The sequence below is a fragment of the Flagellimonas sp. MMG031 genome, from assembly GCF_040112705.1.
Lineage (GTDB): Bacteria > Bacteroidota > Bacteroidia > Flavobacteriales > Flavobacteriaceae > Flagellimonas.
This window is the reverse complement of record NZ_CP157804.1, coordinates 1,328,947-1,444,289: the sequence shown is the minus strand read 5'-3', so window position 1 is coordinate 1,444,289 and position 115,343 is coordinate 1,328,947. Positions and strand designations below refer to the sequence as shown.

Genomic DNA, 115,343 nt, shown 5'->3' with positions numbered 1-115,343 from the left:
GCTCCTTGTAATTTTCATGAATGATTTTGGCAAAAGCCGTGTTGGAAGAAACAGCAAAAGCCTCTGCTACAGAAATCTTTCCGTATCCGCCCCATTTGGAATCCTTTACTACACCATCATAAATACGGTAACGTCCCTTTTCCGTATCAATTACGGTACTCGTATCGACCACCTTATCTTCCAAAGCGGCCACCATGGACATCAATTTAAAGGTAGAACCGGGCTCGTGGGATTCCCCGACGGCATAGTTCAATTTTTCATAATATTTTCCTTCGGAAGTACGTCCTAAGTTGGAAATCGCCTTGATTTCACCCGTCTCCGTTTCCATGACCACCACACAACCGTGGTCGGCCTTATACTTTTCGAGCTGTTTTAGCAATTCGTGGTGGGCAATATCCTGTATGTTGATGTCGATCGTAGATACCACATCCAGTCCATCCTTGGGCTCCACGATATTGTCCAGACCTACGGGCTTCCATTGTCCCTTGGCTATTTTTTGCTTCAATCGCTTCCCCTCTTTGCCCCTCAAATAGGTTTCCCCAAAGGCACCGTCCAACCCAACTCGGGTATAGTACCCATTTTCATCTACGCGCTCGTAGCCAATACTCCTGGCAGCCATTTTCCCCAACGGATATTCACGTACCACACGATGGGTCTCAATAAAACCACCCTTGTATGGACCCAAGTTGAATAAAGGAAACTGTTTGATGCGCACATAATCCAAATAGCCAATGTTTCGGGCCACTAATTTGTAGCGGTTGCCATTGGCCCGTGCTTTACGGAACAACTGACGATAATAAGAAGAAGGCCTATTGAACATATTGCCCAACGAATCGGAAAGCGCCCCCACGTAGTTCTCGAAATTTTCTTGGGAGACCGTCTGGGCATCAAATCGAATCTCATATTTGGGAACGGATGCGGCCAGCAAACTACCATCTTCCGAATAAAGGTTTCCACGATTGGGCTCAATGGTGAACATCTTTTCGGTCTTGCTCAGGGCGAGCTCCTTGTACTTTTCGCCTTGCACCATTTGAATATCCACCAACTTTACCACTACGGCAATGGCCAACACGAGAAGGCCTCCCGCCACGAGGTAGAGTCTGTTCATGATATTTTTTTCGGTTATGGCCACTATTCCGCTGATTTAACTTTGATTTTTTTGGGTGGGTTTTGTGATGGCGCCAATCCTTTTTCGGCCACCACTTCCCGCAAGGTCGATTCGAGTTTCAATTGTTGCACGCTGGAACGGGCCTCGAAAAACTCACTTTTGAGTTTTCTCACCTCTTCGTTCAACTCGGCAATCTCCAGCACTTTTTTATCGGCATTGTGACTACTGGAAATCATCAGTGCCGCCAAGAAAGAGGCGAACAATAGGAACATCCAGTTCTTGGGAGCATCCCCGCTCACCAAAAACTTTCCTTTCAGTATGTCCAGTAATCCTTTTCTCATTTCATATTCGTTTTATCGTTCCCACGTAGGCGGGAATCTAGCTATATGCGCTCCGCAATCCGAAGCTTTGCACTTCGTGCCCTATTATTTTGGGCTATCTCTTCTGCTGATGGCGTAATCAATCCTCCGACTTTTTTTAAGGGCACATCAATGTTTCCATAAAAATCCTTTTCCGGCTCGCCATCGAATCTTCCTGCCCGGATGAATCGTTTGGCCAATCTATCCTCCAAAGAGTGATAGCTGATGACGCTCAATCTCCCACCTTCCTTCAACACCTCCGGCACCTGCTCAAAAAATTCCTTGAGCACCTCAATCTCTTGGTTGACCTCAATCCGGATGGCCTGATAGATCTGCGCCAAAATTTTATTCTCTTTCATTTTGGGCAAAAACCTGCTCAACACCTTTTTAAGGTCATCCGTAGTTTTTATGGGCTCTTCCGACCTTGCCTCAACTATGGTCTTGGCCATGGCGTTGGCATTTCGCAACTCGCCATATTGAAAAAGAACCGATGCTAAATCTTCTTGGGAATAGGTGTTCACCACCTGATAGGCCGATAGTTCACTGCTTTTGTCCATCCGCATATCCAAGTCCGCATTAAAACGGATGGAAAAACCACGTTCGGCCTCATCGAACTGATGGGATGAAACCCCAAAATCTGCCAAGATTCCATCAACTTTCCGAATGCCATAGAACTTTAAAAACTGTTTGAGGTAGCGAAAGTTCTGATTGATCAATTGAAACCGGTCATCTTCCAATGCATTCTGCAAAGCGTCTTCATCTTGATCAAAGGCGAACAATTTTCCGCCATCGCCCAATCTTTTCAAAATTTCTTTGGAGTGCCCTCCACCACCAAAGGTGACATCCACATACACTCCATCTTTTTTTATGTTCAATCCGTCAACCGACTCATGCAACAGCACCGGATTGTGGTATGCACTACTCATCGTCGTCAAAAATCTCCTCGGCCAGGTCGGCATAATCCTTCTCTCCTTCCGCCAAGACTTTTTCGTACATATCCTTGTTCCAAATCTCGATTTTATCAAAAACCGCATTCAGCACCACTTCCTTATCTATCGCGGCAAAATCAACGAGGTTCTTTGGAATTTGTAGTCGTCCGGAATCGCCATCTATACTGACTTCCTTCATGCCTGCCACAAAATTTCTCACAAAAGCATCGTACTTCCGGTTGATTTTGCTTTTCTTCATCACCTTCTGCATCAACACATCGAACTCGGCCTTTGGATACAACTCCAAACACTGCTGAAATACCGACCGCTTGATCACGAACCCATCCTTGATCACGGGCAATAGCTGATTCTTCAAAGAAATGGGCAACAATACCCTTCCTTTGGAGTCCGCTTTGCAATCATGTTGTCCGATGATATGGGTCACTAGAAATCAATTGGTTAGTTAATACAACTCAAATATATAGATTTTATTTCCACATTTCTCCACTAAACACCACTTTTGTTAATAAATTCTCCACTTTTAGACGAAAAGCACATCTTCTTACCCTCAAATGGAAGCTGAGTTTTCTTATTGATGGGAAATGTGTTTTGTCCGGAATTGAAAAACTTCTATCGGTTATGTTAAAAACCTAAAATCTTTGTGATATGAAATTCCTATATTTGCCCCTCTTAGTACCAACTGACTATAGATGGAAGAGCACTTAATTGAGGACGGGAAATACCGCTATATAGAAAAGGGAGAAGGTACTCCCATGATCATATTACACGGTTTGATGGGAGGATTGAGCAACTTCCAAGGCGTTTCTGAATATTTCCCTCAAAAGGGCTACAAGGTTCTAATCCCCGAATTACCTATTTACGACATGCCCCTTCTAAAGACCACGGTAAAGAATTTTGCCAATTTTCTGGAGGGTTTCATTGAGCACAAAGGACTAAAGGATGTTATTCTATTAGGTAACTCACTTGGTGGACACATCGGGCTTTTGCATACCAAAATGTTCCCGAAAATGGTCAAGGCGTTGGTAATTACGGGTAGTTCCGGACTCTATGAAAGTGCCATGGGCGATGGTTACCCAAAGCGTGGTGACTATGAGTTTATCAAGAAAAAGGCAGAGGATGTTTTCTACGACCCAAAAGTAGCCACCAAGGAGATTGTAGATGAAGTGTTTGCAACGGTAAACGATCGGATGAAACTGGTAAAAACGTTGGCCATTGCCAAGAGTGCAATTCGCCACAACATGGCAAAGGATTTACCACATATGCACACGCCAACCTGTATTATTTGGGGAGAGAACGATACGGTTACCCCGCCAAACGTGGCCAAGGAATTCCACGAGCTTTTACCGGACTCCGACCTATTTTGGATAGAAAAATGTGGCCACGCCCCTATGATGGAGCACCCCAATGACTTTAACCGAATTCTGGAAGCTTGGCTGAAAAAGCGTAACTTCTAGGCATGAAAATCACCTCGGCAGATTTTGTAATGAGCAACTCCAATGTTGCCAAATGTCCCAATGAACCGTTGCCCGAATATGCGTTTATAGGAAGGTCCAATGTGGGGAAATCTTCCCTGATCAATATGCTGGTAGAACGCAAAGCGTTGGCCAAAACCTCGGGCAGACCGGGCAAAACACAGCTCATCAACCACTTTAAGATCAACAACAATTGGTTTTTGGTGGACTTGCCGGGATATGGTTATGCCCGTGTCTCCAAAAAAGACAAAAAGACCTTTCAAAAATATATCACCGAGTATTTCCAAAAGCGCAAACAACTAGTATGCGGTTTTGTTCTGGTCGATATCCGCCACGAACCACAACCGGTGGATCTGGAATTTATGGAATGGCTGGGTACCAACCAGATTCCCTTTGCCATCATTTTTACAAAAGCGGACAAGTTAAAGCCCAATGCGATTGAACGACAGGTGAATGCTTATCTGCAAAAATTGTTGGAAGGTGCTTGGGAAGCAGCACCTCCACATTTTACCACTTCATCGAGCAACCGAATGGGAAGGGAAGAGCTTTTGGGTTTTATCGATGGTATTAATCAAGACTTTTTCAGGAATACCTGATTGGATTTTCCGAGAATCTGTCAAATCAACAGTTTTCTTGCTAGCTTTAAGGCATGGATACGGTAAAGACCTATCATCAGGTGAACAGAGCAGATGGCTCCCAAGATTTTGGGATTTCCAAAATGGAGGATATTTACAAAAAGCGTGATGGAAAACCGGATACACCTCATCGTCATGATTTCTACACCATTCTGATCGTAAAAAATGGCAAGGGTCGGCACACTATCGATTTCAAGAACTACGAACTCTCCAGCAATCAGATTTATTTTATTGGTCCAGGACAAGTCCACCAACTCACGGAAGAGCTTCCCACCCAAGGCTATTCCGTCGTGTTTTCCTCCCATTTTTTGGCGATGAACCAAATTTTGGTCGATTTTATAGAGGATATCAATCTTTTTAATGATTTTGGCAGCACCCCTCCTTTGGAACTTAGCAAGGCAGAAATGGCAAAAATTGACCGCTACGCCATGGACATGATGGAGTTCATGGGTTCTGGACATGCCTATAACTATGACGCCATCGGGGCATTGCTCAAACTCATACTGATCTCGTGCCATCATTTATGTTCGCTCAACCAGTTGGACGTGCAGACTATGGAATCGGGAGGTTCCCTCGTTCGAAATTTTAAGCGATTGGTGAACCAAAACTATAAGGAATGGCACCATGCTTCGGCCTATGCCGATGCCCTGAACATTACCCCAGACCACTTGAACCGAGTGGTGAAATCGTTGACAGGTAAAACCGCAAAAGAGCACATACAAAGCCGGTTGACCACCGCGGCCAAACGTATGCTTTACTTCACAACGCTTTCCAACAAAGAAATTGCCTTTGAATTGGGGTTCTCCGAACCAGCCAACTTCAGTGCCTTCTTCAAAACCTGTACGGGCTTGGCACCCAGCAAGTTCAAACAAAGTGTCTGATATCGGATTTTCATAAGTCCTTCCCGTATTTTTATATGGTATTATCCCTTGTTTGTGAAGATCTTTGTATCAAACAAAAATCTAAAAGCATATGAAATCCGTTTTACATAAAGCAGCAACACGAGGCCATGCCGACCATGGCTGGTTGAATTCGCACCACACTTTTAGCTTTGCGGGATACCATAATCCTGAGCGTATGAACTTTGGTGTGCTGCGAGTGCTCAACGATGACCGAGTAGCCCCTGGAAAGGGCTTTGGAACCCATCCACACGATAATATGGAGATTATTTCCATTCCCTTGGAGGGTGACTTGGAACATAAAGACAGCATGGGAAACACGAAGACCATCAAACAAGGTGATGTCCAAGTGATGAGTGCTGGAACCGGAATACAGCATAGCGAGTACAACAAGAATGATGACCAAGAGGTCAAGTTCTTGCAGATATGGGTCTTCCCTAACAAACGTAATGTGGAACCACGATACGACCAGATTTCCATTCGGGATATTGAAAAGGAGAACACCTTTTACCAGGTTCTTTCCCCAAATCCAGAGGACAATGGTGTTTGGGTATACCAAGATGCTTGGTTCCATCTAGGGAAATTTGAGGCAGGTGTCACCGATTCGTATGAAATCAAAAAAGAAGGAAACGGGGTGTATGCCTTTATTCTGGAAGGAGAAGTGGAAATTAATGGCCAAAAATTGGACAAACGGGACGGTTTTGGAATTTGGGACACCGATGCATTTAACTTTACATCGATTACCGAGAGCAGGGTCTTGCTAATGGAAGTTCCGATGAGCCTAGATCAAATTGGACGTTAGGCCATCCTTTAAAAAAAGCCCCTTTTTAGGGGCTTTTTGCTTATTTTAGGGTCATAAACACTATTAACCATGACCCAAAATCCTACCAGTAAATTTACGCCGGCCGGTTTTATAAAACTGATGTCCTTTTTGCACATGGGCATTGCCGTGACCCCCATTATACTTGGGGCACTTTTTTATTTCAACAACGATGATCCAAAACTTTTGGTTTCGGATTCCAATGATGTCTTTTTGGCCATAGTCCCCATAGTGGCCCTCGCCAGCATTTATGTTAGCGACCTTATTTTTAAAAAAATAGTGGCCTCCATACCCCAAAATGAAGGACTCAGGTCCAAACTGGCGAAATTCCAGACAGCTTCCATTATCAAATACGCACTATTGGAAGGAGCATCACTTTTCAGCATCGTGATTTTTGGGAACACCCAAAATCTATTGTATTTGATTATCGGTGCGTTCTTACTGCTTTATCTTTTTCTGCAACGCCCCACCAAACAGAAAATTGAGGCGGCATTAAACCTTCAGGGAGCGGAAAAAGTAAAATTTAATCGCCTTGATGAACCCTTGGTCTAATGCGTTATTTTTTCAATTCCAGCTTTTCCGCGAAATAATCACAGAAATCCTTCATCGTAGCCGTCATTTTTTCGTCTTGGGTCGCTTTGTAGAAGGTATCGGCCATCGTCACCAAGGTTTGATGAAAGAACACCTTCATCTCGTCCACCGGCATATCCTTGGTCCATAAATCTATTTTGAGGGATTCTTGGTTGTTGCTGTCCCAAACGGACAATAGCATGGCTTTGGCCTCCTCTTCGTTGATGCCACCATCCTGTGCCGACCATTTCAATTCCTCGGGAACTCGGTTCTCGTCCAATCCTACTTTTAAAGTGATTTCCGAAGTATGTGTTACTGCCATTTATCGTTTTGGTTTGTAATTTGACTGTTTTAAAATTTCATCCGCGGGCATTTCCAGCAATTGTTGAAGACCCGTATCCGTTTTTTCCATAAAGGCCCGCACAATTTGCCACCCCATGTACCTTCCCAAACGTGGTGGGGATTCATTGTCCAGCTCCAGACCAAATTTAGTGAAGGGTGCTGGGTCCAGAAATTTACGGTCCAAACCTGTGTCGGTGCTGTACAACAGCTCCCGCTCCACAAAGTAGGTCCACATTTGCTCCTCATTGGCCGTAGCCCAATCCATTTGCTCTTCCGAATAGCCGATTTTTTGGGCATCCGTAGCCGATGGAATCAATTTATCCTTCAGGTACAATTCCTTGCCATAATAGACCATGCGGGAGAGAAGCGTCCGGTTCCTTGGGTAAGAAATCACCTTTTTGGCAAAGGCATTGGCCACATCCGAAGCCAAAAACTTTTTATCCAAAGAAGCAGCAATGTAGCGCTGCATTCCTTCGTAAAAGTGATGGTCTTCGCCCAAATAGTTATCTAGGCCGATAAGCAAAAGTGTGTCTGTCAATATAATTCGGTTCTCGTACCTCACATCAGAAGTCAAGGTTACAATATGCGGTATCTCAGTATCTGGAAAGTAATATTTGATGTGCTTGAACAGCGACTCCAAATCAGCAGCCTGCTCTTCAAAATCTCCAAAAGCCTTGTCCACTTCTTCGGAAAGCTCAATTTGAATGGTATCCGATAACTTGGCCACCCATACGCTATCTGGAAACTGTTCTGGGAACAAATAAGGATATTTTGCCTTTAATTCGGGAATTTCCGTAGCAGAGGCATCGGCAAATTCTAGGTCGAATCTTGAAATGCGGAGGTCAACGGGAACTTTATCGATTTCAGCTTCCGTTTTATCGGTTTCCCCGCAAGACCAAAGCACCAAGATAAGAGCCAAAGGCATCCCATGACCTATCCTATTCCTAAAGTATTTCAACAACCGCTTCATTTTTAAGGGTACAGGGTTTAAATTTACAGGGCACAAAGGTAAATTATTGAATCTAAATAGGAAGATATGCAAACAGAAAAGGTAATCGCACATATTGTTGATTGGTTAAGGGACTATGCCGAAAATGCCAAGTGTAAGGGTTTTGTCATTGGGGTGTCGGGAGGTATCGATTCTGCGGTCACCTCTACCTTATGTGCCAAAACCGGATTGGACCTTTTGTGTTTGGAAATGCCGATTCACCAAGGTAAAAATCAGGTAACCCGTGCGGACCGACATATTGATTGGTTGATGGAAAACTTTCCCAATGTGTCCAGACAACCCGTTGACCTTACTCCCGTCTTTGACAGTTTGGTGGGTGCTTTCCCAAAAGTGGATGATGAGGAGGAACGGATGATGTCGCTTGCCAATACCCGGGCAAGGCTCCGGATGACAACCTTATATTATTTTGCTGCCCTTAAAGGGTATTTGGTAGCGGGAACCGGGAATAAGGTTGAAGATTTTGGCGTAGGCTTCTATACCAAATATGGTGACGGCGGTGTAGATCTCTCCCCTATTGCCGACCTGGTCAAAACAGAAGTGTACGAACTAGGAAGAGTGCTGGGTGTCAACCAAGATATCATGGAGGCAGCCCCCACCGATGGACTCTGGGGAGATAGCAGAACGGACGAAGACCAAATAGGGGCTTCATACCCCGAACTGGAATGGGCGATGGACATGGACGATAAGGGTAAAACTGCGGCCGATTTTACGGGTAGGGAAAAGGAAGTTTTCACTATTTATAAAAGATACAACACCGCCAACAAACACAAGATGGTTCCGATTCCCATTTGTGAAATTCCAAGTAATTTAAAGTAGCGGTTCACCCTAAAAACCTTAGATTAAGACGAAAAAAACCATATAAAAACTATGGTTTTAAGAAAAAAATTACACTTTTACATGATTAAATTGTTATCTTGCTTGCTAATTATTGTAAGTTTTTAGCCACTAACCATTCATTAAACAAATCTTAAGAAAATGATAAAAGTATTGATAGCTGATAACCATCCGGTTGTAAGGCTTGGTATCAAAAAGGTACTTGAATCCAGCTCTGACATTGAAATCATTGCAGACGTATCAACTACCGAAGAGCTTTTTAATACATTGAAATCCATAACCCCCGATGTAGTTATTTTGGAGATGGACATTCCCGAAATCAACGGAATTGCCACCCTAAGAAAAATGAAACAGGATTTCCCTGACATTAAAACTTTAATGTACAGCGGGCAATCCGAAGATGTGTACGCCTTGAGCACCATACGAGCCGGTGCCTACGGATACCTTTCCAAAACTGCCGATTTGGAGTACATTATTTCAGCCGTAAGAAAAGTAAGTGAAGGCAATATGTTCATCACCAATGAACTGGCCCAAAGACTTGCCTTCGACGAAAGCACCCAAAAACCAAGAAGATTCTTTAGAAAACTCTCTTCCCGAGAAGTTGAAGTATTGAAACTCTTGGCCAGCGGTAAACGAAACAAAGAAGTAGCAGAGGGATTAAATCTGAACGAAAAAACAGTAAGCACCTACAAAGCCCGATTGATGAAGAAGTTGAACGTGGATAATTTGGTGGACTTGCTGCAACAGGCCAAAGCCCTGGAACTCTATTAGAAATACCCAACCAAACCAACTATTGTATTGACCCTTTTCAATTGTATTGGAAAGGGTTTTTACGTTTAGGAAAGTACGCGGTTCAATTTGGCGTTCAAGAGTTTGTTAAGTTGAAGGTAGTTCATAATCTCCTCCAAAATTTCGGTATTGTCGCCCACGTGGTCCTGTGTTTTTTCCTTCAGCTTTTCAATACGGTTTTTAATAAGGTTGCACCGAAGGGTTAGAATAGTCTCACCTACCAATTGTGCCACTCCTATTTTTTTCTCTTTAGGATAAATATCCCGTCGCTCCCAATCATGGAGCACATATTGCTCCTCCTCCATCAATATGGAGGATACCTCAGCAACCACTTCTTGGTCCAGTTCCGATAGAAAAGAACTCACAGAAAACTCGGTATCCTCATTCAACCGCTCTATCAATTTATAATAAATGGTCTTGAACTGCTCATTGGTCAGTTCAATTTCATCATCCTGAAGATCCAAATACACTTTTTCATATACTTTGGATTCCACAATTTCCGGCTCCAAGACCAATTCTCCATCTTCATTCTCTTTCAGCACCAAGTCCTCAAATTCCTGCTTTTGGTTACCATACAACAATAGGACCTCTATAATTTTCCGCTCCAACTCGTACTGGACATCCACCTTTTCCACCACTGCATCGTTCTTGACCACTTCAAAGACCTTCTGTTCTTGCTTGGCCTTTTTAGCCGTATCGGTCTGGTGCTTTTTGTCCAGCTGCGCCAAGGTATTGTACAGGACTTCTTCAGAAATCTGCATCATCTTGGCACATTCCTGCACATAAATTTCCTGTCGGATACGATCGGGGATTTTACTGATACTGTTTACAATATCCCGCACCGTATCGGCCCTTTTGATAGGGTCGTTGGCGGCTTCCTTGGCCAGCAAGGAAGTTTTGAACTGGATAAAGTCCATGGCATTCCCCTCCAGATACGCCACCAAATCCTCGTAGGTATTGTTCTTGGAAAAACTATCGGGGTCCTCGCCCTCCGGAAAAGTGCACACCTTTACGTTCATCCCCTGTTCCAAGATCAGGTCGATACCGCGAAGGGAAGCCCTAAGTCCAGCAGCATCACCATCAAAAAGAACGGTAATGTTCTTGGTCAACCTATTTATGAGCCGAATCTGTTCGGGGGTCAATGCGGTTCCACTGGAGGATACCACATTCTCAATACCGCTTTGGTACATTTGGATGACATCCGTATACCCTTCCACCAAAAAACAGTTGTCCTCTTTGGCAATGGCCTGTTTGGCAAAATAAATGCCGTAGAGCACCTTGCTTTTGTGGTAAATCTCGCTTTCGGGCGAGTTCAAGTATTTGGCGGCTTTCTTATCATTCGTCAAAATACGGCCACCAAAACCGAGCACCCGGCCACTCATGGAATGGATGGGGAACATGACCCGCCCTTTGAAACGGTCGAATGTCCTGTTCTCGCCCCCCGCCTGTTCCTTGACAATGGTCAGCCCTGTTTTTTCCAAAAACTCCAACTGATACCCTTTATCCAAGGCGGTTTTGGTAAAGGCCTCCCACTCATCCAGACTATAGCCAAGGCCAAACTTTTTGATGGTCTCGTCCGTGAACCCACGTTCCTTGAAGTACGACAGCCCTATGGCCTTTCCCGGTTCGCTTTCCCAAAGGGTCTGGGCAAAGTACTTTTGGGCATATTCCGAGACCAGATACATGCTTTCCCGCTCGTTGGCCTGCTCCTTTTGCTCATTGGTCTGTTCGGTTTCCTCAACCTCAATATTATATTTTTTGGCCAAGTACTTTATGGCTTCGGGATAGGTAAAATGTTCGTGCTCCATCAAAAAAGCCACCACATTGCCTCCTTTCCCGCTACTGAAATCCTTCCATATCTGCTTCACAGGGGAAACCATGAAACTAGGGGTCCGTTCATCCGTAAAAGGACTCAATCCCTTAAAATTGGACCCTGATTTCTTCAATTGTACAAAATCACCGATTACCTCCTCCAAACGGGCAGTCTCGTATACTTGGTCTATGGTGGTTTTTGAAATCAAGGTACTGTATCAATCTAGCGGTTAAAGGTAAATAAAAACAATGTTTTTGGTGAATGCAAGAAGGAATTCCATCTTTTACATTTTGTATCTTAGGGGCTCTTGCCGTTGGAGCAAGTAAACTAGATTACAAGAAATATGAAGATCAAAAAAATGGCAAGTACTCGGTGGGCCATCACCACCGTACTATTGACTTTTATTGTATCTGCCTACGGCCAAATGGCCAAAAAAGCGGGTCCCATTATCGAAAATGGCGAAGCACAAGTGGTCGAAGCCTTTTCCGACCCCAGCAAATGGATTCGCCACGACCTTTGGGTAGAAACGGAGTTTGATTCGGATGGTGACGGAAAACTTGATCGTATGCACGTAGATGTCACACGACCGGAACAAACCGAAACAGAAGGACTACAACTTCCCGTAATTTATGAATCCAGTCCCTATTATGCAGGTACCGCAGGAATGGATAAAGGTATTTTTTGGGACGTAAAACACGAACTGGGAGAAGCTCCAAAACCGAGAACGCACCCCAACGTGACACGTGTTGGGGAACGCCCCATTATTTCAAACTCCCAAGTGATGACATGGGTGCCCAGAGGCTATATCGTTGTCCATTCCTCTTCCCCGGGCACAGGGCTATCGGACGGTGCTCCAACCGTGGGCGGTGATAATGAATCCCTTGCCCCAAAAGCCGTTATCGATTGGCTCAACGGGAGGGCCAAAGGGTATACCGAAAGGGATGGGGATACAGAAGTGAAGGCCTATTGGTGCACTGGAAAGGTGGGCATGACGGGTACTTCATACAACGGGACCCTACCATTGGCGGCTGCGACAACAGGAGTCGATGGACTGGAAGCCATCATCCCCATTGCCCCGAACACTTCCTATTACCACTATTATCGTTCCAATGGATTGGTTCGGTCTCCAGGAGGATATTTGGGTGAAGATATTGATGTGCTTTATGATTTTATCCACAGCGGAGACGAATCCAAAAGAGCCCGGAACAATAAAGTAATCCGTGATACGGAAATGAAGAACGGACTCGATCGTATTACCGGTGATTACAATGACTTTTGGGCTGGAAGGGATTATCTGAACGACATGAAACCCATGAAAGCGGCCATATTAATGTCGCACGGTTTCAACGACTGGAACGTAATGCCCGAACACAGCTATCGGATTTATAAAAAAGCCAAGGAAATGGGATTGCCTGTCCAAATTTATTATCATCAGAACGGACATGGTGGCCCACCTCCCATTTCGATGATGAACCGCTGGTTTACCCGTTACCTGTACGGGGTAGAAAACGGGGTAGAAAACGACCCCAAAGCATGGATCGTGAGGGAAAATGATGCAAAGGACAACCCAACTCCCTATGCAGACTATCCCAATCCGGATGCCAAGGACGTCACACTTCACCTAAGTCCAGGTGCCCCAGGAAAAGGTGGATTGTCTACGGATAGGCCAGATAATGCTGGAACCGAGACCTTAGTGGACAATTATTCCTTTTCAGGCTCCAGTTTGGCAAAAGCGGAGACCACCGAGCACCGATTACTATATGTCACTCCAATATTAACCAAGGATGTGCACATCTCCGGCATACCCAAAATCAATATCAAGATGGCCAGTAGCAAACCTGCTGCCAATTTATCCGTATGGTTGGTTTCATTGCCATGGTCGGAAGCCCTGAACACCAAAATTACCGATAACATCATCACGCGTGGATGGGCCGACCCTCAAAACCATCAATCATTGACCGAGAGTAAACCTTTGGTTCCAGGGAAATTTTATGAAATGGAATTTGAGTTGATGCCCGATGACCAAATAATCCCAAAGGGACAACAAATTGGCTTGATGATATTCTCCAGCGACAAGGAATTCACCCTCTGGCCGGAGCCCGGCACCGAATTGACCATAGATTTGGAAGGAACTACACTCACCCTCCCCATTGTAGGTGGGAAATTATGATGGTTTTGGATGGTCAACTGACCAAAATCATGTAACTTAAAGGAGATATTCAAGAACTTAGGGAAGTTTAACCAATACCTAAGTTCTCATGAAAATATTAATCATTTATGGCACCGTGGAAGGGCAAACGCGAAAAATTGCCCGGTTTATGGAACAGGTCCTTCAGGAGGAAGGCCATCAAGTAGCTATTGCCAACGCTGTGGAGGAACCTCCTGCCCCGAACGATTTTGACGCTGCCCTTATCGGGAGCTCCGTACATGTGCAGAAGTACAACACCTTGATCAAGGATTATGTGCTAGAGCATTTAGATACCTTGAATAGCATGCCCACAGCTTTTTTTTCAGTGAGTATGGCCATGGCATCTTCCATTAAAGAGGAACACGAAGAGATAACGCAGGTAGCCGAGGACTTTTTGAAAGAAATGCAATGGAACACTGCGACCGTTTGGCATATCGCCGGAGCTTTGAAATACACAAAATATAATTATTTCAAAAAACTGATCATGCGTTCCATTGCCAAAAAAGAAGGAGGGTCCGTGGATACGGACAAAGACCATGAATACACGGATTGGACCAAAGTCAAGGAACAGGTCCTCAGTTTTTCGAACCGATTAAAAACATAATCAACATATATGGACAGACATAGTTTTACAACACTTTCAGAAGCAATAAATACATTGACACAAGAGGACGGATATAAAGAGGATTTTGAGGCCGACGAAACGTGCATTAAGGCACTCTATTCCAAAAGGGAGTATCAGCCTGATGACCTACAGATTATCGATTCCTATCGGTTTGAGGGAATGACCAATCCGGGCGATCAGTCTACTGTATTTGCCATTGAGGCAAAGGACGGCACCAAGGGCACCATGGTGATGTCCTATAGCGCCACCAGTGGGCAAAACGAGGAACTCATTAAACAGATTCCGTACAAAAAGGATTGATCATACGAACAATTTGCCCACCGAAGAGGGTTGGTGCAACAACCATCCCGTAAGGCTAAATCTACTTTTGTGGGCCTTGAGCACTGCATGGGGCACTTCGGCACTTTTAAACATAACACAGCGGCCCGCCAATGGCTCTACCAAAAAACTGGAACCATCTTTTTCGAAGATTTCGAGCTCGCCACCATCCCCTTGTTTCCAGTCATCGTTCAAATAGATGATCATGGAAATCATCCGGTTGTTACGGTTTTCGAACTGGTCCAAATGCTTATCGTAATGACCACCCGATGGGTAATGGGCCAAATGGAATTCATATCCCGACAGACTGAGGTAGCAATATCGGTTGAAAATATGCATCGTCTCATCCAAAAGGTCCCAATAGCCCGTTAATCGGGCGTCACGGTTCCTGTCCAACCAATAGGTGAAATCCCCCCGTATTTTCGTGTCGATTTGATGATCGGCATGGGCACCTATTCCCGCTTCCTTAAAACTGGGCAGCTTACCGAGAAAAAAAGTTTTGATCTCCGTATACAGCTCGTCCCTTAGAAAGTGGTCGATAATCACATAATCCTTACTGGAGATGTCATCCATCCAGGACAACCAATCCTCCAAACCGTGATAGGCGTTCAATGCTTCAAAAATGTGGGCGAATGTAGAAAATAATTAAAAACGAAATTCATTTTTCTTTAATCATTTGGGAAACGCTAATTTTGAACATATCAACATCCAGTAGCCATGATTCTATTCTTTGGAACACGACCCGGCAAAAAAGAGACCAAGGTACTTACCCACGCAACTTGCCCCTATTGCAACCAAACTGGGACATTGACAGCAGTGGCACAGCCCAACTATGCCCATTTGTTCTGGATTCCGCTATTTACGATCAATAATATCCGCTATGCGGAATGTTCCCACTGCAAAAAAGTCTACTACAAGGAAGATTTTACGCCAGAAATGGAACAGGCCCTACTGAAATAAAAAACGGCCGGGAAACCCGACCGTTGGCTAACCCATTGGAGTGGTTATATATCAAACCGAAGGCCCAGTGATATATTGTTTTGTTTGATTTCCGCATCCTTGAAAATTGGGTTCAAATCATATTTGATGTAAAGCAACACCCCATCGAAACCCATGTATCCGCTCACACCATAGATAAGGTCGCTACTGTTGTAATCCCTTTTGAGCTTGTCCTTTACATTTTCGCCATCGCGATTGTACTTTAATTTTTGACGAGTGCCAAGGTTGAATCCGCCGTAGCCCCCAAAACCAAGTCTAAATTGATCTCTGATGGAGTATCGCATGCTACGCTCCGTTTTTCGTAATCGCGAGGGACCAACTTCAAAATGAACGGGAAAAACTAGATTGTCCATTCGGAACTTGGATTTATCCAAATCAAATTCGAATTCCTCCAAAACGGTTTGGTTTCCCTCTTGAACAAAGATTCGGTTCCCGTCAGGTTTTAGGCCATTGAACTGAAAAGAAAAACCATAATTGAACCGAAGCCAATTGGAATTTTTAAAGACCCTGGTACGCCATTGCCAGCCCATTTCAAAAAAACGGCTTCCTCCAACTTTATAGGGGTTATCGTTCAAGGACTGCCCTTCAATCAAAGCATTGTTTAAACCAACGGCCATGACAAAATCGGAATACGTTCGCCTATCGTATTTAATCTCGCGTTTTCTTGGATTTCGTCTAAAGCTGATAATCGGTTTGCCATCGATAAGAATACCCAAACGTCCCCAATCATCATAAATGGTATCCGTTTCGGCTAAGGTCAACACCTCCCCTTTGTTTCGTTCCAGCAAGGCAATTCTATTATCGATAATGGCCACGCGATTTTCAATGTTCAGGGCTCGTTGTTTGGCCACTTCTTCCTTCAAAACCCTAGCTTCGTTTTCAGTGATATCCCCATTGTCCAAACGCTGGTTGATATCCCTTACCTCCAATTTCAGGGCTTCTTTCTCTTGTTCAATGATGCGCTGTTTTTCCAACTTCAACGCTTCAATTTTCCGTTGATAATCTTCTTGTCCAAAAGCCGCTACGGAACCAAGGAACAAGATTAAGATGGTTGAATAAAATGCAATTGTTTTCATGATTGTTTTTGGATTATAAACCTCCCTCCTTCCTGCCGTTTGGGCAGGAAGTTGTAAGAGGTTTGACTTGATTGATGAATAATTCTACTGATTTCGGTCTGCCACCGCAGTACGTAATTTTAGGTAACCTGATTTGAGCGCATCAAAAATTTGGTCACGGAACGTTTCGTCCAGCTCGTCTTCCACTTCGGCCAGCAGTGCCATGGCATCTACAGAGCCGCTTTCCGTGAACAACTTATCCGTTAAGATTTGGCGTTGGGCCGCCCTCAAAAGGGAGTCTACCTCGGCATCGGTCACATCCTGATGCGCATGCTCCATCAGTTCCACCTGTGCCACCACTTCTTCCACTTTTTGGGCAATCAACGCATCCGAGTTGATTAAAATTTCATCCTTTAATGGGGTTTTGGTTTCTTCCTCCGCTATCCTATCGTTGGAAAAAGGCTGCTCGAGATTCAAAGGCTCCTCTATCTCGGCAATCTTGGAGTCAACCTCAATCCCAACAACTTCCATTGATTCCTCAAGAGGTTCGACATTGGTATTTTGTTCGGGCTCAATCGTGGTTTCGGGTTTTGTTGCCGTTTCCACTACTTGGTTTTCCTCTACTCTGGGTGACTCGTTCGTGAAAAAGAAAACCGACACCAATACCACACCCACCACACTGGCGGCGACGGCATATAGCAACCAAGGGGTTCTCCTTTTGGGCGAAGGTCCTTTGACCTGTGAAGCAATCTTATCCCAAGCACCTTCGGACGGTGCAATGGTTCGCTCCTCCAGTTTTTCCTTGATATGTTTTTCCAATTTATCCATATCCCTTATTGTTTGTTCGCCGATTGTGATTTGGGCGACATTCCTTTTAAATTCAAATTTTCCTGAAGCATCTTTCGGGCCTTGAACAGTTGTGATTTTGACGTGCCTTCGGAGATTTCGAGCATATCGGCGATTTCCTTGTGCCCGTACCCTTCCATGGCATACAACAAAAACACCGCTTTATAACCTTCGGGCAGTCCATCGATCAAATGCTGCACATACTCAACATCCAAAAGACCGTTATTCTGTCCAAAATCAATGTCTTTTGTTTCTTCCATGGCTTCCTCATCGTAAACCACAAACTGTCTTTTCCGCAAATAGGAAATGCTTTCCCGCACCATAATGGTTCGAATCCAACCTTCAAAACTGCCCTTAAATTGATAAGAACTTAAATGGTTGAATACCTTAACGAATCCATTGATCATCACGTCCTCGGCAAAATGCAGGTCCATAATGTACTGCCTGCAAACGCTCAGCATTTTAGGCGAAAATCTATCGTAGAGCTCCTTTTGGGCCTGTGGGTCTCCCTTGATCGATTTCTTGATCAACTGCTTTTCGTTGCTATGTAGCGTAATGATTTTCAAAAAAGTTTGGTTTACAAAAGTGCTTCTATTAATAGAGACGGGATACAAACACAAATAGTTGCCTGAAAATTAAAAATTTTCAGTAAAATATTGATTTTCAATTTATTAAAAATTATTTTTTTCGGTCTACCACGTAGTTGACCATAAGTTTGAGGGCACTTTTGTATTCGGAATCGGGATAATTGTCCAAAATGGCCAAGGCTTCATCCTTAAATTCCAACATCTTCACCACGGCATAATCCAGTCCACCTTTTTCCTTCACATAGGCAATGACTTCCTTGACGCGCTTTTTGTCCTTATTGTGTTTTTTGATGGAGTTGATCAACCACTTTTTCTTTTCCTTATCACTCTGGTTTAAGGCATAGATCAAAGGAAGGGTCATTTTTTGTTCCTTGATATCGATTCCAGTAGGTTTCCCGATTTTTTCGGCGCCGTAGTCAAAAAGGTCATCCTTTATTTGAAACGCCATGCCGCAGAGTTCCCCGAATTTCCGAAAGGTTTCCACTTCTTCCGAATCGGGACGCACGGAACAGGCTCCCATGCTGCAACAGGCTGCAATCAAAGTGGCGGTCTTTTGCCGGATGATATCATAATACACCTCTTCCGTAATATCCAAAAGTCTTGCCTTTTCGATTTGGAGGAGTTCCCCTTCGCTCATATCGCGAACGGCATTGGAAATAATGTGCAATAAATCATAGTTCTTGCCTTCCAAAGAGACCAAAAGGCCTTTGGAAAACAGAAAATCCCCCACCAAAACGGCAATTTTGTTTTTCCAAAGGGCATTGATGGAGAAAAAGCCCCTGCGCTTGTTGCTATCGTCCACTACATCGTCATGAACCAAGCTTGCAGTATGTATCAACTCAATAATGGAAGCTCCAGTGTAGGTCCGTTCGTTGACTTCGCCGTTCAACAATTTGGCGGTCAAAAAAACAAACATCGGGCGCATTTGCTTGCCCTTTCTGTTGACTATGTAATAGGTAATCCTGTTGAACAATGCGACTTTGGAGGACATGGACTTGAGGAATTTTTCCTCGAAAAGCTGCATCTCATTTTCAATGGGCTCCCTTATCTGCGAAACGATTTTCAACGTAACGGGTGGTGTTTGGTTTTGAAACCCTAAAAGTAGGGAAAATGAAAGAGTTGATGGAATGAAATCCGAGTTTTAAGATACAGTCCTCAAACTATCGATGATTTGCAGGGAATGAAGGTCCAGGATGAAGGGCAAAAGTGGAAAAACAATATATCTCCTGTCCCTTGTCTCAAAACTAGCTCTTGTTTGCTAGCTGACCACAGGCGGCATCGATATCCTTTCCACGAGATCTGCGGATGGTGACCGTGATTCCGTTGCGTTCCAAGGTATTTTGGTACATTTCCACCGCTTGATTGGAGGCTTGTTGAAACTCGCCGTCATCAATGGGGTTGTACTCTATCAAATTTACTTTTGAAGGGGCAAACTTGCAGAACTTGACCAAGGCATCGGCTGCTTCTTGGGTATCGTTGATTCCTTTCCACACCACATATTCGTAGGTAATCCTGTTTTTGGTCTTGCTGTACCAATATTCCAAGGATTCCCGTAAATCTTTCAAAGGAAATGTGGCATTAAAGGGCATGATGGAGGTGCGAACCTCGTCTATCGCAGAGTGTAAGGATACGGCCAAACCGAATTTCACCTCTTCATCTGCCATTTTTTTTATGATTTTGGGTACGCCGGAGGTCGAAACCACAATGCGCTTCGGAGACATACCGAGTCCCTCGGGCGATGTAATCTTATCAATCGCCTTGAGCACGTTGTTGTAGTTCATCAAGGGTTCACCCATCCCCATAAAAACGATGTTGCTTAACGGACGGTCAAAATACAATCGGCTCTCGTTATCTATCGCCACCACTTGATCGTAGATTTCATCGGGATTCAGGTTTCGCATCCGCTTTAAACGTGCGGTAGCACAAAATCGGCAATCCAAACTACAGCCCACTTGACTGGAAACACATGCCGTGGTGCGGGTTTCGGTAGGTATCAGAACGGACTCCACGACCAGACCATCGTGCAAACGCACCGCATTTTTTATGGTACCATCCGAACTGCGCTGCATTTGGTCCACCCGAATGTGGTTGATCACGAAATTATCCTCCAACATTTTACGGGTTTCCTTGGAGATGTTGGTCATGGCATCAAAATCGTGGGCAGACTTTTGCCACAACCATTCATAAACTTGGTTGCCCCGGAATGCTTTATCGCCCTGCCCCACAAAAAAATTGCGGAGCTGCTCCTTGGTCAATGCCCGTATGTCCTTTTTTTTGACTTCCACTAGTTAAAGATAAGCAAGAAAAAATCCCGCTGGCCATAAGCGAGCGGGATTTCTGTTTTATGAATATTCCGTTTTACAGAATCAGCATGGCATCCCCGTAGGAATAGAAGCGGTAACCTTCCAAAATGGCTTGTTTGTAGGCCTTTTTCATGAGGTCGTGCCCCATAAATGCCGAAATCATCATCAATAAGGTGGATTTTGGCAAGTGAAAGTTGGTCACCATGCAATTCGCGATGCTGAATTCGTAAGGAGGAAAAATGAACTTGTTGGTCCAGCCCTCAAAGGTATTCAACGTATGCTCGGATGAAACGGCACTTTCCAAACTTCTCATCACCGTGGTCCCCACAGCGCAAACTTTTCTTTTATTGGCTTTAGCTGTATTTACGATTTCGGTGGCCTTTTCATCAATGACCAATTCCTCGCTATCCATTTTGTGCTTGGACAGGTCTTCCACCTCAACCGGGTTAAAAGTCCCCAATCCTACGTGAAGGGTAACCTCGGCAAAGTTGATACCTTTAATTTCCAATCGCTTGAGCAAATGCTTGGAAAAATGAAGTCCTGCAGTTGGGGCGGCTACGGCACCTTCATGCTTGGCATAAATGGTCTGGTAGCGTTCCTCATCTTCTGGTGTGACCTCCCTTTTGATGTATTTTGGAAGTGGGGTTTCTCCCAATTCCCTCAATTTTCTTCTAAAATCGGTATAAGAGCCATCGTAAAGAAAGCGTAGGGTCCTACCTCTTGATGTGGTGTTATCGATCACCTCGGCCACCAAACTTTCGTCCTCCCCGAAATACAGTTTGTTACCGATACGGATCTTCCTTGCTGGATCTACCAACACATCCCACAAACGCTGTTCTTGGTTTAGTTCCCTCAACAAGAAAACCTCGATACGCGCTCCTGTTTTTTCCTTGTTTCCAAAAAGTCGGGCTGGAAATACCTTAGTGTTGTTCAAGACCAAGACATCGTCTTCATCAAAATAATCGACAAGGTCTTTGAACATTTTATGTTCAATTTTTCCGCTATCACGGTGAACCACCATTAGTCTGGATTCGTCCCTGTGTTCCGCAGGATATTCTGCCAATAACTCTTTAGGCAATTCAAAATTGAAGTTTGATAATTTCATGTGGACTTTTTTTCGATTTTTTTAAAAGAGGGGCAAATATACAACCTACCCATAGCGGATGTCAAGTAATTTGATGATTAAATGTGGATTACAATTCTTGGACCAGGAATCCAAGCGTCTTTAGGTCGCTCCAAAAATCGGGATAGGATTTGGAAACCACTTCGGCATCGTTCACGGTAAAATCAGCCTTGAGGGCCAGTGGTCCAAAGGCCATCGCCATTCGATGATCGTTATAGGTATCGACCGAAACCTCTGGTTTCAATTTGTTTTGCGGGTGAAGGGTCAAGCTCTCGGCATCAATTTCCACTTTGGCCCCAAACTTACCCAATTCGGTCTGCAATGCGGCCAATCGGTCCGTTTCCTTTATGGGCAGGGTGTGCAATCCAGTCAAATGACAACCTATGCCTAATCCCAAACAGGTCACAGCAATGGTCTGTGCAATATCCGGGGCATTGGACAAGTCGTACTCCAAGTAATTAGTAATGGGTTCGTTGTTTTTTTTCAGCACAATGGAGTTGTTGGAAAAAGAGGTCTCAACTCCGAAACTTGTATAGATTTCGGCCAAAATGCTATCACCTTGCAGGGAATTCTTTTTGTAGGAAGCCAGTTGAATCTCCGAGCCTGCTTCGCAGAGGGCCGCTATGCTGTAAAAATAACTGGCGGAACTCCAGTCGGATTCTACCACCAAGGTAGTATCGGCAACAGCTTTTTGGGGTGCAACGGTGATTTTGTTTCCTTCAAAAGTCGTTTCAACCCCGATTTGTTCCAACAGGGCCAGGGTCATTTTGATATAGGGTACCGATGTAATCTTCCCTACCAGTTCCAACTTTAGGCCGTTTTTCAGGCTCGGGGCAATCAGCAACAAGGCTGAAATGTATTGACTGCTGATATTTGCCGGTAGTGAAACTGTACTTTTTTCCAATGTTTTCCCTTTGATGTTCAAGGGAGGGTAGCCTTCCTCCTTTAGGTATTCGATATCCGCACCCAAGGAACGCAACGCTTCGACCAAAACTTGGATAGGTCGTTCCTGCATCCGTTCTGAACCCGTTAAGGTAACGTGCTTACCTTCTTGCGAAGCAAAATAGGCGGTTAAAAAACGCATGGCCGTTCCTGCGTGGTGAATGTCCACTGTACCTTCGGATTTGCCCAATCCTTTCTGCATGACTTCTCCATCATCCGAATTGGAAAGGTTCTCAATTTTGATATTGGGAAACAGTGCCTGCAACAACAAGGAACGGTTGGTTTCGCTCTTGGAGCCGGTAATGGCAATGGACTTTTGGATTTTTTTGTGGTCGGGTGCTGAAAGTTGGAGTTTCAATTCGTTTGGGTTTGCATGAATGGTCAAAACTAGAAAAAACAGGCCTAATGTCCTGTCAGCGGGCCAACTTTATTTGAGCTTTTTGTTATTTTGATGACGGTCGTGGTCACGTTCGGTCTTTAGGTCCAACTTTTTATCAAAAGCCTTTTGCAGGTCGATGCCCGTTTGATTGGCCAAACAAAGTACCACAAAGACCACATCGGCGAGTTCTTCCCCTAAATCTTTGGCCTTGTCGGATTCCTTTTCGCTTTGTTCACCATAGCGTCTGGCGATTATTCGTGCCACCTCTCCCACCTCTTCGGTGAGCTGGGCCATATTGGTCAGTTCGTTAAAGTATCGGACCCCGTGGTTTTTGATCCATTCATCAACCGCTTTTTGTGCATTTTCTATGTTCACCTCAGAGGAATTTAAAATCTGCACTAAGGTACTAACAATACTCTTTTAGACCTTTTCAAACACCAAATAACTTTGGTTGATGCTGGTCACAGCCTGTTCAAACAACTCTTTTATAAATAAATAGCCCTCACTTTTGTATTGTGTTGAACGCAATTGAAGGTTAAAGAAAATGATGACATTTTTCTCGGATGTAGAACAGTTGAACCTAAGCACTCCGCTCCCTCCCGGAAGTGCCAAGTTGTTGTTTTCTGGAAGGCTCTTCACCCGATAACCTTTAGGTATGGTAATGTTGGCCATGTACTTGTAATTGCGAAGGTACCCAAAATCGACAGGGTAGTTCCTCTCTGAGCTTTTGAAAGGGTTACTTTGGAAAAAGCGAATCAAAAACGGGTTAAAATAAATGCTAGTAGAGGTATCCAAGTTTTCCAACTCGAAGCTAAAATGTTCCATTAACAAATTATCATTGGATTTCTCGGCATCCAGCTCATATTGATCTATGTAAAAGTCACCATTGGTATTCTTTTCCACCTCATCCAAATATTGCTGATTGGTAATACTTGATAAATGGTTTCTTTTGAAGTAGGCTTCATATCCTCGGGACATCTCATCAAAAGTTCCTCGCGCAGTGCCCTCATCTAAATTTAGGTCAAGCTGGAGCATCACTTCCTTGCTATTCCCTTTGGGCGATTCGATGTCGTACCAATAACTTTCCCCATCGAGGTCCATAACCCTTCCATAGTAGTTTAGGCAACGGTAGGGAAGCATTCCGAAGGGAAGCTGTTTTTCCGTGGCATCCAAAAGATATGTGGTTCCGTCAATATCGAGTTTGGCAATTACATAATTAAAATCCGACATTACTGGATGGCTTCTTTTTGGAAGCCCGTGAGCCCTTGTGGAGAGCAACATCAAATCGGCATCCATTCCTGCAGCATTGAGCAGATTGATCAAAGTAATGTTGATTTCCGCTACGTTGCCAACACCCTCGTCAAATGCTTTTTTCACGTTATTGTCCCGAAAGATTCCAAACTTTCCGTTCCAGGAATAATGGGATTTCACAAAGTTGTAGAGATTGATTGCCTTTTCCGACTCTTCCTCCGCACCAGTGATAATGTCTATTGGTACGTTTCTTTCAAAATAATTCTTTTTTCTAAGTTGCCCACCGATATCACGATCTGATCTAAATTCCTTATCAACATCTTTCCAAGATTTGGTATACCGCTCTTTAACGCCCCGAAAGCTCAGGTATTCGGATAGCTCAAACTCCAAACGAGATTGATAATTAGAAGCGGCAAGCATATATTCCTCGTCACTTTTAAAAGCAGGCACATCTTCCATAACATACTTGAGCACCTCGCAGTCCGCTTGTTTGTTGACATTGGGAATACTAAAGCAATTCTCCTTTATTGTTGCTTCATTTACCGTTAAGGGCAGGTTTCCAAATAAAGATCGGTTATAACTGTAGTTCCCAGGGATCTTAGCATTATACTCCGTGTAAACCTTGGGAATGTCATCTTGGAAATCCCATCCGTTTAAGTTGTAAAAAAATGGGGACTGAACTTCATAAGTAAATTCCAAAATAGATCCTTCCTGCACATTGGAAAAGGTAAATCTTTTCTCCGACCAATGTTCGTTGACTTCGGCATCAAATATATTATTGTCCATCACAATGTGCTTTAAGCCATCTGTATGGGTTATGGCTCTAATATCGTTTACCTCTTCAGTACCCGTATCGGAATGGTAGTACGGAATACGGATATCTGCCTCCGAAAACCCCTTTTTGTCCAATATCTTGATTTTGGCATGATACTTTTTTATCAACCAGACATACCCTCGCCTAACCTCAAAGAAATTGTCTCCTTTTTCAAAAAGATACACTGCATGGGCGGTCGTGTCCTTTTCATAGGTCTTGAATGCAGATTCGAAAATGGTCAGTTCCCCAAATTCCAATTGCTGTCCCTGCAAAACCATATGCTGCAGAAGCAGCAAGAGAATACCTATTTTTTTCATAGGTGTGCTACAGTTTGGTAAGGATTACTTTTTCAGCTTCCTTTTTCACGATATGACCGTAAAACTCCTTTAAATCTGGATAATAACTGGCTGGAATCACATGGGTGTTAAGTTCCGTTTCTACACGGGCGTTAATGATATTGTTTTCGGCAGATATGATGTACTTAAACTGTCCCATGTTTTCGGGAAGGGCAACCGCAATGGGTTCCGGGATTGACTCTACAGCATATCCTTCGGGAATATTGATGGTAATCAAGTATTTATCCGTCCAAGGATATCCGTAATCGATAGGGAACTCCCTCTTTTCCGTTTTGAAGGGGTTTTCACTGGTAGTGAGATAAAAAAGAGGTGATAGGTATAGTTTCCCTGCTATTTCCTCATAAGCTGATTCTTTGCTATAGCTGAACGTTTGGACAACGGGTTTGGACAAGTCGTCTTGATTTTGGAGTTCAAAATCCGAAATTTCCAGGTCGCCATACCTCTTTTCCAGCTCATCCAAATATGAATCCTCGGAGCCTTCCCCAAAATTGTTCCTAAAAATAAAGGCATTGTTTGCGGTATACTGCTGACGGTACCTGCCATGAATGGAACCATCATCGTTTAGGTCAACGCTCATCATAACAGCATCGAGTGATTTTGTTTTTGGGGTAAGATCTACTTGAACAGAAGTACCGTCTTCTTTAATCAGTCTGCCAAACCAGTTCAGCGCACGCATGGGCAGCACATCGGGAAATGCATTTTTTTCGGTCGCATCCAAAAGTACAAAGCCATTATCGAGCTGGAGCCCTGCCACTACATAATTGAAGCCATCGCTGGTAGGCAGTAAAGGGATGCCATGTGATCTTGTACTGACCAATACAGGATCTGCTTGCAATCCGGCATACCGAAGCATGGCTATCAGCATCAGATTGATTTCGGCCACATTGCCCTTGCCTTCTTTATAAGCTTTACGAATGCCTTGGCTGCTGCAGCCCACACCTACAAAATTATCCCAGTTCATTTTGTTCTTTACAAACTGGAATAGGGCCATTGCCTTCTCTGAATCGGATGAAAGCCCATTTAGAACTTGGTCTACATCATCATCAAAATAGTTTTTCCTGTTCAGCTCATCTCCAAAACTGTCGTAGTCGTAAATGGATTTGGCCACATCCTCCCAGGTTAAACTGTAGTTTTTAAATGGTTGGTTCGGAAAACGGGTAGAAGCCAGTTCAAATTTTATCGATGTTCTAAAATTGTTGATATTGCTGGTATATTTTTCCTCCAGCAGTGCAGGAATACCGGAAGCTTTCATGGTATAGATGTTTTCCAAAAAGTTTAGGGTCCCACTTGTTCGTGTGGTTCTCCCTAGGCTGCCCGTTTGATCAGAGCTTCTATAGGAAACATTAATCGTTCTATTTTCATTGGATTGATCAAACTTGATGGCATGAAATCCCCTGCTATATTGCTTAAAGTAAAAATACTCCGGAATCTCCAATCGTATTTCTACATCGTCCACGGGAATATCATATTGAAATTTGAACTCATCGATACTCCAGTACATGGGAGATACAATTTTATACTCAATGTCCAACACACTACCTTCCTTAACTTCTGGCATGGTGATGGAGGCCTTGTTCCTGTATTCGTTTACTTCTTCAATAAAAACACCGTCATTCTTCAATTTGGTATCCACAACTTTTCCATTCACCATATTATAGGTAAACCCTTTTATACTGGAAATATCCTCCTTATTGGTACCTCCTGCATATAGTGGAACTTGAAGGGTGGCCCAATCAAACCCCTCCTTGTTGTAGATTTTAATCCGGTAATGCACCTCTCTCACAAGGCTCCAGCCTGTTTCATACTGATAATTGTAACGTACCCATTCATTTTTGTGCAATATGGCCGCATTGGCCTCTGGATAGAGGGCATGTTGTGTTGCTGATACCTCCTCTTCGGACACTTTTCCAAATTTTACTTCTTTGGCACTTACCACTGCTTGCTGAGCCAGCAAAAGCAGAAAAAACAATCTTAATTTCATGACTTCTTTTTACTTAAAACGATTTTTGCGTTGTCATATCCGGCGACCTTCTTTCTAAAATCCCGATATAGTTTATAATCTTCCTTTGGATACTCTCCTGATTTGATGAGCAGTCGTCTTTTATAGACAAGGACCCCAGGTTCTTTTGGCTCAACAGATACGGCATAGGAACCAAACTTGGTATCTTCTTCTATGGGAAGTATCAAGGTTTCCACAACATAGCCTTCGGGCAAACGGATGGTAAACTCATCCTCATCCAAATATCCCCTAGAAATGATCAGCGGCATTTTTCTGTTTCTAACTCTATCGGGAACCCCCAAATTTCTGTTGGAAATGTTGGGTGCGAACAAGAGTTTGTCACCCGCACTGGAAAGGTAATTGTCGGCCTTAAAATCAACCGTTTCCAGAAATTCGATCTTATCTTCATTATTCTGATAGGCTACCTCTCCAAGCTGCAAATCTTGAACGTAGCTCCAGTATGATTTGTAAAATTCCTCCTGCTCCGATCGTGTGTTTGTGGTTCGCCAATATTTTTGGTCGTACTGGGATCCCCTTGAGAATATTTGTACATGTCCGGTTACATTCCGTTGGTTTCCCACTTGAACATCTGCCTTGGTAAGTTGATAATTTTCTTCATCTGGATTTCTTTTGGTCCGCACCAATTCTCCACCCTGTGGGGTTATTTTTAGTACATTTCTATTATCGGTAAACGTCCCTAAATGGTTTACGGGAGTGGTTTGGCTGGTACACTCCAACCAAATTTCATCGTTCTCCAAGGGTACGTTTAAAAAAACATGGTTCCCTTGGATAGAAGGAAAATCCTTGTCCAAATGTCTGATCTGCCTGCCAGCATGTACAACTGTGTAATAGGACTCGACCCCTACAGCCTTCAGCAGTGCCTTGGTATAATTGGTAAGCCCCTTGCAGTCTCCATACTTTACGCGGTCTACATCTGATGCACTGATGGGCATCCAACCGCCTATTCCGAGCTGAACACTGATGTATCTGGTATTTTCCTGTACATAATCGTACACGATCCTGGTCTTCTCCAAAGGATCGGATATGTCTTTTACCAAGTTTTTCACATGAGTAATCGTGGCTTCGGACAACTCATCCCTGCCCGCCAACAACTCATCATTCATCCACTTGCCCAACTCCTGCCAAGTGGTGGCCCTACCATTGACTCCCTCCAAATGAAACTCGTTCATAGCGATTTTTACTTGGGGTACAAGATTGCGAAACGATGGGGATAATGGTTCCCGCTCCATGGGCACCAAGTTTTTAGCCTCGTACGAAATGCCATTGTTCATTTCTTTCGCAGCAATCCCATAGTCACCAAAATTCACTTCCTTATGTCTGAAGGGTATGCCGTTCTCCACGGTAAAGGAAAACTCACTTCTCTCGGTACCCACCCGATAATCATCCAAAAAGGACCAATTCGGGGCAAAAGCGGTGTTAGGAGTTGTATAGACTTTACTAAATTCGATGGTATAAGGATATTGTGAAGGGGTATAACGCATGACCAAAACCCTTGAATCGGAATAGAGCGTTCCCCCACTAATGGCACTTTGGTCCAAAAAATCCCTTTTCTTGATTTTTTTGATTTCCTCACCACTCGCATTATAAACAATGGCCTCCAAGTCGGAAACCTTGTCATTTTTTTCATAGAAGGCAAAAGCATGTACATGCTCATCCCCATTTTCGTTAAGAACGGTGACGACACGCTTGCTGGTTATGGTCATCTTGTCCAGAGCTTCGACAACTACATCCATTTTATCCAAACGAACTACGGCATCGGCATTATCCAATAGTTCTTTGGGGATGGATGTTAGACTGTAATCTTGGGAAAATGAATACTGAAAAAGTAAGGTTGAGAGGAATAGAAAATAAAATCGCATTGGTTGTAGGAAATCGTTTTTTAGGACAACGCTAAAGTGGTTAATTTCCTACAATAACGAGCTTTTTTTCGATAAAAAGCACTTATTCTTTATTTTTTGTGTCAATTATTATGGTCACCGGACCATCATTCAAAAGTTCCACTTTCATGTCGGCCCCAAAAATACCTGTACCCACCTTCTTTCCAAGCTTTTGCTCCAAAACCGCTACAAATCCTTCATACGTGGGAATCGCAACCTCAGGTTTCGCCGCTTTGATGTAGGAAGGTCTGTTTCCCTTTTTGGTCTGGGCATGCAGGGTAAATTGGCTTACCACTATAATTTCTCCGTCAATATCCACCACCGATCGGTTCATCACATTATTTTCATCATTGAAGATGCGTAGGTTCACCATCTTGTTGGCTAACCATTCCACATCCTCTTGGCCATCGGCATCCTCAATCCCCAATAATACCAAGAGACCGTCCCCGATGGAGGAAACGACCTGACCATCTACTGTAACACTTGCTTTGGATACTCTTTGCAATACAGCTCTCATAATAATCCCTACCTATATGTTTGATCTTCTTCCCCAGTTATCATCTGAACATAGCTTCGGTAACGGCTGGCGGCTATTGCATCACGTTCCAAAGCTTCCTTTATGGCACATTTAGGTTCGTCCAAATGGAGACAATTATTGAACTTACATTCGGATTTTAATGCAAAAAACTCGGGAAAATAGTCTCCAATTTCTTCTTTCTCCATATCCACAATGCCAAAACCTTTGATACCAGGCGTGTCAATGATACGGGCATCAAAAGAAAGATCGTACATCTCGGCAAAAGTGGTGGTGTGCTGTCCCTGCATGTGTTGCTCGGAAATCTCCGCGGTCTTGAGTTGCAGTCCGGGTTCCAAGGCATTGACCAAAGTTGACTTGCCCACCCCCGAGTGCCCAGCGAACATGCTGGTTTTGCCAAGCATCAGTTCCCTTACCTTATCTACATTCTTGCCCTGTTTGGCTTCAATCTGAAGGCATGTGTACCCTATTTTGGTATATAGATCCATTAACCAGGCAACTTCGAACCGTTCCTCATCCGTGTAAACATCCATCTTGTTAAACAGCAGCACCACGGGTATGTCGTAAGCCTCGGCGGTCACCAAAAAGCGATCGATAAAACTGGTAAAGGTTGGTGGATTGTTCAAAGTGATCAATAAAAATACCTGGTCCAAGTTGGCGGCAATAATATGGGTCTGCTTGGAAAGCTTCACTGATTTACGGACAATATAGTTTTTTCGATCTTGGATAGCTGAAATTATCCCAACAGTTTCATCGCCAATCGTTTCCAACTCGAACTCGACCATATCCCCCACGGCAACGGGATTGGTGCTTTTAATACCCTGGGTACGGAACTTTCCTTTGATTCGGCACTCATAAAATACTCCCTCCGAGGATTTTACGGTGTACCAGCTTCCCGTTGATTTATAAACAGTTCCGTTCACTTTTTGTTTATATTTTGATTACAAAGAAACAATATTCCATCTTCTTCGTTATATATCTTTATCAATAGTTTTAACAATCATTAACTTAATCTATTATGAAAAAAATCATTTTGGCTGCTGTGGTCATGTTTGCAGCAAGTTTTACCATGAGTGCGCAGCAGTACCGGGTTATTACCAGTGTTGAATCCATCGTCCCCAATGGTTTGGGAAGATCCAGAATCATCAACGCTTTGGAAGAGAAAGATTATAAGGAATTTACCACTGTACAAACGGAAGACGACAACACACGAAACAAGTCTGATCGAAGTGAAATCCGTGTGAAGAATTTTGAGGAGACCAAACTTTTGAACTTCTATAACCTCGGTGGTATCCGATTCCAGAATATCGCAGCCAACGATGCCGTGATCACTTCCATGATCAACGATATGATTTCCAACGGATGGGAACTGGCCTTTGTGGTAAGTGGTGTGGAGAGTGAAGGCGGAAAAGGGGATGGACAGGGAATTTTCATTACCCGATATATTTTTAGAAAATAACCTTACCGACCGATATAAAACTAAAAAGCCCTCCAAGTTTTGGAGGGCTTTTTTTGTAGACAACAAGCTTCATTAATTCTTAATGTAGACCCTTCCGCCCACAAAGGTTCTTTTGTTCACCGTTTGCGGATTTCCGTAAACGTGTACATCGCCTCCTGCCCTAACATTGACATCCACCAGCTCGGAAGCAAATACATCGGCCTCGCCGCCTGCGGAAATCTTTACATCTGTGGTACTGGTGCGTAGTTCCCTACCTTCAAAAATACCGCCGGTGTTTATGACAACGGTTTGGTTTTTGGCCAAACCTGAAGCTTTCACGATACCGCCCGTAACCGCACGTATGTCGGCATAATCCACATCCATTCCAATACGGATGGTGGCACCTTCTTGGGCACGCAATTCAATTTTGCTTTTCTGCACCATCTCGTTACAGGTAATCTGGGCACCTTCGTTGCCGTCGATGACATCCAAATCGGTGTAATAGACCTCAATCATGGTGTCCTCGCCCTGAAACTTTTTGTCCAACTGCATGCGCAGCTTCAAAGTTCCATTTTTGTTGGTCCATTTGATATCGTCCACATTCCATCCTTTGATCATAATTTTGTTCTCATCGGATTGGATCAAATTGACCTCGATCAAATCAAAAACCTTGATTTTGTTGAATTCACCTACCTCGGTATCAATGATTCGTTGCGAAAACATGACCAAGGGAAGCAAGAGCATTCCAAGTGTGTATAATTTTTTCATGATAGCGTGTTTTACCCTTAAAAGATACCCTTTCTTTCGTTTTGTTACAGTTTGAAACAAAAAAAACTGTTTGCAGACCCGAATTTATCGGGGCCACAAACAGTCTTTGCAATCAACCTGATGAAAAATCCGCCTAGGCGTTGATGATTTTTTCTTGGTGGTTGATGGATTCTTGGTGAATCGCCTTGAACATTTTCAAAACAAACTCTTCGCTCAAACCTCGCTGCTCGCCTTCCAAGATCATGTTGCCCAGAATAGCGTTCCAACGGTTGCTTTGAAGTACGGCTACGTTTCGTTGTTTTTTCAATTCGCCAATACCATCGGCAACCTTCATTCGCTTGCCCAAAAGATCGATCAATTGGTTGTCCAGCACATCGATTTGTGCCCTAAGGTTACTCAAACTGTTATTGTATTCCGCTTCTTCATCGGTTTCTTTTCGGATTCTAAGGTCTTTCATGATTTGCACCAATGTTTTAGGGGTAACCTGTTGTGCAGCATCACTCCAGGCATTGTCCGGATCGTAATGCGTCTCTATCATCAATCCATCAAAATTGAGATCCAATGCGGTTTGCGATACATCAAAGACCATGTCGCGTTTTCCGGTAATATGGCTTGGGTCGTTAATGATGGGCAAATCAGGGAATTTGGTCTGCAATTCGATGGCCAATTGCCATTCTGGAATATTCCGGTATTTGGTTTTTTCGTAGGTTGAGAATCCTCTGTGGATCACACCCAACTTTTCAATATTGGCGGAGGACAACCTTTCCACAGCTCCCAACCAAAGCGAGAGGTCCGGGTTAACGGGATTCTTAACCAAAACAACTTTATCCGTCCCTTCCAACGCATCCGCTATTTCTTGGACAATGAATGGGCTTACGGTGGAACGTGCCCCGATCCACAGCAAATCTACGTCGTGTTCCAAAGCCAAGTCCACGTGAGCCCTGTTGGCCACTTCCGTAGCAGTTTTCAGCCCGGTTTCTTCCTTTACTTTCTGCAACCACTTCAAACCAATGGCCCCAACTCCCTCAAAGTTTCCTGGACGCGTTCTTGGTTTCCAGATTCCGGCACGGTAATAGCTCACATCGGTATCCTTTAGCTCGTGTGCTATTTTTAACACTTGGTCCTCGGTTTCCGCACTGCACGGTCCCGCTACCACCAAGGGATGACCCAAGTTCATGTCATCCAACCATTTCCTCATTTCCTTTTTGTTTTCCATAATACGTCCTATTTTTTTGTAAGTGGTATTCCTTTTAATATTTGTTTTATTCTATTGGTATTGCTCATTTCTTGATGGACATGCTCAAAATCGTTGTCCAAAATCAGTTGTTTGAAAGCCGTAAGGTTCTGAATGTACTCCTCCAAAGTTTCCACCACATTGTCCTTGTTCTGTTCAAAAATGGGGGTCCACATATCGGGCGAACTTTTCGCCAAGCGAACGGTGCTCTCAAAACCACTTCCCGCCATGTCAAAAATATCACGCTCATTTTTCTCCTTCTCAATAACTGTCTTTCCCAACATAAAAGAGCTAATGTGTGATAAATGGGAGACGTAGGCGATATGTTTATCGTGCGCTTCGGGATTCATATACCGGATTCGCATTCCGATATCCTGAAAAATGGCCAATGCCTTTTCTTGAAGCTTGAATGCCGTTTTCTCCACCTCGCAAATAATCATTGTTTTGCCAGCGTACAACCCCTCCAAAGCTGCTGTGGGACCTGAAAACTCCGTTCCAGCGATAGGGTGACAGGCCATAAAGTTCCTTCGCTTTGGGTGCTCGGCGACCTGCTCACAGATCAAACGTTTGGTGGAGCCAGCGTCCATTACCACGGTTTCATCGCCTGCAGCATCCAATATCTTGGGCAATTCGTTGACCAATACGTTTACAGGAATGCTCACGTAGACCAAATCTGCCGTAGCCAGCGAATCCCAGGTTCCCTTTCCTTTTTTATCGATTATCTCGAGTTGTAAGGCCTCATCGAGATGGGCATCACTTGTGTCCACACCAATAATTTCCGCTTCGGGATGTAGTTTTTTTACATCCTTTGCAAAAGAACCACCAATCAATCCAACTCCTATAATGACTACTCTCATATCTTAAAATCTTGCAATGGCTTCTTTGATCTTTTCTTCTTTCACACATAGCGAAAACCTGATGTAGCCCTCACCATTGCTACCAAAAATGGTACCTGGCGCAATAAATATGTCCTTATCGTACAAGATCTGGTCTATAAATTCCTCGGATGGCAAAGCCCCTTTCGGCAGTTTGCACCAAACAAACATTCCCACCGCATTTTTATCGTAAGTACATCCTAATGTATCCGCCAATTCAAACATCAGTTCGCGTCTTGTAGAATACACCCTATCCAAGGCCTCGAACCATTCAGGGCCACTTTGCAAAGCAGCAATCGCCCCCATTTGAATGCCATAGAACATCCCCGAATCCATATTGCTCTTTACTTTCAAAATTGCCGTGATATGGGCTGCACTGCCCAGCACCATCCCCACACGCCATCCGGCCATGTTGAAGGTCTTGCTCAAACTATTGAGTTCCAAGGTATGTTCTTTTGCTCCCTCAATGGACAAAATACTGGTTGGATTGTTGGATAGCACAAAGCTGTACGGATTGTCGTTCACCAATAGCATGTTGTTCCTTTTGGCAAAATCCACCAAAGATTCCAATTGTTCCATGGTGGCGGTGGCGCCCGTTGGCATATGCGGATAGCTGACCCACATCAATTTTACTTTGGAGAGGTCCTTTTTAGCCAGTTCGTCCAAATCGGGAAACCAGCCCTTTTCCTCCTTTAGGTCGTAAGTGACCGGTACACCCCCCACTAAATTGGTCACGGATGCATAGGTAGGATACCCTGGGTTGGGAAGCAACACCTCATCACCTTCGTTCAAAAAAGCCATGCTGATATGCATGATGCCCTCTTTAGACCCCATTAATGGCAAAATTTCAGAATCTGGCTCCACTGCTACTTCGAACTTTTGCTGATAAAAATCGGCAATGGCCTTCCTCAATTGTGGCAAACCCTGATAGCTTTGGTATTGGTGCGCACCAGCATCGATAATGGAATTCCGAAGCGTTTCCAATACCTGAGGCGATGGTGCCAAATCTGGACTGCCTATCCCCATATTAATGATGGGCTTCCCTTGGGCCATCAATCCCCTAACCTCTCTCAATTTGGTAGAGAAGTAGTATTCCTTTACACTATTTAACCGATCAGCTGTTACCATTACAACAATGCATTTTTATATTCTCCCAATACCTTGAAATCCTCTGCCATGATCTGCATTAAGGATTTGGTTTTGGCAAAGTGCTCGTATTCATCAAAAGTGACATCCACAAAAAAGGCATATTTCCAAGGAGTCTCGATCACGGGCAACGACTGGATTTTGGTCAGGTTCATGTTGCAATCGCTCATCACGTTCAACACAGTGGCCAAACTCCCTCTTTTGTGATCGGTGATAAACCGTAGGGATGCTTTATTGATTTCCTCCTCCGGGAGTACTTTGTTCTGCTTTTTTAGGATGATAAATCTTGTTGAATTATTTACAATCGTCTGGATATTATCCGCAATTATATCCAATCCGTATAATTCTGCAGCCATTTTAGGAGCAATAGCAGCAATATTAGATAACCGACCTTCTTTGATGCGTTTAGCTGTCTCTGCGGTATCCACACTTTCTACCAGTTTGATCTGCGGATGGGCTTTGAAAAACTCCTTGCACTGCAATAACGCCATCGGGTGCGAATGTACCTCTTGAATATCATCAAAGGTTTTTCCCTTCATCACCATAAGGTTGTGATGGATGTTCAAGTAATGTTCCCCGATTACGTGGATATTATTATGGTACACTAAATTGTAATTGGGTATAATGGACCCCGCTATGGAATTCTCAATGGCCATAATGCCCTTATCAGCCGCACCTACCAACAAACTGTCGATTACCGCATCAAAGGAATTGCATTCCAATAGTTCAATTCCTTCTCCAAAAAAATCGATGGCCACTTGATGATGGTTCGATCCTTTGATTCCTTGTATGGCGACTTTTAAAGACATTCTTTTTGTATGTTAGATTCCGAAACACCTTGCCTGCCGGCAGCAGTTCGGGATGAATTCAATCATCAAATTGGCTGTTGCCAACTTGGATTTCATTCAAAAAAAAAGCCCCGATGTATCGGGACTTTATATAGTGGTTATACTTTAAACGTATCTATAACAGTCCCGCTCCCTCTCAAAAAAGAAGTAAAAATAAAAACGGTTCCAGAAATACGTATTTGTCATCTTGTTGTTAATTGTCGGCTAATTTAGGTATTCAATTGGAAAGACCCAGAGATTCCCAAATTTTTTTTGATTTTTTTCAAAAAAGACATTTTCGCTGCACATTATTTTATAGAAATGATACTTTTTTACGAATACTGATGCTTCCATTAATTTCCATAAAAGCGTCGTCTCATTTTTTGGTTTTTGAAATGTAAGGTTTACAATGACTAAAAGTGTATTTTTGAAATCAAAGAATTCAACGGAATGTCCATCACTGTTCAGAACATTACAAAAACCTTTGGTACACAAAAGGCATTGGACAATGTCTCTTTTAGCATCAACAAAGGGGAAGTTGTTGGTTTTCTAGGCCCTAACGGTGCCGGGAAATCTACCATGATGCGGATTTTGACCACCTATTACAAGGCAGACCAAGGGGAGGCGGCCGTAAACGGATTTGATGTATTGAACGATGAAAAATCCGTTCAACAAAGTATCGGGTACCTTCCAGAACACAACCCACTATATCTTGAAATGTACGTGAAGGAATATTTGGCCTTTAATGCAGATGTATATCAGGTGGATAAATCCAAAATCCAAGAGGTAATCGAACAAACCGGGTTAACCCCAGAAGCGCATAAAAAAATAGGTCAGTTATCCAAAGGATACCGTCAACGGGTTGGTCTTGCGGCGGCCTTGCTGCACAATCCCGAAGTCCTTATTTTGGATGAGCCCACCACAGGGCTTGATCCCAACCAATTGATCGAAATCCGAAAATTGATTCGCGAGATAGGAAAGGAAAAGACCATTTTGCTTTCCACACATATCATGAAGGAAGTAGAAGCCGTTTGCGACCGTGTGATCATCATCAACAAAGGGCAATTGGTGGCCGATAAAAAGCTCGAGGAACTTCGCGAGGCAGAAGAACAAATCATCGAAGTGGAATTTGACTATCGGGTGGAGGAACAGTTACTGCAACAACTACCTGATGTTTCCAAAGTAAAAAATACCGGTGGTTTTATCTACGAAATCACTTTTGGCACTTCCAAGGACATGCGGCCTGCTGTTTTTGATTTTGCACACGACAATAAATTAAAGACACTCCAACTCAGCAGAAAAAACAAAAACCTCGAAAGCCTTTTCACCGAACTTACTTCTTAGTTTTCCTGTTGCCCGATTTGTGGGCAGAAGACCTCCGAATCAGATGGAAAACCGTTCCAAATATGGTACTTTTGCAGTCCAGAAGATATTGGACATATGAAGAAGAACAGTGCCAGATTGGAACTTTCAAAAGAGGAAATGCAAAAATACGGGTATCAGGTTGTTGATGCCATTGTGGAACACTATGCCACACAAGCAGACAAAATGCCCGTAGCTTCCGGCTCCCGCAAAGAAATGGACTCTTTGTTTTTGGAGGAGGCTCCCGAAGAGGGTTCCGACCCATCGCAGGTACTGCACTTTGTTTTGGAAAAGGTGATGACCAATAGTGCCAATATGGCCCACCCCAAATCATTTTCCTTTGTTCCCGGTCCCAGTAATTATATCAGTGTAATGGCTGATGCCTTGGCAACAGGCTACAATATTTTTTCTGGAGGATGGGCAGCCAGTCCGGCAGCAGCGGAGCTGGAAATTGTTACCATTCAATGGCTGTTGAAGATTTTTGGTTTTCCCAAGAAAAAGGGCGGCGGTATTTTTACCAGTGGTGGCTCCATGGCCAACCTCACCGCAGTGGTCACAGCTCGCAGGATCAAATGTGGCGATGACTTTTCAAAAGCCGTCATCTACCTTTCCGATCAGGCACATTCTTCCAATATCAAAGCCATTCGTGCACTCGGTTTCAAAAAGGAACAGATTAGAATCATCCCTACCGACAACGAACTCAAGTTTTCCGTGAACAAACTGAAAAACTGTATTGCCAAGGATAGGCTGGAGGGTCTTCAACCATTCTGTTTGATAGCGACAGCGGGAACCACCAATACCGGAACTGTTGACCCCTTGGTAGAATTGGGAAAAATCTGCAAGAAAGAGGATATCTGGTACCATATTGATGGTGCTTACGGAGGAGCGGCCATCTTATCACAAAAGGGCAAGCAAGCTATGAAAGGTATCGAAAAGGCCGACTCCTTGACCGTAGATCCACATAAATGGTTCTTTCAGCCGTACGAAATGGGGTGCCTCTTGGTGCGAAACCATAAAAACCTGAGTCACACCTTTACCGAAAAGCCCGAATATTTAAGGGACATCGAAGGCAATACCTCGGAAATCAATTTTTACGATCATGGTATCCAACTGACCCGAAGATTTAGGGCCTTAAAATTTTATATGTCCTTAAAAACCTTTGGTTTGAAGGAGTTCCGAGATGCCATTACCTACAACATCGATTTGGCCGAAGAAGTGGAAACCATGCTTCGCGGCAGCAAAAGTTGGGAAGTGGTGTACCCGGCCACCTTGGCGGTCATCAATTTTAGGTACAACCCCATCAACAAAACGTACTCTGAGAAGGAGTTGGACAGCATCAACCAATACATTTCCGGAAAAGTGATGGAGTCGCGCAAGGCCATGCTTGTCACTACCATTTTGAATGGCCAAGTGGTATTGCGAATGTGCCTCATCAACCCGCGAACTACCATGAAAGACATCACCGATACTTTTGATTTGTGCAAAACCTATGCTCTTGAAATTGAAGAGCAGCTGGCTAGCAAGGTCTAAACGGTTGGATGCTCAAAAAGAGCGTTGATTGCTTCATCCAAAATTGGCTGCACCTTGGGGTCGGTACAATTCATCAAAACAGCAATTACCTTTTTGTGCTTCGGATACACGAAAAGGTTGGTGTATGCGCCAACGCTATTGCCCACGTGACCCACAAAGGGCCTCCCTTTAGCATCTTGGCTCACTTGAAATCCCAATCCATAATAGGTCGGTTTACCGTCAATGATCGTTGAAGTCAACAATTCTTCATAGGTCGCTTCTTTGAGCAACTTTTGTTCCATGATGGCCTGTCCCAATTTGCCCACATCCTCGCAGGTGGACAAATAGCCACCGCCTGCCAGTTTGTAAGTATTGTTTACCTCAACTGCCTTTGTAAAACCTAATGCCCTTTTGGTGTAGAATTGGGCTATGTTCTCAGCTTTCTGCACGGACCGCTTTTGGGTGCTCAAAATGACATTTTCTGGTGGTGGAAAAGTGCTTTCCAACCCCAACGGCATCAAAATACGCTCATCTACATACTGCTGAAATGGAATTCCACTGGCTTCTTGCATGGCCAAGGACAACAATACAAAATCAAAGCTATTATACAGATAACTGGTCCCGGGTTCAAAAAATAGTGGGTCATCTTTAAAGACTTCAATACCCTCTTTAATGGACAAATCCTGATTCAAAGCATATTCCTTTCCCCGATAGCCTCGAATACCAGCGGTGTGGCTGGCCAATTGCCTAAGTGTGAAATCATACTTTTTTTGTGGAAAGTAAGGCACGTAAGTATAAAAGGATTCATCCAAATCCAACACACCATCTTCCACCATTTTACCCAGTGCGAGCGCGGTAATACACTTAGAAATACTTGCGATGCGGAAAACCGTACGTTTGGGATGTACCTTTTTTCGTTTTTCCAAATTGGCGAAGCCATATCCTTTTTCGAGAATGGTTTGCCCATCTTCCAAGATGGACACTGCCAATCCTGGCACTTTTTTTTCTGCGACCAAATTGTGGAATAGCGCATCTGCCTTTTGCCATCCAACAAGTCCGTTCAAAGGTTGGACCTTTGGAAGAGGTGCAAAGAAATTTTTAATATGTGAAACTAAATTTCCCAAGAGTCAGTTTGAATATCGAAAATAAAGAGAAAAATGATGTTTTTAGAAGATCAATGTCAATCCTCAAAAATCAATCGACCATTGAAAATTTCTTCCACATCGACTTCTGGTGGTGTATTAACGCTTATTACATTGCCCGTCCCCCGAATAACGCCCGATAAGCGTTGCTGCGGATTCACAAAAACGTCATTGGACCCTCGGTGATTGACATTTACATTTTCCGAAACTAGATTTTCAGCTTCTATTCTTGAATCTCCAGCTGCAACACTAACAGTAAAATTTTCCGTTTCCCCACGAAGTTTAAAATAAGCAATACCGTTCACCACAATCCTCACGTTGGTAGCACTAAGGTGGATATCAAAAGAACCACCCGTAGTGTCAGCTTCGGGATTATTAAAACTTTCGGCAACCAGATTGAGGTTGGGGTATGTCAACACCCCATCACTTGAAATTAAAAGTCCGGTGCTGCTGCGTATGTCGGTGAGGTTGGGAGCAGTCACATAAATTGTGGTCAGCCCGTAGTCGCGTACAAAATTGCAGCCATTTTCGTTCCGTAGAATGAGACGGTCGTCCTCTACCACAGCAGAAACCTCGTTGAGCAAATATTCCCCTGTTTCCACTTCAACGCTATATGCTTCACCCTGTTTAACGACCAAATTGAGGTTTTCAAAAACAGTAATCTTGCTAAAATCCGACACTTCGATGGGTCGGCGCACCAGATCACCGGCGTTTTGGAAGCAGTCGGGAACATTGTCACCGTTGCAAGAAACCAGTATCAGAGAAATTACAAACAAAAAGCACCTCTCCACTACCTGTCCGTAGCCCAAGCGGGCACTCGAGGTGACATTCTTTAACGGAGATAAACTTCTTGATTCCAACATCGCTATACTATAACCTGATTCCTATTCCAAATTCAATGGCCTCTGCTTTCGCCCCATGCGATTTAAGGGTCACGGCACCAAAAACAGTATCCCCAAAATACCGTTTCAACCCTATCCGATTGTATACTCTGCCTTCAAAATCAAAGGGATAATATACATAATACCCCAATTGGGTCACCACGCTCAATTTGTTCACAAACAGTTCATGGCCTATAAAAACCCCTACCCTTTTATAATCCGTATCGGGGGCTACTTCAAGTTCGGGAAAAGAAATGGACTGATAGCGTATCAATTCCTTTAAAAAATTTGAAAAGAAGATATCGGTTCCCAGTTGAATGGCACTGCGATTGCCCAATCGTTTATCGGCATAGGCCGAAACTATGGCAAAGCCATATTGCCCCATGTTGATGACATCGCTCTCATTGACCCCGCCACGAAGCACCAAATTATATCGGATGGGCTCCTTGATTTTTTCCTTGGGCTCAGGTTCCAAATAGTCCAGTTCTACGGCTTGGTTCAGATCATACGTGAGCCCAAAATTGAAAGCCATCGTATTGGTGGAGGTGTTGGGCGCCTTAAAATTGGCATTGGAGTAATGTAACAGGGAAATCCCAGCCTTAAAGCCCAGTCCAGCCAAAATGTTCTCTTTGTGATAGTTGAACATCAACATGGTGGAACTCAACAAATGGGTACCGTAGGCATTGTTCCTAAAGTTTTCGGTCCTATCGTACGGATTGGTGTTATACGAGATACCCTGCGCGACCCTAAACTGCAAGTTCCGTTTGAAGAAATAAAAATTATAATGCGCATATAATCCAAAATGCTTACCCAGGGTTGGATTGTTCATATCCTGATAGACAAACGAAAAACCGGTATCGGGATAGCCCAAATCGGCTTCCCAATCTTCGTGCCCGAATCGTTTCCTGTTGAAACCGATAATAACCCCGCCGGGGTGATTGGTAATCAAATGGGAAATATCCGGATTGTGCAGAAGAATGGAACCATAAAATTGGCTGATATCCATGGTATATTTCTTGGGAATGTCACCGTCTTGGGCAAATCCAAAGCAAAAAAACAACAGAAATACCAAGTACAGTAGGTGCTTCATGGGACGCTAAAGTAGGAAATTAAAAAAGTTCCCGAGCTATGTCCATGATATTATCCGATTTACCCATGGAGTAGTAATGCAACACGGGCACTCCTGCTTCCCGAAGTTCCTTGGATTGTTGAATGGCCCATTCCACACCCACTTTGCGAACTTCCTTGTTGTCCTTGCAGGCCTCTACTGCATCAATGAGTTCTTGCGGAATATCCACCCGAAACACTTGAGGCAATAAATGAAGGTGTTTTTTTACGGCAATCGGTTTGATACCCGGAATAATGGGCACGTCTATTCCCATTTCTCGGGCCGCTTCTACGAAAGCGAAGAATTTTTTATTATCAAAAAACATCTGGGTGACCACATAATCCGCTCCCAAGTCCACCTTCTCCTTTAAACGTTTAAGATCAGATTGAAGCGATGGGGCTTCCATGTGTTTTTCAGGGTACCCTGCCACACCGATACAAAAACTGGTCAACTCGCTTGACTCAAAAGTTTCGTGCAGATAATTTCCTTTATTGATGTTCTGAATTTGTGCAACCAACTCTGTCGCATATTGATGTCCACCTTTGGTGGGAGTAAAATACTTTTCTTCTTTTCTTGCATCTCCGCGCAAGGCCATCACGTTTTCAATCTCCAGATATTGGCAGTCCACCAGCAAATACTCCGTCTCCTCTTTGGTAAATCCCCCACACAGCACGTGGGGAACGGTATCCACATCATACTTGTGCTTTAATGAAGCGCAAATGCCCAAGGTCCCGGGACGGGTACGAATCAGTTTTTTGTCCAACAGACCATCTTTTTCCTTATAGATGTATTCCTCGCGAGAGGTCGTCACATCAATGAACGGAGGTTTGAATTCCATCAAAGGGTCGATGTTGTTGTACAGTTCCTGAATGCTCTTTCCTTTTACGGGCGGCACAATTTCAAAACTGAAAAGGGTTTCGCCGTTCGCCTTTTTTATGTGGTCGGTAATCTTCATCGGTTATTCATCAACAATATTGGGAGCTAGCCATTTTTGGGCTTTCTCCAAAGTTATATGTTTTCGTTCGGCAAAATCCTGTACTTGGTCCTGTTTTATTTTTCCCAAACCAAAATACTTGGCCTCGGGATGTGCAAAATAATACCCACTGACACTGGCAGCGGGCCACATGGCCAGACTATCGGTGAGTTTTACCCCTATTCTTTCCTCCACCTGCATCATTTCCCAAATGGTGAGCTTTTCCAAATGATCGGGACAGGCAGGATAGCCAGGTGCCGGTCGGATGCCACGGTACTTTTCCTTGATCAATTCATCGTTGTCCAAATTCTCGTCAACGGCATAGCCCCAGTGTTTGGTACGTACCTCTTTGTGAAGATATTCAGCAAACGCCTCGGCAAACCTATCCGCCAAAGCTTTGATCATGATTGAGTTGTAATCATCGTGGTTCTTTTCGAACTCCGCGGCCAATTCCTGTGTTCCAAATCCTGTGCTTACACAAAAACAACCGATATAATCCTGAATTCCAGATGCTTTTGGCGCCACGAAATCCGCCAAGGCGATATTGGGTACCCCAGCCCGTTTTTTGGTTTGCTGGCGAAGGGTCCTAAACAGGAAGGTTGCATCTTTTGTCGTTTCTAGCGCATCAGATTCATTCCCTCTCGATTGCGATCGAGGTGACAAGTGCACTTCAATATCATCTTCGTTGACTTGGTTGGCCGGAAACAATCCAAAAATAGCCTTGGCCTTCAACAACTTCTCGTCCAAAATCCGTTGGAGCAGGACCTTCGCATCCTTAAAAAGTTCCTTGGCCTGCTCGCCAACCACTTCATCGTTTAAGATATCGGGATACTTGCCATGCAAATCCCAACTTCTAAAAAATGGGGACCAATCGATAAAATCTACCAGTTGTTTCAAGTCAAAATCGTCCCATACCTCAATACCCAATTGGTTTGGCTTTTTGATGTCCGATGGCTTCCAATCGATTTGAAGCTTGTTTTCCCGAGCCTGATCCAAGGTTAAATATTCCTTTTGCTTGCCACGTTTTAGAAACTTCTCCCTAAAACTTTCGTAATCCAGTTTGATGGACTTTTTATAGTTGGCCGAGGTTTCTTCCTGAAGCAAATCACCCACCACGGTAACGGCCCTAGAAGCATCGTTGACATGCACCACGGATTGACTGTATTGTGGGTCGATTTTTACCGCCGTGTGTGCCTTACTTGTGGTGGCGCCACCTATCAAAAGGGGAACATCAAAGTTTTGGCGTTCCATCTCCTTGGCCAAGAACACCATTTCATCCAATGAGGGCGTAATAAGACCGCTCAACCCAATAATATCTACTTGCTCTTCCCTTGCCTTGTTGATGATTTTCTCTGGAGGAACCATCACGCCCAAATCCACAATTTCATAATTGTTGCAAGCCAGGACCACGCTTACGATATTCTTTCCGATGTCGTGCACATCACCCTTAACGGTGGCCATCAATATTTTTCCGGCTGCCTTTGCATTCTTGTCTTTGGAAGCCTCAATATAGGGTGTCAAATAAGCTACGGCCTTTTTCATCACACGGGCGGATTTGACCACTTGGGGCAAAAACATTTTTCCGCTGCCGAACAGATCACCTACTACATTCATTCCCGTCATCAAGTTGCCCTCGATGACTTCCAAAGGTTTGGCTGCCTGTTGGCGGGCCTCCTCCACATCTTCGATGATATATTGGTCAATGCCCTTCACCAAAGCTCGGGTAATCCGATCCTGGAGCGGGTCTTGCCGCCAAGACAAATCGACCTTGCTTTCCTTGGCTGTTCCCACAACGGTCTCTGCAAATTCGAGCAATCGTTCGGTAGCATCGTCGCGCCTGTAGAGCAGTACATCCTCCACGTGCTCCAATAAATCCTTTGGGATATCATCGTACACCTCCAACATGGTCGGGTTTACGATACCCATGTTCATTCCAGCTTTGATGGCATGGAACAAAAAGGCGGAGTGCATGGCCTCACGAACGGGGTTGTTCCCCCTAAAGGAGAAAGATACATTGCTCACACCACCACTCACGCTGCAATAGGGCAGGTTTTCCCGGACCCAGCGTGTGGCCTCGATAAAATCGATGGCGTTGTTTCTGTGTTCGTCCATACCCGTAGCCACGGGAAAAATGTTTAGGTCAAAGATGATATCCTCTGGAGGGAAATTCACCTCGTTGACCAAAATATCGTAAGAACGCTTCGCAATCTCGATGCGACGTTCGTAGTTGTCAGCTTGCCCTACCTCATCAAAAGCCATTACGATTACGGCTGCACCATATCGCTTAATCAATTTGGCATGATGGATAAACTCTTCCTTGCCTTCTTTCAAGCTGATAGAGTTGACCACACATTTCCCCTGCACTACTTGAAGACCGGCTTCGATAATTTCCCATTTGGAACTGTCAATCATGATGGGAACACGGGCAATATCGGGTTCGGAAACAATCAAATTCAAAAATCTGACCATGGCTTCCTTTCCATCAATAAGGCCATCATCCATATTGATGTCGATGATCTGGGCCCCACCCTCCACTTGTTCGCGGGCGATATCCAAGGCTTCATCGAATTTTCCTTCTTTGATGAGCCTTAAAAAACGTTTGGAACCTGCCACATTGGTCCGTTCCCCCACATTGATGAAATTACTTTCCGGGGTGACGACCAAGGGCTCAAGACCCGATAATTTTAGGTATCGTTGTTCTTTATTCGTTGTCATAGGCCTTCGCTATGCGTGCGTCAAAACTTTTCGAGGTTCATAATTCTTTACGACTTCTGCAATGGCTTTGATATGTTCCGGAGTGGTACCGCAACAACCGCCCACGATGTTCACCAATCCTTTTTCTACGTACTCTTTTATTTGAACGGCCATTTGTTCGGGTGTTTCATCATATTCCCCAAAGGCATTGGGCAATCCCGCATTAGGGTGGGCGGATATGGCAAATTCCGATTTTGCCGACACCACCTCCAAATGAGGCACCAACTGTTTGGCTCCCAAAGCGCAATTGAAACCTACGGACAAAATGGGAATGTGCGAAATAGAGATGAGAAATGCTTCGGCAGTCTGACCGGATAATGTTCTGCCCGAAGCATCGGTTATGGTTCCACTGACCATCACTGGCACATTGATGTTTCGTTCTTCCTTCACCTCTTCAATGGCAAAAAGTGCTGCTTTTGCATTTAGGGTATCAAAAATAGTCTCCACCAACAAAATATCGGCACCACCATCGAGAAGGGCTTCGATTTGTTGTTTGTACGCTATACGTAGCTCATCAAAGGAAATAGCGCGGAAACCCGGGTCGTTCACATCGGGCGACATGCTGGCCGTTTTGTTGGTAGGCCCAATACTACCCGCCACAAACCTCGGTTTATCGGGATTTTTATCGGTAAACTCTTGGGCCACTTCCTTGGCAAGCTTCGCCGACTCATAGTTCAGTTCGTAGACCAATTCTTCCATGCCATAATCGGCCATGGCTATGGTGGTCCCAGAAAAGGTGTTGGTTTCGATGATGTCCGCCCCCGCTTCCAAAAACTTGCGGTGGACTTCCTTCACCGCATCGGATTGGGTCAAGGATAACAGGTCGTTGTTGCCCTGCAGATCACTGGGCCAATCCTTGAACCGTTCACCCCTAAAATCGGCTTCCTTGAATTTGTAGCGCTGCAACATGGTACCCATGGCTCCATCCAGCACCAAAATCCGTTGTTTCAATATGTCTTCAATTTTTCCCATAACATCATTTTCCTTCAAAAGAAGGATGTGGCGAAATCAAGAAAAGTGTGTGGATACGTTGCGGTATGCGTTTCGTTATCCTTCCCCCTATACCCATGTTAGGTATGAATACGCTCCATGTGGCCCCCAAACAAATTGCGGACCGGGGTAGAATGTAGCACCTTCTCGAAGACGAGGGTTGCTAAGGCTTCAAAGGGTCCAATCCCTCCACCTTTCTTGATAACACTTTCAATTTATACATGAACTGAACTGCAAAGAAACGGTACTCTCCAGTCAAAAACAAAAAAACCTCCCAAAATCGCTTTCGGAAGGCTTTTCGCTTCTAAAAACAACTAATTTTCTTAGTTGATGCTCTGCACCACTTCTTTTTTGGCCTCTTTTTTGGAACCATCAAACCCTTGTACGCCCCCAACGGTGGTATACTTCATCACAAATCTTTTATCGGGGTTGATGATTTGATACGCATATTGGCACATCACGGCCGCTTCGTGGAACCCGGACAGGATCAACTTGAGTTTGCCCGGATAGGTATTCACATCTCCAATGGCAAATACCCCTGGGATGTTGGTCTGATAATCCTTGGCATTGTTCACCTTGATGGCGTTTTTCTCGATTTCCAACCCCCAGTTGCCCAATGGCCCCAATTTTGGGGAGAGTCCGAACAGCGGGATAAAGTAATCGGTTTCCACATAGGTGGATTCCTTTTCACCATCGTTGTATTCAATGACCACTGCATGCAAATCTTCCTTTCCGTGTATTTCTTTTACTTCCGCCTTGGTGTAGAGTTGAATCTTGCCCAGTTTGGCGAGTTCGCGTGCCTTTTCAACCGAATCCAGCGCTCCTCGGAACTCGTTTCTTCGGTGTACCAAAGAAACTTCCGAAGCCACATCGGCCAAGAAAATGGCCCAATCCAAGGCAGAATCGCCACCACCGGATATGACCACTTTTTTGTCCCGGAACTGCTCCGGGTCCTTGATCATATATTCCACCCCTTTGCTTTCAAAAAGTTCAATGTTGGGAATAAGGGGCTTTCTGGGTTCAAACGAGCCCAAACCGCCCGCAATGACCACAACGGGAGCATGATGCTGGGTTCCCTTGTTCGTGGTCACGATAAAGGAACCGTCTTCTTGTTTGTCCAAAGTCTCCGCACGCTCGCCCAAGGTGAAACCGGGCTCAAAAGGCTTTATTTGCTCCATGAGCTTATCCACCAAAGTACCCGCCAAAATCTCCGGATAGGCAGGGATATCGTAAATGGGCTTCTTTGGATATATCTCGGAACATTGCCCGCCAGGCTGTGCCAAGGCATCTATTAAATGACATTTCAACTTGAGCAATCCTGCTTCAAAAACGGTAAACAGTCCGGTTGGACCGGCTCCTATGATAATGATATCTGTTTTGATCATAATTCTAATTTTAAATGCTCTCTACTGCATGCCTGCCGCAGCCGACTTCTTGAGCTTACATTTTGACTAAACTTTTTCGTGCCATTTTATTTCCTGATGCTGATATCTATGTTGGATATCCAATATGTTCTGACGATGGTGGACCACCTCTCCAATTACAATGATGGCTGGGTTGGACAACTGCTGCTCCCTTGCCTTGTTCTCAATGGAAGCAACAGTGCCAATTCCTATTTTTTCGTGTTCCGTGGTTCCGTTTTGAATAATGGCCACTGGGGTATCCTCTTTACCTTCCTTTTTGAAAAGCTGCATGATTTCCCCAAGTTTGGACATTCCCATAAGTATGACCACGGTGGCATTTGATTTGGCTGCCAAAGCCACATCGTTGGATAATTTATGTTCTTTCGTGGTCCCCGTGATTACCCAAAAACTTTCCGCTGCTCCCCTTTTGGTGACCGGAATGTTTTGTGAAGCGGGTACGGACAATGAAGACGAAATACCTGGAACCACATCCACTTCCACCCCAAAGGCTGCGGCATGCTCCATTTCTTCGGCTCCCCTTCCAAAAACGAAAGGGTCTCCCCCCTTTAATCGGACCACGTGCAATCCCAGCGTCGCGCGTTCCACAATCAAATCATTGATTTGGGCTTGTTGGTACGAGTAACATCCTTTGCGTTTGCCTACAAATATTTTTTCGGCTTTGGGAGCATATTCCAATAGTTCGTTGGACACCAAAGCGTCGTACAGTACCACATCGGCATTTTGCAGCGCTTTCACCCCTTTGAGCGTTATCAAATCCACATCTCCTGGACCTGCGCCCACTACGGTCAACTTTCCTCTATGCATGTTCCAGCTCCATTTTCCTGAACGCTTCCAATCGCTGCAATACCTCCTTGGCATCTTGCACATAGGATTTTGCAAAGGCTTCAGACGGTTCGTTCTTATTCAATTGAAGGGCTATATTGGCAAACCCGCCCTCAAAGGCTATTTTTCCTGATTCCACATACAGTTCATCAAAATCCTTGACGATACTGGCATGGGTATTGGTCTTTACTTTTTCGGCTGTCAATAAAGCCTTGGCAGAATTGACTATGGATTGATAGGAATAGTAAATACTGGCTGCCCATTTACCTTCTTGGATAGCTTCTTCTGCGTTGTCAATCTTCTCTTGACTTTCTAGGAAGAGCGTGGCCACAAGATCTACAATAACCCCAGCGCATTCCCCAATACCTATCTCCTTTTTATATTTTTCTTCGTTCCCCCAATCAATAAAATCATCTTGGGTGAGGTTGTCAACATCGGTTAATGGCTTTAGGAAATCGTAGAAATAAAGCTGCCCTTTTTCCTCGTAATAATCGGTGAACGACGCTCCATTTCCATTGGCTTCAAAGTCATCCAAAATAAGACGTAGTGCTTGCGGCCCTCTTTTGCTTGGTATTTTGGCTACTTTATCCGCGAATCTGGCCCTACCATCACCAAAATTTCCACCACCCAACAACACCTGAAGTGCAGGTGCAACCAACTTATCCTTGGTACGCACGGACATTCCTTGGAAACCGATATGTGCCATATTATGCTGTCCGCAAGCATTCATGCACCCGCTGATCTTGATGACAACATCTGGATTTTTGATGTATTGTGGATATTCCGCTTTGATGACCCTTTCGAGTTCGGCTGCGATTCCGGTACTGCTGGCAATACCCAGATTACAGGTATCGGTGCCGGGACAAGCGGTTATGTCCAATGCTTTGTTGTATCCCGCTTCGGCAAAACCAAGTTTTTGAAGTTCCTGATAAAAGAAGGGAACCAATTCCTCCTTCACGTAGGGAATCAAAATATTTTGTCTGAGCGACAAACGAATCTCTCCGGCCGCAAAGTCCTGAACCAATTGGGCCAGTTCGCGTGCCTTGTCGGTATAGAAATCTCCCAAAAGTACCTTGATGCCGATAGCCACAAAGCCCTCTTGTTTTTGGGGCACCAAATTGGTGGATTTCCAGGCCTCAAAGGCTTGTTTATCCTCAATAACCACTTTTGGCGTTTCTACCTCGGCCACCTTCACTTCAGGATAACTATCGATTTCGATGGGATAGGTATGATGTGGAATCGCCAATTGTTCTTCTTCCAGCAATTTTTTGAAACCATCGAGACCCAAATCCTTCAGCAAGAACTTCATTCGAGCCTTTGCCCTACTTTTTCGTTCCCCGTATCTATCGAACACACGGATGACTCCTTCCATCAACGGGATGATTTTGTCGGTGCGCAAAAAGCTGTATAGTTCATCGGCATGCCGCGGCTGTGAACCTAATCCACCTCCGAGCATTACCTTAAAACCTCTTTCACCCTCCTTTTCCTTGGCAATAAAGCCTAGGTCGTGCATGTAGGAAAGTCCGGTGTCGGCATCGCTTGCGGAGAAGGAGACCTTAAACTTCCTTCCCATTTCCTGTCCTATGGGATTCCTAAGAAAATACTCAAAAACGGCCTGGGCGTAGGGAGAAACATCAAAGGGCTCGTCCACATCGATTCCGGCTGTTTCGCTGGCAGTTACGTTCCGCACTGTGTTTCCACAGGCTTCCCTTAGGGTAACCTTGTCTTTTTCCAACTGGGCCCAAAGTTCTGGAGTGCGTTCCAAATCGACATAATGGATTTGGATATCCTGTCGGGTGGTGATATGCAACCTTCCTCTGGAATACTCATCGGAAACATCGGCAATACGGAGTAATTGGTTGGATGTGACTTTTCCGTAGGGCAACTTGATTCGAATCATCTGAACCCCAGGCTGGCGTTGTCCATATACCCCACGTGCCAAACGCAGGCTACGGAATTTTTCCTCATCCATTTCACCACCTTTGAACTGACGAATCTTCTTCTCCAATTCGATGATGTCCTTCTCAACCACCGGGTTTTCTATTTCTGTTCTAAAGCTTTGCATAATCTAGTTTTCCTATCTGTTTTATAGATTTTATGTAAAAAAACGCCCCTTCTCCCTTGCTAGACAAAAGAGAATTATTCTATAAATCCAACACCTGCTGTATTGTTCGTGCGGCTATCAATAATGATAAAGGAGCCATTGGTTCGGTGATCCTTGAACTTATCATAAAAAATAGGCTTGTTGAGCCTTAACCGCACCTTGGCAATATCGTTCATCTGCAGTGAAGACACATTTTCCTCGATACCAGAGTAGTCTGGATGGATTTTGTGCTCAATGGCATCCACTTTGGCCAACACCTTGTTTACACCATGTTGAAGCACATACTTACCTCCGGGAGTGAAACTGGCACTATCCATCCACGATACCGTCGCCGTCAGTTGTTTATCAATTGTGGGCAAGTCACCTACCTTGACCAGCATATCCCCACGGCTTACGTTGACCTCATCTTCCAATGTAATGGTCACCGAAGACCTTCTTGGAGCCGTTTTGTACTGTTTATCATAAAAATAAATGTCCTTTATCCTGGATTTGGTCATCGATGGCAACACCACAACTTCGTCGCCCACATTGAGCTCTCCGCCATACACTTTTCCTGCAAATCCACGAAAATCGTGGAAATCCTCCGTTTTGGGACGGATAACGTACTGCACCGGAAAACGCGGCGTTCCCGTGTTGTAAATATCTTTCTGGTCCAGTTCCTCCAAATGTTCCAAAAGGGTTTGACCGCTGTACCAGGGCATATTTTCGGAACGATTCACCACATTGTCACCCTTTAGTGCACTCACTGGAATAAAGGTGATATTCTGGTCTTGGTAATCTCTCTTTTTCATCAATTCCTGAAAATCGGACTTGATCTTAGTATAAGTTTCCTCCGAAAAATCGACCAGATCCATTTTGTTGATGGCCACGATTACATCCTTAATCCGTAACAGATTATTGATAAAAAAGTGGCGATGCGTCTGTTCGATAACACCTTTTCGTGCATCGATCAAAATAATGGACGCCTGTGATGTCGAAGCTCCCGTAACCATGTTCCTAGTGTATTCCACATGGCCAGGGGTATCGGCGATAATGTAACTTTTGGATGGGGTGGAAAAGTAAATGTGGGCCACATCTATGGTGATACCCTGCTCCCTTTCGGCCACCAATCCGTCGGTCGCCAATGAAAAATCGAGATAATCGTACCCTTTTTGTTTACTGGTCCGCTCGATGGCTTCCAATTTATCGTCTGTCATGGATTTGGTGTCGTACAATAATCTTCCGATCAAGGTACTCTTACCATCATCAACACTACCTGCTGTTGCTATCTTTAAAACTTCCAATGCTTTATCTTTTGTTTTTCCACCAAGTGGAATTGACTTTTTATCTTTTAGAAATATCCTTGTTGTTTGCGCTTTTCCATTGCCGCTTCGGAGCGCTTATCGTCGATTCGGGCACCACGTTCAGAAATTCTGGAGTCCCTGATTTCTGAGACCACCTTGTCTATGGTATCGGCATGTGATTCCACGGCCGCGGTACAACTCATATCACCAACGGTCCTAAAGCGTACCATCCGCTCTTCCACTTTTTCATCCTCGGCCCTAAAAACAACCTCATCTTCCGCAGACCATATCAGTCCATCCCGAAGGAAGGTTTTTCGTTTGTGAGCGAAATAAATGGATGGTATTTCGATGTTTTCCTTTTGGATATAGCTCCACACATCAAGTTCGGTCCAGTTGCTGATCGGGAATACGCGGACGTTCTGTCCCATTTCGATTTGCCCGTTGAGCATATCAAAAAGTTCGGGGCGCTGGTTTTTCTCATCCCATTGGCCAAAATCGTCCCGGACCGAAAAAATACGCTCCTTGGCCCTTGCCTTTTCCTCATCCCTTCGGGCACCCCCGATACAGGCGTCAAACTTAAATTCTTCTATGGCATCCAACAAAGTTGTTGTTTGAAGCATATTCCTGCTGGCGTACTTTCCGGTTTCCTCTACCACTTTTCCCTCATCGATGGAATCCTGAACATTTCGAACAATCAATTCCACACCCAATTCTTCCACTAACCTATCCCTAAATTCAATGGTTTCGGGAAAGTTGTGGCCTGTATCGATATGCATCAATGGGAATGGAATTTTGGCCGGCCAAAATGCTTTTTGTGCCAAACGCACCAAGGTGATGGACTTTTCCACCGGAAAACAACAGAACAGGCTTTTCAAACTGTGCTGCAACCTCTCGCATGATGTAAATGGCCTCGTGCTCCAACGCATTGGCACTTGGTCTATCGACTCCGTTCGAGGTTTGTGGTTTTTTGATTTCTTCTGTGAGTGTGCTCAAAGCTTATTTCTATTTTAACCTCTCGACTGCGCCTGTCTGGCGACAAAGGCAGGCTCGAGGTGACAATTCATACTTTCTTTAGGTATGCAAACCGCATTCACGATTTGCCAAGACTTTAGTTGGATCAAAATATTTGTGCTCGTTAGGCAATTGGCGGGCTTTTAGGTAAGCATCCAATTGGGTTTCGCTCCAATGATAAAAAGGACTTACTTTCAGCACGCCATCTTTGCTCAGACTCAATACATCCAAGGAATCACGATGAGCGGTCTGGCCTTTTCGCAGGTTAGTGAACCATACATCAGGTTTATGTTCTTCCATCGCCCTACGGAAGGGTTCCAATTTTACCTGCTCCGTAAATTCTTCGTGCAAGGGGTCATCGATTTGTGGGATACCCATAACAGCGTCGCGATGAGCGCTTGTTTGTTTGGGTACATAGAGCTTAACATTGAGTCCCAATCGGGAAATCAGCTCTTCCGCATGTTTATAGGTTTGGGGCGTATTGTAGCCCGTATCGCACCAAATTACCGGGATATTGGCATCAACTTCGGTTACCGCATGAAGGATGGCCACTTCATACGGTCTAAAATTGGTGGTGACCACAGGTGTTTTACCATGGTTAATGGCCCATGAGATGATTTCCTCTGGTGGAATGCCCTTAAATTGACGGTTCAAATTCTGAATCTCTTCTTGTGTCAATGCCATTGCCTACTATTTTATTTACCCCACTTGATGGAGTTCCAAATTCGTTCATGAAAAAAATAAAGCACCATTTTGGTGACCAATTCCACCAAACCAATTGAAAACGCAAGACTTAGGGTACCGGTTACAATCCATGAAATAATGATGGTATCCAAAGTGCCAACTATTCGCCAGCTAATCGACTTTACTATACTCCGCTTGGGACTTTCGGAAGCACTATCTTTTGTGTAAGTGCTCTGCTGTTTTTCGCCTTTTAAAATCAATTGATCGGTTATCATTTTTGCTCCTTTATTATCCTACTGATTTAGTAGGAATTTCAAAAGTAAACTTTATTTTGGGAACGAAAAGCAAATTCTATCTTAAATTTCAGTTTACCCCATAGTTTTAGTAGATTATCGAAAATAAAGATGAATTTTTAGGGATTTCGAATTCAAGAAAATAGATGGATCAATAACTTATCAAAGTAAATCGGCGAGGGAGTTATTGCGGTAAACATCCAAGGCGCTATCACGTACTTGAAGCATAAGTTTGTGAACGGAACATTCTTCCTCATCGGGACAATCGTCACATTTTTCGTAGAAATTCAGGCTTACGCAGGGCACCATGGCTATCGGTCCTTCCAAAACCCGCATCACGGTAGTCATGTGGATTTCTTTGGGGTCTTTGATCAAATAATATCCACCACCCTTTCCTTTTTTGGAGCCCAACAGTCCATTGCGTCTTAGGGTAAGTAAAATACTTTCCAAGAATTTTTGGGAAATGTTCTCGCACTTGGCGATCTCGGCAATCTGAACAGGTTCCCGTCCCTCGACCCTTGCGAGATAGGTAAGTGCCTTAAGTCCGTATTTTGTCTTCTTGGAGAGCATCTTACGAAGATAGGGAAAATTAACACTGCATGGACAAAACCCGCCGCCAGAAAGATTAGCCCAATGCTTGGGCGATGTCCGCTATAATGTCGTCAATGTGTTCCAGACCTACCGACACCCGAACCATTCCATCAGAAATACCAACGGCATTGCGCTCTTCGGTGGTCAGTTTACTGTGAGTGGTGGATGCAGGGTGCGTAACAATGCTTCGAGCATCGCCCAAGTTGGCGGAGAGGGACAACAGTTGGATGCTATCGAAAAAATTCCGACCAGCTTCCAGGCCTCCCTTCACTTCAAAGGCAACTACACAGCCTCCTGCTTTCATCTGCTTTTTGGCTATTTCGTATTTGGGGTGTGACTTCAAAAATGGGTATTTTACCCATTCAATTTTATCATGGCCTTCCAGGTAGGTAGCCAATTTCAGGGCGTTTTCGCAATGCCTATCCACACGGATCGCCAAGGTTTCCAAACTTCTGGATAGCACCCAGGCGTTGAAGGGCGACAATGCCGGACCGGTTATTCGGGAAAAGCGATAAACCTTATCCATCAATGCTCCGCTACCTACGGTGATACCAGCCAAGACCCTTCCTTGACCGTCCATTAGTTTGGTACCGGAGTGGATGACCAAATCCGCACCAAATTTTATGGGTTGTTGTAAATAGGGTGTCGCAAAACAGTTATCAACAATAAAAATGAGGCCGTGTTTCTTGGCTATTCGAGACAGTTCCTCCAAATCCAGGACGTCCACCCCAGGGTTTGTGGGAGTTTCTGCGTAAAGAATTTTGGTATTGGGCCGAATCAATCCTTCGATTTCCGAAAGGTCATTGGCATCAAAATAACTGCTTTCGATATTCCATTTCGGAAAAAACTGGGTGAACAGGGTATGGGTAGAACCAAAAATACTTTTGGACGAAACCACATGATCCCCTGCATCCAACAGTGCGGCCAAGGTCGAAAAAACCGCTGCCATACCCGAGGCGTAGGCAAAACCGCTTTCCGCTCCCTCCATTTGGCAAACCCTATCGATCAACTCGGAGGAGTTGGGGTTGGAATATCTGGAGTAAATATTTCGTTCCTTTTCTTCTGCAAAAGACGCACGCATATCTTCGGCATCCTCAAAAACAAAGCTGGAAGTCATGTAAATAGGGCTGGAATGCTCCAAATTTTGACTGCGCTCCATTTGTGTGCGTATGGCTTTTGTTTCGAATTTTTTGTCTTTCATTGTCTTTACTTTTTTCGGTGGCTGAGCGTAGTCGAAGCCACTTTATTTTTTCTCCTTATAATATTTAAAATTCGTCTCGTTTTTGCACTCGGACAAATTTGGTAGCGCATCAAAATCTCCAGTTATCAATGCTTCCTTCTTTGCTCTCGACCATCCCTGAATTTGTTTTTCACGTTCAAAAGCCGTCGCAATATTTAAATACTCTTCTACATATACCAACTTAATCGGCAATCTTTTCTTCGTATGATTTGCACCTTGGCCATTATGATGTTCATTTATTCGTTTCTGCAAATCAATAGTGCTGCCGGTGTAGTAACTTCCATCTGTGCATTCCAATATGTAGAGGTATCCTTTCATTTTTCAGTGTGGCTTCGACTACGCTCAGCCACCGTAACGATTATTTGAATCAACTATTTCGACTGTGCTCAACCACCTTTACGATTTTTTCAACTAGCTATTTCGACTACGCTTATCCACTGCATATAATAACTCATTTCTTTGCTTTGAAACATGCTCAAACTACACTTTCTCCGCTATCCGTAAAATATCCCCGAAGACGCCTCTCGCTGTCACCGCGGCGCCGGCGCCAGCGCCTTGAATCACCAAGGGCTGTTCTCCGTAAGATTCTGTATAAATTTCGATAATGGAATCCGAACCTTTTACCTGTCCCAAAGCACTTTCTTTAGGTACGGAAACCAATTTCACCTCTAAAATCCCCTTATCCTGCTGCAAATCGCCATGCAAATCGCCCACATAACGCAACACGTGACCCGATTCTTGGCTATCCTTGATTCCCTTGTAGTTATGGTCCATTTCATCAATGCGCTCCATAAACTGTTCAAACTCCAAGGTCTGAAGTTCTTCGGGAATCAGGTTTTGCACACTGATGTCGGAAAACTCATTTTGAAGATCCAACTCACGGGCCAAAATCAACAATTTTCGTCCCACATCATTACCTGACAAATCTTCCCTTGGGTCGGGTTCCGTAAAGCCTTTTTGCATCGCTTCCCTAACAATTTCGGAAAATGCCACGTCCTTACCAGAAAAGGTATTGAAAATGTAGGACAGTGACCCCGAAAACACGCCTTTGATTCTTGTAATGTTCTCCCCGGAAAGGTGCAATAGTTTGATGGTATCTATCAAGGGAAGACCTGCACCAACATTGGTTTCGTAGAGGTATTGTTTTTGATTTTTGTCCAAGCATTTTCGTATGGACCTGTATTTCTCAAAGCTCAGGGTATTGGCAATCTTGTTCGAAGAGACCAAATCAAAACCATGGGCTATCAACGGCTCATATTGCTCCACAAAAGTTTTGCTCGCCGTATTGTCCACGGCGATCAAGTTCTCCAAATGGTACTTTTTGGCAAAGGCAGTAATGTCTTCCAGTTGATAGGGCTGACCTTCCTTTTCCAAACGTTCTTTCCAATCCGATCCCACGCCCGAAGCATCTAGAAGTACCTTTCTGGAATTGGCTACGGCAAACACCTTTAGGTCGATACCTTTTCGCTCCTCAATGTTGTTTTTTGAATCCAATATTTGGCTAATCAACGTACCTCCCACATTACCATGCCCAAAGAGGGCCAGATTGATTTTTTTGGCAATACCGAAAATCTGTCCATGAATGACATTGATGGCTTTGTTCAAATCAGATTTTTTGACCACCATGCTCACGTTCTTGCCCGTAACCGTATTATTAAACAACAACGGAATAATCTGGTTTTTGGCCAAGGCATTAAAGGGTTTGTGGAAGCTGCTCAGGTCCATTCCCACGATGGAAATGACCGAAACATCCTTAACTACGGAAATCTGATTGATATCCTGGGAGGAATAATCGGTTTCGAACTCTTGGTCGAGCACTTTTTTGGCCTTATCCGCCTCGGAGGCATCGACCACCAAGCCAATCCCCCTTTCGGAGGAACCCTGTGACACAATGCCCACACTAATTCCATTTTGGCCCAAGGCCCTGAAAATTCGCATGTCCACCCCCACTTTACCGAGCAATCCCCTGCCCTCCAAATTGATGAGTGCCATATGGTCCAGTACGGAAAGGGATTTGATTCCGCCGTTATCGGTCTTTGGACCGATTAATGTCCCTTGGTTATCATCATTAAAGGTATTGCAAATGCGTAAGGGTATGTTTTTTTCAATAAGGGGAATAATGGTCTTCGCATGCAAAATATTTGCCCCAAAGTTGGCCAATTCGTTGGCTTCTCCGTAGGATATCACATCGATCAAGCGGGCATCTTCCACCAAATCCGGATTGGCGGTAAAAATACCGTCCACATGGGTATAATTGATCAACTCGCCCGCATCCAAAAAGTTGGCCAAAAGGGCAGCAGAATAATTGCTTCCATTTCTGCCCAAGGTTGTTGTAGAGCCATCCCGGTTGGAACCGATAAACCCAGTAACAATGGGAATGGTATCTTTTTCCAGTTCATGGAAATAGCGGAGCACATTTTCCTTGGATGTGCCTTGGTCCACCTCTGCATTGCTATAGTTATCGTCCGTAGTGATCAACTTCCTCGAATCAAAAAGCTTTGCCTTTAATCCCCTGGCATTGAGCGCAGCGGTTACATATTTGGCGGACAACAATTCGCCAAAAGATAGCACCTCATCCTTGGTCTTTAAACTGTAATCACCCGTTAAGGCGACGCCTCTCAGTATCTTTTCAATTGTAGCCAGTTCTTCTGAAAGGTCTACGCCATCGAAATTGTTCTTTTGATAGTCGACAAACTTTTTTAGGTCTGTATCAAAGTCTGCGCCTTTGGACGCCTTTTCCAACAAGCTCTCCAGCTGGTCCGTAGCTTTTCCACGGGCGGATACCACCACGGCAAAGTGTTCTTTCTCGTCAAATCTTTTATGGATGATGTTCAACACTCGGTCAATTCCCTCCCCATTGGCCAACGACTTTCCGCCAAACTTCAAAATTTTGATTCGCTCCGTATTTTGCTGAAAAACGGTCTCCAACAACTTTTCCAGTTGTTCAAACTCCATCAAAAAAGCATCATGTCCATGCACGGATTGTACCTCCCCATAGGTCACATTTGTATTCGCCTGTGCCAATCGCTTAAAGGTTTCCTTGTTCTCCTCGGCAGTAAAGAATAGATCGGAATTGACCCCAATGATATGGATTTTGGTATCGCTCTCCTGCAACGCCTTAAAGGCTTCTTCACCGTTCCGGGTAATGTCGATGGACTTTAATAGTTGGTTCATCAACTTATAGGCGGACAATTGGAAACGCTCCTGTAATTTTTTACCGTGGTGCATCAACCAGGATTCCACATTGAACACCTTGAGTTCTTCGTTGGTGCTTCTTTTAAATCGTTCTTTAAAGGATTCCGGAGTACGGTAACACAACATCGCATGCATGCGTGCATCGTGCACAGGCTGTTTGGAATTGACCAAGAATTGTTCCTGAATCTGACAATTGGCAATGAGCCAGTCCGTGGATTTCCAATCGGATGCCACCGGAATCAAATGTTCCGTAATGTTTGGGTTGAGAGCTGCCATTTCCCAAGCGATTCCACCTCCCAATGAGCCACCTATAATAGCGAACAACTTTGCAATCTCGAGTTCCTTCAATCCCCATAAAAATATCCTTGCTATATCGGCGGCGACAAAATCCTTGTAGTTATCGATCACAAAACCATCGAAACCATTGCCCGGAATGTTAAAGGACAAAATGGTGTATGTGTCCGTATCGATACATTTTCCTTCCCCGATCAAATCGGACCACCATCCATCTTTTCCTGCCACATTGGAATTGCCGGTAAGTGCGTGATTTACCAAAACAATCGGTGCCGTGTGCAAGGGTTTCCCAAAGACCTGATAGGACAATTCTATGTCCTGAACAGACCCGGTTGCTGTTTTAAAATCCGATATGGCCAAATGCCTTAAATCCATACAAAAAAGTGATAGGCCCAAGGGCCGATGATTACTAAAAAATAAGGTTATAAGAAAAGATGGCAGAAACTACCCGTGATGTTATCTATTCCCTGTGGGATAGAATGTAGCACCTTCTCGACAAGCGTCAAGGGTTGCTAAGGCTTCAAAGGGTCTATTCCCTCCACCTTTCTTGATAACTTACAATACATATTTGAACTTCGTGGACAAATATACAGATGGAAAGGTCGATTTTCCTAATCTTTTGGGAAATTTTCAAAAATCGACCTCACCAATAGCTTTTTATTTCAATACCGTAAACTCAATATTGGAATCGGTAAACACGGTATGGGTCTGTGTCTTGAAATCGGATTCGTCCGCCTTAAAGATGTTGTCCACGTAGGTTTGTGGATTTAAATCAATAAGCGGGAACCAGGTGCTCTGTACCTGAATCTGCAATTTGTGTCCCTTTTTAATGGTATGGAACACATCTTGAAGCTTAATGTTTACATCGGTTTTCTCGTTGGGCGTGAAGGGCTCCGGTTCGGAAAAGCTATTTCGGAACCTGCCGCGAAGCACCTCGCTCCTCACCATTAAATGGTAATTGCTCAATTTCAGGTGGTCCTGCATTTCTTCATTGGTCTCGGCATCCGGTGGGTGTACATCAATGACCTTTACGATCCAGTCGGCAGCAGTGCCCGTGGTTGCCACTTTCAATTTGGCCATGATATCTCCCGCCAGCGTAAAATCTTCTTCCATGACATCGGTTTCAAAAACCAACACATCAGAACGACGGGCCGCAAAACGCTGATCGTCCGTCATGTATTTACGTGGGGTAAACACCGTTTTTACATCTTCGGAGTACGGAACGGGCTTCTTAACGTCGCTGATAAACTGGATTCCCTTGATTTCTTTTTGTTCGGTGGTGAGTTCTTGATTGTCAGAAAGGTACATGGTCTGTTTGGTGGCATTCTTTGGTGGCCATGTATCATATTTTTTCCATTCCTTCTTTCCTGAATCGAACACATATGCTTCGGGCAGGCCAGAATCCTTGTCTCCCTCCCCTTTCAAAAAGTGATTGAAAAACTTGGTCTCAATTTCCTTTTGATAAAATAATGAAATGGAATCTCCAAAATAATAATTGCCTACGGCATTGCGCACTTTGTCCCGCGCCCAAGCGCCATGGTCCCAAGGTCCGAACACCATGGTATTGTAATTGTCCTTGTTGTATTGTTCTATGTTTTTGTAGGTTTCCAGCGGGCCGTATAGGTCCTCGGCATCAAACCAGCCGCCTACGATCATGGTGGCCACACTGCTCTTTACATTCTTTAAATGTTGGATCAGTCCCCTGCTCTGCCACATTTCATCATAATTCGGATGCTCCTTGAGTTCGTTCCAAAAGAAATCATCGGTTACACCTTCTGGTCGCATTGTTGGGGTATCTGCAGTTTCGTATTCAAAAAAGTAATCGAGATTTTTCAAAGGACCTGCATCCAAAAAGAACTGATATTGGTCCTCCGTGGGCAAGCTGGGCAAGGTATACCATGCCGTATCGATGGGAGCATCCCCATTGGGCCGTGGGGTCCCGAAGAGCGAGGTTGCCCTAAAATAGCTTAACAAATAGGCTCCATTATGGTGAAAATCATCAAAAAAGAAATCACCGATACAGGCTTGGGGGGAGGCGGCCTTTAACGCTGGATGCGCATCCACGGTAGCATATGTCGCATAATAACCGGGGTAAGAAATCCCCCAAACACCCACATTTCCGTTATTGTTCTCCACGTTGTTCACCAACCATTCAATGGTATCGTAGGTGTCAGAGCTCTCATCCACCTGATCGTTGGAGGTTTTATTGGGAATGTAAGCCCTCATGTTCACATAATGGCCTTCGCTCAGCCATCGTCCTCTTACATCTTGGTAAACGATAATATTCCCCTCTTTCATCAAATGCTCATTGGGTCCGATTTTGGTTCTAAAGTTACCTTCACCGTAGGGTCTGGAACTGTACGGCGTGCGCTGCATGATGATGGGGTACTTTTTTGAGGTATCCTTAGGGGAATAAATAGTCGTATGAAGTTTAACACCGTCCCTCATCTCAATGTCAATCTCTTTTTTGGTGTAATTATCGGCGACATAGGTATCTACCGTTTCGGTTTGTGTTTTGACGGTCTTTTTACAACCAACCGCGACAAACAACACAAACATTCCAAGGAACAGGACTCTGAACGAACTTCTCATACGTTTAATTTTTTTTGATAGGCTAAAGCTACTAAAGTTCGGAAGAGTATGCCAATAAAAAAAGGAGCCTAAAAGCTCCCTTTTTATTTTATTGATGTTGATGGGTTATAAGCCAAAGACCTCCTTTACCCTATCCACCATATCCAATTTTTCCCAAGTGAAGAGTTCCACTTCTTTTTCAATACGCCCATTGTAAGGGGATTCAAAAACCTTGTTTACTGTTCTGGGCTCTTTGCCCATGTGTCCGTAAGCCGCTGTTTCTAAGTATATTGGATTTCGGAGTTTTAAACGTTCCTCAATGGCAAACGGACGCATATCAAAGAGCTCGGAAGCTTTTTTGGCAATTTCACCATCGCTCATATCCACGTTGGAGGAGTTGTACGTATCCACGTAAATGGACGTTGGTTCTACCACTCCTATGGCATAGCTCACCTGTACCAAAATTTCCCCTGCGACCCCTGCGGCCACCAAGTTTTTGGCCATATGGCGTGCAGCATAGGCCGCACTTCTATCCACTTTGCTCGGGTCTTTTCCGCTAAAGGCTCCACCTCCATGGGCTCCCTTGCCCCCGTATGTATCTACAATGATTTTTCTTCCGGTAAGACCGGCGTCTCCGTGCGGTCCGCCAATCACAAACTTTCCGGTTGGATTAATGTGGTATTTGATATTGTCGTTGAACAATTTCTGGATACTTTCCGGCATCAGTTGTTTCACCTCTGGAATCAAGATATTGACGATGTCGCTCTTAATTTTCTCCAACATGGCCTCGTCGGTATCAAACTCGTCATGCTGAGTGGAAACCACTATCGTATCGATGCGTTGAGGAACATTATCATCAGAATATTCAATGGTTACCTGGGCCTTGGCATCAGGTCTCAAATATGAAATTCGGGTGCCTTCACGTCTCAAATCGGCCAAAACCTCCAAAATTTTGTGCGAGATGTCCAATGCCAAAGGCATATAATTGGACGTTTCAGTGGTAGCGTAGCCGAACATCATCCCTTGGTCACCTGCCCCTTGCTCTTCTTTGCTGCCTCGATCTACGCCTTGGTTAATATCCTGCGATTGTTCGTGAATCAGGGAAATTACACCACAGGAATCCCCGCTGAACTTATATTCACCTTTGCTATATCCTATTGTATTGATCACCTCTCTGGCAATGCTCTGCAAATCCACATAGGTATGGCTTTTCACTTCCCCGGCCAAAACAACTTGTCCGGTGGTCACCATGGTTTCGCAGGCCACTTTACTTTCAGGGTCAAAGGCCAAAAAATTATCCAATAATGCATCACTGATTTGATCTGCGATTTTATCCGGATGTCCTTCACTAACAGATTCTGATGTAAATAAATATGACATTTTTCTGATTTAAGCGAGGAGGATTTGACGGAAGTAAACCGGAAACGGCCAACTGCTTTAGCATTTTTTAAAGAGGTTGCAATCAGTCAAATCCTTCCTCGGTTCGCGAGGGCAAAATTATGGGAAAACCTTTTATTTCCAAAAAGAATTGCAAAAACTTGGATTTACAGTTCGTACTTTATTTTAAACACTACATATCGTGGTTGAACGGTGTAGGCCGAAGTGGTAAAGAAAAGGTCGTTATAGTTATCCTGATTCAATTCTTGATTGTTGGTCAAATTGGTAGCGTTGATGCTGTATTCCCATTTACTATCCGTTTTTTGATAAGATAAACTCGCATTCAAAAAGCCAAATTTATTTTCCACATTGCCCGCTTTGTCCCGATAATTAAAATAATTGTAATCCGCTAAAAAGATAAAATTCTTTAAAAACGCCGTATCAAATTTTATATAAGGCCTGTCCGTGTAAAATGTGGAAGAAACGGTTCCTGTTTTATATTGGTTTATATTGTATCGATACCCCAACTCCACATTTGGCGCGTTTACAAAACTTGTTCCCAGGGAGACCGAATAATCTTGCATGAGCGAGGTGGATTTTCGCGGTGCCCCGTTCACCACATTGTTGGTGATGCTATTGGACAATACCACACCGCTTGAAACTTTGATTTTACCAAAAGTCCGATCAAAATTACCAGATGCGTTAAACGTCTCATCTTCCAGTTGTGAATTTATGGTGCTATTCACTTGATTGATCCCTTCAATGGAGGTGTTACTTTTAAAGGCATCTATTCGTTTGCTATAGCTCAATTGCCCATAAATATTCTGCATATTGAACATACTGAAACTAAAAAAGTTAAGTGATACATTATGGTAGAGGGCACTCTCCAAATTCCGATTTCCCTGAAAAAGGGAGTTGTAATTGTTAAAAACATAGCCCCTTGCCAAATTATTTATGTTCGTGAAGCTTCGATTTATAGTATAGTTCAACCTTAGACTTTCAGATCTTTTTATTTGGTAGTTAATGAAAAGGTCGGGAACCAAATTAAAGAGTTTGTCCTGTACCCTTGTCCCCAATTGTTGGTTGGAAGCTACATAATTATGGATGTGAAATCCCGGATTGAATGTAAATTTTCCTGTCACCATTTTATAATGGAACCCCATAAACACATCGGAAAAATCAAATTCCACATCGTTGGTAAGCTCATCATTTTCAAACGATAATTCGGTCCCATTGTCCAATCGCTGAAAGATCGAAGAGTTAAAGCGCTGACCACTATGCAATGTGCCCAAGGTAAAATTGATATTACTCTTGGGCCCGGTTACCCAAAAATAATTCAGTTTGATGTCTAATCTATTGGTAATTACCCGTTGCTCTTGGTTTACGTTAAAAATGGATTGGTCTTGATCAAATGGAACTAAACCTACGAAAGGCTGTTGTTCCCGAATAGCTTGATAAAAAGGGTCCTCATTTGCGTATTCGTGTTGGGCCTCCAAAGCAAAAATATGATTCGCGTTGAGGGTAAAGTACGCATTGAAGTTTTGTCTGATACTACTTGGCGTTTGCTCCCTGCGCTGGAAGATATCATCGGTAATGTCGGCAATAGAACGGGTATTCATCTCCTCATTCTCATCGGACATTTTCAATAACACATCGTGGTTCCATTGAAAACGTTCCGATGGCTTAAAACTGGATGAAAATTTCGCCAATCCCAAATGGGAAATCTGATCGGTTTTGGTTTCGGCCAGCTCGGTCTGATTGCTGACAATATATGTTTTGAGCGCATCCGTTTGCATCAGGGTATTGTTGTAGGAATAAATTCCAAAACCGCTCAAACGCCACGATTCTGTGGGTTTATAACTAAAATTCACCGCGCCGAACCTTGAATTGATCTCTTGCGCCCGATTATTTTGTGTTAGTGATAGCCCAAGACCGTTCGACCCCGTGTTAAAATTGGTTCCCGTTCCCCGGGTTGCACCCGTTAAGCCACCGGTAAAGTTCCAATAGTCCATTGTGGTGAAAGGCACTTCCCCAATATTGTTGATATCGGAAAGTACATTCAAACTAAACTTTGGACTATAATAAAACAATTTGGGGTGGGCGACATAGCGCTCTTCAAAACCAAGTCCTCCGGAAATCTCACCAAACCAAAACTTCTTTTTTCCTTCTTTGAGTTTGATATTTAGGGCAACGTTGTCCTCATTATTGGTGACACCGCTTAATTGAGAGACTTCGCTATAATTTCGAAGCACCTCTACCTTATCCAAAGCGTTGGCGGGAATATTTTTGGAGGCCAATTTGGAATCACCATCAAAAAAATCCTCTCCTTCCACCATTACTTTGGATACCTTTTTACCCTCAACTTTAATTTCCCCTTGGTCATTCACCTCAATACCTGGCAACTTTTCCAAAACGTCAGCCAGCTTTTTTTCAGTTCCGCTCACAAAGGAATCCGTATTGTACACAATGGTATCACCTTTAATGGAAATAGGAATATCATAGACCACCTCAACTTCTTCCAGGTCGGCGATTTTAGGTTGAAGTGTAATATCTCTCTCAATATCTTCCCCTCCTACCTCCAGTTTGATCTCTTGCGGCTCAAATCCCAAGTAGCTCACCTTAAAAATATAACTGGTGTTTGCTTTCACCTTGATGTTATATTTACCAGAGGCATCTGTGATCCCAAAGCCATCCATAGTTTGATCATTCTGGTTAATGGCAACCACATTGGCCACATCCAAAGGTTGTTGGAGGGTGTCCCTTACCATACCAGAAACGGTTATTTGTTGTGCTTGGGTCATTCCATGAATTCCTAAACAAAGACATAGAAAAACGAGCCGGACAAACCACTTTTCCATTACCCTTGTATTTTTATGCTAAAGGTATTTCCTCCTTTACGGTTGCTATTGGCCTTCCATCTTTTCTCCATTTCCTCCATCTTTTTGGCCATGATCTCATCATATTCGGCCTGGGTAACCCTTTTCCCTTTTGATGGTTCCTCCACAACTTCCTTTTTCTCCGGGTTTAGAATCAACTTGTTGCAAAGAATTGCTGTTCTACCAGTGTTTACTTCCAATATCAATCCAGGGAGCCCCCAGTACGGTCCAGGTCCTTGACTTATTGGAATTTCGGGGGTGTACCAAACGGTTATGATTCTATCTTCCGGCTTTTCTATTTTGGACAACAACGACCTTCCTTGGGTAGAATCTTGTTCTTGTGGCACACTGTCCTGCTCACTTTCGTTTTTTTCCTTGTTTGAAAATATATTGTTGGGCTTACGGATGGCAGTGGCCTTGTAACAGGTGTAGTTACCGATTTTCTTGGTTTCTGAACTTAATTTCCACTCCCAAGTTCGCAAACTGTCCTTGATCAAAAATGGTTTTCCAAACATATCTGTCTGGTGGACATAGGTTTTGCTCTGCACGTCTTTGTAATATTCTCCTTGACTACTTCCAGATATCATAGTAAACACACCTCCTTGGCTCGCTCCAGGAGTTCCCAAACGCTCTTCTTCCCGATATAAGGAACTGGCACGATCAAAAGTAAGTTCATAGGTTTTCTCCATACTCTTCTTCATACTTTCCATAATCTGTTCCTTTTGATCCTCTGAAATACTACCGTTCTCAATTTTAATATCGATCGAAGTCTTGCTTTGATAAATAGCCTTTCCTTGGAATTCTTGGGCACCTATCGGTAGTGCCAACACCATAACCAAAACTGTAATTATTGTTTTCATTTGATTCATTTTTGATGCTCCAAATATCTTTTTTTGAAGTGCATGGTAGTGTTAAGCAACGTTAACGAGTGTTAACCGATTGGTTTTGGCGGATTTAAGCACTTATTTTAGCGTATGGAAAAGTTTAACGGCAAATGGCTGGTATACCTGATTGCAATTGTAATCGGTGCCACGATTTGCATACAGGTATACTGGAATTACAAAAGCTACCTTACCAACAAACAGCAGCTTATCAATGAGGTACAAATAGGATTGGACAACGCGGTAAACTCCTATTACGAGACCTTGGCGCAACGTAACACCGTTAATATTGTCCTGAATTCAGCAGGTGCCAAGGATTTTTCTGAAGGAAATGGGGTTTTCGATAGTTTGATTCAACGTATTGACATGTCCAGCAAAGGTTTCCGTGGATTGGATTCGATTACTAAAGATCGTTCCGACAAATTCACTCTATTTCGGGGCACAATGCCGGATTCGCTGCCCAAATTTGCTTTGCCCGTATCAGACACCCATAAGCAGGTTCATGAAAACGACAGCACGGGGTCATTGATTATTGGGGATACCATTAAACCCTTAACTTTTGATTTATTGACCTCGAAAGTAATCCTTTCCATAACTCAGGATTCTTTGGAGATGGGGGTTATGGATTCCTTGTTTACAAATGAATTGGAGCGTAAAAAAATTCAAATTCCGTATGGCTTGATGCTCACGCCCGAAACGGGAAAGGAAATGAAGTATCATCCGGAAATTATTCAAACAGCAGCCTTGTCCACCACCTCAAGATCTACCTTTTTACCAAAGGGCAGCAAGTTAGAGGTATTTTTTCCAGATGTGCAGGCCCTGGTACTTAAACGTATTTTAGGAGGAATTCTATTATCGACCATATTAGTACTTGCTGTAATTGGGTCACTGTTCTATCTCATGGCAACCATTAATAAACAAAAACAGTTGGCGGAACTTAAAAATGACTTCATCTCCAACATTACCCATGAGTTCAAAACACCAATCGCCACGATACATGCGGCACTGGAAGGCATCACTGATTTCGACGTACTCAAAGATCCCGAAAAAGCAAAATCCTATGTGGGCATGTCCAAGGATCAATTGGCCAAGTTGAACCTAATGGTCGAGAAACTACTTGAAACGGCCTCTTTTGATCAGCACGGCCCAATTTTAAACAAAAGAGAGGCCGACCTAGTTCCTGTTTTAAGACAATTATCTGAAAACCATCAATTGAATACCTCCAAAAGTATAACGCTGAAATCGGAAGCAAAGGAGGCATTTGCACCTATTGATGCCCTTCATTTTGAAAATGCACTAAACAATGTACTGGACAATGCCGTCAAATATGGTGGTGACCACATTCAGCTATTCCTGAAAAAAACGAAGTCATCCATAGAAATTACCATTCAGGATAATGGAACTTCCTTAAAACTGTCCGACAAGGATAAAATTTTTGACAAGTTCCATAGAGTGCCACAAGGTAACGTGCATAATGTTAAGGGATATGGCATAGGATTGTATCATACCAAAAAAATCATTCAGGCACATGGTGGAGATATTACCTTACATTTAGGTAAGAACCAGACCGCTTTTAAAATTGTGATACCCTATGTCTGAACCAACAACCATACTCTTGGCCGAAGATGAGCCTTCTTTGGGATTGATCATTAAGGAAAGTCTGGAAACAAGGGACTTCAAAATTTTGCTGTGCAAAGATGGCCAAGAAGCCTTGGAAGTTTTCAAAAACAAGAAACCGGAATTGTTGGTTTTGGATGTTATGATGCCGATGAAGGATGGCTTTACCTTGGCCAAAGAAATTAGAATTATAGACCCGAACATTCCCATTATCTTTTTAACGGCCAAATCGCAGACCCAAGATGTGGTGGAAGGCTTTTCCATTGGTGGTAACGATTACCTCAAAAAGCCATTCAGTATGGAAGAATTGATTGTTCGGATTCATAATTTGTTGCGCAACCGTACCCAAACCACTTCTGGCCCCATAAAAATTGGGAAATATACTTTTGATTTTACGAGGCAGACGCTACAGTTCAATACTGAGGAAAAAGTACAGTTAACGCATCGCGAGGCACATTTGTTGCAATTATTGGCCCAACATAGCAATACCTTGGTGGAACGCTCACAAGTTTTGAATCAACTATGGGGGAACGATGACTTTTTTAATGGAAGAAGTATGGATGTATTTATCACCAAATTGCGCAAAAAGTTACAAAAAGACCCTTCTGTAGAGATCATCAATGTACGTGGATACGGCTACAAGCTCGTTTACGGATAGCCTTTTAAACCCGCATTCAAATCGTTTTCCTTTTATCCAATAACTTTTTCATATCCCGTATTACTTTGTATCTTGTACCCACTATTTTCCTAGACACCAACAACAAAACATTCACATCGTATGCATATTGCTGTGGCAGGCAACATCGGGGCCGGAAAGACTACGTTGACCAATTTACTTGCAAAACATTACAAGTGGGAGGCCCATTTTGAGGATGTGGTGGACAACCCTTACCTGGATGACTTTTACACCCAAATGGAGCGCTGGAGCTTTAACCTTCAGATTTACTTTTTGAACAGCAGGTACCGCCAAATCCTAAAGATCAGGGAAAGCGGCAAAAGCGTTATCCAAGACAGGACCATTTACGAGGATGCCCATATTTTTGCTCCCAACCTGCATGCCATGGGATTGATGACCAACAGGGATTATGAAAATTACAAAGGACTTTTTGAGTTGATGGAAAGTTTGGTCCAGCCGCCCGATCTTTTGATTTACCTGCGTAGTACCATTCCCAATTTGGTGAACCAGATTCATAAACGCGGACGTGAGTACGAGAACTCTATTTCCATTGATTACCTAAGCCGTTTGAACGAGCGCTACGAAGCTTGGGTAAACACCTATCAAAAAGGAAAGTTGCTCATTTTTGATGTGGACAACATCAATTTTGTAGATAATCCTGAAGATTTGGGCGAAGTCATCAATCGTATCGATGGAGAAATCCACGGTTTGTTCGAGTAAGCTACCTTAGATACCAGCGTAACACCTTTACAAATTGCAACAACTTTGAGTTTGAGCTCCGTTTTCAGGCTGGTGTGCCCTGTTTCCCTCATTCAAATGTACCGTTGACTCATTCCTGATTTACTTCCGTCATTTTTCAAACTAGTTTAGGCTTGGGATACACCCACTGCTATTAACTAGGCCTATGGCCAAAAACTTTGAAAATTATGGAACCGAAAAAAAATCCGCACCTTGATGTTAAGCGAAACAGCATGCTCTACTTTTTTATGGGGATGACATTTGTACTTTTAATGGCCTATTTGGCATTGAACTGGAAAACCTATTACTCAGAGGATACCTGGGACGTGGGGGCCGTAAAAGTGAATGAAGACTTGATCGAGGAAACCCCTTTCTTGAAGTTGAAACTTCCCGACCCTCCACAGCCCAAAATCCAAAGTCCTCCCAAAATCGAAATTGCAGAGGATGATGAAAAAGTGGAAGAGACGGTTATTGAGGCGACCGACGTAGACCAAGACACGGAAATTTCTGATGTGGAATCCATTGAAGTAGCGGAGGATGATATTCCAGATGAGATTCCCTTTATCCTAATTGAAAATGCCCCTATTTTTCCGGGCTGCGAAAACGAAAGCACCGAAAAGGAGAAAAGAGAATGCTTTCAGGAACAAATGCTCAAGCACATTCGCAAGAACTTCCGATATCCTGAAGTCGCACAGGAGATGGGACTGGAGGGGCGTGTAAATGTCATCTTTACGGTACAGAAGGATGGAAGTATTGGTGACATTAGACTTCGAGGTCCACATGAAAGTTTGGAAAAGGAAGCGGCACGTATCATCTCCAAACTACCGAAGCTACAGCCCGGAAAACAAAGAGGTACACCGGTAAAGGTGCCCTACTCCATTCCCATCACCTTCAAATTAAACTAAAACTTTTGGCGTTCAGCCATTAAGAGAAACTACGTAAACTAAAAAAACCACGCCAATGGCGTGGTTTTTCCAGCTTTGCGGTAAAGCGCGAGCTAATCCTTTGCCTCGGCACTCTTATACGCTTCAATTTGTTTATCCAATGCTTCTTTGGTATCGGCGGTAAACTCCTTGGTTTCTTCCACCAACTCTCCATCTACATTGGAACTTGAGGTAACCACTGCTTTGTAACCTCCGTCAGCGGTATTGCTTACCTCCACACGGATTTGCTTTTCTACCATCTTGGATTCTTTCATTCCCTCTTCGGTAATGGTAATCATGGTACCATCTTCCTTCAACATGCTTACTTCGTCTGCTGGGGAAAGACTTACCAAACTAGGGGCAATGACCAGTGCCACAACAGACATTAATTTAAGTAGAATGTTCAAGGAAGGACCTGAAGTATCTTTGAAAGGGTCACCTACAGTATCCCCAACAACGGCTGCCTTGTGGGCATCGCTACCTTTTCGTCCTTCACTTTCAATGGTTTTTTTGGCGTTGTCCCATGCTCCACCTGCGTTCGATTGGAAGATGGCCATCAAAACACCTGCTGTGGTTACACCGGCCAACAAGCCTCCAAGCATCTCCGCTCCTCCGATAAATCCTACCGCTACGGGCACGGCAATTGCCAACAATCCGGGCAATACCATTTCTTTGATGGATGCCTGCGTAGAAATCTCAACACATTTTTCATATTCTGCTTTGCCATCGGCAGCTTCAAAAATCGCTCTGTCTTCCTTGCTCGCCTTGGAAAGATCGGTATCGTACTTACGCATGATTTCCAAAGCTGCTTTCAATTCAGGAATATCCTTAAATTGTCGGCGTACTTCCTCGATCATGGACATGGCAGCTCTTCCCACCGCGTTCATGGAAAGGGCCGAGAATACGAAGGGAAGCATTCCCCCGATCAACAATCCAGCCATAATATCGGGTCTGGACACATCGATGGACTGTACACCTGCAGTTTTCATAAAGGCGGCGAAAAGGGCCAATGCCGTTAATGCGGCAGATGCAATCGCAAAACCTTTTCCAATTGCTGCAGTAGTATTTCCAACGGCATCCAATTTATCCGTTCTATCACGAACCTCTCCAGGAAGTTCGGCCATTTCGGCAATACCTCCTGCGTTATCTGAAATGGGTCCGTAGGCATCAACAGCCAACTGGATTCCAGTGTTCGCCAACATTCCTACTGCTGCGATGGCAATACCATACAATCCAGCGAAGTAGTGTGATACCAAGATAGCGGCTGCAATCAATATAATAGGTATGGCGGTGGACATCATTCCCACACCAAGTCCAGCAATAATATTTGTAGCTGAGCCTGTTTCGGATTGACGTACAATGGAGTTCACAGGTTTAGTTCCTGTTCCGGTATAATATTCAGTTACTTTTCCTACTAACAATCCGGCCACAAGACCTGCAATGGTCGCCCAGAAAACGCCCATGGAAGTGAACTCTTTTCCACCTTCAACCCATGTTTCTGGTAGCATAGCATTGATTATAAAGTAGGAAGCGACCAACATAAGGCCCGCAGAACCAAATTCACCGATATTCAGTGCAGTCTGCGGATTTCCGCCATCCTTCACCCGAACAAAGAAGGTTCCGATAATGGACATGATGATTCCCACTGCGGCCAATGCCAAAGGCAAATACACGGCACCAAGACCATCAAAAGCAGCCTGAAATTCGGGCAATCCTGCAAAAACAGCACCCAAAACCATGGTACCGATGATAGAACCTACATAAGATTCAAAAAGGTCGGCTCCCATACCGGCAACATCTCCAACGTTGTCCCCAACGTTATCTGCAATGGTTGCGGGGTTCAACGGGTGATCCTCTGGAATTCCAGCTTCAACCTTTCCAACCAAATCAGCCCCCACATCGGCAGCTTTGGTGTAAATACCACCACCTACACGCGCAAAAAGGGCTATGGATGAAGCTCCAAGGGAGAAACCAGAAAGTACATTCAGCACTTCGCCAATCTCCCAGCCTTGTCCGCTATAGATCATAAAAAGCCCGCTCAAGCCCAACACGCCAAGTCCCACAACGCCAAGTCCCATTACGGCACCTCCGGCGAAGGCTACTTCGAGGGCTTTGCCCAAAGAAGTCCTAGCAGCATTGGTAGTCCTTACGTTGGCCTTGGTAGCTACCCTCATACCAATGAATCCAGCCAAGGCTGAACATATGGCACCGACTACGAAGGAAATGGCTACCATTCCATTGGAACCGGCTTCGTTACTCCCTTTAAAGTAAAGCAACACGGCCACACAAAGCACGAAAATGCTTAGTATTTTATATTCGGCCTTTAAGAATGACATTGCTCCGTCAGCAATGTTCTTGGCAATCCTTGCCATTTTTTCGTCCCCGACCTCTTGTTTGGAAATCCATACGTTCTTGATGAATACATACAGAAGGGCCAAGACACCAAATACGGGCAAAAATTTTACGATTAAATCCATAGGTTAGATCATTTAGAATTTTTTAATGCTCGCTAATGTAGTAAAATACGAAGTAATAAAAAAAATGCGCCTTTGATTATTAAAAGCGCATTTTTTTAAAGTTATATTTAGGCAATCTATATGGTGTAGGCCCGTCTTTTTTTGTGGTCGCTTTCTTCGTAGCGCTTTACACATTCGTGGTAGATTTGAACGGCTTCGTTAACGTCTCCCCATCCACCGGTATCTACTTTCTTCTCTTCCAAATCCTTGTACACTTGGAAAAAGTGTTCGATCTCTTTCAATCGATGTGGGTTCAGTTCGCTGATATCGTCCCTTTTGCTCCAGATGGGGTCGGAAACGGGAACGCAAATAATTTTTTCGTCGGGACCTTTCTCATCGGTCATGTGGAAAACGCCAACGGGTTTTACTTCCACCACCACCATAGGATAGGTAGGTTCGGTACAAAGTACCAAAACGTCAAGCGGGTCGCCATCCAAGGCCAGGGTCTCTGGAATAAACCCGTAGTCCCCGGGGTACATCATTGAGGAGAATAGGGTCCTGTCAAATCTAATTTTGTTGAGGGTAAAATCGTATTCGTACTTATTTCTGCTTCCTTTGGGTATTTCTACCAGTACATCGAAGGTAACACGTGGTTTCTTTGCCATGTCAATAAATAATTTGTGGTGCAAAAATAACCACTACAACTGGAATAGACCCCATAAATCATGGGTTTCCTGTTGATTAAAAGCTAAATCCGAAAGATCCCGTGATCCCGAAAGCCCTTGCATCTGGATTATCGAGATAATTCCCCCTAAAATTGAAGTCGATACGAAGTATTTTGAAGATGTTCCCTACCCCGAAGGAGTATTCCCAGTAAATCTGGTCGTCCGGTGCGATCAATGGAATATTGGTGGGTGCGCTCAAAGCAATATTCGCTTCCGACAATTGGCCCCAAGCTCCTCTTAGCCCCACAATCTCCCTTAGATTGAGTTTGCGGAGCAAAGGAATCCTTGAGAACAACCTTCCATTAAAATTATGCTCCAAGTGCACAGTGGCATAGGTATCCGTCACAAATTCATAAAAATCGAGGTTGGGGAATGTATTATACAGCGAAAACAGGGTTTGGTTACCGGGTACCACGCTCAAAAGGGACAAAGGCACCTCACCAAAGGTTTTGCCCAGCTCCACGCTGCTCGTCAGCCTACCCAGACCTCCGAGTTGCCAAGGTTGCTGATACGAAAACTGTACTTTTTCGTAGTCAAAATCGCTTTCCAGAAAACCATCCACACCTTTGGTGTATTTGAGCACAAGGGTACTATAATTGTCGTTGATGTCCGATCGCTCCACGCCATAGCCAATGGTGCGCTTTCCCGGAGTATAGATCAAGGTCGTATTCAGGTCGAACTGTCTTACCTCCGAAGAAATTCCGGTTGGCGAATCCAGGTCAATGTAATCCAGACTGAATGCTTCCGGCAGTGCAGAACTAAGCGTTCGGAACGATCCCCCAACATTGATCCTGAAATTTTTTACGGGTTCCATCTCTACATTGAGGGTGAAAAGGTTAATGTTGGTCAAACGGTCGTTGGCACCCACTGTAACCAATGAGGACGAGGCAATGCTGCGACCCAATACATCATTGGTACTGGTCAAGCTAAGGCCCAATTGTTCAATATCCCTGCGATTGCCCCCTGAAACAATCAAACGATTTTTACGGTCCAACAGAAACTTGCCCGAAAATCCGTGTTTGAACTTTTTATCATTGAAGCCGTAGGCCATATAACCTTCCAAACGCCAGAGATCATTCTGACCAAAATAGGTACGGGCTCCTGCACGCAAACGGATACCTTCGGCATCGTTGTAACCAAAGGTGCTGTAAATGTCACCAATATCGAGGTTCCACTTATCGATTTCGACATAGCCCGACCCCAAAATGCTCACAATGTCGTAATAGGTGCGGAACTTGGGTACGGTCTTAAGGGTATCCAATAGCTTAAAGATTCCCGATTCATCGTCGTTGAGACTTTCCAAGCGCGCATTTTGCCAAAAAACACTGTCCTGCGAGAATACCCTCGGGCCGTAGGGGTCGGCAACCGCCTTATAAAATGCTTCGGGACGGGGATTATTAAAAGTATAATTGTCAAAAACAGTGGTACGTTTTCCGTACACCCCTCTGGACTCTTCCTTTTTGGAAAAGCTAAAATCGCTCAGCATATAATCCCGCTTCAGCAAAAAGACGGAATCGCTCACCACCTCAAAATCCTGTTCAATATAAATCTCCTTCACCCAGTTAATGTTGGCACTTTTGGTGACCTGCATATTGATTTTTTTGATGGCAAAGGTGGTATCGTTCACCCAAAAGTCCCCTTTAAAGGTGAGCTCGTTCTTTCTTCTGGGATAATAGATGATGTTATAGCACCATTTATTATCGATGAAGGTACTATCCGAAAGGACATAATTGTAGACATCAATTCCCGTTTTGGACAAGGGACTCGTAAAACTCTTGTCGAAAAATTTAAGGTAGTTGTCATAGATGTTATAATCGGAATAGAGGTCTTCCACAAAAGCGGTAATGGCCTGATTGCCGCTAAAACCCGAATTTTTGTTCCCCAGTACATCTTCCTTCTCTCGTTCCATGAGATTGTCACCGTATACTTTGGAAAAGGTTTCATTCAAAAAGATGGGCAGATATGTTTTTCCCGTGATTCGAGAGGTATCCAAATCCTCGAACATAAACTCCAGTCCCTTGAACAATTTGCTCTTAATCAGTGCACTATCGATAGTATTGAGGTCGAACTCTATTTTTTCGTACTTATCATATTGGTATTGGTTGAACTTACGCACCCCGTTCTCTCGTTTTTTCGCCCAAATTTTCCGTAAAATATCGATGGCAGGGTTGTTCTTTTTGGATTGTTTCCCGGTATAGATCACTACTTCCTGAAGCTGTTCTGCAGATTCCACCAGTATGATTTCCATTCCGTAGTTTATCTTCTGCTCCAAAACCACTTCTTTGGTTTCATACCCTATAAAAGATACTTTGATGGTATCGTAGGTCTCATCAGACTCCAAATAAAAGCGTCCATTGTCGTTGGTGATGGTACCTTCGGAAGAGTTCACAAAAATAATATTGGCAAACGCAATGGGTTCACCGGTCTCATCCGTAACCACACCTTCGATTTTGGTCTGTGCGCTAAGGCAGGTAATAAATAGTAGAAAAAAAGCGGAAAGGATTCTTTTCATAGACAAGAATAAGGGACATGATGGTAAGCGACATAGGTTTGTCTCATCCAACTTTAGGTCAAATTTGGTTCAAACTAATTTGTAATCAAAACAATATTCCCTAAAAAAAAGCCCCGTCAACAAAGTTGACAGGGCTAATATACCGTACAAATATGATTCTAAAGCTTATATAACACTTTCTTAACAGCCTTGATAACATCTTCATGGTTGGGCAACCACTCGGCCAAAAGTACTGGAGAATAAGGTGCAGGTGTATCTGCGGTGTTCAATTTAACGATTGGAGCATCCAAATAATCGAAAGCCTTGTCCTGAACATGGTAGATGATTTCGGTGGCCACGTTGCCAAAAGGCCAAGCCTCTTCCAAAATGACCATTCTATTGGTTTTCTTAACGGAAGCAAGTATGGTTTCATGATCCATCGGACGGACCGTGCGCAAATCGATGATCTCACAACTGATGCCCTCCTTCTCCAATTCTTCGGCAGCTTTGTAGGCCTCTTTGATTATTTTTCCGAAGGATACGATAGTCACATCGGTTCCTTCCCTTTTAATGTCCGCAACTCCCAATGGAATGGTGTATTCCCCTTCGGGCACTTCACCTTTGTCACCATACATCTGTTCCGATTCCATAAAAATCACGGGGTCATCGTCACGGATAGCGGATTTCAACAATCCCTTGGCATCGGCTGGGTTCGAAGGAACCACCACCTTTAGGCCAGGGGTGTTGGCAAACCAACTCTCAAATGCCTGGGAGTGGGTTGCGGCCAACTGTCCCGCAGAAGCCGTAGGGCCCCTAAAAACGATTGGACAATTGAACTGCCCGCCCGACATCTGACGGATCTTGGCAGCATTGTTTATAATTTGATCAATCCCCACCAAGGAGAAATTGAAGGTCATAAATTCGATGATCGGTCTGTTTCCGTTCATGGCAGAGCCTACGCCGATACCGGCAAAACCAAGCTCCGAAATTGGGGTATCGATAACGCGCTCTGGGCCGAACTCATCCAGCATCCCTTTGGAAGCCTTATAAGCACCGTTGTACTCGGCTACCTCCTCGCCCATCAAATAAATGGTATCATCCCTTCGCATTTCTTCGGACATAGCCTCCGCTATCGCCTCCCTAAACTGTAATGTTTTCATTGAATCGTACTAAATAGTTATAGTCTGCTTAAAAACGCAAGCAAAAATAGGAAAAACTAGCCGAAACTTACCGGGACAAAATCCAAAAAAAGAACAAAATTTATTATGCATGCATAATAAATTTCGGATTTTATAATTATATTTGGGGACCAAAACCTAAAGTATATATGAAGATCTTAGTTTGCATAAGCAACGTACCGGATACCACTTCCAAAATCAACTTTACGGAAGGCGATACCAAGTTTGACACAAACGGGGTTCAATTTGTGATTAATCCCAATGATGAATTTGGCCTTACCCGCGCTATGTGGTTCAAGGAAAAACAAGGTGCGGCCGTTCATGTGGTCACTGTGGGCGGTCCCCAGACCGAACCAACCATAAGAAAGGCGCTGGCCATTGGGGCCGATGAGGCCATTCGTGTGAATGCCGAACCTACCGACGGCTTTTTTGTGGCACAACAACTGGCCGAAGTCGTCAAAAAAGGGGAGTACGATCTGATCATCGCCGGAAGGGAATCCATCGACTATAACGGTGGTATGGTCCCGGCATTTTGGCCACTTTATTGGACATGAACTTTGTAAATACGTGCATCAGCCTAGACATTGATGGCAATACAGCTACCGCAGTTCGCGAGATTGATGGTGGAAAAGAAAAGATTAGCACTACACTTCCATTGGTCATTGGGGGCCAAAAAGGATTGGTAGAGGAAAGCGACCTCCGCATTCCCAACATGAGAGGTATTATGATGGCGCGCAAAAAAGCGTTGACCGTAGTTGAGCCCGTTGATGCCGCACAACCCACGCAAGACCAAAAATTCGAAAAACCCGCAGCCAAGGGGCCAGTTAAGCTGGTCGATGCAGGAAACGTTGGCGAATTGGTAGAACTATTGCACAACGAAGCGAAAGTGATTTAAAATCAAAACTCAAATTCAAACCACCAAATACCAGCATTTGGAATTTGGGATTTGAAAAATTGAAATTTAAAAAAATATGTCAGTATTAGTATATACAGAATCCTTAAAGGGAAAATTCAAGAAAAATGCCTTCGAAGTGGCCTCCTATGCGTACAAAGTGGCCCAAGATATGGGCACTACCGTTACTGCGGTGACCTTCAATGCAGAGGATGATGCCTCTTTGGGAACCTATGGGGTTTCCAAGGTGCTAAAGGTTTCGGATGACTCTTTGACCACCTTTAATGCCAAAGCTTATGCCGAGGTGTTGGCACAGGCCGCCAAAGCCGCCGATGCTAAGGTAATTGTGTTGAGTTCCAGTGCGGACAGCAAGTTTTTGGCACCTATCCTTACGGCCAAATTGTCCGGTGGCTATGTGCCCAATGTGGTTGCTGCGCCCGAGAGCACTTCTCCTTTTGTAGTGAAGCGGACCGCCTTCAGTAACAAAGGATTTGCCATGACAGAAATATCATCCGATGTAAAGATTATCGGGGTTTCCAGCAATGCCTTTGGTGTAATGGAAAACAGCACATCCGCTTCCGTAGAGGATTTTGCTCCCTCTTTGGACGACAATGCCTTTACGGTCAAATCGGTGGAAGTGGACCGCGTAGTCGGAAAAGCGACCATTGCCGATGCCGACATTGTGGTTTCTGGTGGACGTGGACTCAAAGGTCCTGAAAACTGGAACATGGTGGAAGAACTGGCCGACGTTTTGGGAGCGGCAACTGCCTGCTCCAAACCTGTTTCCGATATGGGATGGCGCCCACACAGCGAGCACGTAGGACAAACCGGAAAGCCGGTTGCCAGTAACCTTTATATTGCCATAGGAATCTCCGGGGCCATACAGCATTTGGCAGGAATCAACGCTTCCAAGGTTAAAGTGGTCATTAATAACGACCCAGAAGCACCTTTCTTTAAGGCGGCCGACTACGGAATTGTTGGGGATGCCTTTGAGGTAGTACCGGAACTCATCGAAAAATTAAAAGAATTTAAAGCCCAAAACGCTTAAATTTTGTTAATTTGCCCATTGCAAGGGGCTGTTCGGATAACTGGCTAAGCCGCTTATTTGAACAGCCCTTTTGCTTTAGGAGGAGATATATGAGTTTAGTACGATTAAAAATAAAGGGAATATCCTACAGCCAAACGCAAAATGGCGCGTATGCCCTTATTTTAAATGAAGAGGAGGGCGACCGTAAACTTCCCATTGTCATAGGTGCTTTTGAGGCCCAATCCATTGCCATAGCATTGGAAAAGGAAATCAAACCGCCCAGACCCTTAACGCACGATCTTTTCAAAAACTTTGCGGACCGGTTCAAGATTGTGGTCAAACAGGTCATTATCCACAAACTGGTGGACGGGGTGTTCTATTCCAGCATTATCTGTGAGCGTGACAATGATGAGGAAATCATCGATGCGCGCACCAGCGATGCCATTGCCCTTGCCCTACGCTTCAATGCTCCGATTTTTACCTACAAAACCATTTTGGACAAAGCAGGCATCTTCCTTAAATTCTCTTCCAAAGAAAAAGAAGAGGACGAGGATGACAGCATCATGGTGGACGAGATCCTTCAAGAAGGTGAGGCCGTTGAGATAGAATCAGGCGCAGATACCCATGGATACCGCGAAATGTCCCTTCAAGAACTACATGCCGAATTGGACAAGGCCGTTGCAAGCGAAGACTACGAAAAAGCCGCCAAGTTAAGGGATGAAATTTCCAAGCGTAAATAAACAATCACCCTACATGGCGAAGAAGACCCAAAGTTTACTGTTACTGTTATTCCTATGTTCGGTCGCTTTTGGCCAAAATACACTGCCCGCAGATTCACTTAACCTTGCCATCGGTACTACTATCACCCAGGATATTCCCGTTGAGGAAACATCCCAGATTGTTCCCAACCAAGGTTTTACCCTAAACACACTTTTGCGTGGTGCCTTGGGTATGGCGGTGCTTATTTTGATATCCTTCCTGTTCAGCTCCAATCGAAAAGCGATTAAATGGAAGACTGTTGGAATAGGTCTCTCATTACAAGTTTTGATTGCCATAGGGGTACTCAAGGTCCCTTTTGTGCAATACATCTTTGATCAAGTCGGAAACCTCTTTGTAAATATTTTGGAGTTTACCCGGGCGGGTAGTCAGTTCCTCTTTGAAGGATTGGTGGTCGATATGGATACTTTTGGATACATATTTGCCTTTCAGGTACTGCCTACCATCATATTTTTCTCTGCCTTGACCTCCGTTCTATACTATTTGGGCGTGATCCAAGTGGTGGTAAGATGGATGGCCTGGCTGCTTTCCAAAAGTTTGGGCATATCGGGAGCTGAAAGTCTTTCGGTAGCCGGGAATATCTTTTTGGGCCAGACCGAAGCCCCATTGCTCATCAAGGCCTATCTGGAAAAAATGAACAAATCCGAAATCCTATTGGTGATGATAGGTGGTATGGCTACCGTAGCAGGAGCCGTTTTGGCCGCATACATTGGATTTTTGGGTGGGGACGACCCAGAGTTGCGCCTTGTCTTTGCCAAGCATCTGTTGGCCGCATCTGTAATGGCAGCCCCCGGAGCCATCGTTATTTCAAAAATATTGTATCCCCAGACCGAAGAAGTCAATACCGATGTAGAGGTATCCTCTGAAAAAATTGGGGACAACATCTTGGATGCCATTGCCAACGGAACTACCGAAGGGTTAAAACTCGCCTTGAATGTTGGGGCCATGCTTTTGGTGTTCGTAGCGTTCATTGCCATGATCAATGGTATTTTGGGGTGGATCGGTGATTTCACCACTTTCAACAGCTGGATTGCGGCCAATTCGCCATACTCAGAATTTTCCTTGGAGTCCATTCTAGGAACGGTTTTCGCTCCACTAATGTGGCTCATTGGCGTAGCCAACGAGGATATAATGCTGATGGGACAGCTGCTCGGGATAAAATTGGCAGCAAGTGAGTTTGTGGGATACATTCAGCTGGCAGACCTTAAAAATGTTTCCAGCGGGGTACACTTTACTTACAACAAATCCGTGATCATGGCTACTTACATGCTCTGTGGTTTTGCCAACTTTGCCTCCATCGGTATCCAAATTGGCGGTATTGGTTCCTTGGCGCCCGGCCAGCGAAAAGTACTGTCTTCCTTTGGGATGAAAGCTGTTTTGGGCGGCTCCTTGGCATCCCTATTATCCGCCACCATTGCTGGGATGATTTTGGGGTAGGCAGGTACTAGGATAAAGGGTAAAGGGTAAAAGGCTAATGGTCTTTTTTAAAAATCAGAACATAAAATTCAACCTCGGAATTTTAAAACTATCAAATTATGAGAAATTTTCGAGAGTTGACCGTCTGGAAAGATGGCCGAATTTTAGTGAAAGAAGTTTACAAACTCACCCATTTATTACCTGATTCCGAAAGATTTGGATTGATTGCTCAAATTCAAAGAAGTGCCATATCCATTCCAGCGAATATTGCCGAAGGTTGTGGAAAAGATTCAGAGAAGGATTTTATCCGGTTCCTTCAAATTAGCCTTGGGTCCGCCTACGAATTGGAAACACACTTTATTTTATGTGAAGATTTGGAATTTCTTTCTCCCGAAATAGTGCAAAGGATTATTGGAGAAATTCAAGTCTTACAAAGGAAAATCGTAGCACTCATCAAACATATCAAATCAAACCATTGACCCTTTCACCCATATCCCTTCTGCCCAGTTAATAAACTCTTTATAAGTCTTGCCCATTTCTGTTTCAAGAATCTACCTATTGGATTAATTTCGAGGGATTGATTTTTTGTCACATCAGAGCTATTGCCCTGAGCGAAATCAAAGGGGCGTCGAGATGGCCTAAATTTAATCGGAAAAGATTTCTCGATACCATTTTCCGCTCTCGGAAAACCACTCGAAATGACATTGTAACGGAACAAACAGCATGAAACAGTACCACGACCTTCTGAAACACGTATTGGAGCACGGCAACCAAAAAGGGGACCGCACCGGAACAGGGACCTTGAGTGTTTTTGGCTATCAAATGCGGTTCGACCTTGCCGAGGGCTTTCCCATGGTAACCACCAAAAAACTGCACCTTAAATCCATTATCCATGAATTGTTGTGGTTTTTAAAAGGCGATACCAACATTGCCTATTTACAGGAAAATGGGGTGCGCATCTGGAATGAGTGGGCCGATGAAAACGGTGATTTAGGGCCCGTGTACGGACACCAATGGCGCAATTGGAACAGTGAGGAAATCGATCAGATCAAAGAAGTGATCGACACCTTAAAAAACAATCCGAACAGCAGAAGAATGTTGGTTTCGGCTTGGAATCCCAGTGTGTTACCGGACACTTCGGTATCTTTTGCAGAAAATGTGGCCAACGGAAAGGCCGCGCTCCCGCCATGCCATGCTTTTTTCCAATTTTATGTGGCCGATGGCAAGCTTTCATGTCAATTGTATCAACGCAGTGCGGACATTTTTTTGGGCGTTCCGTTCAATATTGCATCCTATGCCCTATTTACCTTAATGATGGCCCAAGTATGTGGCTACCAACCCGGAGAGTTTATCCACACCTTTGGTGATGCCCATATTTACAACAACCACATGGAGCAGGTGGAACTACAATTGAGCCGTGATCCACGACCCTTGCCCACCATGAAATTGAACCCTGAGGTGAAGGACATTTTTGATTTTACCTTTGATGATTTTGAGCTCTTGAACTATGACCCACATCCGCATATTAAGGGGGTGGTTGCCGTCTAAGGTTTAGATATTATTTAGCTATGCCGAGAACTATTTTTATCATATGCACCTTCCTCACTTTTGGGAGCGTGTTTTCGCAAGTTGATTTTAAATACTTTCCCCAAGAACAGATAATAATTTCGGCATGCGAAAGTAATCCCAATAAAAGTGAATGCGTTTATGAGTATTTAAAAGAACAAGTCGTAACCTTTATTACAGATAAAAAGAGATCAAAACAATTCCTTAAATACGATAAAGATACCTTAAAAGTAGGCGCACGCTTGGTATACGGACTCAACAACGACATTATTTCTGAAAAAAGTTTTGTCGCCATTCAGGACAAAAAACTGGGTAAGAAATACAACAAGGACCTCAAAGATCTTTTTTATACCATTAATATAGATCAAATCCAAAACAGAAAGCCACTTGCCACAATACATGCATTTTCTTTTGATTTCTTGATCGATAAAAATGGAGAGACCATAGCTTACAAGCATATCAAAAATAAAAATGTCTATTCCGGTGGAGAGGTGCATGAGATTCCAAGGTTCCCCGGTTGCGAAGCGTTGACCGAGCAGCAGGCCCGAGCCTGTTTCCAAGAAAAAATGCAGAATCACATCAAAACCAATTTTAATTATCCAAAATTGGCCAGGGAAAAAGGCATTTCTGGAACGGTTTACATCATTTTTGACATCAATCGGGAGGGAAAAATTGAAAACATCAGATTAAGCGGGGAATATATTTTAAAGGAAGAGGCTATGAGAATAATCAAACTACTACCAGATATGTCTCCTGGGACCGTCAATGGTGAGCCCGTAAAAGTCCCTTATTCTATTCCAATGCACTTTCGACTATAACATAAAACCGTCCAATATGAAACCCACCATTATCACCCTATTTGCCGCCTTGCTACTGGCCAGTTGTGGCGAGCAGCCGAAAAAAGAAAAAACCGAAACACAGGAAATTACCGTGGAAACTAAAGAAGAAACCGCAGCACCCCAATTAAGGCATGTGGTATTGTTTAAATTCAACGAGACTTCGTCGGCTGAAGAGATAGCCCAGGTAGAAGCTGCCTTCGATGCATTGCCGTCCAAGATATCAGAAATCAAGGCTTACGAAAAAGGGCTCAACAACAGCCCCGAGAACCTGAACAAGGAACTTACCCATTGCTTTTTGCTGACCTTTGAAAGTGAAAAGGACCGCGATACCTACCTTACCCATCCGGACCATGTGGCCTTTACTGAACTTGCCGGCCCACACATTGCCGATGTGCTGGTCGTGGATTACTGGGCGAAGTGATTGTTTTGGTACATCATACCGAAATAACTTACCTCTTCGCAAGATAAGTTTCAGCCTATCGCCAGATTACACGAAAATTCATGAGATCCTGAAACAAGTTCTGGGTGATGAAGAGAGTTTTCGAAAAAAAAGAACCGCCATTGGTTTTGGGGCGAACCAATGGCGGAAACTGTGTTTTTAGACTTCTAGAACGGCGTTCTCGGCTCCGGCATAATCGTTCCATTGGAAACGATCGGCCTCACCATCGTTCTCATAAGCACCGTCGATCAAATATCTGAACTCGTAGCTGTTCTCGACAGGCAGTTCGAACGTTCCTTTAAAGGTGCCGTTCTTTAATTTCTTCAAAGTGCTCTTTTTAGGGTTCCATTTGTTGAAATCCCCGACTACTGCAACTGTTTTTGCCTCATCTGCAGGAACGGTAAATGTTACTTTGCAAACAGGCTTACTTTTTAGGTATTGTTTCTTAATTGCCATGGTACCAAAAATTTTAATTCCGGTACAAAGCAATGCATAAAACCATTTATTTACAATTAGTTACAATCGATTTATCAATTTGATAAAATCCAGCTAACCCGATGATTACTTTTATCAAATTAGCTATTGGTTTTTTGCCGATTACGAGGTTGATGTCCAACGTTTTAAAAGTGTTGCCACAACATCTATTTCCTCCACGGTATTGTAAAAATGAAAGCTTAGCCGGATGCCATCGCCCCGAAGTGAGGCCACCACATTCTCATTGGTCAATTTTTGGAACAGCTGCTCATCTCCCTTGACACTAAAAATGGTGCTATGTTGCTTGCGTTTGACCACAGCAGGCTCCAAAAGGTCGAGTTCGGAGAACGCCTGCAACGCATGCTGGGACAGCTTTTGTAATTGCGCCTGTACATTTTCCTGCCCAATCTCGTCCAAAAAGGTAACGGCAAATTCCAAACTTCCGAAATTTAGGGAATCCAAATGGCCGGGCTCCATGTATTTGCAGAAGGTGATGCTGTTTCGCTTGGAGGCATCGTTGTCCACAGAACCGTTCCCAATACCACGCAATTCAAACTGGTCCATCACCGCCTCCTTTACCAAATAGAATCCGTTGCCATAGCCGGCCAACATCCATTTGTAGGCACTCGCACCCAGAATATCGATTCCGGAATCCTCAAAATCGAAGGGTTCCATGCCACAGAATTGGGTGCCATCGGCAATGATGATCAAATTGGGAAACTCCCTTTTCAGGTTTTTTAAAAATTCAAGATCTATTCGTACCCCATTAACCCATTGCACCAAACTGAGCGCCAAAACGTCGAAATTACCGCTCTTTACCTTGGTGTGGATATTTTCTTCCATATGTTCATCGGCATCCAAATAATCGCGCTCAAAATTCCGCGTCTCAAAGGGCCAGTTGACGCTTGGGTAATCTTTATTGACCAAAAGGACCTTTTTATCCTTCGGTAAGCCTTCGAGCAATAAATTGAACCCCAAACTAAAGTTGGGAACCAAGGCCACGTTCTCGGGTTTGCAATTAAAAAATCTACCTACAGTCTTTTTAATTTCTGGCATATGTGCAAACCCTTTGTTTTTCATTTCGCTGCCGCCAATCAGGAAATCCAAGTCGTGCCCCTGTCGCCATTCCATCAGGTCTTCGCTCAAAAGACCTGCCGAGGCAGTATTGGCATAAACGCATTGGTTGAGCACGGGGAATTTTTTTCTAAGGTTCTGCATGTCGGGAATTTTGTCTGTAATTCGGTTATCTTTGTTCATAAAGATAGCCATTCCATGTTGTCATTTGGTAAAAAGAAGAAAGCGGAAATAGATTTGGAACAGCACGAGCTTTTGGAGCATGCGCACCAACGCATCAAACAAAAGAAAAGGCTGTTTTCCCATTTTGTCATCTTTTTGATCGGTAGCATTTTCCTGATTCTGGCCAACAAGGTCTTCAAGTACGGGGAGTCCTATGATTGGTCCATTTGGATCGTGCTTTTCTGGGCGTTCCTGTTTGCCCTGCACGCCTTTAATGTGTTTGTGACCAGCAAGTTTATGGGACAACAATGGGAGCGCGAGCAACGCGAGCGCTTGGTCGACCTTCAGAAAAAACGCATCGGTGAGATCCAAAAGGAAATAGAAACGGACTTTCCGCTTTCCAAAATAAATAAAAAAAAAGATCAGTGAGGAGATTGGTCATTATTGCGGCCGCGGCCGAAAACAATGCCTTGGGCAAGGACAACGACCTGGTCTGGCATTTACCGGACGATTTCAAACGATTTAAAACGATTACCTCGGGGCATAAAATAATTATGGGCAGAAAAACCCTGGAGAGTTTCCCAAAGCCACTGCCCAACCGCACGCACATTGCCATTACCCGTGATGAGGACTATCAACCCAAATTTCCATGCACCATAGTACATTCCTTGGCGGATGCCATTGCTTTGGTGGACGATAATGAAACTGCTTTTATTATTGGTGGAGGGGAAATCTATAAACAATCCATGGACCGCGCTACGGATATTGAACTGACAAGGGTCCATGGATCGTTCGAAGCGGATGCATTTTTCCCTGAAATTGATACCGACCAATGGGAACTGGTGAAAGAGGAACATCATCCAAAGGATGATAGGCACCAATACAGTTTTACGTACCTCACCTACAAAAGAAAATAAACGTCAAGATTCCCTTTTTTTGGGGAAAACTGTTTGATTGGATTAGAAATCGAGATAGGAAACCTTTGCTGATGGCGTATTTACCAATGTTTTAAGGACTTCAATATCGGCATTGCTGTAAAAGATATGCTCTGGGTGCTGTTTTGCATTGGAAAGCAGTTGGTGTTGCTCCAAAACGGCTCTGGTCTGCCGTGCCACCGCTTCTCCGGAATCGATGATATTGATGTGTTCTGGCAGTATCTCCTTCAACACGGGTATCAAATAGGGATAGTGGGTGCAGCCCAACACCAAACAATCGATATCTTGATTGAGCATGGGCCATAGAAACTCGAGGAGGAGGGTTCTCATTTCCTGTGATTCGATTTTACCGGCCTCAATGAGTTCCACCAACCCTTTTCCTTCCTGCTCCAATACGGTAATTCCTTCGGCAAAAAGTTTGGAAGTGTTATGGAACAGACTACTGGAAAGGGTGCCCTTGGTGGCCAACACTCCTACTTTTTTGGTTTTGGTTTGTAATGCAGCCGGTTTAATGGCTGGTTCAATTCCGATAAAAGGGACGTTGTAATGGGAGCGTAAGTAATCAATAGCGTTGGTGGTGGCGGTATTGCAGGCCACCACAATGATCTTACAGTTTCTTTTGAGCAAGTACTCGGTATTTTTGATACTGAGCCTTACAATCTCTTCCTTCGACTTTTCGCCATAAGGGGCATTGGCACTATCGGCCAAATAAATGGTGCTCTCGTGGGGCAACATTTTGGCGACCTCCTTCCAAATGGAGGTACCTCCCACCCCAGAATCAAAAATGCCTATTGGATTTTCCATGCCTAAAAATAGGTGCTTCACTTTTTACGGCATAAAAAAACCGCTTTTAAAAAGCGGTTTTTTATTTTATGTCCCTTCTCAATTAGAAACCTAGTTCCTGCTTTACTGCTGGCAAAAGGTCTTTTCCTTTGGAAACTAGAAGTCCCAATCCTGGGCTGGCATCGATTACGTAGTCGTAACCTTGTGCAGCAGCTACTTTTTCGATGGCCGCTTTTGCCTTTTCCGAGATGGGAGCGAAGAGTTCCTGCTGCTTTTTCTGCATTTCCTGCATGGCAGCTTGCTCTGCTTCCTGAATGTTCTGCTCAAAACCTTGAAGCTCTACGGCTCTTTGCTCGTTTTCTTCCCTTGTTTTGGAAGTAGCTTCGTTTTGGTATTGGGTATACTTGTTTTGAAGCTCGGTCATGGAGCTTTGGATGTCTGCTCTGTAGGTTTCCTGTAATTTCTTCAATTCGGCTTGTGCAGCCTTCATCTCCGGCATTTCAGACAATAGTTGCTGTACATTAATGTGTGCAACCTTGCTCTGTGCATTTACAAAACCCGTAGCCGCTACAAACAATACGAGGGCTACCGCAATTCTTTTTACATTTTTCATGATTCTCAACGTTACTTTTTTGACTTTAAATTTAGTGTTTCAATATAAACTATCCTATTGAATCCTTTTGTTGTTCCTGCGCTTTTTTTCGTTCTTCCAATTTTTCCTTCCTCTTGGCCTCACGCTCTTCCAAAAGTTTTCTTCTTCGTTCTTCGTATGCTTTTTTACGCTCTTCGCGCTCTTGCAGCTTTTGGGCCCTTGTTGCCTCCGCAGCTTTTTCCCGTTCTTCAAGGGCTTCGGCAGCTTGTTCTTGGCGTTCCCTAAGGGCGTCACTTATCTCGTCTTCCTCTTCTTGGAACTGCTCCAATCGATTTTGCTGCTCTTGTTTTTTATTGGAGGCACTTATTTTTCTGGTGCGTCCTATCTCCCTTAAAACCAAGTCACTGATATCGTGCCTTTTTTCGGAGTACAACATTACAACATCTGCGGATTTATCAAAAATAAAATCGTATCTTTTATTGGCTCCGATTTTTTGTACTTCATTGAACACTTGGTCCTGTATGGGCTGTATCAAAAGCTGCTTTTGCAGCACCAAATCCCCTTGCGGCCCAAATCGGTCTTGTTGATAATCGAGCATTTCCTTTTCCAATAACTGGATTTCCTCTTCTCGCTCCAAAATTAGCTCGTCCGTCAATAGCACCTTTTCGGCCATCAAATCTTTCTTCATCTGCTCAACAACACTTTGCTTCAGCTCTATTTCCTGCTTCCACTTTTGTGCTTTGGCATTCAATTGTTCGGTAGCGTCCCTGTACTCTTCCACATTTTCGAGGATATATTCCATATCCACATATCCGATACGGACACCACGCTGGGCGAACCCGTAAAGGGAAGTCATTAGAACTACTGCTGATAAAAGAACTTTGGTATTCATCTTTGATTCCGCGTTTGTTATAGAAAATATCGTGCCAAAATTACTAATTAATTAAAAATAAGCTATTTAACAATTAGTACGACACGTATTTCCATGTATTAAAACTGCTGCCCGATGATGAAGTGCGTTTGCCAGCCGCTTGGTCCTACCGATCCTGGTCGGGCATCGGTATCGAAGCCGTAACCAAAATCAATCCCCAAGAGTCCGAATGCCGGCATAAAAATACGTAGCCCCACTCCGGCAGATCTTTTTAATTCAAACGGATTATAGTTGCTAAAATTGTTGAAGGCGTTACCTGCTTCCAAAAATGACAGTGCGTAAATGGATGCCGATGGTTTCAATGTTAGCGGATAGCGAAGTTCCAAAGAGTATTTGTTGTAAATGGTACCCCCTTCCTGTTCCAATCGATTGGTAATCGGGTTGGTGATATATGGGGTAAGGGATTGGTTATCGTAACCTCTTAACTGTACTACATCCCTACCGTCCAAGGTAAAGTTTCCGAGACCATCTCCCCCTACGTAAAAACGCTCGAAGGGTACATCTCCAATATCTTGGTTATAGGCACCTAAGAAACCGAACTCGGCATTGGTGCGCAACACCAGTTTACCCACAATAGAAGTATACCAATCTCCTCTAAATTTGATTTTGTAGTACTCCAGTAGTTTAAATCTTTCTTCTTCCAACAACTCCAAGTTGTCCCGAAGCCTATTCAATTCCAATTGCTCTTCGGTATTGGCAGGTTCACCAATTTCTCGGATTCTTCGATTGACCTCGTCCACATCATCCCTTAAGGCTGCAAAATCTTTTCCGCCGAACAATGAGTAGGGTGGTGTAAACTTGGCCGTCAATTCAAAGTTGGAACCTGAGGTCGGGAAAATTCTACTGGGCCCTTGCGAGCTTCTTGACAAACCGAAGGTATAAGTCAAGGCATTGGAACTTCCGTTACCAAAATTGAAAAGTCCACTAGCAAAATCGTTGAAATCGTACAATTGGTAGCTCACAGAGTGCGATAACGTAAAGAAATCGTCAGGCCACTGTACCCGTTTTGCCAAACCGGCAGTGATTCCTGTAATGGCGAATCCCCTAGACTTGTCAATATCAAATCTACCATTAGGATTGAACTGGGTGGCAAATTGTTGTGTACGTGATAGTGAGAAATTGAACCTAACGGGTTTTTTTCCTCCCAACCAGGGTTCAGAGAAATTCAAACTGTACACGCGGAATGTCCTACTGGCCTGCAGTCGCAAAGCAAAAGTTTGACCGTCACCCATGGGAACCGGCTTATAGGCTTCCTTATTAAAGATATTTTTGATAGAAAAGTTATTGAAGGAAAGTCCCAAGGTTCCAATGAAACCACCGCCCCCAAAACCTCCTTGGAGCTCGATTTGACTAGATCCTGCTTCCACCAAGCTATAATTGATATCCACAGTACCTTCATTTGGGTTCGGGTTTTGGATGTCGGGTACAATTTGCTCAGCATCAAAGAATCCCAATTGGCCCAATTCGCGAATGGTCCTTACAATATTGGATTTGCTATATTTTTGACCGGGACGCGTCCTGATTTCCCTGTAAATCACATGGTCGTTGGTCTTATCATTCCCCGAAACGGTCACATGATCCAAAAATGTTTCTTTACCTTCAATGATACGTATTTCAAAATCGATGGTGTCATTGACCGCAGAAACCTCAACCGGGTTAATGGTCGAAAATAAGTATCCATTGTTTTGGTAAAGGTTGGTGAGGTCCACTGCATCTGGGTCGGAATCGTCGGCAATGCGTTCCTTGAGCAAAACACCATTATAGGTATCCCCTTTTTTGATACCTAGCACTTGACTCAACTGTCTATCCGTGTACACGGAGTTGCCCACAAAGTCGATATCCCCGAAATAATACTTATCACCTTCCTCTACTTCAATGGTAAGCTCAATGTTTTTGTCATCCAGCTTTACAAAGGTATCCGAAAGCACCCTTGCATCCCGGTAGCCACGTTCGGCATAGGTATCGACCAAGTTATCCAAATCTTCCTCAAAGTCCGCCGCAATGTATTTGGATTTCTTCCAGAAACGGTAAAACTTCTTCTTCTTGGTGTTCTTCAGTGATTTTCTCAAGCGTTTGTTGGACAGTTTTTCGTTGCCCACAAAGTTGATTTTCCTTATTTTGACCTTATCGCCCTTGCTCACATTGATGACCATGTTCTCCACATTGGTTCCCGAGGTATCCACAGAAGTGGCGATGTTCACTTTAGCATTAAGGTATCCCTGCTTTTTATATTTATTCTGAAGGTAGTTCTTTGTGTTGGCAATTAAGCTCTCGGTGATTTTTTTCCCTTTTTTCAGGTCAGTGTCTTCGATAATATCCTCCACTTTACGCTTTTTGACGCCGTACACGGTCACGCTGTTCAAAGTGGGTCGCTCGGTAATGTTCAGTTCCAGAAAGATGCGATCATCCTCGATTTTGGTATAGTACATTTCCACATTGCTGAAGAGGTCCAGGTTCCACAACTTTTTGATCACTGCACTGATCTCATCGCCGGGCACCTTGATGGGCTGCCCTACACGAAGACCGGTATAGCTCTTTACCGTTTGCTCATTGTAGCTCTGCAGTCCGGTAACCGTTAGCCCCCCCAGAATGTATTGCTTGCCGTTCTCGAAGTCGGTTTCTTGGGCAATACCCTGAAATGTGAATAAGAATAAGGGGATAAAAAGGGCCGAAAGTATGTAGTTTGTGATACCCTTAGTTAAGTTGTTCGCTCGTTTTTCCAAATCGTCGTTCTCTATTTTGGTAACTTAGTATGGCCTCTACCAAATGGTTTTCTCTAAAATCGGGCCAAAATACATCAATAAAATATAATTCGGCGTATGCAATCTGCCAAAGTAAAAAATTACTTATCCTACATTCGCCACTGGTGCGTATAAGTAGGTCTACATCAGGCAAAAAGTGCGCGTAAAGATGTGTATTTATTACTGTTTCATCAATATTTTCGGGGGAAATTATGTTATTTTTAACTTTGGTCGCAATCTCTTGAACCGCTGTTTTTATCTCTTCCCGTGAGCCATAGCTCAGTGCGAGGGTGAGCGTCATCCCCGAATTGTTTTCGGTTTTCTGCATTACCTCGGTGAGTTCTTTGTGCACCTTGGAGGGCAATGTTTCTATTTTCCCAATGGCACGTAATCGAATATTATGTTTGTTCAAGGTCTTGAGCTCCCTTTTAAGGGCGTTGACCAAGAGTTTCATCAAGGTATCGATTTCGGTTTTGGGACGGTTCCAGTTTTCGGTAGAAAAAGCATAAAGAGTCAAAAAAGGAATCTGGAGCTTGGCACAACTTTCCACGGTCTGGTTAACGGACTCCACACCGTTCTCATGGCCGAACATACGGATCTTGCCCCGCTGTTTTGCCCATCTTCCATTACCATCCATAATGATGGCCACGTGCTGCGGCAGTCTTTCTTTGTCTACGTCCTCTAGTGTGTGCATCTTATTGAAAACAATCCTGGCAGGGCTTACGTCCAAAGGTATAGGTCAATGTTATACCTGTAAAAACGTACCAGTCGTCGCTCAATATATTCCCGAATCGGAATTGCTCAAAATTGGAACCTTCTGGGTTGCTTGCGTCCAAATTGTCCGTGAACGTATACCTGGCCCCAATTTCGGCACCAAGAATCAAGAATTGATTTAAACGATACTTAGCCCCAACCGTCATTGGAATTGCAAAACTACCTTCTTTTTGGTTAATATCCTGCATTTGAAGGGCATCAATATAATTAAAATCGTATCTGAAGTAGGTAATACCGGTGTACAAGTAAGGCGTGAAGGCAGGTCCGAGCTTATGGAGGTTGTATTCCACAAAGTTGATTTCCAATCCTGCGGAGAACTCCAAAATGGAATTATCCACCATATACCCTCTTTGTTGGCGCGATGGCATGTGCGATTTGGAATCGTCGGCAGTGACCTCTCCGTAGAGCACACTTGCGCGCCATGCATAGCGTTTTCCCTTGTTCCATTTAAAGATACCGCCAAAAGCTGGCCCCGAGGGCAGAATATAATTGGTCCTTCCCACATCGCCTATCATGTTGGCGCCTCCGGCAAACACCCCTATTTCGTAGGTTTGTGAACTCACCTTGATCACACAGCATAGAAAAACAGCCAAAACTATCCGCATACTATCCAAAAAGTTACTAGAGTTTAGAGTAAAGGAAGGTCAATAGATTCGTAATTAAAATTGTTCTCCTTTGTAAAACAGCTTTTCGCCCCTTTTATTGTTTGCCGAACCATCAATTGCGGCGATCTTCGCCCCAAAGTAATTTGTTCCGTAAGGTTTTAAGGAAACTTTCCGATTTATACTCTATCATTTTTATGGTGAAATCCGCTTTTTTGATTCGGATTTCCTTGCCGTTGGGGATATCGGCAATTCGGGAATCCAAAGACACCAAATGGGTCTTTTCCCTTCCCGAGACCTTCAACCGAATCTGGGTATTGTCCGAAATGACCAAAGGACGGGCATTGAGATTGTGGGGCGCGATGGGCGTCAGCACCAACGACTGTGCCGTGGGAGCGATTACGGGACCACCGCAGCTCAACGAATACCCTGTGGAGCCTGTTGGCGTGGAGACGATAAGCCCATCGGACCAATAGGAGGTCAAATATTCATCGTCCAACCAAGTTTCCACCGTAATCATGGAGGTCGTATCCTTCCGGCTTACCGTGATTTCGTTCAAGGCGAAATTAAGCCCGTTGAATTCATTAAGGTCCGTGTTGAGTTCCACCTCTACCAAAGTACGCTCCTCAATCTTGTAATGCCCCGCTTCAAACTCGGTCACCAATTTGCGGACATTGGCTTTTTTAAAGGTGGACAAAAATCCCAAGCGGCCGGTATTGACCCCTACAATGGGAATACCGTAGTCCTTTATATAGGTTACCGCCCGAAGCATGGTACCATCACCGCCAAAACTCACGAACATATCGAACGAAGGGTCCAATCCTTCGGATTGCGTAAAGGTCCCCTTCACTTCCTCTTTGAGGATATTGCCCACAAGTTTGTTAAAATTCTCTTCCACATAAATGGAGGCACTGGACTTTTTCAGCTCATCCAAAAGCTCTTCTACGCACTGCTGGTCCTCAGGTTGAAAGGACTGTCCATAAATGGCTACCTTCATTACTAAACGTTAAGATATTTCTCTAGATAGTCGGAACGCTGCTTCAAATCTTCCATAAATTGATCATCGCTGTTCCCAAATACTATGGTGTAGTTGTACCGCCTAAAGGTTTGGGCCACCTCATTCAAGCTCTGGGTGCCCACTTTTAAGGTGATTTCGACGATATCGTTTTGAGAGTCTGTGATAAACGCGCCCAACAAACGGGCGTTGTTGCCCTCTACAATTTGCGCTATCTCACTGAAAGAATAGTCCTTGATTCCTATGGAAACGACCAAAATGGCCCCTGGTTCCTTAAAAAACGGGGTATCGATAAACACATCGACCACATCCTCCAAATCGTAGTATCCGGAAATCAATTGATCTTCATCCAAAACAGGTAGAATATTGGCTTCATTTCGCGAAAACATTTCCAACACGTCCAGCCAAGCGGTTTCCTTGGTCACAAAAAAGTGCTCCAGTTCAAACCTGAAATCGTCTATCTTCTTGTCGGGCTCAAAACAGGCCAGGTCGTTTTCCGACAGCAAACCCAAAAAGATACCGTTTTCCGTAACTCCAACATGGGAATAGGTGGTCTCCTCAAAAAAGGCAATGACATCCTTTAAGGTTTCCCCGACCTCAAAAATCGGGACTGTGTTGATTATTCTGTCTTGAATCTGCATAACCGTTGTATTAGGTGCAAAATACTAATTTAAAATGGCAAAAGGCATGCCGAATTCTTATTTTTGACCATCTAAAAGAGAACTACATGACAAAGTTGAGCGTCAACATAAATAAACTGGCTACTTTAAGGAACTCAAGGGGCGGCAATGTCCCCAATCTGATTACTTCCACCAAGGATATAGAATCGTTTGGAGCTCAGGGCATCACTGTTCATCCACGACCGGACGAACGCCATATCCGCTACCAAGATTCACGAGATTTGAAGGAGGTGGTCACTACGGAATTCAATATTGAAGGAAATCCCATTCCCAAATTTATCGATTTGGTGCTCGAAGTGAAACCCACACAAGTCACCTTAGTGCCCGATGCCGAAGACGCCATCACTTCCAATGCGGGTTGGGACACGATAAAGCACAAAGAATTTTTGGTTGATGTTATCCAAACGTTCAAATCAAATGGCATTCGGACCTCCATTTTTGTGGACCCCGACGAAAAAATGGTGGAAGCTGCCGCAGCCACCGGGACGGACCGGGTGGAACTTTATACCGAAAGCTTTGCCCACGAATTTGCCAAAGGCAACAAGGAAAACGGCATAGCACCTTTTGTAAGGGCAGCCGAAATGGCACATAAGGTAGGACTGGGACTCAATGCGGGGCATGACCTCAACTTGGACAACATTCAGTTCTTCAAGCACCACATTCCACAATTGTTGGAGGTTTCCATTGGGCATGCCTTGATCTGCGAATCCATTTATCTGGGCTTAGAAAATGTCATCAATATGTATTTGCACCGACTGAAATAAGGGAACTACCCAAAAACGCATCGGTTCAAACACAAAAAAACACTACATGAGCGAACTATTACATTCAAACATACTAGGAGAGGGACAGCCATTGCTTATTCTACATGGTTTTTTGGGCATGTCCGACAATTGGAAAACCTTGGGCACCCAATATTCCGAAAATGGCTTTGAGGTACATTTGATTGACCAACGAAACCATGGAAAAAGCTTTCACTCGGACGAGTTCAATTATGATGTATTAAGTGATGATGTTGTACATTACATGGAACAACACAACATCACATCAGCCTACGTCCTTGGCCATTCCATGGGAGGAAAAACCGCCATGCAGCTTGCCACTTCGAATCCGGATAGGGTAAAAAAATTGATTGTAGCCGATATTGCCCCAAAATTCTACCCACCACATCACGACTTCATCTTTAACGGACTCTCCCATCTGGATTTCGATAACATCTCCGATCGCAGGGAGGCCGATGATGAACTATCGAAACATATCAAGGAAAAGGGCATACGGCAATTCCTCCTCAAAAACCTGTATTGGGTGGAAAAAGATAAGCTTGGTTTTCGTTTCAATTTTGAAGTCCTCAAAGACCGAATGGAGGAAATCGGCGAGAACATATCTGGTAGCGCAGTATATGATGGCCCTGCCCTATTTTTGCGAGGTGATCGCTCCGAATATATCCAGCCAAAGGACTTTGCCGAGATCAAAAGGCACTTTCCAAAAGCAACCATTGAAACCATTGACAAAGCGGGGCATTGGCTGCATGCAGAAAACCCCAGGCAGTTTTACGAAAAGAGTTTTACTTTTCTGAATTCCTAAAATCCACCCGTTTTTATTATGCATGCATAATTTTTTCATTCATTTAATTGTCTGAATGACAAATTTGATATAGATTTGGTTAATTCTGGTTCTCACCAAAAATTAACATAAACTAACTGTAACAGATTTTTTGATATGAAAAAGTTTTATGCCTTTCTCCCATTTCTAGGCTTATTCTTGATAGCATGTGAAGAGGACACCGTAGTGCCAGAACCGGCTGGTCCCGATCCAGTGGAATACACATCAGGAACTGCGGATTTCTCCAACTACGTAGCCATAGGAAACTCCCTCACAGCTGGATTCTCCGACAATGCCCTTTTTATTGATGGTCAAACAGCATCCTTTCCTAATATGCTGGCCTCCAATTTTGCCTTGGCAGGCGGAGGAAGCTTTGATATTCCATTTATGGCCGACAACCTAGGAGGAATGACGCTAGGTGGAAATCAAGTGGCAGGAAACAGATTGATTTTATCCTTTTTGGGTGCAAGCCCAAGCCCTGTGCCCGTTGAAGGCCAAGGCTCCACTGAAATTTCAAACAAACTATCCGGCTCATACAATAATATGGGAGTGCCAGGTGCAAAAAGCTACGAACTGCTCGCACCAGGATACGGTAGTGTATCAGGCGTAGCCATGGGAACTGCAAATCCATACTTCGCTCGATTTTCTTCCTCTGAAACCGCCACTGTAATCGGTGATGCGGCAGCTCAAGGAGCTACCTTTTTCACCCTTTGGGCAGGAGCTAATGACATTTTGATTTACGCCACAGGCGGAGGAACAGGTGTGGACCAAGCCGGAAATCTTGACCCAAGCACCTATTCCCGAAACGATATTACCGACCCCAACGTATTTGCAGGATCACTGGACGCCATGCTTCAGGCCATGACCGCTAACGGAGCGGGCGGCGCCATCGCCAATTTACCGGATGTAACCGACATTCCTTATTTCACCACAGTGCCACACAACCCAATTCCTTTGGATGCTGCAACCGCAGCCTTTTTGAACAGCGCGGAAGCTTATGGCGCATACAATGCAGGTTTGGCTCAATTGCAACAATTGAACCTGATCACACAAGAGGAACTGGAAAAAAGAACGATCACCTTTGCCGCTGGTGAAGGAAACGCTGTAGTGATTATCGATGAGGATTTAACGGACTTGACAGCATTCAACCCAGCATTGATCAATATGAGACAAGCGACCGAAGAAGACCTTATGGTCCTTACCTCAAGAAGTTTTATCGGAACCTTGGCCGATCCCAACAATCCAACCTCCATCAATGGTGTGGCAGTGCCCTTGGCAGACCAGTGGGTATTGACGCCGGAGGAACAAGCCACCGTGGAAACCGCCTTGAACTCGTACAACCAGACCATAGCCGGTTTGGCCGCTGCATACGATTTGGCCTTTGTGGATGCCAATGCACTTTTAAACCAACTTAAAACCGACGGCTTCCAACAAGCGGACGGAAGCGTAGTGGATGCCACCTTTGCAACAGGAGGAGGATTCTCATTGGACGGTGTGCACCCTGCACCACGCGGGTATGCCATTATTGCCAATGCGTTTATTGAAGCGATCAACACCAAGTACAATTCGAACTTGCCCGGTGTTAATCCATTGGACTACACTGGACTATATATTGACTAAACAAACATAATTTTCTTTATCTTAAAGGCACCGTAAAGCACGGTGCCTTTTTTATTGCAACAACCTAAAACAAACCTATGAAACTCATTTTACGCCTTTTGTTAAATGCCTTGGCCGTAGTCATACTCAGTTATGTATTGCCCGGGGTCGGAGTGGATTCCATGTTCACCGCCATCATTGTGGCCGTGGTGCTCAGCCTCCTCAATTTTTTGGTCAAGCCCATATTGGTCATCCTCACCTTGCCCATAACCATACTTACCCTAGGGCTCTTTCTTTTGGTCATCAACGCCATTATCATTTTACTGACGGCCAATCTTATCGATGGCTTTCAGGTTGTGAGCTTCTGGTGGGCGGTCATCTTCAGCCTTTTGCTAGCCGTTTTGCAGGCAATTTTGCACTCGATTTTAAAAGAAGACCAATAGAATTCGTACGGTTTGAAAGTCAGTGGTTTAAAAACTTGGCAGCAACACAAAAAAGAGTTACTTTTGCATCCCATTTTTAGAAAGCAAATTAGGTAGGAAATGAATATAACCAAAGAGCAGATTGACGATCTTAATGCAGTAGTAAAGGTTGCCATAAGCAAAGAAGACTATCAGGACAAAGTAGAAAAAATCCTAAAGGATTATAGAAAACAGGCCAACATACCTGGCTTCAGAAAAGGACAGGTTCCCATGGGTCTCATCAAAAAGCAATACGGCAAAGCTGTTTTGGTGGACGAAGTGAACAAATTGCTACAAGACAATCTGAACAAATATCTCACAGAGGAAAAATTGGATGTTTTGGGCAATCCCCTGCCCAAGCAACAGGATAATTTTGATTGGGACAAGGACAATTTGGATTTTGAATTCGAATTGGGATTGGCTCCAAGTTTCGAGGTCAATCTTAAGACCAAAAAACCAGTGGTCCAATACAAGATCGTAGCCGACAAAAAAATGATCGAGGAGCAAGTAGAGCGCATCCAAAAGCAATACGGTAAGTTGATCTCCAAAACAGAGGTGGGCAAAAACGATGAAATCACCGGCTTCTTTGCCAATGAGGAAGCGGAAATTGACCACAAGACCACTATCGAAATGGGCAAAATCAAAAGCAAAAAAGCCATTGATGCCCTTACCGGTAAAAAAGTAGGAGATACTATAACACTTTCCACGAAAGGACTTTTTAAGGAAGACTACCTATTATCCAGCGCATTGGGCATTGCCCGTGACAAGGCAGATGGCCTAAAAGTGGATGTTAGCTTCACCATCGAAGAAATCAACGAGAGGGAACCAGCAGCCTTGAACCAAGAACTTTTCGATAAATTGTTCGGTGAAGGCAAGGTTACCTCAGAAAAAGAATTGAAGGACAAGATCAAAGAGGATTCCGAAAAACAATTTGAGCAGCAGTCCGATCAAAAATTGTTGAACGACATTACGGAAAAACTCATCGAGGAAACCAAGTTTGACCTTCCCGCAGAATTTTTGAAGAAATGGATCCAGATCAGTGGCGAAAACCCATTGACAGAGGACGAGGCCAAAGAAGAGTTTGAAAAATCCGAACAAGGACTTCGTTACCAATTGATCGAAGGGAAGATCATTCAAGAAAACGAGCTTCAGGTACAGTTTGACGAATTGAAGGAATTTGCCAAAGGATTCATCAAATCCCAAATGGCACAATACGGCCACATGGACCCGAAAGAAGAGGAATTGGAGAGCGTGGCAGCAAGGGTGATGAGCAACCAAGACGAGGTAAAACGTCTTTCGGAGCAGTTGATGAGCCAAAAGCTTTTGGACCTTTATAAGGAAAAGGCCAACCTAAAGGTGAAGGAAGTCTCTTATGACGACTTCATCAAGGAAGCATACAGCTAAGGCTTCGCTAAAAGAAAATTAAGTATCTTTACGGTGCCGGAAAGCCAGTTTTTCGGCACCTTTTTTTTAAGATAAATCGAATCAAATCCTATGGATTACGGAAAAGAATTCAAAAAATACGCTACCCAACATCATGGTATCAACAGCATGTACTATGATAAGCTCTTGAGCACCATGTATCCCATGAACATGACGCCCAACATCATTGAAGAGCGACAGTTGAACGCCGTGGCAATGGACGTTTTCTCCAGATTGATGATGGACCGCATCATTTTTATGGGTACAGGAATCAACGATCAGGTAGCAAATATTGTCCAGGCGCAGTTGCTTTTCTTGGAAAGCGCCGATGCCTCCAAGGACATTCAAATCTACATCAACTCTCCAGGTGGAAGCGTGTATGCCGGTTTGGGCATTTACGACACCATGCAGTTCATTAAACCCGACGTCGCCACCATTTGTACAGGTATTGCCGCCTCGATGGCCGCTGTGCTTTTATGTGCGGGACAGGAAGGAAAGCGAAGTGGATTGCCCCATTCCAGGGTCATGATCCATCAGCCACTTTCCGGGGCCCAAGGCCAGGCAAGCGATATTGAAATTGCGGCACAAGAGGTGCTTAAAATCAAAAATGAGCTTTACGAGATCATTTCCAAGCACTCAGGACAGTCGTTTGACAAAGTATATGAAGACAGTGACCGTGATTACTGGATGAAGGCACCAGAGGCCAAGGAATATGGCATGATCGACGAAATTTTGGTCAGGGAAAAGTCATAAGTAAAACCAATTGATTAAAAAACAACCACTTAAGGCAGAACAAATCCTTTTTTTTTGCGTTATTGTTGGTTGAAGATTAGAATATATGGCAAAAGAAAACTTGGAATGTTCTTTTTGTGGTAGAAAAAAGCCGGAAACCAATTTATTGATTGCCGGCCTTGATGCGCATATTTGCGATAGATGCATAGAACAGGCCCATAGCATTGTAGCCGAAGAGTCCAAACAATCCAAAAACCAAGATCTCTCTTCCGAACTGGTCTTAAAAAAACCTATCGAGATACACGATTTCTTGGACACCTTTGTGATTGGACAGGAACGAACCAAAAAAGTAATGTCCGTAGCGGTGTACAACCACTACAAGCGATTGTTACAGCCCAAAGGCAAGGATGAGGATATCGAAATCCAAAAGAGCAACATCATTATGGTTGGGCAGACCGGTACGGGGAAGACCCTTATCGCCAAAACCATCGCTAAGATGCTGAACGTTCCCTTGGCCATTGTGGATGCGACCGTTTTGACCGAGGCCGGTTATGTGGGCGAAGATGTGGAAAGTATTCTTACCCGACTGTTGCAGGCCGCGGATTACAATTTAGAGAAGGCGGAGCGTGGTATCGTTTTCATTGATGAGATCGATAAGATTGCACGAAAAAGCGACAACCCTTCCATTACCCGAGATGTATCCGGTGAAGGGGTACAGCAAGGTCTGTTGAAGCTTTTGGAAGGCACCACGGTGAACGTACCGCCAAAAGGAGGGCGCAAGCACCCGGACCAAAAATTCATTGAAGTCAATACCGAGAATATCCTTTTCGTGGCTGGGGGTGCCTTTGATGGCATCGAGCGCATCATCACCAAACGCTTGAACATGCAAGCAGTGGGCTACAGCGCTTCCAAAGCCGAGGAAAATCTCGACCAGGAAAATATCCTGCAATACATTATCCCGAAGGACCTGAAAGAGTTCGGCCTCATCCCTGAAATCATAGGGAGGTTGCCTGTACTGACCCATATGAATCCTTTGGATGCCAAAACATTGCGCGCCATTTTAACGGAGCCCAAGAACGCCATCATCAAACAGTACGAAAAGTTGTTTGCCATGGACGATATCGAGTTTTCGATAACGGACCAAGCACTGGACTACATCGTAGAAAAGGCCGTGGAATACAAATTGGGAGCCCGAGGATTGCGCTCGCTGTGCGAAGCCATCTTTACCGACGCCATGTTCACCCTGCCCAGCAGCGATGAAACAGAGTTCAAAGTGACCAAGGGATATGCCGAGAAAAAACTCTCCTACGAAACCGTGAAAAAACTAAAAGCAGTCTCCTAGACTGCTTTTTTTGTTACTTTTTCCAACAACTCCAAACAAACGTCGGAGATTATTTTTTCATCAGAATACAGATGATGCCCAAAATTAGGGATTACATTGATGTCCGCCCCAACAGCATTCATCCAATCTTCATCTGGCCTAAACTCATCGCGTTCTCCAAATATTAAATTCAAATCCGTATTGGGCTTCTGATCCTCAAACCTGATTCTGGTGGAAGAAATAGCTGTTAAGGATTTTACTGGCAAGCCTTTCAATGCGGCTTTGTAAGCAATGGTTCCACCCATACTAAATGCCAAGTAATGCGCAGGCGTCTTTTCCTTGCGCAATAAATTTCTAACGGCAGTATCTATACCCCCATCAACAAATGCCCTGTGCACATTTTCTTCGGAAGAAATGACCACATCGATGTTGCCCAACTGTTGGCAATCGTAAAATTCAATGTTGTAATACTGTTGCAGGTAGCCAAAATAAGAAGTAATCCAGAGGCCCTTCTTAGCGCCCCACATGTCCGAAATAATAACAAGTTTTTCTGCCATGATTCTAATGGTTTTGTGTTTACAAATTGATTTGTTGGTGGGAATTTCATCAAATAACGCAGTAAATCCGCTTTTATTTGTTCAAAAGAAACCTTTCCACGACGAACGGGCCAAATTTACGAAAACGTTTTCGTAAACTGTGGACGAATGTCATTTTTCTTGGATGAGTGACCTATTGCACGTTCATTCGAAGCAACTCTTCGATACAACCACGCTCATTGGAAAGTCTGGGTATTTTGTGTTGCCCACCCAGTTTGTTGTGCGATTTAAGCCAGTGATGGAACAGGTTTTCCCGCGCCACATGCACGGTTGGCATCTTTAAGGTGATGTTGTTGTAACGTTTGGCCTCGTAGTCGGAGTTTAGTGCCTTGAGTGCATTGTCCAACATTTCGGTAAAATACCCCATGTCGGCAGGTGGTTTTCTGAACTCGATGATCCATTCATGGGCGCCTTTTTCCTTATCTGTCATAAAAATAGGTGCTGCGGTGTAATCCATAATTTCCGCTTCGGTTTTAAGACACACCTGCTTTAAGGCTTCCTCTGCATTTTCAATGATCAGTTCTTCACCAAATACATTGATATGGTGCTTGGTCCGTCCCGTTATTTTGATACGGTACGGATTTTTGGAAGTGAACCGAATGGTATCGCCAATTTTATAACGCCACAATCCGGCGTTGGTGGTAATCACCATGGCATAATTGACCCCCAGCTCCACCTCCCACAATGGAATGGCCTGGTCTCCTTCGCCTGTGGGGCCCATGGGGATGAATTCATAAAAAATACCATAGTCCAACATCAATAATAATTCATCTGAATTGTTCTGGTCCTGAATCCCGAAAAACCCTTCTGAGGCATTGTAAGTCTCATAAAAGTTGAACCTTTTGCGGGGCAACAACTTTTTGTATTGGTTCTTGTAGGGCGTAAAACTCACCCCTCCATGAAAGTATACTTCCAAGTTTTCCCAAACTTCAAAAAGATGGTTTTTCCCTGTTTTTTCAAGTACTTGATTCAAAAGCACCAGCATCCAAGAAGGCACTCCTGCCAAACTGGTCACGTTCTCCCGTATGCTTTCCTCTATAATCGCCTCCAATTTGGTTTCCCATTCGGTCATCAACGAGACCTTGTTGCTGGGAGTACTGCTGTATTCGGCCCAAAGGGGCATATTATCGATTAAGATTGCCGAAAGGTCGCCAAAGAAAGTCCCATTATCCTCGTACAGTTCCTTGCTCCCGCCCAGACGCAAACTCTTGCCGGTAAACAATTGGGAGTTTTCATTGTTGTTCAGATACAGGCAAAGTAAATCCTTGCTGGATTTGTAATGACAGTCCTCCAACGCTTCTGTACTTACCGGGATAAACTTGCTCTTGGCATTGGTGGTACCGCTGCTCTTCGCAAACCACTTGATGGAGGTGGGCCAAAATAGGTTCTGCTCTCCCCTACGCGTACGTTCGATGAGCGGAGCGATGTCCTCATAGGTTACGATAGGCACCCTGTTCCTAAACTCTTCGTACTTGGGCAGGTCTTGGTAACCATATTGCTTACCGATCATGGTGTCTTTGGAAAAGTCCAACAATTGACGTAATACCTCATCCTGAACATCCAATGGATACTTTAAAAAAAGCTCTATTTGGTGGTAGCGCTTCCGTAATAGCCAAGAAGCAATGGAATTGAATAATGGTATTGGCATTTTAGGTATCTTTAACCAAAGAAACAAGGTTGGTGCAACTGCTAAAATAGCTTTTCTAACATAGATTTTCAAATAAGATAAACACATTCACTTTACTATGCTATACGAGGGAGTCTTGCGAAAGATGCGAACCGAAATGGGAAGCCCGATCCAATATTTTTTGGTCTTTGAGAACGACTTTATCAACATGAACCAAGCGCTCGATAGGGAGCTGCAGATCGATTTCATCAAATTCCAATGTTTGAACTGTGGGGAGGACAGGCCCATCTACCGGCAAGGTTTCTGTAAGTCTTGCTTTTTTGAAACGCCCAGAGCCGGGGATTGGATAATGAAGCCCGAACTGAGCAAGGCCCACTTGGGCGAAGAAGACCGTGATTTGGAGTACGAGAAAAAAATGCAGCTTCAACCGCACATCGTGTATTTGGCCAACTCGAGTAGCATTAAGGTGGGGGTGACCCGTAAATCACAGGTACCCACCCGATGGATCGACCAAGGGGCCCACGAAGCTATCGAAATTGTAGAGGTTCCCAATCGATACTTGGCGGGGATTACGGAGGTGGCGCTCAAAGACCATGTGAGCGACAAGACGAGCTGGAGAAAGATGTTGCAAAACGATATTGAGGATGTAGACCTCGTGGAATGGCGCAACAAACTAAAGTCCAGTATACCTGACGAAGCCATGGATTATTTCTTAAATGACAGGAAAGAAACCCATATGGAATTTCCTGTACTAAAATATCCTGAAAAGGTGAATAGCCTCAATTTGGACAAAACCCCAAGTTACAAAGGCGTGCTCAAAGGCATTAAAGGACAGTACCTTATTTTTGAGGACAACACCGTCTTTAATGTGCGCGGAAGTGAAGGATACTACGTGGGGATAGATTTTAAATAAAACTGGGTCATAACCACAGAAAATGAGCCAAAAAATCAAACTAACCGAAGCGATTTCCATTGGAATAGGTGGTATGGTGGGTGGTGGAATTTTTGCGGTTTTGGGTTTGGCAGTGGATTTGTCCAAAGGTGGCACCCCCTTGGCCTTTCTCTTCGCGGGGATTTTGGCCCTCATCACATCCTATAGTTATGTGCAGCTTTCCAAAAAATATGCGGACAGGGGCGGAACGGTAAAGTTTATCACCCAAGGTTTTGGGAAGACGATATTCAGCGGGGGCATTAACAACCTTTTATGGGTAAGCTATATCATTATGCTCTCGCTTTATGCATCGGCATTTGGATCTTATGCGCCAAATCTGCTCCCCATCACGGGAGGCGAACTGGATTTCCACCTTTACGCCAGTGGTATCATCCTATTGGCGGCCATTATCAATTATTACAGCATTAAGGTTGTTGGCATGATTGAATCCTATGCAGTTATCATTAAACTGGTGATTCTTATTGCCTTCATCAGCATTGGACTGTACGGTCTGATGGGAAACCCCAATCTGGACCAATTGTCACCGGAGAATTGGGAGGCACCGCTGCAATTGCTTACCGGAGGTATGGTTATATTTGTGGCCTATGAAGGTTTTGAATTGATTGCCAACTCTGCCCCCGACATTGAAAACCCGGATAAAAATATTCCACGAGCTTATTATATCGCAATTATTTTTGTGGTATTACTCTATATCATTATTGCAGTGGTCACAGTAGGTTCGCTGCCTTTTGATCAAATCAAAACGGCCGAGGACTATGTTTTGGCAGAAGCTGCCAAGCCTATGCTGGGGCAGACCGGATTCACCATCATTACCATTGCCGCCATGATTTCCACCTTCTCTGCAATCAACGCCTCAATCTATGGAGGAAGTCGGGTGAGTTATGAAATTGCCGAGGAAGATGAGCTCCCACATCAATTCACCTACCAACTTTGGAACCAACCCATTGGATTATTGATTACCGCAGGTCTTACCTTGTTGCTCACAAACACCTTAGAATTGGAAAGCATTTCTACTGCGGGGAGCGTTGGTTTTCTTTTCGTATTTGCTATGGTAAACTATGTGGGCTTTAAGCTATCAAAACATACCGCAAGCCGGAAGGGCATCCCATTGACCGGGTTCATCTTATGTCTTATTGCGATGGTTGTCCTGCTTCAACAGCAATTTGAAAGCAACAAAATGGGGGTCATCGTCGCTCTCTCTATCATTGGTGGCTGCTTTTTGATTGAGTATTTCTATAAAATGAACGAGGAATAAAATTTGTTCCAAAACGTATATTTCTGCCAAAACTCGACAAAAAAGCTTATTTTCAGTACTTTATCCATTACCACCAAACCAAAAACCAGCTTAAATGAGAAAATTCCCAAATGCATTTGTCATTCTATTGGGTGTAATACTTTTAAGTTGGGTATTTACCTATTTAATTCCCCAAGGAAGTTATGAGAGAATTGTCGACGCTGAAACTGGGATGATTCGGGTAGTAAGCGACTCCTACACGCAAATCGACTCCAGTAGCCCTTCCTTTCTTGATTTTCTGGTCTCCATTCCCAAAGGTATTGCCGAAAGAGCTGAACTCATCGTTCTTATCCTGTTGATAGGTGGCTGTTTTTACCTCATTGAAAAAACGGAAACCTTTAACCATAGTTTGGTAAAATTGGTTTCTTCCTTAAAAGGAAGGGAGGATTTGGCACTTTTGACCGTAGCCATCCTATTCATCACGGGTGGCGTCACTATTGGGCTACAGGAAGAAGTCGTTGCTATGACCCCTATACTTTTGTTGTTCGGCAAAAGTTTGGGGTACAATTCATTCACCATGATTTTTGCCAGTTACGGCTCATCCGTAGTGGGCAGTTCATTTAGTCCATCCAATCCTTTTGGGGTTCTTTTGGCACAAAAAGAAGCTGCCTTGCCCTTACTTTCGGGCAGTTCCTTTAGACTGGTCGTACTTTTAGGTGCATCCTTGGCTTGGATTTTATATCTTCTTTATTATGCCAAAAAACATAGGATTGAAAAAATACAAATGCCAACCCACAACAAAACCATGGGTGGTCGTAATAAAGCAATACTGCTGTTATTGGGTCTTACGTTTTCGATTGTAATTATTGGCATAGTTCAGTTTGATTGGGGGTTTAGTGAGATGTCCGCCTGTTTTTTTGCCCTTGGCATCCTCTCCGGCCTCATTGCAAAAATGGGATGGAACAAAACGGGTGAAACCTATATTGAAGGAATGAAAGAAATGGTATTTGCCTGCATCATACTTGGTTTGGCCAACAGTATTTCAATTTTATTGACGCAAGGAATGATCATGGATACTATTGTTAAAGTCCTATTTGGTCCCTTGCAGGGTTTCTCTCCCGCTGTCTCGGGAGTACTAATGATGATTTCACATGTCCTTTTGCATTTTCCAGTGCCCAGCTATTCTGGGCAGGCCATTTTGACCTTGCCCATTTTGGTCCCGCTATCGGACTTGGTCGGGCTTTCCAGACAGATATGTGTTTTGGCCTTTCAATATGGCGCTATAATGGGCGATATGATCGTTCCTACCAATGGAGCACTGATGGCCGTAATCGCAATAGCAAAAATACCCTATAATACATGGTTCAAATTTGCCATAAAACCCATGCTGTTAGTACTCCTCATCGGTGCCATTGCCATTGTTGCTGCCGTTTTTTTAGGATATCACTAATAACCATCATTTTTGTAGATTAGACACTGTTTTTTACCAGATCATGCTCAAAGTCTTTAGAAGAATACGAAAGAAATCCATTGCAGATAAAAAAGTCAGCAACTACTTGCTGTATGCCATTGGCGAAATCGTGTTGGTCGTCATCGGAATTTTGATCGCACTGGCCATCGACAATGCCAACGAACAAAGCATCAAACGGGAAAAGGAGCAAATTTATCTCATGGGACTACGAGATGAGTTCGAGACCAGTCAGACCAAATTAAAAGAACTGATATCCTTCAACAGGCAAAGCTATGAGGATTCGAAGAAAATCTTGGTCTATATGGTCGACCCGGAGAACCTGCCCAATGAGCAAGAGCTCGCCAATTTGCTATACAATGCCTTGGCCTTCGATATTTCGTTCAACCCCAACAATTCCCTTTTGATGGAAATGATCAATTCGGGAAGTTTAAAGGATATTGCCAATCCGCGCCTGCGCATCCTCTTGACCAATTGGATTTCCAACATCGAGGACATATCCAAACAAGAAATGATGCTGGCCAATGAACGGGACAAGATACTCGATATGTTCCGCAGCGAAGAAAACAGCATCAAAACGCTGTATGACCTCACTGGGGTCTCCGATGAATTGGGGATTCCCCAAAGTTCGGACCGGACAAGCAACCGGAACCTGCTAATGTCAAAAGAATTTGAGAACAATATGCTCATGTTCATCCTCACCAGTATCAAAACGGAAACCGTGCATTACAATCCTTTGATGCAAAGCATAGATGAGATTTTGAAAACCATTGATAGCGAAATCAACCCATAAAAAAGCTGGCTAAAAATCGGCAATGTCTGAATTTTGTCAGGTTGAGCGTCCGCCTGTGGCAGAGAGGCAGGCGAAACCCATTGATTACCCGTATATGCTAAGTTCTCGACTGCGCTCGAACTGACATTTAATCCGCTTTTAGATGGCCTACTTGCTTTAATTAACCGTATCCTTTTTCTTTTTCTTGAGGAGTCCGCCCAAAATCGATTTGGCAGCATCCTTTACCTCATCACCCTGTTTGGCTTTTGTAGAATCCGTTGTGGTGGTGTCCTTTTTTCCGCCTAAAATATTGCCGATGACATCCTTTACCCCATCGTTTTTAGTGTTGGTGGTATCGGATTCGTCCTTTTTAAAGACATCGGACAATAGGTCTTTGGCTTTTTCCTTACCCTGACCTATCAATTTCTGCTTTTGCATCTCCACCAATTTGGTAGTCAAGGTTTTTACACTGGATGACAGGTCCGTGCTCACGGATGGATTGGTGAAGTTCCCTCCGATGTTCGCTGTTACGGGAACGGTGACCTCTCCCAAACTCTGGTCGTTCAATTGTGCGATGAGCTTATTTACCTCCGAGCCCAAATATTTGGCAGGCACGTTCAGGGTTGCGGCATAATCCATTTGCTTGTCAAAGGAGTGGCTACCGTTCACATCGATGGCAATGTCCTTATACGTAAGGGTGAAAGGCTTCACTTTAACCGTTCCATTATCAAAGGTCAATGCCGTTTTTAGTCCATCTAAATTGATTTCCTTGGTGTCCAAAAAGTTGAGTTTACTGTCCAATGCCGAAACCAAGGGTGCCTTTTCGGCATCCAATTTTGGGGAAAGCAGTTCTGCCAGCAAATTACCTGATATGGTGGCCAAGTTTGGCGTAAAGTCTTCCTTCAAGTTCCCCGAAATCTTAATATCCGAGTTTAATTTACCCTGAATTGCCGTGGCCAAAGGAGTCAAGGTTTTCAATAATTCCAACCCTGCAAAGGACTCCCCAATGTTAAAGTTGTTCATGCCCAGGTTCATATCAAAGGTAGCGGTTTCTTGTTTGGTGGAAACGGACCCTGAAAGACCCAAGGTACCCCCGAACAAATCGGAAGTCAAGTTTTTTACCGTTGCCGTCTCATCCTTGATGATCAAGGTTCCTTTGACGTTCTTTAGATTCAGGTTATCATAAACCACGGTGTTCGCAGCGGCATCGATGGTACAATCCAAAAACGACGGTATTTTGATGCGCTCCTCCCCTGTTGTGGTTGAACCCGTCTCCTTTTCACCGTTTTCAGGTTCCGTATCAACCGCGGTTTCCTCCATCATAAAATCGTTCAAGGCAAACCTATTGGAGTTCAAGGTAAAGTTTCCTTCCACATTCTCATCATTGAACATAAAGCCCAATAAATTGGTCAATGTTCCCTTGGCCTCAAAATCAGTGCTGCCCGTTTTACCTGTAAAGGAATCCAAGGAGACCTTGTCCGGATTAAAGGAAACGGCCGCGGTGTTAATGGTCACAGGGTTTTTAAGTTCCTCTGACGCATATTCAAATCCGGAAAGGGACGCCTTTCCCATTGTTCTGGTATTCTGGTATTGCTTGTTCTCCAAAGAGGCCATATCGAAAGCCGTGGTAATATCCGCATTCAGAATGCCCTTTAAATTGAAATCTTCGGGTACGGGATAGGCCTTTGAAATATTGGCCAAATTGATTCTTCCGTCCATGTGGGCGTTCACTTTCGTGTTGCCCAACAACTCGCGGATATTGGCATTCAAATTGAATTTGTCCTCGTCTATCAGGAAAGACAGGCGGTTAATATCCACATACGTATCTTCCGTGATCCCTGTTTCGTTATTGATTTCCGTATCGATGTACACATTGCGAACCGATTTGGGCAAATCGGGATATTTGAAGGATGCATTCTCCGAATTGATGGCAATTTTGAAGGTTGGGATATGCGCATCGTCCACTACCCCTTTAAATTGGCCGTTCACCTCAAAATTACCTGTCGTCTGCACGGTTTCGATGTTCGCAGCGTAGGCCTCAGGAATCACCGCCAAAAAGTTCTTAAAGTCGAAAGAAGGTGTTTCAAAAGTAATGTCCACCTCCTGATTGTCTTCGTTGACCTTTACAAAGCCCTCGAATACCAAGGGCAACTGGTTTACCAAGGCCTTGTTCTCCAAAAAAGTATACTTGTTTTCGGTGAGATCGATACCGATCAAGGCGTCCAAATTGATTTTGTTCCTGTTCAAGTATTGGGTACTGTCCATTTCAAAGGACACCAAAGCATCAGTAAGAGTTTTAAGCTCCGATTGCTCCAAAGAGAGGTCCCCCGTTCCCGAGTGGTTCATCTCCAAAATATCCAATCGCATCCCGCTGGCCATATCCCAGTAGACGATTTCCGAATTGGTAATGGCATAGGAGTTCAGGTTCAACGTAAAATTATCACCGGAATCTTCTGTGGTAGCCGTGGTGGACCCTCCGCTTTCCTTGGCAATATCATAATTGGCATTGCCTTCCTTATCTGCTTTGATGAGCAATTTTGCGCCATCGATGTTCAGTGTTTTGATCTCAATAGGTTCTTCCGCAGATTTGAACAGCTCCTTGATGGACATGGAAAGTGCTATTTCCGATGAGGCAAACAAGGTATCGCCCTCAAACGGAGCCTTGTTGACAAATGATAAATTGGTGAGCTTTACATTCGCGTCCGGAAAGCTTCGGAGCAAACTCAAATCAGCATCCTCAAAATCAAAAGTGGCGTTGATGCTATTGTTGACTTTTGTTTTGATGATCTCCTCAATTTTGCCTTGAAGAAACAGGGGTACGGCGATAACGATCGCTAGTAGGACAAGTAGGGTTATGGAGGTAATCTTTAGGACTTTTTTCTTCATACTTCGGTGTTTCACAACAAATTAAAGGAGAAGTATCAATCCAAAGAAATTTCTTCCCCTATATTTAAGTTAAATCTTTTTCGCATCAGATATACGAAAAAATAGAGCAAAGGGGTGTCGAGAATGGCAATCATTACCTTGAAAATAAAACCACTGATCAGCAGTCCATAAAACTTGTCCCACGGCAACACGCCAAAAACGCACAACAGCCCAACCACCGTGAACGTGTCTATAAATTGGGAGGAAAATGTAGAAAAGTTGTTCCGCAGCCAAAGCATGCGACCATTGGTAAGTCGCTTCCAGAAGTGATAAATGGTAATATCGATATACTGTGCGCCCAAATAGGCCAGCATAGAAGCCAAAACACCCAATGGCGACAACCCAAAGACCGTGGTAAAGGTGGTATCATCGACCGGGGATGATGGGATGGCCAAGGAATAGTTGGCCACCAAAATAATGGCCATAGAGAAGAACGAGGCAAAAATACCTGCGGTCACCACCTGATTGGCCTTTTTTTGGCCGTAGATCTCGGAAATTAAATCGGTGATCAAAAAGGTAATGGGATACGGCAAAATACCCACCGAAAGTTCAAAAAGCGGAGCTCCAAATACCTCCACATCCCCAAAAGGGCTCCACGAGAAAAACTTTTGAAAAATAAGGTTGGACACCACCAGTGAGGTAATGAACAACGCCCCGAGATACAGATATATGGAAAATGCTAACTTCTTGTCCTTTTGCGTCATATGTGGTTGAAAAGCCCTTAAGCCTTGGTTGGAAAATCTACTTAATGTTTAAACTGAAGGGCATCTTGGCCTGAATGCCTTCTTGTTTGGTAAATTGTTTGAACTCCTTTAAAACTTGGTAGGCCTCGGTTCCAATTTCTTCCTGTATGATGGATTCCCCGATCTTGGTCTTTGCCGAACCAAAATCTTCCATGAACAGCTCAAAATCGGATTTGTATTTAGGATACTTGCGCAGCCCGTAGGATTCCAGACCAGCCATTTCCGCCGCGGCTTTGACCGCATCGTCCAAACTTCCCAATTCATCCACCAAGCCAAGTGCCTTGGCATCCGTTCCGCTCCAAACCCTGCCCTGTGCCACTTGGTCCACTTGCTCCACCGTCATATTTCGGCCTTTGGACACACGATCTAAAAAGGTTTGATAGGTCTCTTCGATACTTTCTTCAAGGACCTGCCTAAAGGTATCCGTCATGGGCTCAAAAAAGGAATAATCCACTGAATTTTTGTTGGTACCTACCTGCTCGGCATTGATACCAACGTTTTCCGCCAGCTGGTTGACGTTCGGAATGGTTCCAAAAACCCCTATAGATCCGGTAATGGTCGTGGGCTCGGCAAAAATCTTGTCCCCTCCTACGCCAATATAATATCCTCCGGAGGCCGCAATGGTTCCAAATGAGACTACCACAGGCTTCTTTCGTTTGGCCAATTGCATTTCTCTCCAAATGATATCGGAAACGAGAGCACTTCCACCAGGAGAGTCCACACGGAGTACAATCGCCTTTACACTCTCATTGTCCACTGCTTTGTGGAGGGCATCCACGATAAGTCCTTGCCCAACATAATCCTTTCCGCCTTCGCCTCCCAAAATTTCTCCCTGGGCATAAATAATGGCAATTTTATCGGAACCTGTACGGATTTTCTGTTTGTTGGCCTTTTGTATGTAATCCCTCAACCCAACATATTCCACGTCCTCATCTTTGGAAAGTCCGATTTTCTCCCTCATCAGGTCTTCGTATTCATCAAAATACAATGCGCCGTCCACGAGACCGGAAGCGACGGCATATTCAGGGGTCCGCCCTCCAAGGGTATCGGCTATTTGGTTCAGGTCTTGGGGCGAAAGGTTTCTGGATGCTGAAATATCGTCGACCATCACGTTCCAAATGGAAGAAATGAGCTCTTTTATCTGGGCACGGTTTTCCTCGCTCATGGTGTCGGACAAAAAGGGCTCCACCGCACTTTTGTACTTTCCATGGCGTATGACCTCCATTTTGATTCCCGATTTTTCCTGCAATTCCTTATAAAAAAGCACTTCGGTGGCCAATCCTTTAAAATCCATCGCACCCACCGGATTAATGTACACCTCATCTGCCGCACTGGCCAAGTAATAGTCGCGCTGTGCATACACATCGGCATGTGCCACAACGAACTTTCCGGAAGATTTAAAATCGATTAGGGCGTTGCGTATTTCACGGGCTTGGGCCATTCCTGCCTGTAGAAATCCAGTGGTGATGCTTATACCCTCAATATGGTCATCGTTTTTGGCCACTTCTATGGCATGTAGGATTTCATCCAATCCCAGCTCCGCTGTCCACAGTTCGGCAAAGGGATCGTTCGCATCCTTTCCCGTGTAGTCCAAAATCGGTGTTATAAAACTGATCTCCAATACCGAGTTGCGTTTGACCACAACACCATCATCCGCACTGCCCACCAAGGCCATAAAAATAAAGAACATGCCCACAATGATCATAAAGGCCATTAAGCTCCCCAAAATTGAGGCAAGTAGGTTTCTTAAAAACTTCATGCAATAAAAATTTAATACGTATCAAAGATAACCAATGTAGGAATGTTTTGTTTACTTTGTTTCTTCGATTATGGGCAGAAAGCAAAAGGTATATCTTTCATTGGGAAGCAATTTGGGAAATCGGCATGCGAACCTC

General features: G+C 44.0%; 104 protein-coding genes, 2 pseudogenes and 2 riboswitches (2 of these 108 only partly in view). Of the genes and pseudogenes, 40 read left to right on the top strand and 66 right to left on the bottom strand.

The window, feature by feature from the left end:
• The 4 genes in view from ABNE31_RS06415 to ABNE31_RS06400 are tightly spaced (at most 41 nt apart) and all read right to left on the bottom strand, a layout consistent with a single transcriptional unit that may run on beyond the window.
• On the bottom strand, positions 1-1,132 hold the 5' portion of the coding sequence (locus ABNE31_RS06415) for a penicillin-binding protein (protein WP_349352779.1). Its footprint begins 878 nt before the window's first position; 1,132 of the gene's 2,010 nt are visible here — the first part of the coding sequence; its start codon is at positions 1,130-1,132; its stop codon lies off the left edge, out of view.
• A complete protein-coding gene (locus tag ABNE31_RS06410; protein WP_179385210.1) occupies positions 1,132-1,449 on the bottom strand; it encodes an FtsL-like putative cell division protein in 318 nt (105 codons plus the stop codon). Before ABNE31_RS06410 ends, ABNE31_RS06415 begins: the two co-directional genes overlap by 1 nt.
• A gap of 41 nt (positions 1,450-1,490) precedes the next feature.
• Positions 1,491-2,393: a 16S rRNA (cytosine(1402)-N(4))-methyltransferase RsmH gene (rsmH, locus tag ABNE31_RS06405; protein WP_349352778.1), complete on the bottom strand. Its 903-nt coding sequence runs from the start codon at positions 2,391-2,393 to the stop codon at positions 1,491-1,493.
• On the bottom strand, positions 2,386-2,841 hold the full coding sequence (locus tag ABNE31_RS06400) for a division/cell wall cluster transcriptional repressor MraZ (protein ID WP_293283410.1): 456 nt from the start codon (positions 2,839-2,841) through the stop codon (positions 2,386-2,388). The genes rsmH and ABNE31_RS06400 overlap by 8 nt, the downstream gene beginning before the upstream one ends.
• A gap of 265 nt (positions 2,842-3,106) precedes the next feature.
• Here ABNE31_RS06400 and ABNE31_RS06395 point away from each other — a divergent pair, with 265 nt between their 5' ends.
• The 5 genes from ABNE31_RS06395 to ABNE31_RS06375 all read left to right on the top strand — a co-directional run bounded on the left by ABNE31_RS06395 (position 3,107) and on the right by ABNE31_RS06375 (position 6,795).
• Positions 3,107-3,871: an alpha/beta hydrolase gene (locus tag ABNE31_RS06395; RefSeq protein ID WP_179385213.1), complete on the top strand. Its 765-nt coding sequence runs from the start codon at positions 3,107-3,109 to the stop codon at positions 3,869-3,871.
• Between the two features lie 2 nt (positions 3,872-3,873).
• On the top strand, positions 3,874-4,485 hold the full coding sequence (gene yihA / locus ABNE31_RS06390) for a ribosome biogenesis GTP-binding protein YihA/YsxC (protein ID WP_349352777.1): 612 nt from the start codon (positions 3,874-3,876) through the stop codon (positions 4,483-4,485).
• Positions 4,486-4,538: 53 nt separating this feature from the next.
• Positions 4,539-5,405, top strand: a complete 867-nt coding sequence (locus ABNE31_RS06385; RefSeq protein ID WP_349352776.1) for a helix-turn-helix transcriptional regulator — start codon at positions 4,539-4,541, stop codon at positions 5,403-5,405.
• Positions 5,406-5,496: 91 nt separating this feature from the next.
• On the top strand, positions 5,497-6,225 hold the full coding sequence (locus tag ABNE31_RS06380) for a pirin family protein (protein ID WP_349352775.1): 729 nt from the start codon (positions 5,497-5,499) through the stop codon (positions 6,223-6,225).
• A 69-nt stretch (positions 6,226-6,294) separates the two neighbouring features.
• Positions 6,295-6,795 (top strand): hypothetical protein, encoded by a 501-nt coding sequence (locus ABNE31_RS06375; RefSeq protein WP_349352774.1) that lies wholly within the window; start codon positions 6,295-6,297, stop codon positions 6,793-6,795.
• A gap of 4 nt (positions 6,796-6,799) precedes the next feature.
• Here the strand turns inward: ABNE31_RS06375 and gldC are convergent, their stop codons facing one another.
• Positions 6,800-7,135: a gliding motility protein GldC gene (gene gldC / locus ABNE31_RS06370; RefSeq protein ID WP_179385218.1), complete on the bottom strand. Its 336-nt coding sequence runs from the start codon at positions 7,133-7,135 to the stop codon at positions 6,800-6,802.
• Entirely contained in the window at positions 7,136-8,125 is a 990-nt protein-coding gene (gene gldB / locus ABNE31_RS06365; RefSeq protein WP_349352773.1) for a gliding motility lipoprotein GldB, read from the bottom strand. It abuts the gene before it with no gap.
• A gap of 66 nt (positions 8,126-8,191) precedes the next feature.
• On the opposite strand from gldB, the gene nadE reads away from it, so the two are divergent.
• Positions 8,192-8,980 carry an NAD(+) synthase gene (gene nadE, locus ABNE31_RS06360; RefSeq protein ID WP_179385220.1) on the top strand — a complete coding sequence of 263 codons (789 nt, stop codon included), beginning with the start codon at positions 8,192-8,194 and terminating at the stop codon, positions 8,978-8,980.
• Positions 8,981-9,139: 159 nt separating this feature from the next.
• Entirely contained in the window at positions 9,140-9,769 is a 630-nt protein-coding gene (locus ABNE31_RS06355; RefSeq protein WP_179385221.1) for a response regulator transcription factor, read from the top strand.
• A gap of 65 nt (positions 9,770-9,834) precedes the next feature.
• Here ABNE31_RS06355 and dnaG read toward each other — a convergent pair whose 3' ends face one another.
• Positions 9,835-11,808, bottom strand: coding sequence for a DNA primase (gene dnaG, locus ABNE31_RS06350; protein WP_349352772.1), 1,974 nt, complete (start codon positions 11,806-11,808; stop codon positions 9,835-9,837).
• Between the two features lie 135 nt (positions 11,809-11,943).
• Here dnaG and ABNE31_RS06345 point away from each other — a divergent pair, with 135 nt between their 5' ends.
• The 3 genes from ABNE31_RS06345 to ABNE31_RS06335 all read left to right on the top strand — a co-directional run bounded on the left by ABNE31_RS06345 (position 11,944) and on the right by ABNE31_RS06335 (position 14,713).
• The gene (locus ABNE31_RS06345) at positions 11,944-13,770 is read left to right on the top strand and encodes a Xaa-Pro dipeptidyl-peptidase (protein WP_349352771.1); all 1,827 of its coding nucleotides are present in this window, start codon (positions 11,944-11,946) and stop codon (positions 13,768-13,770) included.
• Between the two features lie 88 nt (positions 13,771-13,858).
• Positions 13,859-14,392 (top strand): flavodoxin domain-containing protein, encoded by a 534-nt coding sequence (locus ABNE31_RS06340; protein ID WP_349352770.1) that lies wholly within the window; start codon positions 13,859-13,861, stop codon positions 14,390-14,392.
• A gap of 9 nt (positions 14,393-14,401) precedes the next feature.
• Positions 14,402-14,713 (top strand): phosphoribosylpyrophosphate synthetase, encoded by a 312-nt coding sequence (locus ABNE31_RS06335; RefSeq protein ID WP_179385224.1) that lies wholly within the window; start codon positions 14,402-14,404, stop codon positions 14,711-14,713.
• Here ABNE31_RS06335 and ABNE31_RS06330 read toward each other — a convergent pair whose 3' ends face one another.
• Positions 14,714-15,343, bottom strand: coding sequence for a 2OG-Fe(II) oxygenase (locus ABNE31_RS06330; RefSeq protein ID WP_349352769.1), 630 nt, complete (start codon positions 15,341-15,343; stop codon positions 14,714-14,716).
• Positions 15,344-15,448: 105 nt separating this feature from the next.
• Between ABNE31_RS06330 and ABNE31_RS06325 the strand changes: the two genes are divergently transcribed.
• On the top strand, positions 15,449-15,691 hold the full coding sequence (locus ABNE31_RS06325) for a zinc-ribbon domain-containing protein (protein WP_349352768.1): 243 nt from the start codon (positions 15,449-15,451) through the stop codon (positions 15,689-15,691).
• A 44-nt stretch (positions 15,692-15,735) separates the two neighbouring features.
• Here the strand turns inward: ABNE31_RS06325 and ABNE31_RS06320 are convergent, their stop codons facing one another.
• The 13 genes from ABNE31_RS06320 to rsgA all read right to left on the bottom strand — a co-directional run bounded on the left by ABNE31_RS06320 (position 15,736) and on the right by rsgA (position 30,741).
• Positions 15,736-16,806 carry a hypothetical protein gene (locus tag ABNE31_RS06320; RefSeq protein ID WP_349352767.1) on the bottom strand — a complete coding sequence of 357 codons (1,071 nt, stop codon included), beginning with the start codon at positions 16,804-16,806 and terminating at the stop codon, positions 15,736-15,738.
• A gap of 84 nt (positions 16,807-16,890) precedes the next feature.
• Positions 16,891-17,613: a hypothetical protein gene (locus ABNE31_RS06315; RefSeq protein ID WP_349352766.1), complete on the bottom strand. Its 723-nt coding sequence runs from the start codon at positions 17,611-17,613 to the stop codon at positions 16,891-16,893.
• 5 nt (positions 17,614-17,618) lie between these two features.
• Positions 17,619-18,197: an RNA polymerase sigma factor gene (locus ABNE31_RS06310; RefSeq protein WP_349352765.1), complete on the bottom strand. Its 579-nt coding sequence runs from the start codon at positions 18,195-18,197 to the stop codon at positions 17,619-17,621.
• A 112-nt stretch (positions 18,198-18,309) separates the two neighbouring features.
• The gene (locus ABNE31_RS06305) at positions 18,310-19,284 is read right to left on the bottom strand and encodes a polyprenyl synthetase family protein (protein ID WP_179385229.1); all 975 of its coding nucleotides are present in this window, start codon (positions 19,282-19,284) and stop codon (positions 18,310-18,312) included.
• Between the two features lie 178 nt (positions 19,285-19,462).
• Positions 19,463-20,503, bottom strand: coding sequence for a 23S rRNA (adenine(2503)-C(2))-methyltransferase RlmN (gene rlmN, locus ABNE31_RS06300; RefSeq protein ID WP_349352764.1), 1,041 nt, complete (start codon positions 20,501-20,503; stop codon positions 19,463-19,465).
• 73 nt (positions 20,504-20,576) lie between these two features.
• Entirely contained in the window at positions 20,577-21,626 is a 1,050-nt protein-coding gene (queA, locus tag ABNE31_RS06295; protein WP_179385231.1) for a tRNA preQ1(34) S-adenosylmethionine ribosyltransferase-isomerase QueA, read from the bottom strand.
• Between the two features lie 88 nt (positions 21,627-21,714).
• Entirely contained in the window at positions 21,715-22,944 is a 1,230-nt protein-coding gene (aroA, locus tag ABNE31_RS06290) for a 3-phosphoshikimate 1-carboxyvinyltransferase (RefSeq protein WP_349352763.1), read from the bottom strand.
• Between the two features lie 69 nt (positions 22,945-23,013).
• Positions 23,014-23,340, bottom strand: a complete 327-nt coding sequence (locus ABNE31_RS06285; RefSeq protein WP_349352762.1) for a nucleotide pyrophosphohydrolase — start codon at positions 23,338-23,340, stop codon at positions 23,014-23,016.
• 45 nt (positions 23,341-23,385) lie between these two features.
• Positions 23,386-25,347 (bottom strand): DUF3857 domain-containing protein, encoded by a 1,962-nt coding sequence (locus ABNE31_RS06280; protein ID WP_349352761.1) that lies wholly within the window; start codon positions 25,345-25,347, stop codon positions 23,386-23,388.
• 7 nt (positions 25,348-25,354) lie between these two features.
• A complete protein-coding gene (locus ABNE31_RS06275) occupies positions 25,355-27,367 on the bottom strand; it encodes a transglutaminase domain-containing protein (RefSeq protein ID WP_349352760.1) in 2,013 nt (670 codons plus the stop codon).
• Entirely contained in the window at positions 27,364-29,265 is a 1,902-nt protein-coding gene (locus tag ABNE31_RS06270) for a DUF3857 domain-containing transglutaminase family protein (protein ID WP_349352759.1), read from the bottom strand. Before ABNE31_RS06270 ends, ABNE31_RS06275 begins: the two co-directional genes overlap by 4 nt.
• A gap of 82 nt (positions 29,266-29,347) precedes the next feature.
• Positions 29,348-29,800, bottom strand: coding sequence for a D-aminoacyl-tRNA deacylase (dtd, locus tag ABNE31_RS06265; RefSeq protein WP_349352758.1), 453 nt, complete (start codon positions 29,798-29,800; stop codon positions 29,348-29,350).
• Between the two features lie 8 nt (positions 29,801-29,808).
• Positions 29,809-30,741 (bottom strand): ribosome small subunit-dependent GTPase A, encoded by a 933-nt coding sequence (rsgA, locus tag ABNE31_RS06260; RefSeq protein ID WP_349352757.1) that lies wholly within the window; start codon positions 30,739-30,741, stop codon positions 29,809-29,811.
• Positions 30,742-30,836: 95 nt separating this feature from the next.
• Here rsgA and ABNE31_RS06255 point away from each other — a divergent pair, with 95 nt between their 5' ends.
• Positions 30,837-31,277 carry a hypothetical protein gene (locus tag ABNE31_RS06255; protein ID WP_179385239.1) on the top strand — a complete coding sequence of 147 codons (441 nt, stop codon included), beginning with the start codon at positions 30,837-30,839 and terminating at the stop codon, positions 31,275-31,277.
• A 72-nt stretch (positions 31,278-31,349) separates the two neighbouring features.
• On the opposite strand, the gene ABNE31_RS06250 is transcribed toward ABNE31_RS06255, so the two are convergent.
• The 5 genes from ABNE31_RS06250 to ABNE31_RS06230 form a co-directional block, all read right to left on the bottom strand.
• Complete coding sequence (locus ABNE31_RS06250; RefSeq protein ID WP_179385240.1) at positions 31,350-32,024, bottom strand: head GIN domain-containing protein; 675 nt, start codon at positions 32,022-32,024, stop codon at positions 31,350-31,352.
• Positions 32,025-32,157: 133 nt separating this feature from the next.
• Entirely contained in the window at positions 32,158-33,240 is a 1,083-nt protein-coding gene (locus tag ABNE31_RS06245; protein WP_179385241.1) for a bifunctional 3-deoxy-7-phosphoheptulonate synthase/chorismate mutase type II, read from the bottom strand.
• An 8-nt stretch (positions 33,241-33,248) separates the two neighbouring features.
• Positions 33,249-34,115, bottom strand: a complete 867-nt coding sequence (locus ABNE31_RS06240) for a prephenate dehydrogenase (protein WP_349352756.1) — start codon at positions 34,113-34,115, stop codon at positions 33,249-33,251.
• Positions 34,116-34,118: 3 nt separating this feature from the next.
• Positions 34,119-35,261 carry an aminotransferase class I/II-fold pyridoxal phosphate-dependent enzyme gene (locus ABNE31_RS06235; protein ID WP_349352755.1) on the bottom strand — a complete coding sequence of 381 codons (1,143 nt, stop codon included), beginning with the start codon at positions 35,259-35,261 and terminating at the stop codon, positions 34,119-34,121.
• The gene (locus ABNE31_RS06230; protein ID WP_349352754.1) at positions 35,261-36,088 is read right to left on the bottom strand and encodes a prephenate dehydratase; all 828 of its coding nucleotides are present in this window, start codon (positions 36,086-36,088) and stop codon (positions 35,261-35,263) included. Before ABNE31_RS06230 ends, ABNE31_RS06235 begins: the two co-directional genes overlap by 1 nt.
• A gap of 468 nt (positions 36,089-36,556) precedes the next feature.
• Here ABNE31_RS06230 and gldA point away from each other — a divergent pair, with 468 nt between their 5' ends.
• Together gldA and ABNE31_RS06220 are read left to right on the top strand one after the other, a co-directional pair.
• The gene (gene gldA / locus ABNE31_RS06225) at positions 36,557-37,450 is read left to right on the top strand and encodes a gliding motility-associated ABC transporter ATP-binding subunit GldA (RefSeq protein WP_179385245.1); all 894 of its coding nucleotides are present in this window, start codon (positions 36,557-36,559) and stop codon (positions 37,448-37,450) included.
• Positions 37,451-37,546: 96 nt separating this feature from the next.
• Positions 37,547-38,998, top strand: a complete 1,452-nt coding sequence (locus ABNE31_RS06220) for an aminotransferase class V-fold PLP-dependent enzyme (protein ID WP_349352753.1) — start codon at positions 37,547-37,549, stop codon at positions 38,996-38,998.
• Here the strand turns inward: ABNE31_RS06220 and ABNE31_RS06215 are convergent.
• The 21 genes and pseudogenes from ABNE31_RS06215 to ABNE31_RS06115 all read right to left on the bottom strand — a co-directional run bounded on the left by ABNE31_RS06215 (position 38,995) and on the right by ABNE31_RS06115 (position 67,450).
• Positions 38,995-40,041 carry a serine hydrolase domain-containing protein gene (locus ABNE31_RS06215; RefSeq protein WP_349352752.1) on the bottom strand — a complete coding sequence of 349 codons (1,047 nt, stop codon included), beginning with the start codon at positions 40,039-40,041 and terminating at the stop codon, positions 38,995-38,997. The genes ABNE31_RS06220 and ABNE31_RS06215 overlap by 4 nt on opposite strands.
• Positions 40,042-40,157: 116 nt before the next feature.
• Positions 40,158-40,982, bottom strand: coding sequence for a head GIN domain-containing protein (locus ABNE31_RS06210; protein WP_349352751.1), 825 nt, complete (start codon positions 40,980-40,982; stop codon positions 40,158-40,160).
• 7 nt (positions 40,983-40,989) lie between these two features.
• Complete coding sequence (locus ABNE31_RS06205; protein WP_349352750.1) at positions 40,990-42,090, bottom strand: acyloxyacyl hydrolase; 1,101 nt, start codon at positions 42,088-42,090, stop codon at positions 40,990-40,992.
• Between the two features lie 19 nt (positions 42,091-42,109).
• Positions 42,110-43,063: a methylenetetrahydrofolate reductase [NAD(P)H] gene (metF, locus tag ABNE31_RS06200; RefSeq protein ID WP_349352749.1), complete on the bottom strand. Its 954-nt coding sequence runs from the start codon at positions 43,061-43,063 to the stop codon at positions 42,110-42,112.
• Between the two features lie 3 nt (positions 43,064-43,066).
• Positions 43,067-45,796, bottom strand: coding sequence for a methionine synthase (metH, locus tag ABNE31_RS06195; protein ID WP_349352748.1), 2,730 nt, complete (start codon positions 45,794-45,796; stop codon positions 43,067-43,069).
• A 9-nt stretch (positions 45,797-45,805) separates the two neighbouring features.
• The gene (locus ABNE31_RS06190) at positions 45,806-46,807 is read right to left on the bottom strand and encodes a homocysteine S-methyltransferase family protein (protein WP_349352747.1); all 1,002 of its coding nucleotides are present in this window, start codon (positions 46,805-46,807) and stop codon (positions 45,806-45,808) included.
• A gap of 72 nt (positions 46,808-46,879) precedes the next feature.
• Positions 46,880-47,033, bottom strand: a riboswitch (SAM riboswitch).
• Between the two features lie 115 nt (positions 47,034-47,148).
• A complete protein-coding gene (locus ABNE31_RS06185) occupies positions 47,149-48,210 on the bottom strand; it encodes an NAD(P)/FAD-dependent oxidoreductase (RefSeq protein WP_179385253.1) in 1,062 nt (353 codons plus the stop codon).
• A 66-nt stretch (positions 48,211-48,276) separates the two neighbouring features.
• Positions 48,277-49,053 carry a uroporphyrinogen-III C-methyltransferase gene (gene cobA / locus ABNE31_RS06180; RefSeq protein WP_349352746.1) on the bottom strand — a complete coding sequence of 259 codons (777 nt, stop codon included), beginning with the start codon at positions 49,051-49,053 and terminating at the stop codon, positions 48,277-48,279.
• A complete protein-coding gene (locus ABNE31_RS06175) occupies positions 49,046-51,136 on the bottom strand; it encodes a HEPN domain-containing protein (RefSeq protein WP_349352745.1) in 2,091 nt (696 codons plus the stop codon). Before ABNE31_RS06175 ends, cobA begins: the two co-directional genes overlap by 8 nt.
• Positions 51,137-51,210: 74 nt before the next feature.
• Positions 51,211-52,458: a GTP-binding protein gene (locus ABNE31_RS06170; RefSeq protein ID WP_349352744.1), complete on the bottom strand. Its 1,248-nt coding sequence runs from the start codon at positions 52,456-52,458 to the stop codon at positions 51,211-51,213.
• Positions 52,459-52,505: 47 nt separating this feature from the next.
• Positions 52,506-53,355 (bottom strand): annotated as a pseudogene (cysD, locus tag ABNE31_RS06165) (sulfate adenylyltransferase subunit CysD).
• A gap of 174 nt (positions 53,356-53,529) precedes the next feature.
• Positions 53,530-54,153: a phosphoadenosine phosphosulfate reductase family protein gene (locus tag ABNE31_RS06160; protein ID WP_349352743.1), complete on the bottom strand. Its 624-nt coding sequence runs from the start codon at positions 54,151-54,153 to the stop codon at positions 53,530-53,532.
• Between the two features lie 11 nt (positions 54,154-54,164).
• Complete coding sequence (locus tag ABNE31_RS06155; protein ID WP_179385259.1) at positions 54,165-54,428, bottom strand: DUF2061 domain-containing protein; 264 nt, start codon at positions 54,426-54,428, stop codon at positions 54,165-54,167.
• Between the two features lie 180 nt (positions 54,429-54,608).
• Complete coding sequence (locus ABNE31_RS06150; RefSeq protein WP_179385260.1) at positions 54,609-55,016, bottom strand: Rrf2 family transcriptional regulator; 408 nt, start codon at positions 55,014-55,016, stop codon at positions 54,609-54,611.
• A gap of 55 nt (positions 55,017-55,071) precedes the next feature.
• Positions 55,072-56,238 carry an aminotransferase class I/II-fold pyridoxal phosphate-dependent enzyme gene (locus ABNE31_RS06145; RefSeq protein WP_349352742.1) on the bottom strand — a complete coding sequence of 389 codons (1,167 nt, stop codon included), beginning with the start codon at positions 56,236-56,238 and terminating at the stop codon, positions 55,072-55,074.
• A 42-nt stretch (positions 56,239-56,280) separates the two neighbouring features.
• Positions 56,281-56,595, bottom strand: coding sequence for a GIY-YIG nuclease family protein (locus ABNE31_RS06140; RefSeq protein ID WP_349352741.1), 315 nt, complete (start codon positions 56,593-56,595; stop codon positions 56,281-56,283).
• A 162-nt stretch (positions 56,596-56,757) separates the two neighbouring features.
• Positions 56,758-60,141 carry a bifunctional aspartate kinase/homoserine dehydrogenase I gene (gene thrA, locus ABNE31_RS06135; protein WP_349352740.1) on the bottom strand — a complete coding sequence of 1,128 codons (3,384 nt, stop codon included), beginning with the start codon at positions 60,139-60,141 and terminating at the stop codon, positions 56,758-56,760.
• A 78-nt stretch (positions 60,142-60,219) separates the two neighbouring features.
• Positions 60,220-60,323: riboswitch (SAM riboswitch) on the bottom strand.
• A 100-nt stretch (positions 60,324-60,423) separates the two neighbouring features.
• On the bottom strand, positions 60,424-62,358 hold the full coding sequence (locus ABNE31_RS06130) for a CocE/NonD family hydrolase (protein WP_349352739.1): 1,935 nt from the start codon (positions 62,356-62,358) through the stop codon (positions 60,424-60,426).
• Positions 62,359-62,463: 105 nt separating this feature from the next.
• On the bottom strand, positions 62,464-63,717 hold the full coding sequence (gene metK, locus ABNE31_RS06125; RefSeq protein WP_349352738.1) for a methionine adenosyltransferase: 1,254 nt from the start codon (positions 63,715-63,717) through the stop codon (positions 62,464-62,466).
• Positions 63,718-63,881: 164 nt separating this feature from the next.
• Positions 63,882-66,515: a TonB-dependent receptor gene (locus ABNE31_RS06120; protein ID WP_349352737.1), complete on the bottom strand. Its 2,634-nt coding sequence runs from the start codon at positions 66,513-66,515 to the stop codon at positions 63,882-63,884.
• Positions 66,516-66,571: 56 nt separating this feature from the next.
• Positions 66,572-67,450, bottom strand: coding sequence for a GLPGLI family protein (locus ABNE31_RS06115; protein WP_349352736.1), 879 nt, complete (start codon positions 67,448-67,450; stop codon positions 66,572-66,574).
• A gap of 114 nt (positions 67,451-67,564) precedes the next feature.
• On the opposite strand from ABNE31_RS06115, the gene ABNE31_RS06110 reads away from it, so the two are divergent.
• The 4 genes from ABNE31_RS06110 to ABNE31_RS06095 all read left to right on the top strand — a co-directional run bounded on the left by ABNE31_RS06110 (position 67,565) and on the right by ABNE31_RS06095 (position 71,407).
• The gene (locus tag ABNE31_RS06110; RefSeq protein ID WP_349352735.1) at positions 67,565-69,070 is read left to right on the top strand and encodes an ATP-binding protein; all 1,506 of its coding nucleotides are present in this window, start codon (positions 67,565-67,567) and stop codon (positions 69,068-69,070) included.
• Positions 69,063-69,746, top strand: coding sequence for a response regulator transcription factor (locus ABNE31_RS06105; RefSeq protein ID WP_349352734.1), 684 nt, complete (start codon positions 69,063-69,065; stop codon positions 69,744-69,746). Before ABNE31_RS06110 ends, ABNE31_RS06105 begins: the two co-directional genes overlap by 8 nt.
• Positions 69,747-69,866: 120 nt before the next feature.
• Positions 69,867-70,484 (top strand): deoxynucleoside kinase, encoded by a 618-nt coding sequence (locus tag ABNE31_RS06100; RefSeq protein ID WP_179385266.1) that lies wholly within the window; start codon positions 69,867-69,869, stop codon positions 70,482-70,484.
• Between the two features lie 206 nt (positions 70,485-70,690).
• A complete protein-coding gene (locus ABNE31_RS06095; protein ID WP_349352733.1) occupies positions 70,691-71,407 on the top strand; it encodes a TonB family protein in 717 nt (238 codons plus the stop codon).
• A 92-nt stretch (positions 71,408-71,499) separates the two neighbouring features.
• On the opposite strand, the gene ABNE31_RS06090 is transcribed toward ABNE31_RS06095, so the two are convergent.
• The 4 genes from ABNE31_RS06090 to ABNE31_RS06075 all read right to left on the bottom strand — a co-directional run bounded on the left by ABNE31_RS06090 (position 71,500) and on the right by ABNE31_RS06075 (position 78,257).
• Positions 71,500-73,902, bottom strand: coding sequence for a sodium-translocating pyrophosphatase (locus ABNE31_RS06090; RefSeq protein ID WP_349352732.1), 2,403 nt, complete (start codon positions 73,900-73,902; stop codon positions 71,500-71,502).
• A gap of 116 nt (positions 73,903-74,018) precedes the next feature.
• Positions 74,019-74,546 carry an inorganic diphosphatase gene (locus ABNE31_RS06085; RefSeq protein WP_179385269.1) on the bottom strand — a complete coding sequence of 176 codons (528 nt, stop codon included), beginning with the start codon at positions 74,544-74,546 and terminating at the stop codon, positions 74,019-74,021.
• 76 nt (positions 74,547-74,622) lie between these two features.
• A complete protein-coding gene (locus tag ABNE31_RS06080) occupies positions 74,623-77,118 on the bottom strand; it encodes a DUF5686 family protein (RefSeq protein ID WP_349352731.1) in 2,496 nt (831 codons plus the stop codon).
• A gap of 158 nt (positions 77,119-77,276) precedes the next feature.
• Positions 77,277-78,257: a pyruvate dehydrogenase complex E1 component subunit beta gene (locus tag ABNE31_RS06075; protein ID WP_293286809.1), complete on the bottom strand. Its 981-nt coding sequence runs from the start codon at positions 78,255-78,257 to the stop codon at positions 77,277-77,279.
• A 167-nt stretch (positions 78,258-78,424) separates the two neighbouring features.
• On the opposite strand from ABNE31_RS06075, the pseudogene ABNE31_RS06070 reads away from it, so the two are divergent.
• The 8 genes and pseudogenes from ABNE31_RS06070 to ABNE31_RS06035 all read left to right on the top strand — a co-directional run bounded on the left by ABNE31_RS06070 (position 78,425) and on the right by ABNE31_RS06035 (position 85,213).
• Positions 78,425-79,170: pseudogene (locus tag ABNE31_RS06070) on the top strand (electron transfer flavoprotein subunit beta/FixA family protein).
• 76 nt (positions 79,171-79,246) lie between these two features.
• Entirely contained in the window at positions 79,247-80,215 is a 969-nt protein-coding gene (locus ABNE31_RS06065) for an electron transfer flavoprotein subunit alpha/FixB family protein (RefSeq protein WP_293283312.1), read from the top strand.
• A gap of 89 nt (positions 80,216-80,304) precedes the next feature.
• Positions 80,305-80,934: a bifunctional nuclease family protein gene (locus tag ABNE31_RS06060; RefSeq protein ID WP_179385274.1), complete on the top strand. Its 630-nt coding sequence runs from the start codon at positions 80,305-80,307 to the stop codon at positions 80,932-80,934.
• A 13-nt stretch (positions 80,935-80,947) separates the two neighbouring features.
• Entirely contained in the window at positions 80,948-82,408 is a 1,461-nt protein-coding gene (locus ABNE31_RS06055; RefSeq protein WP_349352730.1) for a nucleoside transporter C-terminal domain-containing protein, read from the top strand.
• Positions 82,409-82,506: 98 nt separating this feature from the next.
• Positions 82,507-82,866: a four helix bundle protein gene (locus tag ABNE31_RS06050; RefSeq protein ID WP_349352729.1), complete on the top strand. Its 360-nt coding sequence runs from the start codon at positions 82,507-82,509 to the stop codon at positions 82,864-82,866.
• A 244-nt stretch (positions 82,867-83,110) separates the two neighbouring features.
• Positions 83,111-83,935 (top strand): thymidylate synthase, encoded by an 825-nt coding sequence (locus ABNE31_RS06045; protein ID WP_349352728.1) that lies wholly within the window; start codon positions 83,111-83,113, stop codon positions 83,933-83,935.
• A gap of 20 nt (positions 83,936-83,955) precedes the next feature.
• Positions 83,956-84,771 (top strand): energy transducer TonB, encoded by an 816-nt coding sequence (locus ABNE31_RS06040; protein WP_349352727.1) that lies wholly within the window; start codon positions 83,956-83,958, stop codon positions 84,769-84,771.
• A 16-nt stretch (positions 84,772-84,787) separates the two neighbouring features.
• Positions 84,788-85,213, top strand: a complete 426-nt coding sequence (locus tag ABNE31_RS06035) for a Dabb family protein (RefSeq protein ID WP_349352726.1) — start codon at positions 84,788-84,790, stop codon at positions 85,211-85,213.
• A 177-nt stretch (positions 85,214-85,390) separates the two neighbouring features.
• Here the strand turns inward: ABNE31_RS06035 and ABNE31_RS06030 are convergent, their stop codons facing one another.
• Positions 85,391-85,687, bottom strand: coding sequence for an isoamylase early set domain-containing protein (locus ABNE31_RS06030; protein ID WP_127141205.1), 297 nt, complete (start codon positions 85,685-85,687; stop codon positions 85,391-85,393).
• Positions 85,688-85,828: 141 nt separating this feature from the next.
• Entirely contained in the window at positions 85,829-86,923 is a 1,095-nt protein-coding gene (locus ABNE31_RS06025; RefSeq protein ID WP_349352725.1) for an aminotransferase class V-fold PLP-dependent enzyme, read from the bottom strand.
• A gap of 54 nt (positions 86,924-86,977) precedes the next feature.
• Here ABNE31_RS06025 and ABNE31_RS06020 point away from each other — a divergent pair, with 54 nt between their 5' ends.
• The gene (locus ABNE31_RS06020; RefSeq protein WP_349352724.1) at positions 86,978-87,370 is read left to right on the top strand and encodes a 2TM domain-containing protein; all 393 of its coding nucleotides are present in this window, start codon (positions 86,978-86,980) and stop codon (positions 87,368-87,370) included.
• The gene (locus ABNE31_RS06015; protein WP_349352723.1) at positions 87,367-87,858 is read left to right on the top strand and encodes a dihydrofolate reductase; all 492 of its coding nucleotides are present in this window, start codon (positions 87,367-87,369) and stop codon (positions 87,856-87,858) included. Before ABNE31_RS06020 ends, ABNE31_RS06015 begins: the two co-directional genes overlap by 4 nt.
• 42 nt (positions 87,859-87,900) lie before the next feature.
• Here the strand turns inward: ABNE31_RS06015 and murI are convergent, their stop codons facing one another.
• The 8 genes from murI to ABNE31_RS05975 form a co-directional block, all read right to left on the bottom strand.
• Complete coding sequence (gene murI / locus ABNE31_RS06010; RefSeq protein ID WP_349352722.1) at positions 87,901-88,680, bottom strand: glutamate racemase; 780 nt, start codon at positions 88,678-88,680, stop codon at positions 87,901-87,903.
• A gap of 82 nt (positions 88,681-88,762) precedes the next feature.
• Positions 88,763-89,272, bottom strand: a complete 510-nt coding sequence (locus ABNE31_RS06005) for an OmpH family outer membrane protein (RefSeq protein WP_127141210.1) — start codon at positions 89,270-89,272, stop codon at positions 88,763-88,765.
• A gap of 49 nt (positions 89,273-89,321) precedes the next feature.
• Entirely contained in the window at positions 89,322-90,143 is an 822-nt protein-coding gene (locus tag ABNE31_RS06000) for an OmpH family outer membrane protein (RefSeq protein ID WP_293286779.1), read from the bottom strand.
• A 98-nt stretch (positions 90,144-90,241) separates the two neighbouring features.
• Positions 90,242-92,905, bottom strand: a complete 2,664-nt coding sequence (bamA, locus tag ABNE31_RS05995; RefSeq protein ID WP_179385285.1) for an outer membrane protein assembly factor BamA — start codon at positions 92,903-92,905, stop codon at positions 90,242-90,244.
• Positions 92,877-93,617 carry an isoprenyl transferase gene (locus ABNE31_RS05990; protein ID WP_179385286.1) on the bottom strand — a complete coding sequence of 247 codons (741 nt, stop codon included), beginning with the start codon at positions 93,615-93,617 and terminating at the stop codon, positions 92,877-92,879. Before ABNE31_RS05990 ends, bamA begins: the two co-directional genes overlap by 29 nt.
• Position 93,618: 1 nt before the next feature.
• Complete coding sequence (locus ABNE31_RS05985; RefSeq protein WP_349352721.1) at positions 93,619-94,302, bottom strand: DUF6089 family protein; 684 nt, start codon at positions 94,300-94,302, stop codon at positions 93,619-93,621.
• Positions 94,303-94,414: 112 nt separating this feature from the next.
• Positions 94,415-95,296, bottom strand: a complete 882-nt coding sequence (locus tag ABNE31_RS05980) for an NAD kinase (RefSeq protein ID WP_349352720.1) — start codon at positions 95,294-95,296, stop codon at positions 94,415-94,417.
• A gap of 2 nt (positions 95,297-95,298) precedes the next feature.
• Positions 95,299-95,955, bottom strand: coding sequence for a CBS domain-containing protein (locus ABNE31_RS05975; RefSeq protein ID WP_349352719.1), 657 nt, complete (start codon positions 95,953-95,955; stop codon positions 95,299-95,301).
• A gap of 86 nt (positions 95,956-96,041) precedes the next feature.
• Between ABNE31_RS05975 and ABNE31_RS05970 the strand changes: the two genes are divergently transcribed.
• The 7 genes from ABNE31_RS05970 to clpX all read left to right on the top strand — a co-directional run bounded on the left by ABNE31_RS05970 (position 96,042) and on the right by clpX (position 103,152).
• Positions 96,042-96,758 (top strand): pyridoxine 5'-phosphate synthase, encoded by a 717-nt coding sequence (locus ABNE31_RS05970; protein ID WP_349352718.1) that lies wholly within the window; start codon positions 96,042-96,044, stop codon positions 96,756-96,758.
• Between the two features lie 46 nt (positions 96,759-96,804).
• Complete coding sequence (locus tag ABNE31_RS05965) at positions 96,805-97,578, top strand: alpha/beta fold hydrolase (protein ID WP_349352717.1); 774 nt, start codon at positions 96,805-96,807, stop codon at positions 97,576-97,578.
• Between the two features lie 135 nt (positions 97,579-97,713).
• Positions 97,714-99,216 (top strand): G-D-S-L family lipolytic protein, encoded by a 1,503-nt coding sequence (locus tag ABNE31_RS05960; protein WP_349352716.1) that lies wholly within the window; start codon positions 97,714-97,716, stop codon positions 99,214-99,216.
• Between the two features lie 77 nt (positions 99,217-99,293).
• Positions 99,294-99,638 carry a phage holin family protein gene (locus ABNE31_RS05955; protein WP_179385293.1) on the top strand — a complete coding sequence of 115 codons (345 nt, stop codon included), beginning with the start codon at positions 99,294-99,296 and terminating at the stop codon, positions 99,636-99,638.
• A gap of 99 nt (positions 99,639-99,737) precedes the next feature.
• Positions 99,738-101,060, top strand: a complete 1,323-nt coding sequence (tig, locus tag ABNE31_RS05950) for a trigger factor (RefSeq protein ID WP_179385294.1) — start codon at positions 99,738-99,740, stop codon at positions 101,058-101,060.
• Positions 101,061-101,150: 90 nt separating this feature from the next.
• Entirely contained in the window at positions 101,151-101,831 is a 681-nt protein-coding gene (clpP, locus tag ABNE31_RS05945; protein ID WP_179385295.1) for an ATP-dependent Clp endopeptidase proteolytic subunit ClpP, read from the top strand.
• Between the two features lie 85 nt (positions 101,832-101,916).
• The gene (clpX, locus tag ABNE31_RS05940; protein ID WP_127141223.1) at positions 101,917-103,152 is read left to right on the top strand and encodes an ATP-dependent Clp protease ATP-binding subunit ClpX; all 1,236 of its coding nucleotides are present in this window, start codon (positions 101,917-101,919) and stop codon (positions 103,150-103,152) included.
• Here the strand turns inward: clpX and ABNE31_RS05935 are convergent.
• Together ABNE31_RS05935 and ABNE31_RS05930 are read right to left on the bottom strand one after the other, a co-directional pair.
• Entirely contained in the window at positions 103,149-103,688 is a 540-nt protein-coding gene (locus ABNE31_RS05935; protein WP_293288856.1) for a hypothetical protein, read from the bottom strand. The genes clpX and ABNE31_RS05935 overlap by 4 nt on opposite strands.
• A 172-nt stretch (positions 103,689-103,860) precedes the next feature.
• Positions 103,861-105,375, bottom strand: a complete 1,515-nt coding sequence (locus ABNE31_RS05930) for a GH3 auxin-responsive promoter family protein (protein WP_293283267.1) — start codon at positions 105,373-105,375, stop codon at positions 103,861-103,863.
• A gap of 97 nt (positions 105,376-105,472) precedes the next feature.
• Between ABNE31_RS05930 and ABNE31_RS05925 the strand changes: the two genes are divergently transcribed.
• From ABNE31_RS05925 to ABNE31_RS05910, 4 genes are all read left to right on the top strand, one after another.
• Positions 105,473-106,267: a DUF2797 domain-containing protein gene (locus tag ABNE31_RS05925; protein ID WP_349352715.1), complete on the top strand. Its 795-nt coding sequence runs from the start codon at positions 105,473-105,475 to the stop codon at positions 106,265-106,267.
• Positions 106,268-106,289: 22 nt separating this feature from the next.
• Complete coding sequence (locus ABNE31_RS05920; protein WP_349352714.1) at positions 106,290-107,561, top strand: APC family permease; 1,272 nt, start codon at positions 106,290-106,292, stop codon at positions 107,559-107,561.
• Positions 107,562-107,655: 94 nt separating this feature from the next.
• Positions 107,656-108,990 (top strand): Na+/H+ antiporter NhaC family protein, encoded by a 1,335-nt coding sequence (locus ABNE31_RS05915; RefSeq protein WP_349352713.1) that lies wholly within the window; start codon positions 107,656-107,658, stop codon positions 108,988-108,990.
• Between the two features lie 43 nt (positions 108,991-109,033).
• Entirely contained in the window at positions 109,034-109,801 is a 768-nt protein-coding gene (locus tag ABNE31_RS05910; RefSeq protein WP_349352712.1) for a DUF6090 family protein, read from the top strand.
• 156 nt (positions 109,802-109,957) lie between these two features.
• Here the strand turns inward: ABNE31_RS05910 and ABNE31_RS05905 are convergent, their stop codons facing one another.
• From ABNE31_RS05905 to sppA, 3 genes are read right to left on the bottom strand one after another with little or no spacing between them, the layout of a single operon-like run.
• A complete protein-coding gene (locus ABNE31_RS05905) occupies positions 109,958-112,666 on the bottom strand; it encodes an AsmA-like C-terminal region-containing protein (protein ID WP_349352711.1) in 2,709 nt (902 codons plus the stop codon).
• Between the two features lie 35 nt (positions 112,667-112,701).
• Positions 112,702-113,409 (bottom strand): queuosine precursor transporter, encoded by a 708-nt coding sequence (locus ABNE31_RS05900; protein WP_349352710.1) that lies wholly within the window; start codon positions 113,407-113,409, stop codon positions 112,702-112,704.
• A 37-nt stretch (positions 113,410-113,446) separates the two neighbouring features.
• Positions 113,447-115,207: a signal peptide peptidase SppA gene (sppA, locus tag ABNE31_RS05895; protein ID WP_179385305.1), complete on the bottom strand. Its 1,761-nt coding sequence runs from the start codon at positions 115,205-115,207 to the stop codon at positions 113,447-113,449.
• 70 nt (positions 115,208-115,277) lie between these two features.
• On the opposite strand from sppA, the gene folK reads away from it, so the two are divergent.
• Positions 115,278-115,343, top strand: the 5' portion of a protein-coding gene (gene folK, locus ABNE31_RS05890) for a 2-amino-4-hydroxy-6-hydroxymethyldihydropteridine diphosphokinase (protein WP_349352709.1). It continues 1,080 nt past the right edge of the window; the window shows 66 of its 1,146 coding nt (coding positions 1-66); it begins with the start codon at positions 115,278-115,280; its stop codon lies beyond the right edge, outside the window.

Excerpts from the sequence above, each read along its gene's own strand:
- ABNE31_RS06410 (WP_179385210.1), bottom strand. The coding sequence starts at position 1,449 with ATGAGAAAAGGATTACTGGACATACTGAAAGGAAAGTTTTTGGTGAGC.
- rsmH (WP_349352778.1), bottom strand. The coding sequence starts at position 2,393 with ATGAGTAGTGCATACCACAATCCGGTGCTGTTGCATGAGTCGGTTGAC.
- ABNE31_RS06395 (WP_179385213.1), top strand. The coding sequence starts at position 3,107 with ATGGAAGAGCACTTAATTGAGGACGGGAAATACCGCTATATAGAAAAG.
- yihA (WP_349352777.1), top strand. The coding sequence starts at position 3,874 with ATGAAAATCACCTCGGCAGATTTTGTAATGAGCAACTCCAATGTTGCC.
- ABNE31_RS06385 (WP_349352776.1), top strand. The coding sequence starts at position 4,539 with ATGGATACGGTAAAGACCTATCATCAGGTGAACAGAGCAGATGGCTCC.
- ABNE31_RS06380 (WP_349352775.1), top strand. The coding sequence starts at position 5,497 with ATGAAATCCGTTTTACATAAAGCAGCAACACGAGGCCATGCCGACCAT.
- ABNE31_RS06375 (WP_349352774.1), top strand. The coding sequence starts at position 6,295 with ATGACCCAAAATCCTACCAGTAAATTTACGCCGGCCGGTTTTATAAAA.
- gldC (WP_179385218.1), bottom strand. The coding sequence starts at position 7,135 with ATGGCAGTAACACATACTTCGGAAATCACTTTAAAAGTAGGATTGGAC.
- gldB (WP_349352773.1), bottom strand. The coding sequence starts at position 8,125 with ATGAAGCGGTTGTTGAAATACTTTAGGAATAGGATAGGTCATGGGATG.
- nadE (WP_179385220.1), top strand. The coding sequence starts at position 8,192 with ATGCAAACAGAAAAGGTAATCGCACATATTGTTGATTGGTTAAGGGAC.
- ABNE31_RS06355 (WP_179385221.1), top strand. The coding sequence starts at position 9,140 with ATGATAAAAGTATTGATAGCTGATAACCATCCGGTTGTAAGGCTTGGT.
- ABNE31_RS06345 (WP_349352771.1), top strand. The coding sequence starts at position 11,944 with ATGAAGATCAAAAAAATGGCAAGTACTCGGTGGGCCATCACCACCGTA.
- ABNE31_RS06340 (WP_349352770.1), top strand. The coding sequence starts at position 13,859 with ATGAAAATATTAATCATTTATGGCACCGTGGAAGGGCAAACGCGAAAA.
- ABNE31_RS06335 (WP_179385224.1), top strand. The coding sequence starts at position 14,402 with ATGGACAGACATAGTTTTACAACACTTTCAGAAGCAATAAATACATTG.
- ABNE31_RS06325 (WP_349352768.1), top strand. The coding sequence starts at position 15,449 with ATGATTCTATTCTTTGGAACACGACCCGGCAAAAAAGAGACCAAGGTA.
- ABNE31_RS06320 (WP_349352767.1), bottom strand. The coding sequence starts at position 16,806 with ATGAAAACAATTGCATTTTATTCAACCATCTTAATCTTGTTCCTTGGT.
- ABNE31_RS06315 (WP_349352766.1), bottom strand. The coding sequence starts at position 17,613 with ATGGATAAATTGGAAAAACATATCAAGGAAAAACTGGAGGAGCGAACC.
- queA (WP_179385231.1), bottom strand. The coding sequence starts at position 21,626 with ATGAAATTATCAAACTTCAATTTTGAATTGCCTAAAGAGTTATTGGCA.
- ABNE31_RS06280 (WP_349352761.1), bottom strand. The coding sequence starts at position 25,347 with ATGAAAAAAATAGGTATTCTCTTGCTGCTTCTGCAGCATATGGTTTTG.
- ABNE31_RS06275 (WP_349352760.1), bottom strand. The coding sequence starts at position 27,367 with ATGAAATTAAGATTGTTTTTTCTGCTTTTGCTGGCTCAGCAAGCAGTG.
- ABNE31_RS06270 (WP_349352759.1), bottom strand. The coding sequence starts at position 29,265 with ATGCGATTTTATTTTCTATTCCTCTCAACCTTACTTTTTCAGTATTCA.
- dtd (WP_349352758.1), bottom strand. The coding sequence starts at position 29,800 with ATGAGAGCTGTATTGCAAAGAGTATCCAAAGCAAGTGTTACAGTAGAT.
- ABNE31_RS06255 (WP_179385239.1), top strand. The coding sequence starts at position 30,837 with ATGAAAAAAATCATTTTGGCTGCTGTGGTCATGTTTGCAGCAAGTTTT.
- ABNE31_RS06250 (WP_179385240.1), bottom strand. The coding sequence starts at position 32,024 with ATGAAAAAATTATACACACTTGGAATGCTCTTGCTTCCCTTGGTCATG.
- ABNE31_RS06245 (WP_179385241.1), bottom strand. The coding sequence starts at position 33,240 with ATGGAAAACAAAAAGGAAATGAGGAAATGGTTGGATGACATGAACTTG.
- ABNE31_RS06240 (WP_349352756.1), bottom strand. The coding sequence starts at position 34,115 with ATGAGAGTAGTCATTATAGGAGTTGGATTGATTGGTGGTTCTTTTGCA.
- ABNE31_RS06235 (WP_349352755.1), bottom strand. The coding sequence starts at position 35,261 with ATGGTAACAGCTGATCGGTTAAATAGTGTAAAGGAATACTACTTCTCT.
- ABNE31_RS06230 (WP_349352754.1), bottom strand. The coding sequence starts at position 36,088 with ATGTCTTTAAAAGTCGCCATACAAGGAATCAAAGGATCGAACCATCAT.
- gldA (WP_179385245.1), top strand. The coding sequence starts at position 36,557 with ATGTCCATCACTGTTCAGAACATTACAAAAACCTTTGGTACACAAAAG.
- ABNE31_RS06220 (WP_349352753.1), top strand. The coding sequence starts at position 37,547 with ATGAAGAAGAACAGTGCCAGATTGGAACTTTCAAAAGAGGAAATGCAA.
- ABNE31_RS06210 (WP_349352751.1), bottom strand. The coding sequence starts at position 40,982 with ATGTTGGAATCAAGAAGTTTATCTCCGTTAAAGAATGTCACCTCGAGT.
- ABNE31_RS06205 (WP_349352750.1), bottom strand. The coding sequence starts at position 42,090 with ATGAAGCACCTACTGTACTTGGTATTTCTGTTGTTTTTTTGCTTTGGA.
- metF (WP_349352749.1), bottom strand. The coding sequence starts at position 43,063 with ATGAAGATTACCGACCACATAAAAAAGGCGAACGGCGAAACCCTTTTC.
- metH (WP_349352748.1), bottom strand. The coding sequence starts at position 45,796 with ATGACAACGAATAAAGAACAACGATACCTAAAATTATCGGGTCTTGAG.
- ABNE31_RS06190 (WP_349352747.1), bottom strand. The coding sequence starts at position 46,807 with ATGGGAAAAATTGAAGACATATTGAAACAACGGATTTTGGTGCTGGAT.
- ABNE31_RS06185 (WP_179385253.1), bottom strand. The coding sequence starts at position 48,210 with ATGATCAAAACAGATATCATTATCATAGGAGCCGGTCCAACCGGACTG.
- cobA (WP_349352746.1), bottom strand. The coding sequence starts at position 49,053 with ATGCATAGAGGAAAGTTGACCGTAGTGGGCGCAGGTCCAGGAGATGTG.
- ABNE31_RS06175 (WP_349352745.1), bottom strand. The coding sequence starts at position 51,136 with ATGCAAAGCTTTAGAACAGAAATAGAAAACCCGGTGGTTGAGAAGGAC.
- ABNE31_RS06160 (WP_349352743.1), bottom strand. The coding sequence starts at position 54,153 with ATGGCATTGACACAAGAAGAGATTCAGAATTTGAACCGTCAATTTAAG.
- ABNE31_RS06155 (WP_179385259.1), bottom strand. The coding sequence starts at position 54,428 with ATGATAACCGATCAATTGATTTTAAAAGGCGAAAAACAGCAGAGCACT.
- ABNE31_RS06150 (WP_179385260.1), bottom strand. The coding sequence starts at position 55,016 with ATGCTCTCCAAGAAGACAAAATACGGACTTAAGGCACTTACCTATCTC.
- ABNE31_RS06145 (WP_349352742.1), bottom strand. The coding sequence starts at position 56,238 with ATGAAAGACAAAAAATTCGAAACAAAAGCCATACGCACACAAATGGAG.
- ABNE31_RS06140 (WP_349352741.1), bottom strand. The coding sequence starts at position 56,595 with ATGAAAGGATACCTCTACATATTGGAATGCACAGATGGAAGTTACTAC.
- thrA (WP_349352740.1), bottom strand. The coding sequence starts at position 60,141 with ATGGATTTAAGGCATTTGGCCATATCGGATTTTAAAACAGCAACCGGG.
- ABNE31_RS06130 (WP_349352739.1), bottom strand. The coding sequence starts at position 62,358 with ATGAGAAGTTCGTTCAGAGTCCTGTTCCTTGGAATGTTTGTGTTGTTT.
- metK (WP_349352738.1), bottom strand. The coding sequence starts at position 63,717 with ATGTCATATTTATTTACATCAGAATCTGTTAGTGAAGGACATCCGGAT.
- ABNE31_RS06120 (WP_349352737.1), bottom strand. The coding sequence starts at position 66,515 with ATGACCCAAGCACAACAAATAACCGTTTCTGGTATGGTAAGGGACACC.
- ABNE31_RS06115 (WP_349352736.1), bottom strand. The coding sequence starts at position 67,450 with ATGAAAACAATAATTACAGTTTTGGTTATGGTGTTGGCACTACCGATA.
- ABNE31_RS06110 (WP_349352735.1), top strand. The coding sequence starts at position 67,565 with ATGGAAAAGTTTAACGGCAAATGGCTGGTATACCTGATTGCAATTGTA.
- ABNE31_RS06105 (WP_349352734.1), top strand. The coding sequence starts at position 69,063 with ATGTCTGAACCAACAACCATACTCTTGGCCGAAGATGAGCCTTCTTTG.
- ABNE31_RS06100 (WP_179385266.1), top strand. The coding sequence starts at position 69,867 with ATGCATATTGCTGTGGCAGGCAACATCGGGGCCGGAAAGACTACGTTG.
- ABNE31_RS06095 (WP_349352733.1), top strand. The coding sequence starts at position 70,691 with ATGGAACCGAAAAAAAATCCGCACCTTGATGTTAAGCGAAACAGCATG.
- ABNE31_RS06090 (WP_349352732.1), bottom strand. The coding sequence starts at position 73,902 with ATGGATTTAATCGTAAAATTTTTGCCCGTATTTGGTGTCTTGGCCCTT.
- ABNE31_RS06085 (WP_179385269.1), bottom strand. The coding sequence starts at position 74,546 with ATGGCAAAGAAACCACGTGTTACCTTCGATGTACTGGTAGAAATACCC.
- ABNE31_RS06080 (WP_349352731.1), bottom strand. The coding sequence starts at position 77,118 with ATGAAAAGAATCCTTTCCGCTTTTTTTCTACTATTTATTACCTGCCTT.
- ABNE31_RS06075 (WP_293286809.1), bottom strand. The coding sequence starts at position 78,257 with ATGAAAACATTACAGTTTAGGGAGGCGATAGCGGAGGCTATGTCCGAA.
- ABNE31_RS06065 (WP_293283312.1), top strand. The coding sequence starts at position 79,247 with ATGTCAGTATTAGTATATACAGAATCCTTAAAGGGAAAATTCAAGAAA.
- ABNE31_RS06060 (WP_179385274.1), top strand. The coding sequence starts at position 80,305 with ATGAGTTTAGTACGATTAAAAATAAAGGGAATATCCTACAGCCAAACG.
- ABNE31_RS06055 (WP_349352730.1), top strand. The coding sequence starts at position 80,948 with ATGGCGAAGAAGACCCAAAGTTTACTGTTACTGTTATTCCTATGTTCG.
- ABNE31_RS06050 (WP_349352729.1), top strand. The coding sequence starts at position 82,507 with ATGAGAAATTTTCGAGAGTTGACCGTCTGGAAAGATGGCCGAATTTTA.
- ABNE31_RS06045 (WP_349352728.1), top strand. The coding sequence starts at position 83,111 with ATGAAACAGTACCACGACCTTCTGAAACACGTATTGGAGCACGGCAAC.
- ABNE31_RS06040 (WP_349352727.1), top strand. The coding sequence starts at position 83,956 with ATGCCGAGAACTATTTTTATCATATGCACCTTCCTCACTTTTGGGAGC.
- ABNE31_RS06035 (WP_349352726.1), top strand. The coding sequence starts at position 84,788 with ATGAAACCCACCATTATCACCCTATTTGCCGCCTTGCTACTGGCCAGT.
- ABNE31_RS06030 (WP_127141205.1), bottom strand. The coding sequence starts at position 85,687 with ATGGCAATTAAGAAACAATACCTAAAAAGTAAGCCTGTTTGCAAAGTA.
- ABNE31_RS06025 (WP_349352725.1), bottom strand. The coding sequence starts at position 86,923 with ATGCAGAACCTTAGAAAAAAATTCCCCGTGCTCAACCAATGCGTTTAT.
- ABNE31_RS06020 (WP_349352724.1), top strand. The coding sequence starts at position 86,978 with ATGTTGTCATTTGGTAAAAAGAAGAAAGCGGAAATAGATTTGGAACAG.
- murI (WP_349352722.1), bottom strand. The coding sequence starts at position 88,680 with ATGGAAAATCCAATAGGCATTTTTGATTCTGGGGTGGGAGGTACCTCC.
- ABNE31_RS06005 (WP_127141210.1), bottom strand. The coding sequence starts at position 89,272 with ATGAAAAATGTAAAAAGAATTGCGGTAGCCCTCGTATTGTTTGTAGCG.
- ABNE31_RS06000 (WP_293286779.1), bottom strand. The coding sequence starts at position 90,143 with ATGAATACCAAAGTTCTTTTATCAGCAGTAGTTCTAATGACTTCCCTT.
- ABNE31_RS05990 (WP_179385286.1), bottom strand. The coding sequence starts at position 93,617 with ATGCACACACTAGAGGACGTAGACAAAGAAAGACTGCCGCAGCACGTG.
- ABNE31_RS05985 (WP_349352721.1), bottom strand. The coding sequence starts at position 94,302 with ATGCGGATAGTTTTGGCTGTTTTTCTATGCTGTGTGATCAAGGTGAGT.
- ABNE31_RS05980 (WP_349352720.1), bottom strand. The coding sequence starts at position 95,296 with ATGAAGGTAGCCATTTATGGACAGTCCTTTCAACCTGAGGACCAGCAG.
- ABNE31_RS05975 (WP_349352719.1), bottom strand. The coding sequence starts at position 95,955 with ATGCAGATTCAAGACAGAATAATCAACACAGTCCCGATTTTTGAGGTC.
- ABNE31_RS05970 (WP_349352718.1), top strand. The coding sequence starts at position 96,042 with ATGACAAAGTTGAGCGTCAACATAAATAAACTGGCTACTTTAAGGAAC.
- ABNE31_RS05965 (WP_349352717.1), top strand. The coding sequence starts at position 96,805 with ATGAGCGAACTATTACATTCAAACATACTAGGAGAGGGACAGCCATTG.
- ABNE31_RS05960 (WP_349352716.1), top strand. The coding sequence starts at position 97,714 with ATGAAAAAGTTTTATGCCTTTCTCCCATTTCTAGGCTTATTCTTGATA.
- ABNE31_RS05955 (WP_179385293.1), top strand. The coding sequence starts at position 99,294 with ATGAAACTCATTTTACGCCTTTTGTTAAATGCCTTGGCCGTAGTCATA.
- tig (WP_179385294.1), top strand. The coding sequence starts at position 99,738 with ATGAATATAACCAAAGAGCAGATTGACGATCTTAATGCAGTAGTAAAG.
- clpP (WP_179385295.1), top strand. The coding sequence starts at position 101,151 with ATGGATTACGGAAAAGAATTCAAAAAATACGCTACCCAACATCATGGT.
- clpX (WP_127141223.1), top strand. The coding sequence starts at position 101,917 with ATGGCAAAAGAAAACTTGGAATGTTCTTTTTGTGGTAGAAAAAAGCCG.
- ABNE31_RS05935 (WP_293288856.1), bottom strand. The coding sequence starts at position 103,688 with ATGGCAGAAAAACTTGTTATTATTTCGGACATGTGGGGCGCTAAGAAG.
- ABNE31_RS05930 (WP_293283267.1), bottom strand. The coding sequence starts at position 105,375 with ATGCCAATACCATTATTCAATTCCATTGCTTCTTGGCTATTACGGAAG.
- ABNE31_RS05925 (WP_349352715.1), top strand. The coding sequence starts at position 105,473 with ATGCTATACGAGGGAGTCTTGCGAAAGATGCGAACCGAAATGGGAAGC.
- ABNE31_RS05920 (WP_349352714.1), top strand. The coding sequence starts at position 106,290 with ATGAGCCAAAAAATCAAACTAACCGAAGCGATTTCCATTGGAATAGGT.
- ABNE31_RS05915 (WP_349352713.1), top strand. The coding sequence starts at position 107,656 with ATGAGAAAATTCCCAAATGCATTTGTCATTCTATTGGGTGTAATACTT.
- ABNE31_RS05910 (WP_349352712.1), top strand. The coding sequence starts at position 109,034 with ATGCTCAAAGTCTTTAGAAGAATACGAAAGAAATCCATTGCAGATAAA.
- ABNE31_RS05905 (WP_349352711.1), bottom strand. The coding sequence starts at position 112,666 with ATGAAGAAAAAAGTCCTAAAGATTACCTCCATAACCCTACTTGTCCTA.
- ABNE31_RS05900 (WP_349352710.1), bottom strand. The coding sequence starts at position 113,409 with ATGACGCAAAAGGACAAGAAGTTAGCATTTTCCATATATCTGTATCTC.
- sppA (WP_179385305.1), bottom strand. The coding sequence starts at position 115,207 with ATGAAGTTTTTAAGAAACCTACTTGCCTCAATTTTGGGGAGCTTAATG.